Origin of the sequence: Alteromonas sp. RKMC-009 (assembly GCF_003584565.2) — a bacterium.
Lineage (GTDB): Bacteria > Pseudomonadota > Gammaproteobacteria > Enterobacterales > Alteromonadaceae > Alteromonas.
Genome location: NZ_CP031010.1, coordinates 2,652,889 through 2,768,231 on the forward strand (window position 1 = coordinate 2,652,889; position 115,343 = coordinate 2,768,231).

Annotated in this window: 102 protein-coding genes and 4 tRNA genes (2 of these 106 only partly in view); 40 read left to right on the plus strand and 66 right to left on the minus strand. The window is 48.8% G+C overall.

What is annotated here, in order from left to right; all coding sequences use genetic code 11:
* Nucleotides 1-620: the 3' portion of a protein-methionine-sulfoxide reductase catalytic subunit MsrP gene (gene msrP, locus DS731_RS11735; protein ID WP_119501505.1), read on the plus strand. The gene continues 388 nt to the left of window position 1, outside the view; 620 of the gene's 1,008 nt are visible here — the last part of the coding sequence; the start codon falls outside the window, past its left edge; it ends in the stop codon at nt 618-620.
* A gap of 6 nt (nt 621-626) precedes the next feature.
* Entirely contained in the window at nt 627-1,232 is a 606-nt protein-coding gene (locus DS731_RS11740) for a sulfite oxidase heme-binding subunit YedZ (RefSeq protein ID WP_119501506.1), read from the plus strand.
* A 99-nt stretch (nt 1,233-1,331) separates the two neighbouring features.
* Here DS731_RS11740 and DS731_RS11745 read toward each other — a convergent pair whose 3' ends face one another.
* The 3 genes from DS731_RS11745 to DS731_RS11755 are packed head-to-tail and all read right to left on the minus strand — an operon-like array spanning nt 1,332 to nt 3,867.
* Complete coding sequence (locus DS731_RS11745; RefSeq protein WP_119501507.1) at nt 1,332-1,856, minus strand: RidA family protein; 525 nt, start codon at nt 1,854-1,856, stop codon at nt 1,332-1,334.
* 15 nt (nt 1,857-1,871) lie between these two features.
* A complete protein-coding gene (locus DS731_RS11750; RefSeq protein ID WP_119501508.1) occupies nt 1,872-2,267 on the minus strand; it encodes a c-type cytochrome in 396 nt (131 codons plus the stop codon).
* Nucleotides 2,268-2,283: 16 nt separating this feature from the next.
* Nucleotides 2,284-3,867 (minus strand): flavin monoamine oxidase family protein, encoded by a 1,584-nt coding sequence (locus DS731_RS11755; protein WP_202980658.1) that lies wholly within the window; start codon nt 3,865-3,867, stop codon nt 2,284-2,286.
* Between the two features lie 365 nt (nt 3,868-4,232).
* Here DS731_RS11755 and DS731_RS11760 point away from each other — a divergent pair, with 365 nt between their 5' ends.
* Entirely contained in the window at nt 4,233-4,592 is a 360-nt protein-coding gene (locus DS731_RS11760; protein WP_232373349.1) for a deoxyguanosinetriphosphate triphosphohydrolase, read from the plus strand.
* Between the two features lie 143 nt (nt 4,593-4,735).
* A complete protein-coding gene (locus DS731_RS11765) occupies nt 4,736-5,107 on the plus strand; it encodes a YchJ family protein (RefSeq protein ID WP_232373350.1) in 372 nt (123 codons plus the stop codon).
* 54 nt (nt 5,108-5,161) lie between these two features.
* Here DS731_RS11765 and DS731_RS11770 read toward each other — a convergent pair whose 3' ends face one another.
* The 15 genes from DS731_RS11770 to yceD form a co-directional block, all read right to left on the minus strand.
* Complete coding sequence (locus DS731_RS11770; RefSeq protein WP_119501510.1) at nt 5,162-5,962, minus strand: DODA-type extradiol aromatic ring-opening family dioxygenase; 801 nt, start codon at nt 5,960-5,962, stop codon at nt 5,162-5,164.
* 123 nt (nt 5,963-6,085) lie between these two features.
* Nucleotides 6,086-6,658, minus strand: coding sequence for a pyridoxamine 5'-phosphate oxidase family protein (locus tag DS731_RS11775; RefSeq protein WP_119501511.1), 573 nt, complete (start codon nt 6,656-6,658; stop codon nt 6,086-6,088).
* A complete protein-coding gene (locus tag DS731_RS11780; RefSeq protein WP_119501512.1) occupies nt 6,645-7,415 on the minus strand; it encodes a TatD family hydrolase in 771 nt (256 codons plus the stop codon). The genes DS731_RS11775 and DS731_RS11780 overlap by 14 nt, the downstream gene beginning before the upstream one ends.
* 15 nt (nt 7,416-7,430) lie before the next feature.
* Nucleotides 7,431-8,321 carry a DNA polymerase III subunit delta' gene (holB, locus tag DS731_RS11785; protein ID WP_119501513.1) on the minus strand — a complete coding sequence of 297 codons (891 nt, stop codon included), beginning with the start codon at nt 8,319-8,321 and terminating at the stop codon, nt 7,431-7,433.
* Nucleotides 8,318-8,935: a dTMP kinase gene (gene tmk, locus DS731_RS11790; protein ID WP_119501514.1), complete on the minus strand. Its 618-nt coding sequence runs from the start codon at nt 8,933-8,935 to the stop codon at nt 8,318-8,320. Before tmk ends, holB begins: the two co-directional genes overlap by 4 nt.
* A gap of 1 nt (nt 8,936) precedes the next feature.
* Nucleotides 8,937-9,956 carry an endolytic transglycosylase MltG gene (mltG, locus tag DS731_RS11795; protein ID WP_119501515.1) on the minus strand — a complete coding sequence of 340 codons (1,020 nt, stop codon included), beginning with the start codon at nt 9,954-9,956 and terminating at the stop codon, nt 8,937-8,939.
* A complete protein-coding gene (gene pabC / locus DS731_RS11800; RefSeq protein ID WP_119501516.1) occupies nt 9,940-10,746 on the minus strand; it encodes an aminodeoxychorismate lyase in 807 nt (268 codons plus the stop codon). The genes mltG and pabC overlap by 17 nt, the downstream gene beginning before the upstream one ends.
* A gap of 172 nt (nt 10,747-10,918) precedes the next feature.
* Complete coding sequence (gene fabF / locus DS731_RS11805; protein ID WP_119501517.1) at nt 10,919-12,163, minus strand: beta-ketoacyl-ACP synthase II; 1,245 nt, start codon at nt 12,161-12,163, stop codon at nt 10,919-10,921.
* Nucleotides 12,164-12,242: 79 nt separating this feature from the next.
* Entirely contained in the window at nt 12,243-12,482 is a 240-nt protein-coding gene (acpP, locus tag DS731_RS11810) for an acyl carrier protein (RefSeq protein ID WP_012518211.1), read from the minus strand.
* A 194-nt stretch (nt 12,483-12,676) separates the two neighbouring features.
* Complete coding sequence (gene fabG, locus DS731_RS11815; RefSeq protein WP_119501518.1) at nt 12,677-13,417, minus strand: 3-oxoacyl-ACP reductase FabG; 741 nt, start codon at nt 13,415-13,417, stop codon at nt 12,677-12,679.
* A gap of 21 nt (nt 13,418-13,438) precedes the next feature.
* Nucleotides 13,439-14,362, minus strand: coding sequence for an ACP S-malonyltransferase (gene fabD / locus DS731_RS11820; RefSeq protein WP_119501519.1), 924 nt, complete (start codon nt 14,360-14,362; stop codon nt 13,439-13,441).
* Between the two features lie 47 nt (nt 14,363-14,409).
* Nucleotides 14,410-15,375, minus strand: coding sequence for a beta-ketoacyl-ACP synthase III (locus DS731_RS11825; RefSeq protein ID WP_119501520.1), 966 nt, complete (start codon nt 15,373-15,375; stop codon nt 14,410-14,412).
* The gene (plsX, locus tag DS731_RS11830; protein WP_119501521.1) at nt 15,372-16,397 is read right to left on the minus strand and encodes a phosphate acyltransferase PlsX; all 1,026 of its coding nucleotides are present in this window, start codon (nt 16,395-16,397) and stop codon (nt 15,372-15,374) included. The genes DS731_RS11825 and plsX overlap by 4 nt, the downstream gene beginning before the upstream one ends.
* Nucleotides 16,398-16,414: 17 nt before the next feature.
* Complete coding sequence (rpmF, locus tag DS731_RS11835) at nt 16,415-16,585, minus strand: 50S ribosomal protein L32 (RefSeq protein WP_119501522.1); 171 nt, start codon at nt 16,583-16,585, stop codon at nt 16,415-16,417.
* Nucleotides 16,586-16,588: 3 nt separating this feature from the next.
* Nucleotides 16,589-17,122 carry a 23S rRNA accumulation protein YceD gene (yceD, locus tag DS731_RS11840; RefSeq protein WP_119501523.1) on the minus strand — a complete coding sequence of 178 codons (534 nt, stop codon included), beginning with the start codon at nt 17,120-17,122 and terminating at the stop codon, nt 16,589-16,591.
* A gap of 189 nt (nt 17,123-17,311) precedes the next feature.
* On the opposite strand from yceD, the gene DS731_RS11845 reads away from it, so the two are divergent.
* Nucleotides 17,312-17,938: a Maf family protein gene (locus DS731_RS11845; RefSeq protein WP_119501524.1), complete on the plus strand. Its 627-nt coding sequence runs from the start codon at nt 17,312-17,314 to the stop codon at nt 17,936-17,938.
* Here the strand turns inward: DS731_RS11845 and DS731_RS11850 are convergent.
* Nucleotides 17,924-18,574 (minus strand): HAD-IA family hydrolase, encoded by a 651-nt coding sequence (locus DS731_RS11850; RefSeq protein ID WP_119501525.1) that lies wholly within the window; start codon nt 18,572-18,574, stop codon nt 17,924-17,926. The genes DS731_RS11845 and DS731_RS11850 overlap by 15 nt on opposite strands.
* Complete coding sequence (gene rluC / locus DS731_RS11855; protein WP_119501526.1) at nt 18,564-19,514, minus strand: 23S rRNA pseudouridine(955/2504/2580) synthase RluC; 951 nt, start codon at nt 19,512-19,514, stop codon at nt 18,564-18,566. The genes DS731_RS11850 and rluC overlap by 11 nt, the downstream gene beginning before the upstream one ends.
* Before the next feature lie 648 nt (nt 19,515-20,162).
* Here rluC and rne point away from each other — a divergent pair.
* Together rne and DS731_RS11865 are read left to right on the plus strand one after the other, a co-directional pair.
* On the plus strand, nt 20,163-23,354 hold the full coding sequence (gene rne / locus DS731_RS11860) for a ribonuclease E (RefSeq protein ID WP_119501528.1): 3,192 nt from the start codon (nt 20,163-20,165) through the stop codon (nt 23,352-23,354).
* Nucleotides 23,355-23,439: 85 nt separating this feature from the next.
* A complete protein-coding gene (locus tag DS731_RS11865; RefSeq protein ID WP_119503406.1) occupies nt 23,440-24,423 on the plus strand; it encodes an oxidoreductase family protein in 984 nt (327 codons plus the stop codon).
* A 32-nt stretch (nt 24,424-24,455) separates the two neighbouring features.
* Here the strand turns inward: DS731_RS11865 and DS731_RS11870 are convergent, their stop codons facing one another.
* Nucleotides 24,456-25,007, minus strand: a complete 552-nt coding sequence (locus tag DS731_RS11870) for a DUF2058 domain-containing protein (protein ID WP_119501529.1) — start codon at nt 25,005-25,007, stop codon at nt 24,456-24,458.
* Nucleotides 25,008-25,014: 7 nt separating this feature from the next.
* The gene (gene topA, locus DS731_RS11875) at nt 25,015-27,648 is read right to left on the minus strand and encodes a type I DNA topoisomerase (RefSeq protein WP_119501530.1); all 2,634 of its coding nucleotides are present in this window, start codon (nt 27,646-27,648) and stop codon (nt 25,015-25,017) included.
* A gap of 353 nt (nt 27,649-28,001) precedes the next feature.
* Here topA and astB point away from each other — a divergent pair, with 353 nt between their 5' ends.
* Nucleotides 28,002-29,342, plus strand: a complete 1,341-nt coding sequence (gene astB, locus DS731_RS11880) for an N-succinylarginine dihydrolase (RefSeq protein WP_119501531.1) — start codon at nt 28,002-28,004, stop codon at nt 29,340-29,342.
* Nucleotides 29,343-29,412: 70 nt separating this feature from the next.
* On the opposite strand, the gene DS731_RS11885 is transcribed toward astB, so the two are convergent.
* A complete protein-coding gene (locus DS731_RS11885; protein WP_119501532.1) occupies nt 29,413-32,055 on the minus strand; it encodes an Ig-like domain-containing protein in 2,643 nt (880 codons plus the stop codon).
* A 120-nt stretch (nt 32,056-32,175) separates the two neighbouring features.
* On the opposite strand from DS731_RS11885, the gene DS731_RS11890 reads away from it, so the two are divergent.
* Nucleotides 32,176-33,522 (plus strand): dicarboxylate/amino acid:cation symporter, encoded by a 1,347-nt coding sequence (locus DS731_RS11890; protein WP_119501533.1) that lies wholly within the window; start codon nt 32,176-32,178, stop codon nt 33,520-33,522.
* A 59-nt stretch (nt 33,523-33,581) separates the two neighbouring features.
* On the opposite strand, the gene lolE is transcribed toward DS731_RS11890, so the two are convergent.
* The 9 genes from lolE to dnaQ form a co-directional block, all read right to left on the minus strand.
* Nucleotides 33,582-34,817, minus strand: coding sequence for a lipoprotein-releasing ABC transporter permease subunit LolE (gene lolE, locus DS731_RS11895; RefSeq protein ID WP_119501534.1), 1,236 nt, complete (start codon nt 34,815-34,817; stop codon nt 33,582-33,584).
* A complete protein-coding gene (gene lolD, locus DS731_RS11900; protein WP_119501535.1) occupies nt 34,814-35,500 on the minus strand; it encodes a lipoprotein-releasing ABC transporter ATP-binding protein LolD in 687 nt (228 codons plus the stop codon). The genes lolE and lolD overlap by 4 nt, the downstream gene beginning before the upstream one ends.
* Before the next feature lie 104 nt (nt 35,501-35,604).
* A tRNA-Asp gene (locus DS731_RS11905) sits at nt 35,605-35,681 on the minus strand.
* Nucleotides 35,682-35,704: 23 nt separating this feature from the next.
* Nucleotides 35,705-35,781 (minus strand) — tRNA-Asp (locus tag DS731_RS11910).
* Nucleotides 35,782-35,806: 25 nt separating this feature from the next.
* Nucleotides 35,807-35,883 (minus strand) — tRNA-Asp (locus DS731_RS11915).
* A gap of 30 nt (nt 35,884-35,913) precedes the next feature.
* Nucleotides 35,914-35,990: transfer RNA gene (locus DS731_RS11920), tRNA-Asp, on the minus strand.
* A 16-nt stretch (nt 35,991-36,006) separates the two neighbouring features.
* Nucleotides 36,007-36,210, minus strand: coding sequence for a hypothetical protein (locus tag DS731_RS11925; RefSeq protein ID WP_119501536.1), 204 nt, complete (start codon nt 36,208-36,210; stop codon nt 36,007-36,009).
* Between the two features lie 23 nt (nt 36,211-36,233).
* On the minus strand, nt 36,234-37,667 hold the full coding sequence (locus DS731_RS11930) for a TIGR03503 family protein (RefSeq protein ID WP_119503407.1): 1,434 nt from the start codon (nt 37,665-37,667) through the stop codon (nt 36,234-36,236).
* Nucleotides 37,643-38,359: a DNA polymerase III subunit epsilon gene (gene dnaQ, locus DS731_RS11935; RefSeq protein WP_119501537.1), complete on the minus strand. Its 717-nt coding sequence runs from the start codon at nt 38,357-38,359 to the stop codon at nt 37,643-37,645. The genes DS731_RS11930 and dnaQ overlap by 25 nt, the downstream gene beginning before the upstream one ends.
* A gap of 139 nt (nt 38,360-38,498) precedes the next feature.
* Between dnaQ and rnhA the strand changes: the two genes are divergently transcribed.
* Together rnhA and DS731_RS11945 are read left to right on the plus strand one after the other, a co-directional pair.
* The gene (gene rnhA / locus DS731_RS11940; protein ID WP_119501538.1) at nt 38,499-38,963 is read left to right on the plus strand and encodes a ribonuclease HI; all 465 of its coding nucleotides are present in this window, start codon (nt 38,499-38,501) and stop codon (nt 38,961-38,963) included.
* A 95-nt stretch (nt 38,964-39,058) separates the two neighbouring features.
* On the plus strand, nt 39,059-39,811 hold the full coding sequence (locus tag DS731_RS11945) for an SDR family oxidoreductase (protein ID WP_119501539.1): 753 nt from the start codon (nt 39,059-39,061) through the stop codon (nt 39,809-39,811).
* A 7-nt stretch (nt 39,812-39,818) separates the two neighbouring features.
* Here the strand turns inward: DS731_RS11945 and DS731_RS11950 are convergent, their stop codons facing one another.
* Nucleotides 39,819-40,982, minus strand: a complete 1,164-nt coding sequence (locus DS731_RS11950; RefSeq protein WP_161599148.1) for an alpha/beta hydrolase-fold protein — start codon at nt 40,980-40,982, stop codon at nt 39,819-39,821.
* A gap of 123 nt (nt 40,983-41,105) precedes the next feature.
* Nucleotides 41,106-41,414 (minus strand): biotin/lipoyl-binding protein, encoded by a 309-nt coding sequence (locus DS731_RS11955; protein WP_232373351.1) that lies wholly within the window; start codon nt 41,412-41,414, stop codon nt 41,106-41,108.
* A gap of 187 nt (nt 41,415-41,601) precedes the next feature.
* Between DS731_RS11955 and DS731_RS11960 the strand changes: the two genes are divergently transcribed.
* A complete protein-coding gene (locus tag DS731_RS11960; protein ID WP_119501542.1) occupies nt 41,602-42,684 on the plus strand; it encodes a methyl-accepting chemotaxis protein in 1,083 nt (360 codons plus the stop codon).
* An 887-nt stretch (nt 42,685-43,571) separates the two neighbouring features.
* Here DS731_RS11960 and DS731_RS11970 read toward each other — a convergent pair.
* Together DS731_RS11970 and DS731_RS11975 are read right to left on the minus strand one after the other, a co-directional pair.
* Nucleotides 43,572-44,039: a GyrI-like domain-containing protein gene (locus DS731_RS11970; protein ID WP_161599149.1), complete on the minus strand. Its 468-nt coding sequence runs from the start codon at nt 44,037-44,039 to the stop codon at nt 43,572-43,574.
* 35 nt (nt 44,040-44,074) lie between these two features.
* Nucleotides 44,075-45,052, minus strand: a complete 978-nt coding sequence (locus tag DS731_RS11975; protein ID WP_119501546.1) for an NAD(P)H-quinone oxidoreductase — start codon at nt 45,050-45,052, stop codon at nt 44,075-44,077.
* Nucleotides 45,053-45,185: 133 nt separating this feature from the next.
* On the opposite strand from DS731_RS11975, the gene DS731_RS11980 reads away from it, so the two are divergent.
* Nucleotides 45,186-46,379 carry a class I SAM-dependent rRNA methyltransferase gene (locus DS731_RS11980; protein WP_119501547.1) on the plus strand — a complete coding sequence of 398 codons (1,194 nt, stop codon included), beginning with the start codon at nt 45,186-45,188 and terminating at the stop codon, nt 46,377-46,379.
* 20 nt (nt 46,380-46,399) lie between these two features.
* On the opposite strand, the gene DS731_RS11985 is transcribed toward DS731_RS11980, so the two are convergent.
* Nucleotides 46,400-46,702, minus strand: a complete 303-nt coding sequence (locus DS731_RS11985) for a PilZ domain-containing protein (protein ID WP_119501548.1) — start codon at nt 46,700-46,702, stop codon at nt 46,400-46,402.
* A gap of 182 nt (nt 46,703-46,884) precedes the next feature.
* Nucleotides 46,885-50,730, minus strand: a complete 3,846-nt coding sequence (hrpA, locus tag DS731_RS11990; RefSeq protein ID WP_232373561.1) for an ATP-dependent RNA helicase HrpA — start codon at nt 50,728-50,730, stop codon at nt 46,885-46,887.
* Nucleotides 50,731-50,907: 177 nt separating this feature from the next.
* On the opposite strand from hrpA, the gene DS731_RS11995 reads away from it, so the two are divergent.
* Nucleotides 50,908-51,408, plus strand: a complete 501-nt coding sequence (locus tag DS731_RS11995; RefSeq protein ID WP_119500931.1) for a helix-turn-helix domain-containing protein — start codon at nt 50,908-50,910, stop codon at nt 51,406-51,408.
* Nucleotides 51,405-52,250, plus strand: coding sequence for an IS3 family transposase (locus DS731_RS12000; RefSeq protein WP_232373549.1), 846 nt, complete (start codon nt 51,405-51,407; stop codon nt 52,248-52,250). Before DS731_RS11995 ends, DS731_RS12000 begins: the two co-directional genes overlap by 4 nt.
* 31 nt (nt 52,251-52,281) lie before the next feature.
* Here the strand turns inward: DS731_RS12000 and DS731_RS12005 are convergent, their stop codons facing one another.
* Together DS731_RS12005 and DS731_RS12010 are read right to left on the minus strand one after the other, a co-directional pair.
* Entirely contained in the window at nt 52,282-53,307 is a 1,026-nt protein-coding gene (locus DS731_RS12005) for a helix-turn-helix transcriptional regulator (RefSeq protein WP_119501550.1), read from the minus strand.
* A complete protein-coding gene (locus DS731_RS12010; RefSeq protein WP_119501551.1) occupies nt 53,304-54,203 on the minus strand; it encodes a GGDEF domain-containing protein in 900 nt (299 codons plus the stop codon). The genes DS731_RS12005 and DS731_RS12010 overlap by 4 nt, the downstream gene beginning before the upstream one ends.
* 323 nt (nt 54,204-54,526) lie before the next feature.
* Here DS731_RS12010 and DS731_RS12015 point away from each other — a divergent pair, with 323 nt between their 5' ends.
* Both DS731_RS12015 and DS731_RS12020 read left to right on the plus strand, forming a co-directional pair.
* Nucleotides 54,527-57,220: a TonB-dependent receptor gene (locus tag DS731_RS12015; protein WP_119501552.1), complete on the plus strand. Its 2,694-nt coding sequence runs from the start codon at nt 54,527-54,529 to the stop codon at nt 57,218-57,220.
* An 80-nt stretch (nt 57,221-57,300) separates the two neighbouring features.
* On the plus strand, nt 57,301-59,178 hold the full coding sequence (locus DS731_RS12020; protein ID WP_161599150.1) for a phytase: 1,878 nt from the start codon (nt 57,301-57,303) through the stop codon (nt 59,176-59,178).
* Nucleotides 59,179-59,266: 88 nt separating this feature from the next.
* Here the strand turns inward: DS731_RS12020 and DS731_RS12025 are convergent, their stop codons facing one another.
* Together DS731_RS12025 and DS731_RS12030 are read right to left on the minus strand one after the other, a co-directional pair.
* Entirely contained in the window at nt 59,267-59,689 is a 423-nt protein-coding gene (locus tag DS731_RS12025; protein ID WP_119501554.1) for a CBS domain-containing protein, read from the minus strand.
* 99 nt (nt 59,690-59,788) lie between these two features.
* Nucleotides 59,789-60,805 carry an isoaspartyl peptidase/L-asparaginase family protein gene (locus DS731_RS12030; protein WP_119501555.1) on the minus strand — a complete coding sequence of 339 codons (1,017 nt, stop codon included), beginning with the start codon at nt 60,803-60,805 and terminating at the stop codon, nt 59,789-59,791.
* A 130-nt stretch (nt 60,806-60,935) separates the two neighbouring features.
* Between DS731_RS12030 and sbcB the strand changes: the two genes are divergently transcribed.
* Nucleotides 60,936-62,366: an exodeoxyribonuclease I gene (gene sbcB, locus DS731_RS12035; RefSeq protein WP_119501556.1), complete on the plus strand. Its 1,431-nt coding sequence runs from the start codon at nt 60,936-60,938 to the stop codon at nt 62,364-62,366.
* An 87-nt stretch (nt 62,367-62,453) separates the two neighbouring features.
* Nucleotides 62,454-64,115, plus strand: coding sequence for a DUF342 domain-containing protein (locus tag DS731_RS12040; protein ID WP_119501557.1), 1,662 nt, complete (start codon nt 62,454-62,456; stop codon nt 64,113-64,115).
* 27 nt (nt 64,116-64,142) lie between these two features.
* Here DS731_RS12040 and DS731_RS12045 read toward each other — a convergent pair whose 3' ends face one another.
* The 4 genes from DS731_RS12045 to DS731_RS12060 form a co-directional block, all read right to left on the minus strand.
* Nucleotides 64,143-65,537: a transporter substrate-binding domain-containing protein gene (locus DS731_RS12045; RefSeq protein WP_119501558.1), complete on the minus strand. Its 1,395-nt coding sequence runs from the start codon at nt 65,535-65,537 to the stop codon at nt 64,143-64,145.
* 252 nt (nt 65,538-65,789) lie between these two features.
* Nucleotides 65,790-66,323 (minus strand): PEP-CTERM sorting domain-containing protein, encoded by a 534-nt coding sequence (locus tag DS731_RS12050; RefSeq protein WP_119501559.1) that lies wholly within the window; start codon nt 66,321-66,323, stop codon nt 65,790-65,792.
* 61 nt (nt 66,324-66,384) lie between these two features.
* Nucleotides 66,385-69,537: a S8 family serine peptidase gene (locus DS731_RS12055; protein WP_119501560.1), complete on the minus strand. Its 3,153-nt coding sequence runs from the start codon at nt 69,535-69,537 to the stop codon at nt 66,385-66,387.
* A gap of 397 nt (nt 69,538-69,934) precedes the next feature.
* On the minus strand, nt 69,935-71,110 hold the full coding sequence (locus tag DS731_RS12060; RefSeq protein ID WP_119501561.1) for a thiolase family protein: 1,176 nt from the start codon (nt 71,108-71,110) through the stop codon (nt 69,935-69,937).
* Nucleotides 71,111-71,349: 239 nt separating this feature from the next.
* On the opposite strand from DS731_RS12060, the gene DS731_RS12065 reads away from it, so the two are divergent.
* Genes DS731_RS12065 through DS731_RS12090 form a run of 6 tightly spaced genes read left to right on the plus strand, consistent with a single transcriptional unit; the run spans nt 71,350 to nt 78,245 of the window.
* The gene (locus DS731_RS12065; protein ID WP_119501562.1) at nt 71,350-71,757 is read left to right on the plus strand and encodes a MerR family transcriptional regulator; all 408 of its coding nucleotides are present in this window, start codon (nt 71,350-71,352) and stop codon (nt 71,755-71,757) included.
* Nucleotides 71,754-72,923, plus strand: coding sequence for an isovaleryl-CoA dehydrogenase (locus DS731_RS12070; RefSeq protein ID WP_119501563.1), 1,170 nt, complete (start codon nt 71,754-71,756; stop codon nt 72,921-72,923). The genes DS731_RS12065 and DS731_RS12070 overlap by 4 nt, the downstream gene beginning before the upstream one ends.
* 13 nt (nt 72,924-72,936) lie before the next feature.
* Nucleotides 72,937-74,544 carry a carboxyl transferase domain-containing protein gene (locus tag DS731_RS12075; protein WP_119501564.1) on the plus strand — a complete coding sequence of 536 codons (1,608 nt, stop codon included), beginning with the start codon at nt 72,937-72,939 and terminating at the stop codon, nt 74,542-74,544.
* Between the two features lie 12 nt (nt 74,545-74,556).
* Nucleotides 74,557-75,363 carry an enoyl-CoA hydratase/isomerase family protein gene (locus DS731_RS12080; RefSeq protein WP_119501565.1) on the plus strand — a complete coding sequence of 269 codons (807 nt, stop codon included), beginning with the start codon at nt 74,557-74,559 and terminating at the stop codon, nt 75,361-75,363.
* Entirely contained in the window at nt 75,356-77,338 is a 1,983-nt protein-coding gene (locus tag DS731_RS12085; protein WP_119501566.1) for an acetyl/propionyl/methylcrotonyl-CoA carboxylase subunit alpha, read from the plus strand. Before DS731_RS12080 ends, DS731_RS12085 begins: the two co-directional genes overlap by 8 nt.
* Entirely contained in the window at nt 77,328-78,245 is a 918-nt protein-coding gene (locus DS731_RS12090; protein ID WP_119501567.1) for a hydroxymethylglutaryl-CoA lyase, read from the plus strand. The genes DS731_RS12085 and DS731_RS12090 overlap by 11 nt, the downstream gene beginning before the upstream one ends.
* Before the next feature lies 1 nt (nt 78,246).
* On the opposite strand, the gene DS731_RS12095 is transcribed toward DS731_RS12090, so the two are convergent.
* The 3 genes from DS731_RS12095 to DS731_RS12105 form a co-directional block, all read right to left on the minus strand.
* Nucleotides 78,247-79,455 (minus strand): MFS transporter, encoded by a 1,209-nt coding sequence (locus DS731_RS12095; RefSeq protein ID WP_119501568.1) that lies wholly within the window; start codon nt 79,453-79,455, stop codon nt 78,247-78,249.
* 79 nt (nt 79,456-79,534) lie between these two features.
* On the minus strand, nt 79,535-80,068 hold the full coding sequence (locus DS731_RS12100; RefSeq protein ID WP_119501569.1) for an SRPBCC family protein: 534 nt from the start codon (nt 80,066-80,068) through the stop codon (nt 79,535-79,537).
* Between the two features lie 41 nt (nt 80,069-80,109).
* Nucleotides 80,110-81,093, minus strand: coding sequence for a nucleoside hydrolase (locus tag DS731_RS12105; RefSeq protein WP_119501570.1), 984 nt, complete (start codon nt 81,091-81,093; stop codon nt 80,110-80,112).
* Nucleotides 81,094-81,229: 136 nt separating this feature from the next.
* Between DS731_RS12105 and glgC the strand changes: the two genes are divergently transcribed.
* On the plus strand, nt 81,230-82,501 hold the full coding sequence (gene glgC, locus DS731_RS12110; RefSeq protein ID WP_119501571.1) for a glucose-1-phosphate adenylyltransferase: 1,272 nt from the start codon (nt 81,230-81,232) through the stop codon (nt 82,499-82,501).
* On the opposite strand, the gene DS731_RS12115 is transcribed toward glgC, so the two are convergent.
* A complete protein-coding gene (locus DS731_RS12115; protein ID WP_119501572.1) occupies nt 82,498-83,289 on the minus strand; it encodes an alpha/beta fold hydrolase in 792 nt (263 codons plus the stop codon). The two genes, glgC and DS731_RS12115, sit on opposite strands and share 4 nt — an antisense overlap.
* Nucleotides 83,290-83,379: 90 nt before the next feature.
* On the opposite strand from DS731_RS12115, the gene DS731_RS12120 reads away from it, so the two are divergent.
* Nucleotides 83,380-84,195 (plus strand): acyl-CoA thioesterase, encoded by an 816-nt coding sequence (locus DS731_RS12120; RefSeq protein WP_119501573.1) that lies wholly within the window; start codon nt 83,380-83,382, stop codon nt 84,193-84,195.
* 30 nt (nt 84,196-84,225) lie between these two features.
* On the opposite strand, the gene DS731_RS12125 is transcribed toward DS731_RS12120, so the two are convergent.
* Nucleotides 84,226-85,071, minus strand: coding sequence for an HDOD domain-containing protein (locus DS731_RS12125; protein WP_119501574.1), 846 nt, complete (start codon nt 85,069-85,071; stop codon nt 84,226-84,228).
* Nucleotides 85,072-85,334: 263 nt separating this feature from the next.
* On the opposite strand from DS731_RS12125, the gene DS731_RS12130 reads away from it, so the two are divergent.
* Nucleotides 85,335-86,588: a glycosyltransferase gene (locus DS731_RS12130; protein ID WP_232373352.1), complete on the plus strand. Its 1,254-nt coding sequence runs from the start codon at nt 85,335-85,337 to the stop codon at nt 86,586-86,588.
* A gap of 38 nt (nt 86,589-86,626) precedes the next feature.
* The gene (locus DS731_RS12135; protein ID WP_119501575.1) at nt 86,627-87,049 is read left to right on the plus strand and encodes a hypothetical protein; all 423 of its coding nucleotides are present in this window, start codon (nt 86,627-86,629) and stop codon (nt 87,047-87,049) included.
* On the opposite strand, the gene DS731_RS12140 is transcribed toward DS731_RS12135, so the two are convergent.
* Both DS731_RS12140 and DS731_RS12145 read right to left on the minus strand, forming a co-directional pair.
* The gene (locus DS731_RS12140) at nt 87,042-87,425 is read right to left on the minus strand and encodes a SufE family protein (RefSeq protein WP_119501576.1); all 384 of its coding nucleotides are present in this window, start codon (nt 87,423-87,425) and stop codon (nt 87,042-87,044) included. The two genes, DS731_RS12135 and DS731_RS12140, sit on opposite strands and share 8 nt — an antisense overlap.
* A gap of 1 nt (nt 87,426) precedes the next feature.
* Nucleotides 87,427-87,828 carry a DUF2750 domain-containing protein gene (locus tag DS731_RS12145; RefSeq protein WP_119501577.1) on the minus strand — a complete coding sequence of 134 codons (402 nt, stop codon included), beginning with the start codon at nt 87,826-87,828 and terminating at the stop codon, nt 87,427-87,429.
* A gap of 176 nt (nt 87,829-88,004) precedes the next feature.
* On the opposite strand from DS731_RS12145, the gene DS731_RS12150 reads away from it, so the two are divergent.
* A complete protein-coding gene (locus DS731_RS12150) occupies nt 88,005-88,805 on the plus strand; it encodes a hypothetical protein (RefSeq protein ID WP_119501578.1) in 801 nt (266 codons plus the stop codon).
* An 11-nt stretch (nt 88,806-88,816) separates the two neighbouring features.
* On the plus strand, nt 88,817-89,287 hold the full coding sequence (locus tag DS731_RS12155) for a hypothetical protein (protein WP_119501579.1): 471 nt from the start codon (nt 88,817-88,819) through the stop codon (nt 89,285-89,287).
* Between the two features lie 5 nt (nt 89,288-89,292).
* On the opposite strand, the gene DS731_RS12160 is transcribed toward DS731_RS12155, so the two are convergent.
* Together DS731_RS12160 and DS731_RS12165 are read right to left on the minus strand one after the other, a co-directional pair.
* Entirely contained in the window at nt 89,293-91,407 is a 2,115-nt protein-coding gene (locus tag DS731_RS12160) for a two-component system response regulator (RefSeq protein ID WP_119501580.1), read from the minus strand.
* Between the two features lie 99 nt (nt 91,408-91,506).
* Nucleotides 91,507-94,059, minus strand: coding sequence for an HWE histidine kinase domain-containing protein (locus tag DS731_RS12165; protein ID WP_119501581.1), 2,553 nt, complete (start codon nt 94,057-94,059; stop codon nt 91,507-91,509).
* A gap of 84 nt (nt 94,060-94,143) precedes the next feature.
* Here DS731_RS12165 and DS731_RS12170 point away from each other — a divergent pair, with 84 nt between their 5' ends.
* The 4 genes from DS731_RS12170 (at nt 94,144) to DS731_RS12185 (ending at nt 96,878) form a co-directional block, all read left to right on the plus strand.
* Nucleotides 94,144-94,725: a biliverdin-producing heme oxygenase gene (locus DS731_RS12170; RefSeq protein ID WP_150154279.1), complete on the plus strand. Its 582-nt coding sequence runs from the start codon at nt 94,144-94,146 to the stop codon at nt 94,723-94,725.
* An 88-nt stretch (nt 94,726-94,813) separates the two neighbouring features.
* Nucleotides 94,814-95,623: an exodeoxyribonuclease III gene (xthA, locus tag DS731_RS12175; protein WP_119501583.1), complete on the plus strand. Its 810-nt coding sequence runs from the start codon at nt 94,814-94,816 to the stop codon at nt 95,621-95,623.
* A 15-nt stretch (nt 95,624-95,638) separates the two neighbouring features.
* Nucleotides 95,639-96,283: an energy-coupling factor ABC transporter permease gene (locus DS731_RS12180; RefSeq protein ID WP_119501584.1), complete on the plus strand. Its 645-nt coding sequence runs from the start codon at nt 95,639-95,641 to the stop codon at nt 96,281-96,283.
* Nucleotides 96,255-96,878, plus strand: coding sequence for a DJ-1/PfpI family protein (locus DS731_RS12185; protein ID WP_232373353.1), 624 nt, complete (start codon nt 96,255-96,257; stop codon nt 96,876-96,878). Before DS731_RS12180 ends, DS731_RS12185 begins: the two co-directional genes overlap by 29 nt.
* A gap of 26 nt (nt 96,879-96,904) precedes the next feature.
* On the opposite strand, the gene DS731_RS12190 is transcribed toward DS731_RS12185, so the two are convergent.
* Entirely contained in the window at nt 96,905-97,471 is a 567-nt protein-coding gene (locus tag DS731_RS12190; RefSeq protein WP_119501586.1) for a phosphoribosyltransferase, read from the minus strand.
* A 99-nt stretch (nt 97,472-97,570) separates the two neighbouring features.
* Nucleotides 97,571-98,767, minus strand: coding sequence for a lipoprotein-releasing ABC transporter permease subunit (locus DS731_RS12195; RefSeq protein ID WP_119501587.1), 1,197 nt, complete (start codon nt 98,765-98,767; stop codon nt 97,571-97,573).
* A gap of 111 nt (nt 98,768-98,878) precedes the next feature.
* Between DS731_RS12195 and DS731_RS12200 the strand changes: the two genes are divergently transcribed.
* The 3 genes from DS731_RS12200 to DS731_RS12210 are packed head-to-tail and all read left to right on the plus strand — an operon-like array spanning nt 98,879 to nt 104,450.
* A complete protein-coding gene (locus DS731_RS12200) occupies nt 98,879-99,472 on the plus strand; it encodes a PilZ domain-containing protein (RefSeq protein ID WP_119501588.1) in 594 nt (197 codons plus the stop codon).
* A gap of 50 nt (nt 99,473-99,522) precedes the next feature.
* The gene (gene mfd / locus DS731_RS12205; RefSeq protein ID WP_119501589.1) at nt 99,523-103,014 is read left to right on the plus strand and encodes a transcription-repair coupling factor; all 3,492 of its coding nucleotides are present in this window, start codon (nt 99,523-99,525) and stop codon (nt 103,012-103,014) included.
* 2 nt (nt 103,015-103,016) lie between these two features.
* The gene (locus DS731_RS12210) at nt 103,017-104,450 is read left to right on the plus strand and encodes a CsiV family protein (protein WP_119501590.1); all 1,434 of its coding nucleotides are present in this window, start codon (nt 103,017-103,019) and stop codon (nt 104,448-104,450) included.
* A gap of 20 nt (nt 104,451-104,470) precedes the next feature.
* On the opposite strand, the gene DS731_RS12215 is transcribed toward DS731_RS12210, so the two are convergent.
* Nucleotides 104,471-105,841, minus strand: a complete 1,371-nt coding sequence (locus tag DS731_RS12215; RefSeq protein ID WP_119501591.1) for an SLC13 family permease — start codon at nt 105,839-105,841, stop codon at nt 104,471-104,473.
* Nucleotides 105,842-106,040: 199 nt separating this feature from the next.
* Here DS731_RS12215 and ybaK point away from each other — a divergent pair, with 199 nt between their 5' ends.
* Nucleotides 106,041-106,526, plus strand: a complete 486-nt coding sequence (ybaK, locus tag DS731_RS12220) for a Cys-tRNA(Pro) deacylase (protein WP_119501592.1) — start codon at nt 106,041-106,043, stop codon at nt 106,524-106,526.
* A gap of 11 nt (nt 106,527-106,537) precedes the next feature.
* On the opposite strand, the gene DS731_RS12225 is transcribed toward ybaK, so the two are convergent.
* The 8 genes from DS731_RS12225 to thrS all read right to left on the minus strand — a co-directional run bounded on the left by DS731_RS12225 (nt 106,538) and on the right by thrS (nt 114,407).
* Nucleotides 106,538-107,116, minus strand: coding sequence for a hypothetical protein (locus DS731_RS12225; RefSeq protein ID WP_119501593.1), 579 nt, complete (start codon nt 107,114-107,116; stop codon nt 106,538-106,540).
* 120 nt (nt 107,117-107,236) lie between these two features.
* Nucleotides 107,237-107,536 (minus strand): integration host factor subunit alpha, encoded by a 300-nt coding sequence (ihfA, locus tag DS731_RS12230; protein ID WP_070123303.1) that lies wholly within the window; start codon nt 107,534-107,536, stop codon nt 107,237-107,239.
* 3 nt (nt 107,537-107,539) lie between these two features.
* Nucleotides 107,540-109,927 carry a phenylalanine--tRNA ligase subunit beta gene (pheT, locus tag DS731_RS12235; protein ID WP_119501594.1) on the minus strand — a complete coding sequence of 796 codons (2,388 nt, stop codon included), beginning with the start codon at nt 109,925-109,927 and terminating at the stop codon, nt 107,540-107,542.
* 12 nt (nt 109,928-109,939) lie between these two features.
* Nucleotides 109,940-110,920, minus strand: coding sequence for a phenylalanine--tRNA ligase subunit alpha (pheS, locus tag DS731_RS12240; RefSeq protein WP_119501595.1), 981 nt, complete (start codon nt 110,918-110,920; stop codon nt 109,940-109,942).
* Between the two features lie 264 nt (nt 110,921-111,184).
* Nucleotides 111,185-111,541, minus strand: coding sequence for a 50S ribosomal protein L20 (gene rplT / locus DS731_RS12245; protein WP_070123306.1), 357 nt, complete (start codon nt 111,539-111,541; stop codon nt 111,185-111,187).
* Between the two features lie 18 nt (nt 111,542-111,559).
* The gene (gene rpmI / locus DS731_RS12250; RefSeq protein ID WP_012518091.1) at nt 111,560-111,757 is read right to left on the minus strand and encodes a 50S ribosomal protein L35; all 198 of its coding nucleotides are present in this window, start codon (nt 111,755-111,757) and stop codon (nt 111,560-111,562) included.
* Nucleotides 111,758-111,873: 116 nt separating this feature from the next.
* On the minus strand, nt 111,874-112,413 hold the full coding sequence (gene infC / locus DS731_RS12255; protein WP_119501596.1) for a translation initiation factor IF-3: 540 nt from the start codon (nt 112,411-112,413) through the stop codon (nt 111,874-111,876).
* A gap of 77 nt (nt 112,414-112,490) precedes the next feature.
* Nucleotides 112,491-114,407: a threonine--tRNA ligase gene (gene thrS / locus DS731_RS12260; RefSeq protein WP_119501597.1), complete on the minus strand. Its 1,917-nt coding sequence runs from the start codon at nt 114,405-114,407 to the stop codon at nt 112,491-112,493.
* Nucleotides 114,408-114,652: 245 nt separating this feature from the next.
* Here thrS and DS731_RS12265 point away from each other — a divergent pair, with 245 nt between their 5' ends.
* Nucleotides 114,653-115,343, plus strand: partial view of a fructosamine kinase family protein gene (locus tag DS731_RS12265; protein WP_232373354.1) — the 5' portion only. 206 nt of this gene lie beyond the right edge of the window; 691 of the gene's 897 nt are visible here — the first part of the coding sequence; the start codon lies at nt 114,653-114,655; the stop codon falls past the right edge of the window.

Consider the following 115,343-nt stretch of genomic DNA (forward strand, 5'->3'; position numbering starts at 1 on the left):
ACGATGACTTGTTTAACCGTCTTGCACTGGAAGAGAGAATTTATCGTTTACGCTGTGTCGAGGCCTGGTCTATGGTTATTCCCTGGACGGGATTTCAGCTAAGTCACTTGCTTGCAGAGGCAAAACCATTATCGTCGGCTAAGTATGTGGCGTTCAAAACACTTTATGATCCTGAGCAGATGCCAGGCCAGCGAAGCCGCTTCACCGGAGGTGGCATTGACTACCCGTATGTAGAAGGTTTGCGTATTGACGAGGCGACGCACCCGCTGACTATGCTGGCAACCGGTGTCTATGGCAAAAGCCTGCCACCACAAAACGGTGCGCCGGTAAGGCTCGTCGTGCCATGGAAGTACGGCTTCAAAAGTATCAAATCCATCGTCAGTATTACGTTAACAGACAAAGAGCCGCCAACAACATGGAAACGTCTGGCCCACCGGGAGTACGGCTTCTATGCGAATGTAAACCCGGCGGTTGATCATCCCAGGTGGAGTCAGGCTTCTGAAAGACGGATCACCAGTGGCGGCCTGTTTAACCAGAATCGCATCCCTACCCGACCGTTTAACGGATACGAAGAAGTTGCGTCACTGTATGCAGGAATGGATTTATCTAAGTTCTATTAGGTTTCAATGAACAAAACGTTATTTTCACGCCCTGTCAGGCTGACATCATTTCAGGTCAACAGTATTAAGTTTGTGATCCATGGCCTGGCATCGGGTTACCTGGCGTTGTTATTTTATGCCGGTATCAATGATCAGTTGGGTGCCGATCCGGTAAAAGCGCTCCTCCATTCCAGCGGGATTATGGCAGTGAACCTGTTACTTTTTACCCTCGCGTTGTCACAGATGGCAAGGCGTCTGCCCTGCGCCGATATAGTAAAACTCAGAAGAATGGCAGGGGTTTATGTGTTTGTATACGCATTGGCGCATTTTCTTACCTGGCTGGCGTTTGAACTGCAGTTTGCCTGGCAGATGGCCGGCGCAGAGATTGTTGAAAGGCCTTATATACTGGTGGGTTTCGCCGCCTTATTGATCTTGCTTGCACTGACGGTTACGTCTCCGTTGTTCATCAGGAAAAAAATGAGACAGCGCTGGCAACCGCTTCACAACACCATATGGGCGGCATTGTTTCTGGCCATTTTGCATTACACCTGGTCACTTAAAACAGGCTGGCAGGAGCCGGTATTTTACTGGCTTGTTGCCGGTATATTGTTTAGTTTGCGCTACGTCAGGTAGCCTGGCTGGCGGGATAACAGAAGGGCTGAGGGCAACATACCCTGTATTAATAGAATACCGGCGAAAGCATAGTATCGCCGGCAAAATATTCTTTTAGTATTACTCAGGACGAACCGCAGTCACTTCAATCTCTACCAGATAGTTAGGGTTCGCCAGACCGGCAACCTGTAAAGCTGACCGTGAAGGCAAGTTAGGCTGTTCATCTGTTCCGAAAAACTGAGTATAGCCACGCATAAAGCCGGCAAAGTCCATTTTCCCGTCCATTTCAGGATCCCCGACCAGAAATGCCTGCATCTTGATGACATCGCCCATAGTGAGCCCGAGACTTTTCAGGTTTTCGTCGATACGTTTCATGACGCTCACGGTTTGCATTTCTGTATCACCGTAGGCCTCCCTGCTGCCTTCCGGTGCGTCAGGGTTGCTTACGCCGGGTACTGACCCGCTTAAAAATACAATGGTACTGGTTGCCGGCACTTCAGAGGCGCGCAGTATGGGGAAATCTGAACCAATTAACCCGTGACGTATAACAGTTTCTTTCGGGGTGGAGGTTGCTTCTGCTTCACTGCAACCTGTATTAGCAAATACAGCACTCAGTAGTAACGGGGCAACTAATAACTTTTTCATTTACGTTTTTCCTTTTTATCTTCGGGCAATGGTTTTAACGTCTTCTGCACTCACGGTGTCAGTAAAATGGTTACCAAAGTGTGTACGTGTATAATTCACCACTTCGGCGATTTGTTCATCGGATAAATATTGTTTTAATGCGGGCATACCACCCATACCGTTGCTGACCATAAATGTGACATAAGGGGCAGCACTCAGTTTGGGATTATTTGCCAGTGCAGGATATGCGCCTGCACCTTTGGCGCCCTGTGCATCAGGCATATGACATCCCTGACAGATAGCGTGATACAGCTCATCTCCGGACACTTCTTCAAAATTCTTACCCTGAGAAAAACCGGCATCATCAGTAGCAAATGCACAGCTGCTCAGAAGCAGTAAACCGGTACCGGCAACGTTAATTAATGATTTCATTGTTCTGTCCTCTCTTTCATGCAGCTGTTGTCAGTGCTTTGGCATGTAACCGTTCAATAGCGTCCCGCGCCGAAGCTATGGCTCCTTCCTGCCATGCAGGCAGATTTGAAGCATGCTCACCGGCCAGTACCAGACGACCATCTACCTGACACAGGTTTTCATAGTGTTCTTCCCGCTTTTCTTCAGTCCACACGCCGTAGCATCCTTGTGTCCAGGGCACTCTGTGCCAGCCAACGGCAATGCCGTTGTCGAACTCCTGCTCGTATTGCGGATGGATCTGTTTGCCGTACTGAACGGCTTTTTTGACTCTCTCCTCCGGTGGTAACGAGGTAAATTCGAAAGCGTTTGGCCCCCATACATAGCCGCCCAGCAACACCCCTTTACCTTTGTCACAAAACTTTGTACTGGGATAACTGATATTAGTAATGGGCAGATTGGTGTATGAAACACCGCCATAAATTGCATCGTCCTGCTCCCAGAAGCGGCGCTTAAATTCCAGGCCCACTTTCACTGACGCTGCATAAGGCACCGAGCGGATAGCGGTTTTCATTGCATTGCTTGCTGTTACTGGGATCTGTGAAAGAATCGAGAGAGGAATTGTGCACACACACCAGTCAGCCTGTGCCTCTTTGGCACTGCCCTGCTGGTCGTATTTCACTGTTACACCGGAGTCATTCTGATCAACAGATGTGACTCTGGCGTTGTATTCGATGAGATCGCCAACCCGTTTTTCAAAGGCTTTCGCAATACTGTCCATACCCCCGACAGGCTGAAAAATACTGCTCTGGAATTCGATATCCTGACCATTAACGATGTATTTCCACAGTTCAGACTGCAGTAAGGCACTTTGGTCAAACAATTCGGAGGGTTCAGGTTTAGGTGACAATCCGCCACCCGGCGGTACTTTAAAGCCACGGCGTAAACTTGTCTCATAGGATTTTTTATAAGCAGAAGATTTATCCAGTGCTCCCCAGTGACGAAGAGACTCAAAGAGCTTTTCTCTGTCTTCACCGCTTAATTCAGCATCAAGTGCATTCTGGTTAATGACTTTACTCAATAATTCAGCAGCATATCCCTGGTAATCAGCCTGTACTTCGCGGTAACGCTGGGGTTTACCGTTGAACGCTTTAGTAGAATGCACGTAGGCGTTGTAGTTAACCTGAATAAAAGGCTCAATGGGTACGTTAAACTCATTAATGTAAGACATCACATAATGGTGATGATAGGGTACACGCCAGGGACCGGGATTGATGTAATTCCCCCCAGCGAACTGACATTGCTGGGTCGCACCACCCAGTTCTGTATAAGTATCGCCACCACGGAGCGTCCAGCAACGACCACCGGCTCTGCCATTAAACTCGAGGATCTTCACCTTGTAGCCGGCTTTGCGCAACTCATAAGCCGCTGTCATACCGGCAACACCGGCACCCAATACCAGTACAGATGCCCCTTTCTTCGTACCGCTTAATTTCAATTTACCGGGCTTTGTAGATTCGGCCGCAAAACCCAGTGAACTCATGGCCTGATACATCGCGCCGGCGCCCGCGGTTTTACCAATCCACCCTAATAATGCACGGCGGCTCATACTATGACTGCTCAACGACTGCCCTCCTTGTACTCAATGAAATATCGACAGATACGCATATATTGCACTGTAAGTACCACATTGAGCTGAGCAGGGTTAAACTGTCAAAAAATACGATAATCCGCTGAACCGGCCACAATATGTTATTTACATGTGAACTTTAGTTCATTTATTGCTCAAACTCAGGACGCCTGTTGCCCTATTAAGATGCATTCGATGCACCAATGTTAAAAGTGTTAACGACTTCAGCCCACGCCACTGCTGGCTTGCTGGCCAAATCTGTTGTGTTGCGCTGCTTTTTTATGCAAAAAAATACTTGCACAAGTCGTCATCCTGAAATACTGTATACCCATACACTGTATAAACAAACAGGGATTACCATGACTCATTCAAACAACGTCGTTCAACTCAGCTTTGCCTTTGATGGCGCGCCCCGTGAAGTTTCACGTCCCCGTGGCTGGTCGTACTTACTTGCAGAATCGGTAGCCTTTAAAAAAGATGTGCCACACAGTATCCGTATGCAGAAACCTTCGGAAGAAGATGTACCCGGATGGATTTCAAGGCTCATCATGTCTGGTCAGTGCAAAACCATATATGTTGAGAATCTGGCTCTGGACGATCAGCAACGGGTGGTAATTCAACAATTATGTCGCCGTTATGCCGTTTCAGTTGTGAATCTGCGGGTTACCAACGATGAACAAAACAGCGAAATGAAGAATGTGGTTACCGGGCCTTGGTGATAGCCCGGTACAAAGGTACACTGCCCCGAAAAAGTTAAACGGGCAAAATAATGCAATGTTATTGCAATAGCGGTAAAGACAGAAATCAGTGTTGCGGGCCATTGCTGGCTGGCCAGCAAGAGGCGACTTCACCGGAACAACTTATGCGTTCGAGATACTCTGCGTATGTCAGCAAAAATTATGATTACGTACTCAGAACTTATACAGCATCAAAGCGGGCAGATTTGACTGTCAGTGCACTTGAAGAAAGTGCATCCGGCACGACCTGGCTCCATCTGGATGTATTGCAAACAGATACAAACCATGTGGAATTCAAAGCTTGGTATGCGGAGAGGCGGAAAACCGGTGTTCTCCATGAAACATCACTGTTCCTGAAAGAAAACGATTGCTGGCGCTATGACAGTGGAAAACTGCATGACGATACCGGCACAGTCAAAATTAGCAGAAACGATCCCTGTTTCTGTCAGAGCGGTAAAAAATTCAAAGTTTGCTGCCAACGGAAGACCGGTTCCTGACGGAAGTGCAGATCAGGACAAATATCATAGCATCCTGAACAACCGCCCGGTCAGTCACCATAAAAAGGTTGTCGCCAGTTTTCCTGCAATGTGCGTTTGAAAGGCCTGCTTTGCCGGTTTGCCTGCCAGTCCATAACATACGTGTAAGGGCAATAAGTGTTCTTCACGGGGATGGCAAAACCTGGCATTCGGCGCCGTTGTTTCCCAATTGATGAGTTGATGTGAGCGCTCTCCTTCACTGATATCGCCACCAGTCATCAGTGTTTTCAGCCAGAGCTGAAAAGCATCATTCATTTCATCTGCACCGGCAACCGGTTTGAAGAACGCTTTCATATTGTGGAAGGAAAACCCTGAACCTATCACCAGCGTTTTAGATAAATCACATTTTGCCAGTGCCTCCCCCATACGTACATGCATAGCAGCGTCCAAATGCTTGCTTAATGATAACTGTACGACAGGAATATCAGCCTGTGGAAACATGATTTTCAGCGGCACGAACATACCGTGATCAAACCCTCTTTCCGGTGACACTGATAATTTTATGCCGGCCGCTCTGACAGACTCCTGTAATGTCCCGGCAAATTGAGGCTCCCCCGGGGCAGCATAGGTAATACTGTAAGCTTCTTCCGGAAAGCCATAATAATCATAAATTAAACCGGGTGACGGATGCCCTGTTACGCTAAAGGTACTTTCCTCCCAGTGTGCACTGATCAGAAGAATGCGTTCCGGAACCGGCAATGAGGCTGCGATCCCGCTTAGTTGATCCACCATACTCTGGTGAGAAGGCTCACCAAGAAGCGGAAATGGTCCGCCACCGTGAGAAAGATAAATAATATTCTGAGCAATATTTTGCATAAATACTCCGGGAAACAGAAACTGCTATCGTGTTGACAGTTATTTTCCTATTGATCCCGCGTACTGTCTGTATGCTTAAATGAAACGGTGAAGACGATTTAATGAAATGGTGATTACCGGTTTTCAGGGGATAACAGCCCGGATTTGCCAGTCGCTATCACATCGAGTCTGGAATTCCCGATATTGAGGGTTACCTTTAAGATTCAGGTAATCAACTGAGTCTGCCCTGAAAGCCAGCTTGCAGAAATGCGGCGGGGGTGTATTCATATCGCCTTCCGCCTTGAGAGGTTTTGCCGGTTGTCTGACAGAACCCGGTACACCCCACAGAAATTGCTTTTTGCCCTGTACAGACATTTCAGACCATGCGCGGTGAATATCTTCCGGTGCGTTATCCGCAGTGATAATAGTGGTAGTGCAATTTAAACGGTATTGCTCTCTGCTGCCGGTAAAGTACCAGCAAATAGCAGCATTGGCATTTGCCTTAAGTGCATCAGCCTTTGCGGTTCTCAGATCAGACACCGTGTAAATAATCCCTTCATCAGTATCGAGCTGCCGGAAAACCAGCGTGCGGTTTTCCGGCAAGCCGTCCTTATTGCAGGTGGCAACCTGCATGAAGCGGCTTTCAGGTGAATCTTTACCGGCCTGTAAGCTTTTCAAAAGCCGCTCAGTCCAGATAAGGGGTTTATTGTCTGACATGACTGAATAAGGTGTAAAAGTTTTCAGTGGTTTGCCTGGCCAGTTCTTCCACGGTTACCCCTTTTACTGATGCAATAAATTCAGCCACTTCGACCACAAAGCCAGGCTGATTTTGTTTTCCCCTGTGAGGAACCGGTGCCAGCCATGGAGAATCCGTTTCTATCAACAAGCGCTCCATGGGTAACGCTTTTACCACTTCACGGAGTTCATCCGCCGAGTTAAACGTCACAATGCCAGAAATGGAAACATAAAAACCCATATCGATAGCAGCAAGGGCCATATCGAGACTTTCGGTAAAACAATGTAATACCCCTTTTGTCTCGGGATTTTTATGTTCCTTAAGCAAAGACAGCGTGTCTTCGCGGGCATCTCTGGTATGAATGATCAGCGGTTTTTTAAGGGCATTCGCAACCTTGATATGATCCACAAATGAAGCGAGCTGCACTTCTTTGGTGTCAGCACTGTAAAAATAATCCAGACCCGTTTCACCAATCGCAACAACTTCAGGATTAGACGCTTTCTCAAGCAAGGTATCGTAATCACAGGCGTCTTCCTGATGTAACGGATGTACCCCGCAAGACACAGATACATCAGGAAAGTCTTTTACCGCTTCATACATGTCATCGTAGTCTTTAACAGACACTGACACGCACAGGAAATGCTCAACTCCCCGCTGACGGGCAAACTTCAGGGTTTCTTCCAGTCCGGCCTTGTCCATTTTTAAACGGTCCAGATGGCAATGGGAATCTACGAACAAAATTCAGTACCTTATTTATAACGGGTTAACAGAAAAAACGGACAGTACGCCGGTGAGGATCACCGCTTTATTTACGCCGGGATGCTGGAGTTGTACAGACGCCTGCTGACATTTCAACGATGCCAGGTAATCGTCGGAATGCAATGTGCGGATATATTTTTCATGGGCATCGCTTTGTAACCATTTTACCACCTGAACAGCATGCTCCTGCCATCTCACAGCCAGACTGCGGGGAGATTCTTTATTCCCCATCAAATCCGCAATTCCCTGCTGATAGCCGGTGAACGACAACCCTTCAGCACCTTCCTGCAAACTGTCCAGTACAGTATAAGGCGCATAGCCGTAGGCTTTTATGGTTGCCGGGGTAACGTCAGTCATGCCCTGCGCGGCAAGCCAGTCGATAACGGTCTGCTCAGCAGGCAAAGGAATATCATGTTTTTCGCACCGGCTCAGAATAGTGGGCAACAGCGCCGTTTTGCGACTGGTAAGTAATAATAAATAAGTATTTACAGTCGGTTCTTCCAGCGTTTTGAGTAACGCATTAGAGGCCGCTTCTGTCATGGTATCCGCGTCAGGGATCACCAGTACCTTATTGTTACCCAGCTGAGCAGTCCCTGCTAACTTCTGTATGCCACCCCGTACAGCATCAACGCCGAGTTGCTTTTCACTGACAAGCTGGTGATAGTCGGGATGGTTACCGGCTTCAAAAAGCAGACAACTCTGGCATTGACCACAACTGCCTTCATCTGATACCTGTTTGCACAGTATGGTTTTTGCCAGTGCTGTCGCCAGTACACGTTTGCCGGTACCAGCAATACCTGATAGCAATAATGCGTGATGCAGACTACGCAACCGGAGTCTGTCTGTAAACTTCAGCAACAGAGGTCGCAGCCATCCGGGCATCATGGCAGGTTAGCCTCCAGTGTACTTAAGACATCCTGATGTACGTTTTCCATAGGCTGCATGGCATCAATGAGAAATGCCGTCGGCGATTCATTTGTCAGTGACAGATATTTTTCGCGGGTGCGCTCAAAAAAAGCCAGCCCGGAACGTTCGATCCGATCTAACTCTCCCCGTCCCCTCGCCCGTTGCAATCCGGTTTCCGGTTCAACATCAAGATACAAGGTGAGATCGGGACCAAAGCCCTGCAGACACAATTCGCGCAGTGCCATCAACTTATCTTCAGGGATTTGTCTGCCGCCGCCCTGGTAGGCAAGTGAGCTCATATCGTGACGGTCACCCAACACCCACTCTCCTCTTTCGAGGGCCGGATGGATAACGTTAACCAGCAACTGACGGCGGGCAGCATACATCAGCATTAATTCCGTTTCTTCGGCGACTGTCTCCTGCCAGTCACCTTTAACACATTCACGTATAGCCTCAGCCATGGGCGTACCACCCGGCTCACGGGTACAAACACAGGTATGCCCGCGGCTTTCAATGAACTGTTTCACTACCTCAATAACAGAGCTTTTACCTGCTCCTTCAAGGCCCTCTATAACAATGAATTTTCCTGACATATTATTCTTTTTTGATATTCCGCTGATACTGGTTAACGGCCTCATTGTGGGCTTCCAGCGTAGATGAAAAAACATGTGTCCCGTCACCGCGGGAAACAAAATAAAGCGCATCCGTCAGCGACGGATTAAGAGCCGCATCGATGGCCGCTTTACCCGGCATAGCAATAGGTGTGGGCGGCAAACCGTTAATTGTATAAGTATTGTACGGTGTTTTACCCCGCAGGTGCTGACGGGTCAGATTACCGTCAAACTCATCGCCAAGACCATATATAACGGTGGGATCGGTTTGCAGACGCATGCCACTGTCCAGCCTGTTAACAAATACACCGGCAATGAGGGGCCGCTCGCTGGCGACGGCGGTTTCTTTCTCAATAATTGACGCCATGATCAGCACATCATAAGGCGTTTTATAGGGCAATGCCCCGGGGCGGCTATCCCATTGTGGCTGAATATACCGGCTCAAAGCTTCACCTGCACGTCTGAGGATATCAGAGACAGAGGTACCGGCAGTATAGTGATAGGTGTCTGCCAGGAATAACCCCTCAGGCCAGGCCTGTGAATCATAACCTACAACGGCGGCTGCCAGCCCGGACAATGCATCATCTCCGGTAACATCCTGAACCAGATTCATATCGGCTCTGAGCAGCATCATCCACTGGCTGAGCGTCAACCCTTCCACAAGACTTATCTGAAACTGATATTCATCACCACTGGCAAACAGATACAGAGCGTCCACTGCAGACATCCCCGGTGTTAACTGATAGGTACCTGCTCTGACAGCACTGGCCTGCTGATCCAGTTTCAACCACACTTTTGCAGTAAGAAGAGGGAAAGACGCCAGGTCGTTATCCAATAAGTCGCGGACAACAGATGTCGCAGAACTACCCTGTGGTACGGTGTACAAAACGTCATCTTCTAACGAAAGTGGTGCTGTGAGTTGTTTAACAGACCAGAAATAAGCGATGGCCAGGAAAGCAAAGCCGGCAAAAAGTACTGCAAGGATACTAATCAGGCGTTTCATGTTCCCTCTCATAAGCCTCATTCATTTGCTGCTGCAACGTCCACACCGGCCCGCAATCGAAGCGAACCTCTGCATCATCAAACTGAATACGGTTCAGCGGTACAATGTGCATCAACGCATTACATAAAAAAACCGCGCTGGCTTCTTTAAGATCTGAAATCGTAAATTTTCCTGTTATCACAGGCTTGCCGGCCTGCGCAAGGGTAGAAAGAATAAACGCTCGGTAAACACCGGCCACGCCGGCGTTATCCAGTGATGGCGTATACCACTGACCGTCTGCATACCAAAACACATTGCTGGCACTCGCCTCTGTCACGTAGCCCTGCATATCACACACGATGGCATCATCGAGGGTAATCTGTTCTTTCACCAGCACCTGTTCGAGCCGGTTAATATGCTTGATACCTGCCAGCAAGGGTTGCAATCCCAGCGTCACTGGGCTGATATCAGCAGCAATTCCCTGCTTCTGCCAGCAAGCATACTGAGCCGGCACAGAGAAGTCAGATAACCGCCAGACAGCAGATTGCCCTGCCGGACGCTGATAGCCACGACCGCCACAACCTGAAGAAATGTGCACTTTCAACACGCCATCAGCCAGTTTTTCCGCTGCCGCATGCACTTGTTCAGTCAGCGAGGCCAAATCTACAGTTAATCCCAACCGGGCACTGTCATTTTGTAACCGCTGTTTATGAAGAGACCACAGAGCAACACGGCCACAAGCCACATGCATTGTGGTAAACATGCCATCACCGTATTGAAATGCGCGGTCCTGATGTATGTCTTCAGACATAAAGCGTGTGATTCATTGATAAAATTCAGTGCGGAAGTATACCAGCAGATGCAGGGATTTACAGTGTGCAGACGCGCCTTACAAAAACCGCAAGTGAGTTACGCATAACCTATCACTACACTTCAGATACAAAAAAAGGCAGCGTGATGCTGCCTTTTCACAATCAATTACATTAACCGTCAATACGTTTGAAGATTAATGAACCGTTAGTACCACCGAAGCCGAATGAATTACATAAGGCGTAAGGCGTATCGAATGATTTCGCTTTGTGTGCAACAAAATCAAGATCACAGCCTTCACCCGGATTGTCCAGGTTGATTGTAGGCGGCGCCATTTTGTCACGCAGTGCAAGCACGGTAAAAATAGCTTCTACCGAACCGGCAGCACCCAACAGGTGACCGGTCATTGACTTAGTCGAGCTGACCAGTAAATGATGAGCATGTTCACCAAATACCCGCTTTACTGCTGCAACTTCTGCAATGTCACCAGCTGGCGTGGACGTACCATGTGCATTGATATAACCAATATCTTCACGGTTAACGCCGCCATCCAGTAAGGCGTTTTCCATAGAACGGGCTGCGCCTTCGCCATCTGCAGGAGGTGAAGTCATGTGATATGCATCACCGCTCATTCCGAAGCCTGTCAGTTCAGCATAGATTTTGGCACCACGGGCAACTGCAGATTCATAAGATTCCAGCATCATCACACCGGCACCTTCACCCATTACAAAGCCATCACGGTCTTTATCCCATGGACGGCTGGCCTGCTGCGGCGCATCGTTATTTGCGGACAGCGCTCTGGCTGCTGCAAAACCTGCGATACCCAGCGGGGTAATAGAAGCTTCAGCACCACCTGCAAGCATGGCGTCAGCATCGCCGTAAGCGATGGTACGCGCTGCCACACCAATGTTGTGCACACCGGTTGTACAGGCTGTCACGATATTCAGGTTCGGCCCTTTCAGCCCTTCCATAATAGACAGGAAGCCGGAAATCATGTTGGTGATAGTAGAAGGCACAAAAAACGGTGAAACGCGCTTAGGACCGCTGTTCATCAGTTTAACGTGGTTCTGCTCGATTTGTTCAAGACCGCCGATACCTGAACCGATAGCCACACCTACACGGTGAGCATTCTCATCAGTAATCGCCAGACCGGAATCAGCAAGAGCCTGCTTACCCGCGGCAATGCCGAGCTGGATAAACCGGTCCATCTTTTTTGCTTCTTTCTTTTCGATGTAATCTTGCGGGTCGAAATCATCGACTTGACCGGCAAAACGAGTGGAATAGTTACTGCAATCGAATAAGGTGATGTCACCGATACCACTTTCACCTTTTAACAGGCGGCTCCACGTGTCTTCAACATTAGAAGCCAGTGGTGAAAGCATACCCATACCAGTAACTACTACGCGACGTTTTGTCACAAAAAGCCCTCGTATTGGAACTAACGTTAGATACGAAAACGGCTCTTAACAGAGCCGTTTTCGCAAAACTCAAGAACGCTTACGCGTCTTTATTTGCGTTGATGTAGTCGATAGCAGACTGAACGGTAGTGATCTTCTCTGCTTCTTCATCAGGAATTTCAGTATCGAACTCTTCTTCTAAAGCCATAACCAGCTCAACAGTGTCGAGTGAATCTGCGCCCAAATCATCAACGAAGGAAGCTTCAGCTTTTACTTCTTCTTCTTTAACGCCCAGCTGTTCTACGATGATCTTTTTTACGCGCTCTTCGATGTTACTCATAATTCTAGGTTTCCCTTAACGTCACTAGATAAAAAAGTGCCGCTAGTTTATTTTGCAAGGGCTATCCTTGCAAGTACCAAGTGATGTAAATATCCTGGTCAAACCAGCAACCAACCAATTAATTCTACAATTTTTTAACACCAACACCCAAGCAAAACAAGGCTCAGGCACGAAATTGCTGCCAGATGGCAACATTAATTCATATACATTCCACCATTCACATGGATGGTTTCACCAGTGATGTACGCAGCGCCATCACTGACTAAGAAAGCAACAGTTGAAGCAATTTCTTCCGGTGCACCCAGTCTGTTTGCCGGGATGTCCTTAAAGATCGCTTCTCGCTGGTCGTCTGTCAATGCTTTCGTCATGTCTGTATCGATAAAGCCCGGAGCGACCACATTGATGGTGATACCGCGGGATGCCACTTCACGTGCCATAGATTTGGAAAATCCAATCACACCGGCTTTTGCAGCAGCATAGTTTGCCTGTCCGGCATTACCGGCACTGCCCACTACTGAACCAACATTGACGATACGACCATAACGCTTCTTCATCATACCGCGTAACACGGCTTTAGACAGCGTAAAGATAGATGACAGATTGGTATCGATAATGTCCTGCCACTCGTCATCTTTCATTCGCATTAACAGATTATCACGGGTGATACCGGCATTATTGATCAGAATATCAATAGCACCAAATTCATCAGTAATGTTCTTCAGCACGGTTTCCACCGATGCTTTGTCTGTCACATTTAATGCCAGGCCTTTACCGCCTGATGCAGCTAAATATTCAGAAATAGCAGCAGCGCCATTTTCGCTGGTTGCAGTACCCACAACGGTTGCGCCCTGCGCAGACAGTGCTTCAGCAATGGCTTTACCGATACCGCGACTTGCGCCTGTTACTAAGGCGACTTTACCTGATAACTGACTCATAATTTTCCTGATTCTGAGTAATTAAAGATCAGCCAGTGTGTCCGGCGTATTTACCGCAACACTGGTTAATGCTTTATCAATTCGTTTAGTCAGACCGGTTAATACTTTACCCGGCCCCACTTCAATAATTTTCTCTACGCCCTGCGCGGCAAGGAACTCGACGGTACGGGTCCACTGCACCGGACAGTATAACTGACGCACGAGCGCATCTTTAATGGCTTCAGCCGAAGACTCTACGCTCACATCAACGTTGTTCACCACGTTAATCGCAGGTGCAGTAATGTTGATTGCAGCCAGTGCATCATCTAACTGGTCAGCAGCAGGACGCATTAGTTCGCAGTGAGACGGCACACTTACAGCCAGTGGTAACGCACGTTTTGCACCGGCGTCTTTACATGCCGTTGCAGCTTGTTCTGCGGCAGCCTTTTCACCGGCAATGACCACCTGGCCCGGCGAATTGAAGTTAACCGGAGACACAACTTCACCGGTTGCAATAGCTGTTTGCTGACAACACTCAGCAATGGTTTCATCGTCCAGCCCGATAATGGCATACATTGCCCCTGCTCCGGCCGGTACAGCCTGTTGCATGAACTGACCACGGGCTTCTACCAGCTTCACAGCGTCTTTAAATTCAATGGCACCGGCACAAACCAGCGCTGAATATTCACCCAGACTGTGACCGGCCAGGTAATCTACCTGAATCTGCTTTTCCTGAAGAATACGCCAGATGGCAACGCTGGCTGTCAGCAGCGCAGGCTGCGTGATGTGAGTCTCGTTTAACTTGCCGTCTGTATCATTCTGCACCAGATCCCACAAGTCATATCCCAACGCGTCTGACGCTTCTTTAAATGTATCAATTACAACAGGGTGGCTTTCAGCCAGCTCTTTAAGCATGCCGACAGACTGGGAACCTTGTCCCGGAAATACACAAGCTGTACGAGTCATTATTGTTCCTTATTGTTATCTTTATCGTGCCGGTCTGCAGACCGGACTTAATATCTTACCAGAGCTGAAGCCCAGGCGAAGCCTCCGCCGAATGCTTCAAGAAGAAGATTCTGACCACGCTTAATACGGCCATCTCTGATAGCAGTATCCAGTGCAGTAGGCACGGTTGCAGCAGACGTGTTACCGTATTTCTCCAGGGTCAGCACAACCTGATCTAACGACATGTCCAGCTTTCTGGCAGTCGCTTTAATGATGCGGAAGTTTGCCTGGTGCGGTACCAGCCAGTCAAGATCAGATTTTGCCATATTATTGGCAGCAAGAGTTTGTTCTACAGTCTCAGACAATTTAGTGACGGCAACTTTGAAAGTCTCATTGCCTTTCATAGCACACCAGTTTTCTTCAACGGAAGATGCTACACCCCGTTGAGGATTACCGGCATAGAGTAATTCACCGTAAGAACCGTCTGCGTGAATATGGGTAGACAAAATACCCGGTTCCTCACTGGCTTCAATGACCGTTGCACCTGCACCGTCGCCAAACAGAATGATTGTACCGCGGTCGGTCGGATCCATCATGCGGGTCAGACAGTCTGTACCAATAACCAGCACCCGTTTAGCCATACCGGACTTGATGTACTGATCGGCAATACTCAGGGCATAACAATAACCGGCACAGGCAGCGGCGACATCAAACGCAGGAATGCCGTTAATGTCGAGCATCGCCTGAATTTCACACGCTGTGCTTGGAAATGCATGGGCACCACTGGTGGTTGCACACACAATCATGTCGATGGACTTCGGGTCGATACCAGCAGCTTCTATAGCATGCTTACTGGCTTCAAATCCCATGGTGGCGGCTGTTTCGTCAGCACCGATAATTCGTCTTTCTTTAATCCCGGTACGTTCAGTGATCCATTCGTCACTGGTATCGACCATTTTTTCCAGGTCGGCATTAGTACGCACTTCACTGGGATAATAACTTCCGGTCCCGATAATTCGTGAATAATTGCTCAAAGCTGCTCCAACAAAACCGTTTCTATTTTACTTTTTATTTTCTCAGGAATGCCCATTTTGGCTTCTTGCATTGCCTGATAAATCGCATAGTAAAAAGCGTCAGCGGAAGCGTTTCCGTGACTCTTGATGACAATGCCGCGCAATCCTATCAGACTCGCCCCGTTATACTGGTCGGGGTTCACCCTGTTGTAGATGCTTTTCAGCAGCGGCAACGCTATTCTGGCCATCAAACGGCTTAAAAGGTTCATTTGGGATTGTCGTTTTACTTCATTAATAACCAGTTTGGCTAAACCTTCGGTAGATTTAAGGGCAATATTGCCGGTAAATCCGTCGGTCACCACTACATCGGCATAATCAGTAAAAATGTCATCCCCTTCCACATAACCTATATAATTCAGTGCGCTGGCATTTCTGAACAACTGATCGGCAATCTTTACCTGCGCATTTCCTTTTATATCTTCTTCGCCTACGTTCAGTAGCGCCACTCTCGGCTTTTCAATACCGGACACTTCCTGGGCAAGTACACTGGCCATCACACCATATTGAAACAGTATTTCTGACGTACAGTTTACGTTTGCGCCAAGATCCAGCAGAAACACTTTATGGTGACTGGCCGTCGGCATTGCTGATACAAGGGCTGGCCGGTCAATACCGGGCAATGTTTTCAGAAGATAATAAGCCATTGCCAGCAACGCGCCGGTATTTCCGGCACTGACACAGGCATCGGCCTCCCCGGATTCCACCAGTTCAATAATGCGGCGCATAGAAGATTGCTTTTTATTGCGCAATGCAAAGGCAGGCGCGTCGCCCATATCAACGACATCGTCGCAATGCTCGATGGTGACTCTTGCACGTTGTTCTGGCAATAAATCAGCGACAGCAGGTTCAATGACGGACTGCTGGCCACATAAGATAAATTTGAAATCTGGATGTTGCCGGATGGCTTTGAGGGTAGCGGAAAGGATAACAGGGGGACCATGATCGCCCCCCATGATATCTAACGCAATGGTTAGCTTAGACAAAAGTTGTCACCTACTGATTAGCGGGCGATTACTTTTTTGCCTTTATAGTAACCATCTGCGGTTACGTGATGACGACGGTGTGTTTCACCCGACGTTGAATCGACAGACAAAGTCGCGCCTGTCAATGCATCGTGTGAACGACGCATACCACGCTTAGAGCGTGTTTTACGATTTTGTTGTACTGCCATAACTTACTCCTGGTCTCGCTTAAGTTCTTTCAAAACCGCGAAAGGGTTTGGTCGCTCATGTTCCGGACTGATTTTACCAAATGTCATATCATCTTTACCAAGGCCGCAATCCTCCTCTGCATGAAGGGCTACGATAGGTAATGAGATAATCAACTCGTCTTCAAATAATTGAAGTAAATCGACTTCTCCGTGGTCGTTGACCTCTACCGGTTCATAGGCTTCGGGTAATGCATCTGCCTCTTGCTGATCTTGTCCCTGCACCGGACTAAAACAGAATTCGGTATGAAGTGAGTGTGGAAACTCGCCATTACACCTCTGACAGATAAGTGTTACCTGTGCGCTTAAGTGACCGTGAAAGACAGTAAGACCCTGCGCGTCTTTTTCGAACTGTACTTCTGCGTTCACCCATTCATCACAGCTGACAACAGCTTCATTCAATCGTTCCAGATCTTTACTTGCGATAACACCCCGGTAATCGGAACGTTTCACAGCGCTTTTCACCGGATCGACGGTATGAGGTAATTTCACTTTCTGCATAGGGCGCGCATATTATAGATTTGGTATCTCAGTGTCAAAAGATTAATCGCCTTTTAGTCCGGATTCGACCGGTTGGCGGACAGATTGTCAGGTATTCGGGATAAAAACAGCCGGCGACTCGAAAATATCGCGGATTTATGGCTTACTCCCGCTACTATCCGGCACACTATGTAACCGAAAGAGGAATTCATGTATCCATCTCCCCGCTTTATTCTGGCCACGTCTTCTGTTTACCGTCAGGCACAATTCGCTTCTCTGGGTGTTAATGCCACAATTATTGCACCGGATATAGATGAAAGCCCGTTAACGGATGAACAGCCGGGAGCGCTGGCAGAACGGCTGGCGGCAGCAAAAGCCGGTAAGGTCGCAGCAGAGACGGAAAACGGTATTGTTATAGCCGGCGATCAGGTGGCTTCCCTGACTACCGGTTCCGGCACCACAATTATACTTGGCAAGCCCGAAACTCATGAGGCTGCAACGGAACAGCTTTTACTTAGCAGCGACCGCTGCGTGACATTCTATTCTGCCCTGAGCATTATTGACGCTGCCACAAAAGAGCAGACAACGGCTACCGAAATAACAAAAGTGCATTTCCGTTCACTCAGCAAAACACACATTGAACAGTATCTGCGGGACGAAAAACCCTATGACTGCGCCGGCAGTTTTAAGTCTGAAGGTAAAGGTACCTTGCTGTTTGAACGAATTGAATCCCGTGATCCGAATGCCCTCATCGGCTTACCGGTTATGCTTCTGCGGGATATGCTTGCCGGTTACGGGATAGATTTATTGTTACTCGCCACTTCACTGACTGAGTAATAATGATTCCAGTTCTGCAATGCTGTGCACAATAGCCAGCGGCGCAAACCGTTCCAGGTGAACCTGTGCATGCACACCATAAGATACACCAATACGTGCAATGCCTGCGTCCTGCGCCATTTGCATATCAAAGGTGGTATCCCCGATCATAACAGCATTCGACTTATCGACTCCGGCTTCGGCGAGAAGTTGCAGGATCATATCCGGCGACGGCTTGGACTCTGCGTCATCAGCACACCGCGAAAAGCTGAAATAGTGACCGGTATCTGTGTTCTTCCAGGCACGGTCAAGTCCCCTTCTCGCTTTACCGGTAGCAACAGCAAGCGTTCGTCCGCTATTTTTTAATGAAGTGAGCATCTGCTCAGTGCCGTTAAACATAGGGCTTGGTGTCTGGTCCTGTTCAATAAACGCATTTTTATAGGCTTCAAACAGCCGGTCTGTCAGTGCTTCATCAGTGATGTGAAACAGCTTTTGAATTGCCGGACGCAGACTGATACCGATAATTCCCCCGACAGCTTCAGCCGTTGGGATCGCTACTTCGCATTGACGTGCAGCAAGCTGCATGCAATTTACAATTTTGGCCGCTGAATCCATCAACGTGCCGTCCCAGTCGAAAATAACAAATTTATACTTCATTTAACTGCTTTAGCGCTCTGGTTAATTGTTCATCAAGGGGCGCCTGAAAACGAACAGTTTCTCCGCTGCCAGGATGTATAAACTGAATGCTGGCGGCATGCAGAAACAGACGCTTTAAATCACGGCTACGCATCGTGTCATCGAACTGTTCATCGCCATATTTGGGATCGCAGGCAATAGGATGACCGGCATGCAAACAGTGCACACGTATTTGATGCGTTCTGCCTGTTATAGGAGATGCTTCTACCAGGGTGGCATCCTCATAGCGCGTCAGAATGCGGTAGCGGGTTTCTGATGGTTTACCGTTTTCATTCACGCTCACCAGCCTTTCGCCGGATTGCAGTACGTTTTTCAACAACGGCGCTTTTACCTTAAAGCGGTTTTCAGGCCATTGACCGGCGACCAGTGCCTGATAGCGCTTGTCCATTTGTCCGTCACGGAGCTGGGCATGCAGATGGCGCAGTGCTGAACGTTTTTTAGCAATGATAATGCAGCCGGAAGTGTCCCGGTCGAGACGGTGTACCAGTTCCATAAACTGAGCATCGGGTCGTAGTGCCCTGAGGCCTTCAATCAGGCCGAAATTCAGGCCGCTGCCACCGTGCACCGCAGTGCCTGAAGGTTTGTTAATAACCAGAATGCGGTCATCCTCGAACAATATACAATGCTCAAGTTCTGCCACCTTATCCAGTTTCGGATTCGGCGTATCTTTGGGTTCTGATACCCGCACCGGCGGAATGCGGATAACATCATCAGCCTGAAGCTTATATTCCGGCTTTACTCTGCCTTTATTTACCCGCACTTCACCTTTACGCAAAATCCGGTAAATCATACTTTTCGGCACACCCTTTAACTGGGTACGCAAATAATTGTCGATGCGCTGCCCTTCGAGATCTGGCTCGATGGTAACGAAACGAACTTGTTGGGGGGTATCTTCTTTCATGGGCGGGAGTATACCTGAGCAAGTATGGATACGCTAAAGCTAAATAGCGCAAACCGGGACCATTTCAACAGACAATTGAGGGTCCTCCCGTTCTGCCGGATTGGTTAAAGAACAGCCATTCTTACGCTCGGGTCTGTCTTTTATGTAATTAATTTCTGAATATGACGTTTTTTAGTACAAAAGGGAGTTAACTTTGCTTGCTAAACCCGAAACGATGGTGAGATAATCGCGTGTGATTTTGCAGTAAACATGCTGAGCAAAATCCGGTTCGAACTTAATTAATGAACCATAATATTGTGCGGACAACTGAATAAACGCATTCGTCCGGTTTATAAAGGCAGCACAAAAGCCTTTAGAACGTTGCACAAACTGATGAAAATAAAGTTCGCCGTTTAGCAAACAGAATTAAATTGACCTTTGCCCCTGTAATGACGGGGGTGAAAATGAAAAAAGATAGTAAGGGCCGTCGTTCCCGACACCCCGCATTTAATTGTCCGGCTAACTGAAAAATGCCGGTATTTATGGGTAATACGACTAAACAACAAATCCCGCACACAGCCGTGAGGCTGGGTGACGCGTATTTGCACGTGTCATTTTGATTTTGTGTCTAAGCGGCTGTACAAAACAGAGTTAGATACAATGAAAAGAATGTTGATTAACGCAACTCAACAAGAAGAGTTGCGCGTTGCCCTGGTTGATGGGCAACGGCTGTATGATCTTGATATTGAAAGCCCGGGTCACGAACAAAAGAAGGCGAATATATACAAAGGTAAGATTACCCGCGTAGAACCCAGCCTTGAAGCTGCTTTCGTAGACTACGGTGCAGACCGCCATGGCTTCCTGCCTCTTAAAGAAATTGCCCGCACTTACTTCCCGAAAGGTTATAAATTCGAAGGCCGCCCGAACATCAAAGATGTGATTAAAGAAGGCCAGGAAGTTATTGTTCAGATTGATAAAGAAGAGCGTGGCCAGAAAGGCGCAGCCCTCACTACTTTCCTGTCACTGGCTGGTAGTTACCTGGTACTGATGCCGAATAACCCCCGCGCAGGTGGTATTTCCCGCCGCATCGAAGGTGATGAGCGTACGGATCTGAAAGATGCCCTGTCCCGCCTGGATTTACCGGACGGCATGGGTCTGATTGTCCGTACTGCTGGTGTAGGTAAATCTTACGAAGAACTGGAATGGGATTTAAAAGTACTCCTGAAGCACTGGGAAGCCATTTCAGAAGTCGCTGAAAGCCGTGCGGCGCCATTCCTTATCCATCAGGAAAGTAACGTTATTGTCCGTGCCATCCGCGACTATCTACGCCGTGATATCGGTGAGATCCTGATTGATAAAACCAGCATCTATGAAGAAGCCCTGCAGCACATCGAACTGGTGCGTCCGGACTTTGCTAACCGTGTAAAACTGTATAAGGGTGATGTACCTCTGTTCAGTCACTACCAGATTGAAAGTCAAATCGAATCAGCTTTCCAGCGTGAAGTCCGTCTGCCTTCCGGCGGTTCAATTGTTATCGATCCGACAGAAGCCCTGACATCCATCGACATTAACTCTGCCCGCGCAACAAAAGGCGGAGATATTGAAGAAACAGCCCTGAATACCAACCTTGAAGCCGCCGACGAAATTGCCCGTCAGTTGCGTCTTCGCGACTTAGGTGGTCTGGTAGTCATCGACTTTATCGATATGACACCGGTCCGTCACCAGCGCGAAGTTGAAAAACGTATGCAGGATGCTGTGCGCTCAGACCGTGCACGTGTTCAGCTGGGGCGTATCTCACGCTTCGGCCTGCTGGAAATGTCACGTCAGCGTTTACGTCCTTCTCTGGGCGAGTCAGCTCACCATGTATGTCCGCGCTGTTCCGGTCACGGTACAATCCGTGGTACCGAATCTCTGGCGCTGTCGATTCTGCGGATTATCGAAGAAGAAAGCATCAAAGATAATACCGGTCAGATTGAAGCTCAGTTGCCGGTACCGGTAGCCACCTACCTGCTGAATGAAAAGCGTAAGTCAATCAATGTGATCGAGAAGCGCCATAACGTTTCACTGCTGTTGATCCCTAACCCTCACCTGGACACGCCGCATTACGAAGTTGTTCGCCACCGTCCGGATGAAGTCATTTCAGATGCAAGCTATAACGTTGCCCTGAAAGAGCAGGACGAGACAGAGGCCTATAAGCCGGCCGCAGCACCGGTAAAACGTGAAGAACCTGCATTGAAAGGTCTGGTTGCGCCGACTCAGGCTCCTCCTGCTCCTGTAGCAGCGCCTGCAGCGAAAGAAGCAACTGCACCGGCAGCCACTGAAACCCTGTTCACCAAACTGGGCAAATGGATTTCTTCTGTTCTTGGCGGTGAAGACAAGAAAGAAGAAGAAACAAAGACAGAAGAGAAGAAGCGTAGTCCGCGTAATAATCGCAATAATGACAACCGCAACAGAAAACCACGCAACAACCGTAACCGTCGTGGTAAGCAGTCTGAGAACAGCAATGAGCGTGATGAGAGTAAACAGACTCAGAAGCGCCAGGATGATAAACGTAACAGCCGTCCTAAGTCCCGCCGTAAGCCGCAGGAAGATAAAAAGGACAAGCCGGAACAGCAAAATCAAAACCGTGAGGCCGAAGCGCAAACTGACAATCAGGAAGCGCAGCCAGCCCGTAAGAAGCAGGTTGCCGAGCGTCGTAAGCGTCGTGACAACCGCCGCAGCGTTCGAGTGAATAAAGACGCAGCGGATAAGCCAGCGACACAACAGCCTCAGGCAGACAAATCTGACACTAAACACTCTGCAGTTGAAGTGAAAGAAGCCGTCACAGAGACTGTACAGACTGTAGCCCCTTCGGATACTCAGTTTGCTACAGAAACACCGGCCAGCAGCCCTGAGCAGAGTCGAAAAGGCCCTGAGCTGACTCAAGACAGCCCTGAGCCAACTCAGGCTGACGCTGAGCAGAGCAACACCAGCAAAGCTAAGAACACTGATGTATCTGCTTCTGCGGAAACGACAGAGCAAGCAGACAGTACTGCGTCTGAACAGGATGCTTCCGGCGAAGAAAATGGTCAGAAGCGTGAAAGCCGTGGCCGCTCACGTCGTTCTCCGCGTCATGTGCGGGCAGCGGGTCAACGTCGTAAGAAGGAGCAGTCACCTGCCGGTGACGTAGCAGAGGACAACGCACCACAGCAGGTCAGTGAGGCTTCTGAAGTTGCGGATTCTGATGCAGCTACCGGCGCAGTACAGGATGAACTGCAATTTGATATTGCACATCCTGAAGAAGATACGCAGGCTAAAAAGCCAAAATCAGCGAAGCCCCGTGTACGTGTTGACGGTGATCAGCTGACCGCTGTACCGGCTTCTCCTGAGCAGGTTGAGATTAACCTTGCTGCCCATGCAGAATCAGAAACTGAACAGCAGAATACTGCTCAGGAAACGGAAAGTGTTACTCAGGAAGCACAGAGTTCAACTGAAACGCCTGCTGAAACACAGGCTACGGAAACGGTAGCTGGAGTTGCTGAAAAAGCAGCACCGGTATCTGAAACCCCTGTAGCTGCCACGGCAGAGAAAGAGGTGAAATCTGAAGCCGTAGCACCTGTTGCCAAACCTGCGGTTGCGAAAGCCACTTTCAGAGCAACCAGCAGCACCGGACAAAAATCAGCATCACATCCGATGGCATTGCCACCAGTTGTAGAAGCAGTGTTCAGTGATGTAACAGCAGGCGCGATGAAAGATGAAAGCCGCCCTGCACTGCTGGTGTCAGGTAAAGCAGCATCGGTATCACAGGCGACTTCATCCGCATCTGCGGCTATGACGTTACCGGCCAGTGCACCTGAAGTAGCAGTTGCTGAAGAAGCCTGAGGCTGGCAGCCCTGTTGAGGCTGTCGATCCCTGCACGTGATAACAAAGCCGTACCTTGAGTACGGCTTTTTTAATGGTAAAAATAATGACTGATCCTTCACTAAGCCCGTATCTCAGTTGGTTGAACACTGTGTCCGGAACGCAATACACCAACGCAATACTTATTCAGTCATTATGGAGTGGTTACGGCGCCTGTTTCAGAACGGTTAACAAAAATACGGGCAAACCTGTAGTGGTGAAATGTATCCGGCCCGCCAACAGCACAACGCATCCCCGTGGCTGGCAATCAGATCACAGTCATCAGCGAAAACTCCGCTCATTTGAAGTTGAACATTATTTTTATCAGGAACTGGCTCCGCTTACGGGTTCAGCATGTAAAGTGCCTGACTATCTGGGCGGTATTGCTGAAGGCGATAACAGAATGATTATCATGGAGGACTTATCTGCCTGCGGATTCCCGCTGACAACACACTCACTGACGCTGTCGCAGGCAAAATGTGTATTACGCTGGCTGGGCGAATTCCACGGACGTTTTATGCATTGTTCTGATGAAAAGGTATGGAAGGAAGGCACTTACTGGCATCTGGGAACAAGACAAAACGAATGGGCAGCCATGCCCGACTCTCCGTTAAAGTCTGCTGCCGTGCAGATTGACGTCGCCCTTAAAAATGCCCGTTTTTCTACCCTTCTTCACGGTGACGCAAAAGTAGCGAACTTCTGTTTTAATGAACAATTTGACGATTGTGCCGCAGTTGATTTCCAGTACTGTGGTCACGGGGCTGGTATCAAAGACGTAGTGTATTTCATGGGAAGTGCGCTGAGTGATGAGGATCAGAGAAACGGTAAAGAAACCTGTCTCCGGCATTATTTCTCAGCGTTAAAAGGTTCTCTTGCTAAACACTGTCCGCAAACGGATGCAGAAGCTGCGGAGGCAGAATGGCGGGGGCTCTATGATTTGGCAAATGCCGACTTCCACCGCTTTCTGGCAGGCTGGAGCCCTGAACACGTGAAAATTAACCGCGCGCTGCAAGACTCCACTGATAATGCACTGGCGGGACTACAAAACTGAAGTCCTGCCGGCGCACTACTGAACCGGTAAAATTACCAGGTCAGGTCGTCCGGGATCTCGTAATCGGCGTACCAGTCCTCTTCGTCTTCCTGTTGACCTTCGTTGTTGCTGGTATCCAGGTCGGCACGGTAAACCACTACAGATTCATCACGCTGAGCAATTTTATCAGCAACCGGTGACGGCACCAGTTCATACGCTCCGTCGAGAGCAACCACTGCCAGACGGCCTTTCGTCACCTGCTTATGTACAGTGGCTGAAACATACATGCGCTTAACCACATTATCGTGGGTAAAGTTCAGTAAAGTATCACCGTCCCGACTTTGTTTATTCACCGTAATAAGTTGCTTAATTTGCGCAGCAACAGAGCGCTTTTCACGCTCCTGTTGCTGTTCAGCATTTAACTGACGGTCCCGCTCTTTTTTCTCAGCAGCGGCCTGCTCAGCAGCGATTTTAGCAGCATCAGCTTCCACCTGCTGATTCTTATTCTTCAGCTTTTGCTTTTTGCGCTTTTCCGCCCGGGCATTCTTTGCCGAATTTTTATCGGCCAGACCTGCCTTTAACAGTTGATCCTGTAATGAAGCCACCTGACACCTACTTCTTTTTCTTGTCCTGGGTTACCCATTTGCCATCCTGATACCAGGACGACCACCCTGTTGATTTACCGCTGTCATTTTCAGACATAACGTATTGCTGCTTAGTTTTTCTGCTGTAACGCACAATGGCCGGATTACCTTCCGGATCCTTTTGCGGCGCATCCGCCAGATAGTAAAACTTAGGCGAAATACGATCTCTGAAACGGGCCAGTTCCTCAACCTTTGGTGCACGGGTTTCCCTTGATTTAGGGAAATTATGTGCTGCGAGGAATATACCGGAGGCACCGTCACGCAATACAAAGTGCGCATCAGACTTCTCACAGGGCAATTCAGGTAAATCCACCGGATCTTCTTTTGGTGGCGCAGCTTCGCCGTTACGCAGCAGCTTACGGGTATTCTTACATTCTTCGCTGGTGCAACCGAAGTATTTACCAAACCGGCCGTTCTTCAGCTCCATATCACTGCCGCACTTATCACATTCGATAACCGGGCCGTCGTAGCCTTTAATCTTAAATGTACCGGCTTCCACGTAAGTCCCCGGACAGGTCGGCGTGTTACCACACACATGCAGTTTACGCTTTTCATCTACCAGATAGCTGTCCATCGCCGTACCACATACGTCACAACGACGCTTAGCCCGCAAGGCCTCGGTTTCCAGCTCTTCTTCGTTATCGACTTTCACCACTTCGTCACCCGGTGTCAGGTTCATGGTGTTGGTGCAACGCTCTTTCGGAGGCAGGTTGTAGCCTGAGCATCCTAAGAATACACCGGTAGATGCGGTACGGACGTTCATTTCACGGCCACACTTGTCGCATTCAATACCAGCCGGGACCGCCTGATTGGTGCGCATTCCACCTTCTTCAGCGTCCTTTTCTGCTTTCAGTAGCTTGGCGTAGAAATCGTTGTAGAAACTGTCGAGAACCTGCTTCCAGTTTTTCTTACCTTCTGCAATGTCATCGAGATGCTGTTCCATATTGGCAGTGAAATCGTAACTCATCAGGTCATCGAAATTTTCCATCAGACGATCGTTAACAATTTCACCCATTTTCTCAGCATAGAAACGTTTATTTTCCAGCCGGACATAACCACGATCCTGAATCGTGGATATAATACTGGCATAAGTAGAAGGCCGGCCAATGCCACGTTTCTCAAGTTCTTTTACCAGTGAAGCTTCGTTAAAACGGGCCACCGGTTTAGTAAAGTGCTGCTTAGGATCCAGGGCCTGCAAATCAAGGGCTTCGCCCTGCTTCACGTCCGGCAGTAAGAGTTCTTCATCACCCTTCTTACGGATTTGTGGCTGTACCTTAGTCCAACCGTCAAATTTCAGTACCCGGCCCTTCGCCACCAGTTCGTAATCACCGGCAGTTACACGGATCGTAGTGGCATCATATTTCGCGTTTGTCATCTGACATGCAACAAACTGACGCCAGATCAGCTCATACAGGCGCTGTGCGTCTCTCTCCATCTCTTTCAGCGATGCAGCCTGCACATTTACATTCGAAGGACGAATCGCTTCGTGGGCTTCCTGAGCGCCTTCTTTGCTACCGTAACGGATAGGTGAATCAGGCAGATACTTGCCACCAAAATTATCGTCGATGTAAGCACGGCAATTATCCAGCGCTTCCTGACTCAGATTCGTTGAGTCTGTACGCATATAGGTAATGTGACCGGCTTCATACAATCGCTGAGCCAGCATCATGGTTTTCTTAACACCAAAACCAAGACGGGTACTGGCCGCCTGCTGCAGAGTAGATGTAATAAACGGTGCTGACGGTTTACTTTGCGTGGGTTTAGACTCACGGCTTTCAACCACGTATTGCGCTTTTTCCAGTTCGGCCAGCGCTGCATCGGTTTCTTTCTTATTAACCGGTTTAAACGCTTTATCGCGGTAACGGTTAACCAGCATACGCAGTTGCTGTTTCGCGCCCGATGTTACATCTGCATGTACGTCCCAGAATTCTTCCGGTACAAATGCCTTAATTTCCCGCTCACGCTCGACAACCAGACGCACGGCGACTGACTGCACACGACCGGCAGACAAACCCCGGGCAATTTTCTTCCACAACAGCGGTGACACCATGAAACCCACAACGCGGTCAAGGAAACGTCTTGCCTGCTGGGCATTCACGCGGTCAGTGTTAACCTCTCCGGGATGAGAGAAAGCTTCCTGAATGGCGTTTTTGGTGATTTCGTTAAACACCACGCGCTGATAGGTTTTGTTCTTCTCGCCAAGCAATTCCCGCAGATGCCATGCAATGGCTTCCCCTTCGCGGTCCAAATCCGTTGCGAGATAGACGGTGTCAGCGTCTTTTGCGAGCTTCTTCAGCTCATTGACAACTTTTTCTTTGCCCTGCAGCACCTGATAATGTGCTTTCCAGTCTGCTTCGGGGTCGACGCCCATGCGATCTACCAGTTTACGGTATTCATATTTGCGCAGATATTCTTCCCGCGCCTCATCGCTTAACGTTTTCAGTTCTTTTGCCGGTTTTTTGGGCTCAACATTGCCGACCGCCTTCGTAGGCAGGTCGCGCACGTGGCCAACAGAAGATTTTACGATAAAATTTTTACCGAGATATTTATTTATCGTTTTTGCTTTTGCTGGTGACTCGACAATAACCAGTGATTTTGCCATAAAAATTGATTAAACCTGTTCGTAATCAGAGATTTAGATCATCTCATTGAATAATAAAGGGTATAAAGAAGTGATGGTGCACTACCCTTTCTTTTTTTAACATATATCTACAAAGTGAATGGAAAACAAGATCTTCTTAATAGTTATTCTGTCGCCTGCTTCAAATACCGCCACAAAGCGTTCACTTTTTAATCACTCACGTTGGCAAGGCCATTAAAAACCGTATAATGCCGCCAATTCAGTGAGCAAAAAGACGGTTTATTTGCTGCCTTCCCCTGCTTTATTTGGGTTCTTACGCTAAATTCAAGCAACGGCCGGCAGTCATTCATGATCCATTTCCAAGAGGCAATTCCATGCAGCAATTTGAAGTAAATTTTGACGGACTCGTTGGCCCTACCCATAACTATGCAGGGTTATCAACCGGAAACGTTGCATCTCAAAATAATGCCAATGCTGTCAGCAATCCTAAAGAAGCAGCAAAACAAGGTCTGGCGAAGATGAAAGCGCTGGCTGACATGGGAATGAAACAAGGTGTTTTAGCGCCGCAGGAGCGTCCTGACATCGCCATGCTGAGACGTCTGGGCTTTTCCGGTTCAGATGCACAGGTGCTCGATAAAGCAGCAAAACAGGCGCCTCAGGTTTTTCTTGCCTGTTGCTCCGCCTCAAGCATGTGGACAGCCAATGCTGCAACGGTTTCACCCGGTGCTGACACGCTGGACGGCAGAATTCATTTTACCCCGGCTAACCTGACCAATAAGTTTCACCGTTCCCTTGAACCGGCAGTTACCGGTGCGATTTTGCAGGCAACCTTTGATGATGACAAATACTTCGCTCACCATACGCACCTGCCCGATAACGAGCATTTCGGTGACGAAGGTGCGGCAAACCATACCAGGCTGTGTACTGAATACGGCAAAGCCGGTGTAGAACTGTTCGTTTACGGCCGGTATGCGTTTAACCACAGTAAACCTGCACCGGTACGTTACCCTGCCAGACAAACGTTTGAAGCCTCACAGGCTATTTCCCGTCTGCACGGTCTGAAAGAAGAAAAAGTGGTCTATATCCAGCAGAATCCGGACGTGATTGATCAGGGAGTTTTCCACAACGACGTGATTTCAGTAGGTAACCAGAACGTCCTTTTCTATCATGAGCAGGCCTTTTTGAATACCGGCTCTGTACTGAAAGAAATTCGCCGCAAATTTGGTGACAGTCCGCTGCACTTCATTGAAGTACCTACCAGTGCTGTTTCAGTTATGGATGCGGTCAGTACCTATCTGTTTAATACTCAAATCATTACCCTGCCGCAGGGTCACATGGCAATTATTGCACCGGCGGAATGTCAGGAAAACCCGGCAGTTTCTGATTATTTAAACACTCTCACAGCCATGGACACTCCGGTAAAAGAAGTAAAATACTTCGATGTTAAGCAGAGCATGCGAAACGGCGGTGGCCCGGCCTGTTTACGGTTACGCGTAGCCATGAATGAGAAAGAATTAAAGGCCGCAAACCCGCATACGCTGATGAATGACATCCTGTTTGCCCGTCTGAATCAGTGGGTGGAAAAACACTACCGTGACCGCCTGTCTGAGCAGGATTTACGGGACCCGCAGTTACTCACAGAAAGCCGTACCGCACTGGATGAACTGACACAAATCATGAAACTCGGTTCGGTCTACCCCTTCCAGCAGGTTTAAGTAACCTTCCGGACAGGCAGATATGAAAAAGCCGTCACTTCACTTCAGGTGACGGCTTTTTAGCACTAAATTAATTTAAATCAGAGCAGTTTGTCCCTCTGCCAAATGGACTGTCTGATGGTTGTACTGATTCATTAGTCACATCATCAACAGCTATACCAAACTTATACACCATGCTGGCACTTGCTTCGCTACCCGTGGATTGTGCAAACACAGAGATTACAGATTCATAGAAACCTGCATATTCTCTTGGATATCTCAATTGCAGCGTCACTTGTCCGTTTTCATCGGTTTCATCTATCCCGTCCGCAAATGAAAGTGTTCCAACGATACCCGGAGTAAGAAATCCATCTTCGTTGATGTCTTCACCTTCAGAAAAGTCACGATTATCATCATTTTGAACAAAATCGGTTACATCAACTGTATCCAGAATACCATTCTCGTTAACGTCCTCAGTCCTGCACTCAACCGTATAGTCCTGAACTATATCTCCGCTTGAATTTATGTAGCCTATTACCCAGTTAGGTTCAACCCAGACCCAGTAGCCTTTGTAATATTGACCGCCTTCACTGTATTTTACCGGAGTTGAAGAGGCTGTTACTTCTACGCCCTCAATCGGACGACCAACCGAGTCTGACACGAAGACTGCGAATTCTTTAAGGTATGACGTATTATCTGGTGATTCGATAACGTTACCGGTTCCGATTGAAACGTCAAATGCACGATTTCCCACCGTCATAGTCACATCACCAGTGACCATCGGGCTTTCATCAACTACAGTAGCAGTGATTACGACAGCATCTTCACTGGATACTGCAGAGGAAGTAAATACCGTTGATGCAATACCGTTACTGTCAGTAGTCGCCTGAGAAGGTGAAATTGAACCTGTACTGGTGTCATTAACATTAAAACTTACAACTCTGTTTTTTACCAGGTTTCCGGCGGGATCTCTGACAACCGCAGTAATAGTACTGGTTTGACCATCCGGACCGACAATATCCGGTGTAGCATCTACGTTGATGCTGTGCGGATCGGTGGCAATAAACTCAATATCAACTGTCGCGCTCACCTCATTACCGTCACCGTCTACGCCGGTTGCAGTTACAGAAGATAAGCCGGCATTGGTTGACGCGATATCAAAAGACAACTCACCGTTAGCGTCGGTAGTACCGCTTTCATCGCCCGGGCGAATATCACCACGGGATGCAGTAAAAGTTACTGTTCCGCCGGCAAAAGGGGCATTGTCTTTGTTCCAGCTCACTGTCAGTGTGGTGTAATTCGCTTCTTCATAGCTGTCATCCGGTGCAACAGCCACTTCTTCCGCAGGCACAGTGGTAAAGGAGAAGTCATCTTCCTGTACGGTGACTGTGAAACTGCCAATGGCATTTAACGCAGACGCTGTGACCGTGGACGAACCTGATACAGTACCGGTAAATTGGACGGTAGCCTGACCATTCGCGCCAGTTGTGACAGATGACGCTGATAATTCGCCGGATGTTGCAGCCAGTTCGATAGCCTGATTAGGAATATTTGTGCCATCCGAGTCCTGAACCCGCAACGTCAGAGTGGTGGAATCATTAATAGTAATTGAGCGGGCACCGTTAATAGTGACCTCAGTGCCTGAAATCTCAATGTCAATGGTTTGAGTCAGGTCGCCGGCGGCGGCAGTCACGGTGACAGTGCGGTTGGCAGCATTATTCTGGCTGGTCAGTCTGGCTGTTGCCGTACCGTTTTCCAGTGTCTGGCTGTCAACCTGCTGAATTTCTACACCGGCTGAAGAGGGTGCAGAGAATGACACATCAACCCCTTCCATTAATACGCTCTGCGCATTTTTAACCAGTGCAATTAATTCAATGTCATCTGAACCGCTGGAAGCCAGTTGTACTGAAGTGGTGTACAACTCAAGAACAGCCGGAACTTCCGTGATCACAGAAGCGCCTTCAGAGGAAAAAGTGGTAGAAGCAGTAGTCCCGTCAGGTAATGTAGCGGTGACTTCACCGTCACCTGAGGCACTGCCAACGGCAAGACCAATAGTCGCCGCACCGGTATCATCAGTGCGGGCGGTAGCCGTGTCGTTTGAGAAAGTGGCAATATTTTCATCAGATAACGTGAAGTCAATCAGAGTATCGGTAAGAGGATTATCGAACTGATCGGTCACACTGACATTGAGGGTCAGTGCATTGTCTGATGCAAGATTACGGTCAGCCTCACCTGCCTGGTTTACCAGAGTCAGCGAAATTGTGTAGACCGCGTTTTCATCCGAACTGCTTCCGGACGAGGTAAATGTCGTTGTGCCTTCAGTACCATCAGGTAAAGTGGCTGTGATCTGACCATCACCGGCTGCTGTGCCAACGGTAAGATCAATAGTAGCGACACCGGCATCATCTGTACGCGCTGTACCGGTATCATTACCGAAAACAGCCAGTTCTTCATTAGATAATGTGAAGGTAATTAAGGTGTCTGCCAGCGGCGCCCCGTCATTGTCAGTCACTGTCGCGTTCAGTGTTAACGGGTTATCTGTCGCAAGATTACGGTCAGTCTCATCATTCTGGTTTACGAGAGCAAGAGAAACCGTGTAAGTTGAGTCAGTGTCGCCAGAGTCTCCTGAGCCGCTACTGCTGTCGGATTCACGCTCTAACGAGCCGCCGCCTCCGCAGGCAAATAATAAGAACAGCATACTGAACAGCGTCAGAGACTGGGAAAGTGTTTTCATAGTTGTCTTCCTGGACCTCTAGTAAATGACAATACTGAAATATTTTTCATTTCAATCTGATAAGATTCTGGCACACTAAAGCTATAACAAAATCAATAACATTGTTGTTAGGGAACCCACATGTCTCAATCTGCTAATAAGCTTAGCCTCACTGCCAGAATCTTTATCGGCATGGGCGCCGGAATCATTACCGGTTGGTTACTTCAGCTTCTTTTCGATAATAGCGGAGATTTTCGCTTTTCGATATTCGGCTTTGAATTTTCCACGTATACCTTTTTGGTAGAAGGTATATTCTCCACAATCGGTGCTATCTTCATCGCCAGCCTGAAAATGTTGGTTGTCCCGCTAGTGTTTATCTCACTTGTCTGCGGTACGTGCAGTTTATCTGACCCCGGAAAACTGGGTCGTCTGGGCCTCAAATCCGTATCGTTATATATACTCACAACAGCTATCGCAATTACACTGGCCATCAGTCTGGGATTAGTTGTCAGCCCCGGCAGTAACGTATTAATGCCTACAGATGCAAGCTATGTGGCTAAGGAAGCCCCCTCCTTCTCTCAGGTTATTATTAACATGTTCCCTACCAACCCCATCAAATCCATGGCGGAAGGAAACATGCTGCAAATTATTATCTTCGCCGTGTTGTTCGGTGTAGCCATGGCGATGACCGGCGATGCTGGCAAACGCCTGGGCGCGGTATTTGAAGATTTAAATACGATTATCATGAAACTGGTTACCATTATCATGAATCTGGCGCCATACGGTGTGTTCGTATTAATGGCCAAACTGTTCAGCACCATCGGTGGTGATATGCTTGGAAGTCTCGCGAAATACTTTTTCCTCGTATTAGTCGTGCTTATTCTGCATGGTACGATTGTGTATTCAGTGCTTCTTAAAACCATGACCGGTCTGAGCCCGTTTACCATGATTAAGAAAATGCGCGACGCCGCCCTGTTTGCCTTCACCACATCCAGCAGCAGCGCCACCTTACCCGTGACCATAGAAACTGCACGTAACAAACTGGGCGTGGGCAAATCGGTTTCTTCTTTCACGCTTCCACTGGGTTCAACCATCAACATGGATGGTACTGCCATTATGCAGGGTGTAGCCACCGTGTTTATCGCACAGGTTTATGGTGTGGATCTGACACTTGGTGATTACATTATGGTGGTCTTCACCGCCACGCTGGCTTCAGTAGGTACAGCAGGTGTGCCGGGCGTAGGCCTTATAATGCTTGCTATGGTACTGCAACAGGTGAATCTGCCTGTGGAAGGTATCGGTTTGATTATCGGTGTCGACCGTTTACTGGATATGACCCGTACTGCCGTTAACATCACCGGAGACTGTATGGTTTCCTGTGTGGTGGCAAAGAGTGAAGGTGAACTGGATGAAGCGGTTTACAATGACCCGGATGCCGGGATAAAAGAAGAAACGGTGGACTTCGAACACTTCGATAAAAATGCTTAAAAGAAAAAAGGTGGCCCCGGCCACCTTTTTTTATACTCTCAGAACACACAACATTAATGCTATCCGTTGAGTGCTCTTGCCGGATCAACCTTTACTGCCCTTGAAGCCGGATACCATGTTGCCAGCAAACACAATACAAAGGCAGTCGATACAGTAATAACCACGTCCTGCCACTGCAATTCTGACGGCAGAAAATCGATAAAGTAAATATCTCCGGACAACACCGTTATGCCTGTCTGCTTTTCAATAAAAGTGACAATGGCAGAAAGATTAGGCGCCACGAATACCGCTGCCACGGTGCCGCAAACAATGCCGGTTACACCGTTGATAAGGCCCTGAATCATGAATGTGCGGCGGATAAGACTATCTCCTGCCCCCATGGTTTTCAGGATTGCTATCGCTCCCTGCTTTTCCCTGACGGCCATCACCAGAGTGGACACAATGTTAAAACAGGCTACGGCAATCACCAGGGTCAGTGAAATCATCACAACAACACGCACCAGTTGAATATCGTTGTAAAGGTGTCCCTGGGTACGCATCCAGTAGGAAATATAAACTGCCTGGCTGAAATCATAACCAATACTGCGCATGGTGTCATAGGCGTCGTAAGGATCTTTCAACATAAAACGCAGGCCCTGGGCACCGCTGGTTACGCCGGATTCCTTTGATGCGGTGTTCAGGTGCATCATCGCCAGGTAGTTATCCATTTCACCGCCCACATTAAGACTACCTGCCACAGTAAGATGCATCAGATGGGGGGCTTTGAAAGCCATATTATCTGTCGCTGTCGGGATAAGAACACCAATGCGGTCACCAGCCGATAACGACAGTTTCTGCATCAGTCCCTGCCCCAGCAAGATTTGATCATCGCCCGAGGTAAACTGTTCCCAGCCGGCTTTCGTTACCTGATCCCGCCAGCGGTCATGACTGGCGCGGCTAATATCAAGACCGGTAATTTCGACAGCTTTCAGGCTACCCTTATGCTGCAACATACCGGTAATTTTTGTATAAGGCTCAATGCTCTCCACTCTGGGATCCTGCTCAAGACGGGCTATCTCTTCTTTCCAGTTTTCAATGCCTTCACTGTTAACGGCGTAGAGTTCACCATGAGGGATAACGGCAAGAATACGGTTCAGCAATTCCCGTTCGAAACCGTTCATCACCGACAGCAAAACAATGAGCACAAAACAACCCAGGCCAATCCCCACCGTCGAAGAGAAGGAGATAAAAGAAATGTAGCCATTTTTTTGCTTGCCGCGCCGGAAACGCGAAGCAAGCTGCCATGCCAGATTCAACCTGCCGCCTCCCCGTGAAGCAATCCGTCTTTAATATGCAAAGTACGGTTCATTCGTGCGGCCAGCGCATTATCGTGGGTCACGACAACAAAACTGGTGCCCAGGCTTTCACTGAGAGATGTCAGTAAACCGTAGACCTGCTCGCCGGTTTTGTTGTCCAGATTCCCGGTGGGCTCATCGGCCAGAACCAGAGCGGGACGATTTACCAGTGCACGGGCAATTGCCACCCTTTGACGTTCGCCACCTGATAAAGCGGATGGTTTATGCATCAGCCGGTGCGTTAACCCCACCTGTTCCAGCATGTCAGTTGCCGCCTGTTTTGCCTTTTTTTCCGGCATACCGCCAATCAGTAAGGGCATGGCTGCATTTTCCAGTGCTGAAAACTCAGGGAGAAGATGATGGAACTGGTAAATAAAACCAATTTTCTGATTGCGCAGTGCTGCCAGCTGAGACGGTTTCATACCTGTCATGGACTCGCCATGAAACCAGACTTCACCTTCATCAGGTTTGTCCAGGCCGCCGAGAATATGCAGTAAGGTACTTTTTCCTGAACCCGAACTGCCGAGAATAGCGACATGCTCAGAAGTATGTACGGTAAGTGACACATCAGAGAGAACCGGCGTATCGGTTTCGCCGTCATGATAAATTTTTGAAATCCCGCGACACGCGAGTAGTGCATCCATATGAAATCTAGCTTCCGGAAGTAATTCTACCTGAGCGAATACTAACGTGAGGGATGCAAATGACCAACAGAAAGCGTTGAAAAACAGATAACTTTAGAGGAAAGTGGCGGAGCGGACGGGACTCGAACCCGCGACCCCCGGCGTGACAGGCCGGTATTCTAACCAACTGAACTACCGCTCCACTGGGATATTGTGTCTCTTGAATGGCGGAGCGGACGGGACTCGAACCCGCGACCCCCGGCGTGACAGGCCGGTATTCTAACCAACTGAACTACCGCTCCACACAAGAGAAGGCGCGAAACTAAATGGCGGAGCGGACGGGACTCGAACCCGCGACCCCCGGCGTGACAGGCCGGTATTCTAACCAACTGAACTACCGCTCCGAAGAACCATATTAGTTTTGCTATTGAAAGTGGCGGAGCGGACGGGACTCGAACCCGCGACCCCCGGCGTGACAGGCCGGTATTCTAACCAACTGAACTACCGCTCCACTTTTTTCAATTTTTTCAGCAGCTTGCAGATTCTTTATTGAAGTCTCTGCCCTGACTGCGGCGCAGATAATACGTATTCCCTATGGTCGAGTCAACGGTTTTTTTAGATAAAATGTGCCAACATGCATCGTTTGCCTGATTATTCGCCATAATGATGTAATAACCACCGTATAGCATGCTGGCAGGGCCTGCAAACCGTGTTTCAGCTATGTAAGTCACCTGGTGAAAACCACACTGCCCGGCTACTTTTCTTCGCTGTCAGGCTTCTTCTTTTTAAATTTCGACAGTAAACCAGCCAGCATACCCGGCTTTTTCTCTTTATCTTCTGCGCCTGTAGTAGCCTGAGGCGCTGCCGGAGCAACCGCAGGTTTGGCAGCCTTTTTTCGCTTCCATACAATAAAGCCTACAATGAGCACACCAATCAGTATTATCGAGCCGTTTACCACTGCAATAAGCATGATCATTGTGCCGTCATCCATTCCGGGCTCTTCCGGTGGCAGTTGTACAGACGGCATGGATGGCGTGTCTTTTAACAATGCGGCTTCAAGATCCCCTGCTCCACCTGTCACAGGCGCTTCGTCACTCTCTTCGCCACCGGTTTCGCCTAAAAAGGTATATTCCGGCACATCGAGGATCACGTCCCTGCCATCGATGGTGCTCGCGTAGGCAGTGATCTTTACTCTGAACAAGCCGTCTTCATAGGCGAGGATCCGGTGTAAGCGGGCTTCAGATGAAGGTTCAGTAATGGAAAAGTTCTGAATATCGCCATTGGGAAACCTGACTTTTCCGTCTATCAATAACGATTCAATATCAATCTGGTCACGGACCACATCAATATGTAAATCGTGGTAACCCTGTTGTCCGTCATCCAGTGTTTCACTCAATACCACGGGGTTCGGGTGTAACATGATAACCGGATCAATTTGTTCACGGGAAAACATGGGAGTATCCACGGTGAAAACAGGACGCCACTCACCGGAAGGGATTGCCAGATTAAACTGCCCGGTGAACACGCCGTCTTCCGGCGCTTCGTCCATGCCCCTGCCATTATCTTCAAAGGTGGCGATGAGTTCGTCTTTCGCGCCGAAGTTATCAAAATTCGGATTATTGGTACTTTTAAGTTCGATAGACAAATCAACCACTTCACGGAAAGCCGAATAATCAATGGGCTTGCCACCATTCGTCAGGTAGGCGGTTTGTTTGAGCACTTCACCTGAGAATATAACAGCCGGCAGAGGATCGGCATGAAGCTCAATGCCTGAAAGTACCATAACCCGGCTTTCCGGTAACACCTGTCCTACAGCCTGCCACGGTCCCGGCACCGGATTTTTTATCTTAATCATGTCGAAGGTATCATCGTCATACCATTCCACATTATTTTTTTCAGCCTGTGAGGAGAATATCTTCGAGCCGTCTGGACGCACCAGAACCACGGGTGCAGAACCAAACTCACGGAAGAAAACCATGGTTACTTCGTCCACTTCATGATCGATGCGGAAGCGGTTACGAAGCAAAAGAATAGAATTTTGATAATCATCACCCAGTGCGGTTAACGCACTGGTGTCGACGGCCGGTTCATCACCGGCCTGTTGTGCTGACAGCGAAAAACTGCCGGCAATAAAGAATAGCCAGATAGAAGTTAAAAAAGGAATTAACTTTCGGGAGTTGCTCGCCACAAACACTTTCCACCGCTCTTTTGCACAATATCCAGTCGTGCTTCATGTTGTTCTAATTCATCGGCGGAGGCGCGGATAACCTTTAATTTATTTCCGTTTCGCTGAATACGCCGGATCCCCTGAGTATCGCCGCTTCCTTCGCTGTTCTGGCCGGCCAGATTCAGTTTTGTCTGGCCACCGGTCATCAGCAGATAGACATCAGCAAGAATTTCGGCATCCAGTAAAGCGCCGTGAAGTTCACGGTGACTGTTATCTATGCCGTAGCGCCGGCACAATGCATCGAGGTTATTTTTCTGCCCCGGGTGCATCTTTCTGGCAAGGGATAAGCTATCGAGCACAGAACAAATATCGTGAGTTTTGACCCCGGCAGTGGGAGCATTCATACCGAATTCGTGATCCATAAAGCCGACGTCGAAGGCCGCGTTATGAATTACCAGCTGAGCACCGGTGATAAAGTCGATAAAGTCCTGCGCCACGTCTGCAAACAACGGCTTGTCTGCCAGAAATTCATTGGTAATGCCGTGAACTTCAATCGCTTCCTGTTCAACAATTCGCTGAGGGTTAATGTACACATGAAAATGATTGCCGGTGAGTTTGCGGTTAATAACCTCAACACAGCCAATTTCAATGATACGGTGACCTTCTTTAGGTTCGATACCCGTGGTTTCTGTATCGAGCACGATTTGACGCATGTCTGCAACACCTTGTTTTATCTTATTGTTGCCGGGTGCCCCGCGAATTTCAGATTTTCGCTGGCACAGGCGGTTTCAGTTCTTTAGTATACCAGGACATTATCCCGGAAACACATTTCTGACGTAAAAAAGGCCCTTCATGGCAAAGAAAAAAATCGCGATATATACCGATGGATCCTGTTTAGGCAACCCCGGACCAGGCGGGTATGGCGCACTGTTGATATTCGGAAAACACAAAAAAGAAATCAGTGAGGGTTTTAATCAAACCACCAATAACCGCATGGAACTGATGGCCCCCGCTGCTGCACTGGAATGTCTGACAGAACCCTGCATTGTAGACATTACCACCGACAGTCAATACGTTAAAAACGGCATAAACCAGTGGATAAAGAACTGGCGCAAAAACGGCTGGCGTACAGCCGATAAAAAGCAGGTAAAAAATGCTGACTTGTGGAAGCGTCTGGACGAAGCCGTGAAGAAGCACGATGTGCACTGGCACTGGGTTAAAGGCCACTCCGGCCATCCGGAAAATGAGCGGGTTGATGATTTAGCCCGTGAAGCTGCCGGCAACCCTACGCAGGACGATACCGGCTTTTCCGGTTAATTCACCGGTGAAAGAAAACCTGGCGGATACAGAGATGATTATCCTTTTGAACGCAACAACTCAGGCACGTATTTTGAGTAACGCAGGGTAAAGTAATGGATAATTCAAAAATCGTTCTAGTCACTGGTGGTAGCCGCGGTATTGGGGCTGCTACTTCCAGATTGTTTGCTGCAAAGGGATATACGGTTTGTATCAATTACAAGTCCAATTCAGAAGCGGCTGAAGTTTTAACTCATGAAATCAACACTCTGGGTGGTCGTTGCTTTACCGTGCAGGCCGACGTCTCTCAGGAAGCCGGTGTAATGCGACTGTTTAAGCGAATTGACGATGAACAGGGATATTTATCAGTTCTTGTAAACAATGCGGGCATTTTGCGTCAGCAATCGCGGCTCGAAGAGCTTACGGCCGAAAGAATCAACAGCATTTTGACTAACAATGTAACCAGTTACTTTCTTTGCTGCCGGGAAGCAGTGAAGCGCATGTCGACACATCGAGGCGGACAAGGAGGCACTATAGTAAATGTCTCATCGGGTGCCTCCCGTACCGGTTCGCCGGATGAATATATCGATTATGCAGCTTCCAAAGGAGCCATTGATACTTTAACCAGAGGGCTGTCTCTGGAAGTCGCCGCTGAAGGCATCCGGGTAAACTGTGTCCGGCCGGGTTTAATAAACACAGATATGCACGCTGACGGCGGTGAACCTGACAGAGTTAAGAGATTAAAGAGCATTATTCCCCTGCAACGCGGCGGTGAGCCAGAAGAAGTGGCAGAAGCCATCTATTGGCTCTCGTCTGACAAATCTTCATTCTCGACAGGCAATTTTTTAGACCTTTGTGGCGGGCTTTGAAAGCGAACTAATTCGCTTTCTCTGTGCCTTTCATTTTGTTTTCTAAGCGCTCTACATTCTCAACAAAATAATCGTAGTATGGAATATCTTCTGTAGCGACAGCCAGCGCTTTCTTCGCATAGGTCAGCGCTTCCCTGAGTTTTTTTTGTCCTTCATAGCCATATGCAACGCCGGCAATAGCATCAGGGTTTTCAGGGTGGTGGGACATATTATGTTTATACAGCTTCATGGCTAAATGAGGCTTTTTCTGCCAGTCAAAATAGTAACCCAACTCCCGAACAACGTTTTCAGGTGGTGTCGGGTCAATCCCCCATTGTTCACCTAAACGCCGGTAGTAATCATCGATAACCTGCATATCTGCACTAACTTTCTCACGGGGAAAGGCTTTGCTCATGAAAAATGATTGATATGCGTTAAAAATGCCAGCCGCCGACGTTAGCCCATGAGAAACGCCGGGGTACTCGTTTACGACTAAGTTTAAATGAGGACTTTCATTAGTTGAAAACGAAGTTAACAGCTCGTCATAGTAAGGTCGCATTGGTTGCCCTTCATTACCCATATTCATATAAACATAGGCAGATACAGACGGCTCAGAGGAAAGCCACTTTTCGGTTCGCTCCACCATCGCGCCCGCGTTCCACCAAACCGCAGGACTATAAGCGATATATGCATCAAAAAGACCGGGACGCGCTTGCATGGCATACAAACTAAACACACCGGCAGCCGATGCCCCTGAAATAATACGGGTCGAGTGTGTGCGATACCGCTCTTCAACATCGGGGATGAGTTCCTGCTCAATGAACGCAAGAAATTTTTTAGCCCCGCCGCCAATGCCAACAGGGCCATTTCTGTCCTGATTCACAGTGGGATACATGTCGCGGAGTCTGTCTGTATTTTCAACCGCCACGATGATAACGTCGGGGGCTGCGTCAGCATCTTTTAATCTGCCCAGGATCTCTTTCATCAGAGGAATATTCTCAGCTCCATCAAGCCGGTAAATAACAGGATAATTCTGTGATGTGGTGAAATAATCCTCAGGTAGCAAAACCTGATATTGCCGCTGTTCGTCAAGTACCTTTGAATCTATGTCCACCACTTCATAATCATTTGCCAGACCCGGAAATGATGAAACAAGCACTGCAGCAGAAATCAACCATTTGAAATACTTCATACTTATCCTTGTAATTTTTCTTCTACCATAACAGCTTATCAGTGCATGTTGTGTGATTTCTGGCATGTTATTTTCGTAGAAGTTTACGTGAACACCTTCCTGTGAGCATGTAAGTGAATTGTATCAATGAAATATCTGCATTTGATTAAAGGATACTTTAAATGCGATCCAGACAATCGCTACTTTAAGCGAGAAACAGAATTCGATATTCGCATTGAACCCGTGTTCAGGCAGTTCAAGGGCTAATACTTGGGTTCCTACGTCATCAGGCAGCTCGCCTGCTACTGCCTGATAGCGCCTGGTGTCGATTTGAAATACGACGTCACCTTTTTTCACGTGCTGTTTGTCTTTTATTGCAAGTGTAGTGACCCAACCGGAAACTTCGGGAGCAAGCGTGACAATGCCAGCCTGAATACGGCCATCTCTTGTCAAGGGAGAATACAGATAGGATATAGTTTTAATTGTTCTTATAAGTGGATGATACGGACCATATTCTCACTCCGCCCCTGATTGAACGGTCACAACCGCTCAGTTAAATGCGTGATATGGACTTACGGATAATATATTCTGTCGTCGCCTTTGCTAGAATGAAAGTTGCAGATAAAATTCAGGACCCACTATGTTTGTACTCCGTTCCACTTTCGATGAACAGCGTCAGGCTCTACTGGAAAGCCAGAGAGAAACACAGCAGCTGAAAGACCGTATCTCTCAACTTGAGCTTGAAACCCGGGAATTTCACGGAGCCGTTCAGGCTGAACCTGATCGTACTATCGAAAACGGCCTTCTGGATGCCATGCTGGAATCGTTGCAGCAGATTAGCGGGATCCGCGAAACGGTACTCAGTTCCTTTCTGAATATTTCTGCAGAGAAAGACAGTATTTCAGATCTCAGTGAGCTGTTCGGCTCAAGTTCTGACTCGCTGCAGTCCATTCTCAGTGAAATGGGTCAGCTTGATAATAAAATGGGCAGAATGAATAATGAAATATCCGGCTTGTCCGGGACGGCGGATAACATCAACCGTTTTGTGACTACAATCAGCAGTATTTCAGACCAGACAAACCTGCTGGCACTGAATGCGGCCATTGAGGCTGCGCGGGCGGGGGATGCAGGGCGCGGATTCAGTGTGGTTGCGGATGAGGTTCGAGCGTTGGCTAATGAAACCAACAAGTCTGCCAGCGAAGTCGCCGACCTGGTCAAAGGAATTATTCAGTCTACCCGGTCTGCTGTGACGGTTGTGGATGAGTTGCAGGGCAACAATACTCAACTTTCTGACGGTATCCAGCATCTGCGTGGCAGTTATGACCGCATGATGTCTCACTGTATGAGCATGAAAGACACTATCAGTGAGTCTTCCCATCAGACCTTTGTACAGACGGTGAAACTGGACCATGTTGTGTGGAAAAGTGAGGTATATGCCGTGATTCTGCAGAAGAGTCATAAGGCCGCCAGCGAGTTTGCTGATCATCTGTCCTGCAGACTGGGTAAGTGGTATCAGCAACAACAGAATACCGGTATTGCGGGGCTGGATGCATACAAAAAACTTGACCAACCCCATTCTACCGTCCATCGTTGTGGTGTAGACGCAATGAATGCAGCCGCTAATCAGCAGAATGAAAAGGCACAACAACTTCTGGAGCAAATGGAAGCCGCCAGCAAGCAGGTCATGGAGTTGTTAGACAGAATAGCCGGACACCCGTTATAGCGGACCGCTCTGGATATCTCTGCAATTGCTGAGCGTATAACACTGCTTAGTCAGCTGACTGCCAGCATTGCTCATGAAGCCAATAACCCCATTGCGTATATAAAAAATAACTGACAGCTTCAGAGCCATCGTAGATTTCAGGCAGTGGACGATATCGTATTGCTTGCCCTCCATCGATAAAGTTCTAGCTCTGTCACGAAACTCAAGGTGACAAGTCACGATTTGTGACATTGATGCCAAAGACAATAAATGGCATATATCGAGTACTACCGACTGACCTTTTGAAAAAGTTTTCACTACTGTAAAAATCAATATCATTGTTTTCAGAAGAAAGAATATGATGTCCGCTTTACGTACAGGCTGTGTGAAAACTCAATTTTTACCGGTACCATTGTGATAGCTCTATACCGTAATTCTGGGTCTATAAAAATTTTGAATGAGTGTTGCCGCATTTCTTAGGTTGTCAATGCGGATATAAGTCCTCCCCCCCCATGATTTTCATCATTTTTTAAAGTTGTAAGCTAAGACTTGCAGACTCACGTCAGTTTTAACGTGTTTTAGCGTCTTTGTAAGCAATTGGTGAGTCCCTGCCCGATCAGCTCGGGACTGGCGATTTGCCCTATCGAGTTCCATGAGATAATTGGAATAGTAATCCAGAACTTCGGGAAACCTCGTGCTTAAAGTTCTGCTTTGGTCTTCGATAAATTTTGACATATACCTGAAAACTATCAGCTTTTTGATAGTTTCATTTTACCAACTGACACCCAGATTGAGGATCAATAGGTAAGACTGATTAATCATATAAAACGCATACTTAGACCAAAAGGTGATCAATAGTTTTCACACAGCCTGCGCACAAATCAGTCGTTCGGAATCAATCGACCTGATTAACGCACGGGCAAATACACCCTACTTTGCGCCTCTGCCATGGCCACATCCGGGTAAAAGCGCAGTCGCTCTATGAATGGTGGGAACTGTTCAAAGTGCCAGTCATAACCCCCTTCGCCAATAACCTGTTCAATGCGCTGTTGTAACTTTCCGTCACAGCCTGTTTCTATCCAGCTTAAACAATGCAAAGCTGGAATGTGAGACTCAGAAACGCCCTGAGAATTCGGCGCAATATCTTTGTCATGCTCTGCTGCAATACCGAAGGTAGATGCCTCAGGTTCAGTAGTGCTAGGATCTGAATAAAAGATATTAAACGTCCGGCTTTGAGAAGGCGGCGAGCCATTCAACTTGCGCCATTGAATAAAGACCCCAACAGAAGCCATCAGCGTTTGCGGTGAACCTCTGTGAAGAAGCTGCGCCAGCTTTACACCTTCAAACTGAATTAACGCAGGCTCCGACGCATTCATAGTGGTCCTGTCTGTAGTTTTACTATTCAACACCATCACCACTCAACAATGATTTTGCCGCGACTGTCATTGGCTTCAAGGCGGGCATGAGCAGTGGCGACCTCCTCAACCGGCAATACGGTATCTACGTTCACAGTGAGTGTACCGTCGTCAAAACCAGGCAGTCCGTGTTCGCAGAAATCGCGGATCAAATCAGCCTTGTAAGCATCGCTGCGGTTTCTGAGTGTTGATCCCTGAATGCGGGCGCGCTTGCCCAACATCAATGCCATATCCAACTTGTCAGCAAAGCGTCCTGCCAGCATGGCCAGGTAAACAATGTGTCCATCTTGCGCGAGTACTTTTAAATTACGGTTCAGATAATCCCCTGCCACAAAGTCGAGCACAAAGTTTACGCCTTCGGGCCAGGTGTCTTTCAAAACGGCTGCAAAATCCTGTTCTTTGTAATTAATGGTAAGGTTAGCGCCCATGTCACGACACTGTGCTAGTTTATCTTCAGAAGACGCGGTGGTCGCTGTGGCAATGCCCTTCAGTTTGCAAAGCTGCAGTGCAGCCAGGCCAACACCGCTGGCACCGGCATGAATAAGGGCTTTATTCTGAGGTTGCAGGTTACCAATGGTGAATAATGCTTGCCAGGCAGTAAGAAACACCTCCGTGAGCCCTGCTGCGTGTGTCAACGACATGCTCTGTGGCACCGGCATAAGATGACGGGCATTTACCGCCACATATTCAGCGTAGCCGCCACCCGCTACCAGACCGCACACCTTATCGCCCACTTTCCATTGAGTGACATCATCGGCAACGTCAGTCACTTCCCCGGACACTTCGAGCCCGAGAATGTCGCTTTCACCTGGTGGTGGCGGGTATTTTCCCTGACGCTGCAAGGTGTCGGCGCGGTTTACCCCAAATGCATGCACTTTAACGAGCACCTGGCCACTGGCGATAGCAGGCGTATCCGTTTCACTGATTTTCAAAGATTCGGGCCCCGCGCCCTTGTCAAAATCGATATATCGCATCGCTGTACTCCCTCGTTTGACGATCTGAATTCAAAGATACCTATGGTCGTCATAAATATTCGGTTCAAAAGTCGCGCCTGATAATGAGAAAAGCTATACTGCGCGCCACTTACATCTAAGGGTTATCATAACAATGTCTGCCACCGTCGTCTTACAACCTCAACGTGATAAATCACTGCGCCGTCGTCATCCCTGGGTTTTTGCCAGCGCCGTTGCCACGGTTAACGGACGTTGCCGCAGCGGAGACACTGTTGATGTGGTAAGTGCAGAAGGCGACTGGCTGGGCCGTGGCGCCTGGTCTCCTGAATCCCAGTTACGGGTTCGCATGTGGACCTTTAACAAAGATGAACCCGTAGACAATGGCTTTTTTGTTCGCCGTCTTACTACTGCCCTCACCCTTCGTGAAAACCTGGTGATAAACGAAAACACTAACAGTTATCGCCTCATCGCTTCAGAGTCTGACGGATTGCCCGGCGTGACTATAGACGTGTACAACACGGTGATTGTGGTGCAACTCTTAAGCGCCGGTGCTGATAAGCAACGAGACAAGATTGTGTGGGCATTGAAAAAAGTGTTGCCAGGGAAAGACATTTTTGAACGCAGCGATGTGGATGTGCGTGCAAAAGAAGGACTGGAGCCACTGGTGCAGACGCTTCATGGCGATCCGGAACCGGTGGTCACAATTCTGGAGAATGGTATTCAGATTCAGGTAGATATTCGCAACGGCCATAAAACCGGCTTTTACCTCGATCAGCGTGATGCCCGTGCCGCTGCCGGCCGTTACGCCAAAGACAAAGATGTGCTGAACTGTTTCAGTTATACCGGCACGTTTTCGTGCTATGCATTACAGGGCGGCGCGAAACATGTCACCAATGTGGATGTGTCTGATCCGGCGCTTGAGCTTGCGGCAAAGCATCTTGAAATCAATCATCTCGACAGTGCCCGTTGCGACATGGTGAACGGTGATGTGTTTCAGGTTCTGCGTAAGTATCACGAAGAGCAACGACAGTTTGACATGGTGATCCTGGATCCCCCCAAATTTGTCGACAGCAAAGCATCACTGGGCCGCGCATCACGTGGCTATAAAGACATTAATATGTACGGTATGCATGCGGTGAAATCAGGCGGTTTACTGCTGACGTTCAGTTGCTCAGGGCTGATGCCGGCAGATTTATTTCAGAAGATTGTGGCCGATGCCGCGCTGGATGCCGGTAAGACAATTAAGATTGTTGAACGCCTGACTCAGGCCAAAGACCACCCTGTCATTGGCACGTATCCGGAAGGTTATTACCTGAAGGGTCTGGTGTGTGAAGTAACTGATCTTTAATCAGTTACTTCATTGGTTAGTTACTTCATTTCTGAAATTTCTACACCAATAATACAGCTGGCGTCTGTCTCAGGCACACAGCGAACCACGGTTGCAATGGCCGACAAGGACGGGATCTGGGAGCTGTTGGAGTCGATAGAAACGTTAACCTGCGTACCCACTTCAATGGATGGCTCTTCAACTTCCAGAGACATGCCTGTGGCACTGATATCTTTACATACTGCCTGATGAGTACGGCTGGATTCTTCGTCGTTAATCTGTACCTGGCAAGGCGAGTTAACCATCATCCTGAAAAAATTACGTTTATCGTCGTATCCTAACATGTCTTACTTCTCCCAACCTCTGGTCGCAACCTCGTAATATACTTCATCACTTATAGGACGACACCCCGGCGATGTCAACTGAGATCGCCGAAGAGTCACCGAAAGTTTGATATGTGTTGTAATATCAGCGTATATCCATCACGCTTTTTTGCGATATCACATACCTTTACGCGACTTTTTTATTAAAAGTTTTCCAGCGCAGTTAAAACTCTTTTTGCTGATACCGGATAGGCGGTGCCAAGTTGCTGGGCAAACAGAGAAACACGCAGTTCCTCAATCATCCAGCGGATCTCAAGCAGCTCAGCAGGTGCCTTATTCTGCGGGTATTTATTACAGGCTTTATTGAACGCAGTCACTGCTTTTTCAATGGTTTGCTGATGCATGCGGTCTTTATTCGGATCAATGGGCAGCTTTTCCAGGCGTCGCGCCAGTCCCTTAATATAGCGGTTCCAGTCCGGTAGTCTTCCGCGTCCTAAATCAGAGACAAAACCGGGATAAACCAGTATAGACAGATGCTGTTTCACATCGCCAAGGGCACTGACCATGTTGAGCGGTACATTGCCCTTCATTTGCTTCTGACACTGGTGTGCGAGAGTGAGCCCCTCTTCCACCTGACCGGCAATATCCAGCACCACATCATTAATTTCAGCCCTGACAAAATCGACGCACTGTTTAAAGGTTTCAGCGTCACGTATTTCAACACCTTGTGATTGTTTAAACGTGTTGGCCAAATCATCAATACCGGCCAGTATACAGTCGTCAATGAGGGCTTTGATCTGGCCGAAAGGATTAAAATACAAACCCAGTTTTGCTTTGTTCGGCAATTTACTTTGCAGATAGCTGAGCGGCGACGGCATGGCGTTACGGATAAGCACGTTGACGCCGTCCTGATGCTGTTGTTTCGCTTTTTCAGGCTCGTCCACCAGTACTATATCAACTTTGTCACCACGGCGGACCAGAGCGGGAAACGCCTGTACTTCAAAGCCCCCCATCTTTTGCGTAAAGGTTTCCGGCAGCTTTTCAAAATCCCAGCTTTCCAGCCCTTTACGCTCAAGTTCCGGCGTTGCGGCCTTTTCAAAGGTGGCTTTCACCTGCCCCTGACATTGCTTCTTCAATGCTTCCAGATCATCACCACGGGCAATCACCTCACCTTTGTCATTAACCACAGCAAAGTGCATTTTGAGATGCCGTTCAAGCTGAGAGAGCTGCCACTCTTCTTCTTCCACAATAACACCGGTCATACGGCGCAGTTTGTCAGACAAAGCCTGTAAAAGCGGCACCGGCTGACCGTGCTTGTCAAAGGCGCTGATATCTTCAAGGCAGGCTTCTGCATAATTCGGTGCAGGCACAAAATTTTTGCGTAAACGTTTAGGCAGGCTTTTAATCAGGCTGACAATCAGTTCGTGTTGTAAACCCGGCACCAGCCAGTCAAACCCCTTATCTGATACCTGATTTAATATGGGTAACGGAATGGTTGCCGTTACCCCGTCATCATCGGCATTGGGCTCGAAATGGTACCGTAAAGGCAGCGTAATATTGCCCTGCTTCCAGACATCGGGAAAGGCGTTGGCGGTCTTCGCGCCGGGCTGCTGGCGGTACACATCCTCTTCGGTGAAGGCGAGAATGTTCTTGTCGGATTGTTTTTGCCACCACTTTTTAAACGCGGCTTCGTTATTAACATCCACCGGTAAACGCTGTGCATAAAAGGCCACCAGCGCTTCTTCGTCAACCATGATGTCCCGGCGCCGGGTTTTCTGCTCAAGCTCATCCACCTGATCAAGCAATGCCTGGTTATCTGCCAGCACGCTGTTATTCAGTTTGGTATCACCTTCAATTAACGCGTGACGGATAAACAAATCCTGAGACACGTGCGGATCAATCTGACTGTAAACCACAGCCCGCTTCGGGATGATGGGCAAGCCAAACAGGGTGACCTTTTCAAAAGCCACCACAGCGCCGCGCTTTTTAGACCAGTGTGGTTCAGAATAGCTGGACTGGGTAACGTGCTTTGCCAGAGGCTCCACCCATACCGGATCAATCTTCGCATTCATGCGGGCAAACAGGCGGGACGTTTCCACCAGCTCTGCCGCCATGATCCACTTAGGTTGTACTTTTGCCAGACCTGAGCCCGGGAAAATCATAAATTTAGAGTTACGTGAGCCGAGATATTCCCGCTCTTTGTCTTTCATGCCCAGGTGCGACAACAAACCGCTGCAAAGCGCCTGATGTACTGACTGAAAATCAGCATCTTGCTTGCTGATCCCCAAACCGATTTCCGCTACAGATTTTTTAAGCTGGCTGACAATGTCCTGCCATTCACGCATACGCAGATAATTGATGAACTGCGCTTTACACCACTTGCGCAACTGATTATTAGACAGCGCAGCTTGCTGTTCTCTGAACGACTGCCACAAATTAAACAGACTGATAAAGTCTGAGTCTTTATCACGGTATTCGTTATGTTTTTCATCTGCCTGCTGACGTTTTTCCTGTGGCCGCTCACGGGGATCCTGAATAGATAAACCGGCAGCAATCACCATGACTTCCCGCACCGCATTCGTGCGCCCGGCTTCGATGACCATACGGGCATAGCGGGGATCAACCGGTAAGCGGGCAATTTTGCGGCCCATGTCCGTTAACTTTGGCTGGCCTTTACCCCGCTTAATCGCCTGAATTTCTTCAAGCAACCTGAAGCCATCGGTTATATTGCGGCTGTCCGGTGGCTGAACAAACGGAAATGCGCCGATATCCCCCAACCCCAGCGCCAGCATCTGCAGGATGACAGACGCGAGATTAGTACGCAGAATTTCCGGATCGGTAAACGCCGGACGACCAAGATAATCTTCTTCACTGTATAAGCGGATACAGATCCCGTCTGATACCCGCCCGCATCGTCCGGCCCGCTGATTCGCAGACGCCTGAGATACCGGTTCAATGGGTAAGCGCTGCACTTTGCTGCGGGCGCTGTACCGTGAAATACGCGCGGTACCCGGGTCAATAACGTATTTAATGCCCGGCACCGTTAACGAGGTCTCCGCTACGTTGGTGGCCAACACTATGCGCTGCCCACTGTGAGACTGGAAAATACGGTTTTGTTCTGCTGCCGACAATCTGGCGTACAAAGGCACAATTTCAGTGTTCCGGTATTGCTGCTTTTGCAGTGCATCCTGGGTATCGCGGATATCCCGCTCACCACTTAAAAACACCAGAATGTCTCCGGGCGCTTCCCGTTTAAGCTCATCAACGGCCCGGACAATGGCATCAGTCTGATCGTTGTCATCTTCCCGTTCTTCAGGATCGTGATAACGAATTTCCACCGGATAGGTTCTGCCGCTCACTTCAACAATCGGCGCGTCATTAAAATGTCTGCTGAAGCGTTCAGGGTCGATGGTCGCCGATGTGATAATAAGCTTAAGTTCGGGACGCTTATCTAATAACTGACGTAGATACCCGAGGAGGAAGTCGATATTAAGACTCCGTTCGTGGGCTTCGTCGATAATGATGGTGTCGTACTGATTTAAAAAGCGGTCCTGCTGCATCTCTGCCAGCAACATACCGTCGGTCATCAGCTTGACGTAACTGCTGTCGCTGACCTGGTCTGAAAAGCGGATTTTGAAACCCACTTTTTCACCTAACGGCGTATTCAGTTCTTCAGCAATACGGCTTGCCACGCTGCGGGCAGCCAGTCGTCTTGGCTGGGTATGGGCAATCATGCCGTCCACGCCCCTACCCAGCTCCAGACAAATCTTCGGAAGCTGAGTGGTTTTTCCTGAGCCGGTTTCCCCCGCCACAATGACCACCTGATGAGAGGCGATGGCCTGTTTGATGTCGTCTTTTTTATCACTGACAGGTAACGGCGGATATTCAATGGCCGGCAAATTCTCCGCCCGCAAAGCACGTTTCGCTTTTGACGCATCAATGCGCTGCAAAACATCACTGATGGCGTCAGCCGCCTGTTCAGACTGAGATTTAATCAACCCGCTGAGTTTTTGAATGCGACGGCGTAAAGGAAAACGATCGGCCAGCATACACAATGACAACTGGTCGTATAATGAAGAAACAGAAGGCGCGGCTGGCTCAGAAGACAAGACTCTTTCCTTACTACTCTGGGACATCGAAAAAGAGGAAGAGTCTACCATAAAGCCGTTATGTTGTTTTGAAGTGACCCCCAATAGTTGGACATTCCAATTACTGGGGGTCTTTTTATGTCCAAACATCCTCGAGCCTTCAAGCTCAAAGTAGCTGAGTGTGCTTTATCTGAAAGTTCTTCGGCGATAGGTGGCAGATTTAATGTCACAGAAAGGCAGGTCCGATATTGGACTGCTGTTTATCGAATTCATGGCGCTGAAAGCTTCAGGTCTACTCACAGGCCATATTCTCAAGCATTTAAAACAGATGTGTTGAAAACAATGGCAGCTAACAACTGGTCACTTAGTTACACCAGCGCCTTCTTCGATTTATCGTCCCCTGGGATTCTTTTCCAATGGCAAAAGCTTTATGCTCACGATGGTATCTCCGGTCTAAAACCAAAGAAAAAAGGTAAACCTCGCGTGAAAAAAGAACCTTCTGCACCTAAACCATCAACTGAAATGACGGAGAAGGAACTCAGAGAAGAGTTGGACTATTTACGTGCGGAGAATGCTGTTCTAAAAAAGTTAGAAGCCTTGGCTCAAGCCAGAAAGAAAAAAGCAAAGACAAAACGATAGTTGTCGAAGAGCTCAAGGCTAGTTACAGCTTACAAAATCTATTAAAAATCACAGGACTCCCGAAAAGCGTTTATTACTATCATCGTAATACGCTAGAACGGTCGTGTCCCGATATTGGCTTAAGCGAAAAAATACGTACTATCTTTCATAAACATAGAGGGCGGTACGGCTATCGCAGAGTTACTTCTGCGCTGAGAACAGTAGGCTTGATAGTTAATCACAAGCGCGTACAACGCCTGATGAATGAGCTGGGGTTAAAATCCAAGGTAAGACCTAAACGTTACAAGTCCTATAAAGGTGAAGTCGGCAGAATCGCAGGCAATGAACTTAATCGAGAATTTACGGCAGTGAAGCCAAATCAAAAATGGGTGACCGATGTGACTGAGTTTAAAGTCAAAGACCAGAAAGTCTATCTGTCACCGATAATTGACCTGTTTAACCAAGAGGTTGTCAGCTATGAAGTACGCACATCGGTTGCACTGCCACTAGTCACAGACATGCTCAAAACCGCGACGAGTAAGCTACAGCGACATGAGAAGCCGCTTATTCACTCGGATCAGGGCTGGCAATACCAACATAAAGAGTACCAAAATCACATCAAAGCAAACGGGCTAGTTCAAAGCATGTCCAGGAAAGGAAATTGTTTAGACAATGCCGTCGCAGAGAACTTCTTCGGCATATTAAAAACGGAAATGTATCACAACGAGAAGTTCAACGATGCCGACGAACTGATTGAAAGCATCAAAGAATATATCGACTATTACAACAACGAGCGTATTAAGCTGAAACTAAAAGGCCTGAGTCCGATACAATATCGAAATCAGGCCTTGGCAGCCGCTTAGAAATGAGTCCAACTTTATGGGGTCACTTCATTTAACGGCTTCGCAATTCGCCGGGGGTTAAACCTGTCCAGCGTTTTACTGCGCGCCGGAAGTTTGTAAGGTCAGAAATGGCAAGCCGCAAGGCACTCTCTTCGTTAGATAACCGGCAAATTTGTAACAGAAATATGGCCTGTTCCCGCCGTACATCATCAACCAGTGCTGAAAATGTGCAATGACAGGCTTTTAGTCTTCGCTTCAGTGTTGCCGGGCTGATATCCAGCGCTGATGCCAGGTCTGTAGCGCAAAGATGCGGGTTACGCATAACTTCATTACGAATAAAATCCGGCAGCTGTCCACCGCTGATTAATTGCTTTTTATAGTGAGAAACCGATGCTTTAAGCAAATAACCATCATGATGCAAAAAAGGTTTCCGTAGTGATGCGTTATCTACCGTAATGTAAAAACAGGGAGAATCGAAATGCAGGCGCCGTCCGAGATGCATTTCGAATTCCGCAATATGACGGGGGCGGGAAAACGGAAAATGAAAACTCAGTGGCAGTCTCTGACCGCACCATTGTTTCGTTAACGCGATGAATGCGGAACAGACCATGAGTGATGCAACATCGAACGCTTTATGTTTGCCGGCACTGTCCCGCAACGCGATCACTATACCCTGCGGCCGGGGGTAAACACCAAACGACACTAACGGCGATATGTGAGATGTAAAGCGACGCAAAATCAGTAAAGCCTGCCTCAGGTTTTTACTGTATCCCATGGCTTTAAGGACACCACTATATTGTGATGTTGCCAATGCCTGTCCGGCCTGAAAGGCAAAATCCCGCACGCCGGCGTATTTATCTGCATTCAGCACCAGGGCAGCTATCTGTAGCGGCGAAAAAGCACGCTCCTGCGTGAGGTCTGTGTCGAAAATACCTGTTCCCCTGAGCACCTTGTTTTTATCTGCCCCTTTGGCACACGCCACATTAAGCAGCGTCTGGCAAAACGGCAATGCGCTGACGCACCGGGCTTCCGGATTCAGCAAAGGCGCTGGAGAAAACTGATGACCCGGCTGTTTCATGCTGCCTGCGTATCCTGATGGTTCAACTGGTCCTGCAGGTCTGACAGCACCCTGCCGCTGTCATGATGCTCATCGAACTCTGCAACAGCGGTACGGACAGACTGAAACAAGGCCGTTGTATTGGCGCCGCTTTTAAATGCCAGACAATGTACCGACGTTTGAATATCGCCGGCAATCCGGCGGGCATCCGGATGTGCTGTCTCAGGCATTAAAATCACGAAACGGTCTCCTGCATAACGGCAAACGAGGTCTGACTCACGCACATGCATGACCAGCAAGCGGGCAATTTCCTGCAAAAACCGGTCACCTTCGGCATAACCGTGGGCTTCGTTAAACCGTGAGAAGCCATTTATATCTATCATAATGGCACTGCCTCTGCCCCCGTGCTGCTTCAGGTCTGTGAGGCGTTCCTGCCAGTAATCCGCCAGATAGAGTTGCGTGACGCTGTCTATCTGTCCATGATTACGTAAAGCCCACTCTCTGCGCTGCAATTGCCTGTTCAGGGCTTTCTGCTCGTCGTGCCAGCCCAGCAATCCGGCTGTCATGATCACCATACCAAAGGCAGCCGGCATAGACTCCAGCATGCTTAACCAGTCTGAAGCTGCGGAATAAGTGAACATTTCATCCAGAAAATCGAGCAATGCGGTAAATGCAAAACAGTTCAGGCCTGCCACCAGCAAGGTAGTTACCCTTCCTGGTGGCCGGCTGGCAATAGCAGCAATAATCCAGGCAAATGCGAACAGCATAACGCTGCCCTCGCCGGTGACATCCAGCCAGGCAATCTCGCCAGTTAGCTTTAACTGGCCATGGGAAAGACTCAAATATAATGCAATGCACTGAGCGCCAATACTGGCACCAATGAGATGACTTTGCCGGTAACGATAAACCGCATTCATAACCTGTAATAACCTTAAATCAGACGGGGAAGTGATGATTTACCCGTTTTATATCTGTGATAACAGGGTCATTTTGGCTCACCAATGTGACAGTCCGGTGATCATTTACTGCGTCAAACTCCCCGTTATCGTAAAAACTCAAATAACTTCAAAGAGTTAATGGAGGGTCAAAATGGCTCACCATTTTATTTTTACAATAATAAATAATAAAATCAGGCATTTATGACAGTCACTGTCATCATGCGGTCACAAAATTGTCATTAACTCTTTCTAGCGTAGCGGCCAGTCACTTAACACAACGTTATAAATTCAGGAATGCACTCATGCTTCGTCTTTCAAAATTGACCACTCATTGTTTAGCTGCGCTCAGCCTTTCTTCTGCTGCGTTGTCAGTGAATGCCGGAGAAATTGCCGGACAACTGACAAACGAAGACAACTCCCGTGTTTTTGCGGGAGCTCAAATCACACTTAAAGAATTGAATCTTATTACCGAATCGCGCAGAGACGGCACCTTCCGGTTTCCTTCTCTGCCCGCAGGTGCCTACACGCTTCAGGTTAGCTATCTGGGCGCGCAACCTGTCACAGAAGTGGTTAATGTAACGGAAACAGGCATTGTTTCTCCTGTTATTGCACTGTCTGATAATGGCAAAGCCATCGCCGATATTCTTGTGAAAGGACAACGCAGCGGCCAGGCAAGTGCCATTAACCAGCAGCGGGTATCTGATCGCATTTCATCCATTGTCTCTGCTGACGCCATTGGTCAGTTTCCTGATCAGAATGCCGCTGAAGCATTGCAACGCTTACCGGGTTTGTCGATTGAACGGGACCAGGGTGAAGGTCGCTTTGTCGGGATCCGCGGTATCGATCCTAACTTAAATAACGTTACCATCAACGGACTTAACATCCCCTCTCCTGAAGCCGGTGTGCGCTCTGTAGCACTGGATGTTATCCCGTCAGAACTGATTCAGACTCTTGAAGTGTCAAAATCGGTCACAGCAGATATGGATGGTGACGCTATCGGTGGTGCCATCGAAGTGAAAAGTGTCAGTGCCTTTGATTATCAGCAGGACACAGCCAAACTTACTATGCAGGCCAGCCACAATGAACTGGTAGATAAAACCAGTCCGAAATTGTCTGGCAGCCTGACACACAAGTTTAACGAATCCTTTGGTGTTGCCGCTGCGCTTTCATGGTTCGAACGTGATTTTGGTTCCGACAATATTGAAAGCAACGGCGATGATGAACTGGAACAGCGTGACTATACCATCACCCGTGAGCGTTTAGGTGCTGCGGTCAATTTCGATTTCCGTCCGGACTTCAACAATCAGTATTTCCTTCGCACCCTTTACAGCGAGTTTTCTGACAATGAATACCGTCAGGCGAACATTTTCACCTTTGATGGCGAAGACTCTGAAATTGCCCGTGAAAGTAAAGACAGATACGAGACGCAAACCATTATGACCGTTGCGGCCGGCGGTGAACACCAATTGGATACCTGGGATATCAACTGGCAGCTGGGTTATGCAAAGTCTGAGGAAGACGAACCGGATGCCCTTTACTACACGTTCGTTCAGGAAAATGCCAGCGTCAGTGCTGACCTCGACACCCGCATTCCGCAGCTCACACAGAATGCAGAAGCCATGCAACTGGCCAATTATGATTTAGACGAAATCAGCTTTGAAGATAACTACATGAAGGATACCGAGACGAGTGCAAAAATTGACTTTGTCCGCGGTATTACCTTAGGCGATTATCAGGGCGAGTTTAAATTTGGTAGCAAATACCGCAGCCGTGAAAAAGTGAATACAAGCCAGATATCCATTTATGATGGTGACTTTGATGGCATCACAGGTGAAGGATTTGAAACTGCTGCTCCGGATTGGAATATTGGTGATTTTGGCGACGGACTGGACAGAAACGCACTGCGAAATAACTTCAACAGTAACCGCAGTGCTCTTGAGCTGGCCGAATTGGACTCAGAAGTTGAGTCTAACGGGGCGTCTTATGTCAACAATGAAGATATCTTCGCGGCCTACGCCATGGTAACAGCCAACATTGATGCCCTTCGTGTGGTTGCCGGTTTACGTTATGAGCGCACGGACTTCAGCACTGACGGTATGCGGGTTGAACTGGTTGAAAATGAAGAAACGGACGTTGAAGAAGTGATCAATACCGCCTGGAACGCGGACCGTGACTACGACAACTGGCTTCCAAGTGTGAACCTCAGATACGACCTGAATGATAAAGTCGTGTTGCGCGGCGCATTTACACAAACTATCGCAAGACCTAAGTTTGAAGATGTGGCGGCATACCAGATCATCGAGAGCAAGACAGAAGAAGACGGCGACAGTTTTGTCACAGCACGGGAAGCCGAAGTGGGTAACCCGCAACTTAAGCCTTACGAATCTACCAACGTAGACCTGTCTGTTGAGTATTATCCCGGTGCAATCGGTGTGCTGTCTGCCGGTTACTTCTATAAAGACATTGATAATTTTGTCGTGTATGCAGACGTAGCCGGTACAGAAGACTGGCAAGGCTATGACGAAGTGGTACAGCCTGTTAACGGTGAGTCTGCCAGCTTACACGGCCTTGAGCTGTCGTGGGTAAAAGCCTTTGATAACGGCTTTTTAATGTCAGCGAACGGTACGTTCTCGTCTTCTGATGCTACTACCCTGCTTGACGGTGAAACATTTGAAACCAGTCTGCCTAACCAGTCAGACACGGTGGGTAACCTTACCCTAGGCTACGAAAACAACCTGGTCAGCCTGCGTCTTACTATGACGTACAAGAGCGAGAACCTGGAAGAAATCGATGGCGATATGCTTCGTATGGAAGACGACCACCACCAGCTTGATTTCTCAGGCAAGTATTACATCAATGATGACATGTTGATTTATTTCAACGGCATTAATCTGAGTGACGAGCCTTACTACCACTATTTCGACCAGCGAAACCGCAATGCGCAGTACGAAGAATACGGTCGTACATTTGAACTTGGATTTACCTGGCAAATGTAACCTGCAGGCACCGTGGTGCGGCTGATGCTGCACCACGATTTTCTTCCCTCAGACTGCTAACGATTTCAATGAGATTTAATGTGAAAAAACAACATACTCCCCTGGCCTTTCTGTTTGCCTCTCTGCTTTTTGCGCCGGGAAAGCTAATAGCCGACCCTGTCACCATCGATGCAACAGCCTTTTCAATTGAAGGTAATCAGTTAACCCCGCTGGTCATTAACAATCAGTTGCATTATCTGGTTACCAGCGAAACCCGGGGCCTGATTCTGACCGGTAAAAATCAGAATATAATCAGCACACTACCCGGTCACTTCAGTCAATCCGATATTCTGCAGCATAACGGCACCCTGACGGTTGCAGCGCTTAACAACGATACCTATGGTGTTGAGCTGTACCGCTACAACACCGGTACTAAAGAGTTTGAAAAACAGCAATCGCTGCAGGCAGATCTGGCTGACATTGAAGCGCTGTGTTTATCTGTTTCCGGTGAAAATCTGACGCTGACTACAGCAGACGCCACAGGACAAATGAAGCAGCACTGGCTGGCAGACGATCACTTTGTAGAAATACGAACCGTTAACACGGGCCCGGGCATTAAAAGTTGCCAGGCCGATGTTCAAAACGGCTATGTGTATCTGGCTGATGAAAATACCGGGTTGTGGCAATACGACCATCACGCCGAAGCCGGTGATGGCCGCTCCCTTATTCTGACGCAACAGCACGGCGTAACTAGCGAAGGCGTTGAAGGTGTCGGCCAGGCAGCCGGACTGACAGTGTTCGTTTCCCCTGACGCCCCGGTGGTGAATGTTTTCCGCAATGACAGCATCAGTGAATTTAAAATAAACGGAGAACATAAATGGGAAGCAGTCAGGGCTGCCCCGTTTAACAACAATACTGTACTCGGCCTTTATGACGATAACAGCGAAAGCCTGTTTACCGCTGTATTACCGGTTTCAGCAACGCAAACGGCGACCCGCCGCACACAATCAGCAGATGGACGTTTAACTGCATTCGCCCAAACCGATCCCGTTGCCCGCTTTGGTGATGCTGCTGACGATCCGGCTATCTGGTACAACGACAAAACACCGGAATCCTCCGTGATTATCGGTACAGACAAAAAATCCGGGCTGGACTTGTATGATCTTTCAGGCAAGCGACTTCAACATCTCAGTGCAGGCAGACTAAATAACGTCGATGTGCGGTCCCGCTGGCAGGTAGCCGGACAGGAACTTGCCATAGCCGCAGCGTCAAACCGCACTACCCGCACGGTTGATATATTTCTGCTGGACCCGGCAACCAGAAACGCTGTACCTGCCGGTAAGCTGCCCTCGCAATTAAACGATCTTTACGGTCTTTGCCTGTATCAACATACAAACGGTGTTGACGTATTGGTAAACGATACGGATGGCAGCTACGAGCGGCATCGCCTCTCATTTGAAGACGACACTGTAACGGGCAAAATCATCGACCGGTTTACCGTTCCTTCACAGCCCGAGGGCTGCGTGGCAGATGATGAAAATGCCATGCTGTATTACGGCGAAGAAGATGCCGGCGTATGGAAACGCAGCCTGGATATCAGTAACCCTGAACCGTCACTGATTGCAAAAGCAGAAGGTGCGGTAAAAGACGATATTGAAGGTATGGGCCTGTTTGATGTGGACGGGGAACGTTATCTGATAGTGTCCAGTCAGGGCAATCACCGCTATGCCGTTTACGCCACAACGGATAACCATTTGTTAGGCACGTTTGATATTGTGCCTGATCTTAAAAAAGGCATCGACGGTGTTTCAGAAACAGACGGGCTGGAAACCATGTCTCTGCCCTTCGGTGAAAACCTGCCGGATGGCTTGCTGGTTGTCCAGGATGGACACAACGTGATGCCTTCACAGCAACAAAACTTCAAGCTGGTTTCCGGTTCACTGCTTGCAGAATTTATCCGCCAGCACCGCCGGAAATAACAGCTCACTGCAAAACAAAGAACGGGCCCTTGCTATGGTTAATAGCAAGGGTTTCTTCTTTTGGATGTCTGCCGTTGTGAGCGGTAACTTAAACAGCCATTTTGTCGTAACCCGACTGAAGCTGCTTATCAATGGCTTTTAGTACAGCGGCACGGTTTATTACGCCAACGAGAGCACCGTCATCGTCGATAACAGGAAAAACCCTCGGGCGTTCGTTAATCAGTCGCTGCGCCACTTCCAGTACAGAATTCCAGGGTTTCACTGCACTGACGGTAGTTTGCATAATGTCTTTCACCCGACACACTTGCTCACGATAATAACTCGACTCAATCATCATCTTCAGACAATCCTGTTCGGATAAGAACCCCGTCACCTGCCCCCGCGCATTTTGAACAGCGCCACCGGTCTGGTTATTTGCCAGAAGTCTTTCAACGGCTTCGGCAACGGTCATGTCTTCGGTTAATTTCACCGGATGATGATTCATATAATCGCTTACTTGCAAAGATTCCATGTTTAGCCTCCAGTACGTCACCATGACGTGTCGTTACTTTCAGCCTAGACCCTCCGTGGCCCGGACGCGAATAAATTCAGCCGGATTTGTACATAATTTTTACAATATTTCCCATTGCTCAAAAATGCCCACGGAAAGAACACCTTTGCCGTCAATTTTCGCTCTGTACATGCCCGCTGAGTTAAACGGAGCTGCAATGTTACCTTCTTTATCAATGGCAATAATGCCGCCGTCACCACCCACCGGTTTGAGCACATCAAAAATAACTGTATCAGACGCCTCTTTTAACGTTGTGCCCTGATATTTCATACGGGTACAAATATCTGCAGCAACGTGATAACGGATGAAAAACTCACCATGCCCCGTCGCCGACACCGCACAACTGTCGTTGTCAGCCCAGGTACCGGCACCAATCACAGGCGAATCGCCTATGCGGCCGTAGCACTTGGCGGTCATACCGCCGGTTGAAGTACCGGCTACCAGATTGCCTTCACTGTCGAGCACGACAGCGCCCACTGTACCGAAACGTTCATTGCCTTTTTGATCGCCGTACAAACCAGCACTTTCCATACGGGCTTTCACCTTTTTGAGTGATTCAAGGCGTCTTTCAGTGTCAAAGATATGATTATCCACCAGCGTCAGTCCCTGCTCTTCTGCAAAAGCTTCTGCCCCTTCACCGGATAGCATGACATGGGGTGATAAGTGCATGACGGCCGACGCTGCAGCGATAGGACTGCGGATGGTTTTTACTCCGGCCACCGCACCGGCATTATGGGTGCCGCCGTGCATTAATGAGGCATCCAGTTCGTGTTCACCTTCCCAGGTATACACAGCTCCGATGCCGGCATTAAACAACGGTGAAGTTTCCAGAATTTGAATGGCAGCAATCACTGCCTTTTCACCGGGTTCGCCCTGCTCAAGCAAAGCGTAGCCTGCTTTTGCTGCTTCACTGAGGGTATCTTTGTAGGCTTTTTCCAGTTCCGGCGTGAAATTCTTCTTTAAAATGGTTCCGGCGCCGCCGTGGATAACAATAGCCACCGGTTTATCTTCAGCCGCCACTACCTGCGAACTTAATGTCAAAGCGCTGCACATCACAGCCGCGAGAAACTTTTTCATTCCTTTTCCTTGTTGTTGTTCATGTTTAACGTCGTCCGGAGGATCAGTTCATCAGCCGCAAACTGGCTTGCACCCTGCTGCGCTGGTATAGTGCCCCGCGTAACGTTTTTCTAATGGATTTTGTTTACCAATGACACAATATGCGCCATCAATGCTATGGCACGATTACGAGACCTGGGGCGCTAACCCGCTCAAAGATACCCCTTCTCAATTTGCTGCCATCCGTACCGATGCAGAATTAAATGTTATTGGAAAGCCCGTTAATATCATGGCGCAAATTGCCAATGATGTGTTGCCCCATCCTCAGGCTTGCCTGATCACCGGCATCACACCACAGCAATCAATGCGTGACGGTATGATTGAGGCTGATTTCGCCAGACGTATCCATGAAGAAATGAGCCAGCCGAACACTTGCGTGGTTGGTTATAACAGTATTCGCTTTGATGATGAAGTCAGCCGCACCCTCTTTTATCGCAACTTTTATGACCCTTATGGCAGAGAGTGGCGAAACGGCAATTCCCGCTGGGATATTATTGATCTCGCCAGGGCCTGCTATGCCCTGCGTCCTGAGGGTATTAACTGGCCGGTGAGAGACGATGGTACACCGGTATTCAAATTAGAAGAACTGGCCAAAGCCAATGAACTGGAACATGGTCAGGCTCACGATGCACTTTCGGATGTCCGCGCTACTATCGCGCTGGCAAAATTAATCAGGCAGCATCAACCAAAACTCTATGACTATGCGTTTTCATTGCGCAGCAAACATGCCGTGTTAAAGCAGATTAATCTGCAGCAGCCTTCTGTGCTGTTGCATATTTCATCTAAAATTCCCGCCAGTCAGGGTTGTTGCACGTGGGTAATGCCAATCGCTATGCACCCCGTTAACAGTAACGCCATTATCGCCGTCGATTTGTCTCAGCCTGTTGAACCATTACTAAACGATGATGCGGATACTATTCGTGAAAAGTTGTACACACCGGCATCAGAGTTGGGGGATGAACCCCGTCCCGGTCTAAAGCTTATTCACATCAACCGGTCGCCTTTTGTCACTACGGCAAAAGCCATGACGGAAGAAAATGCTGAGCGGCTGGGGCTGAACAGAGAGCAGTGCCTGGAAAATTACAAGCGTTTAGCGGCCAGCGATATCACACAAAAGTTGTCTGATGTGTATAACACGCCTCATGATGACGCTGATAATGATGCCGATCATTCCCTTTACAGTGGTGGATTTTTATCAGATGAAGAGCGCCGCTGGTGTGAGCAGGTGCATGCCAGCGCACCGGAAGCGCTTGACCGGCTGGCATCACAAACACAGAACCAGACCTTAAAAACCCTGCTGTTCCGTTATCGTGCACGTAATTATCCTTACACGCTGAATGCTGATGAAATGCACCGCTGGCAGGCACACAGACAATACAGGCTGACTGATAAAGATTCGCCCGCCACGGTTACCCTCGAACTGTTTATGATGGAACTGGAAACGCTGGCGCATGAGCATCAGAACGATCCGAACAGACAAGCTATACTCAGGGCGCTATATCAATACGCTCAAAACCTTTGACCTCATCGCAACTGTCACTATAAAGTAGACTAAAGACGTAGTAGCAGTTTGCCGATATGGTATTGGCGTAGTCTCATGGAACAGAAGATGAAAGGTATTTCTTTCAGTTACAACAGCGATACTCAGTTTGTCACCCTTAGCTTACTTCCTGCCGAAATGGAAAAGGAAGCAGATCTGAGCACCATTAAATCTGAATTAGCCAGTGGTGCTTACAGCGATTTTTATCTGTCAGAAAAAGCCCTGAAATCAGCCTGTGACAAAGCAAACCTCTATCATAAAACCGGCGACAAGACACCGGTTACCGCAGACATTGCTGAATTGCGTCATGCAGAAGTCGACTTTGTTGTCAGTGAAGACAACATGCACGCCACTTTGCGGCTTACAGCTCCCTACGGCGGCAGAATGCCTAATGCCATCACTATCCGTAACCTCGCCTGGAAACAGCGCATACGCCGTGGCGTTGGCATGCGCCACATCAATATGCTATTGAAAGAAGCGGAAAAAGCAGAACCTGGCCAGGTGCTCAAGGCTGTAGTGGCCAAGGGGCTCCCTCCCAGAAATGGAAAGGGTTCAAGATTTATACCGCTGGTCCCGAATGCACTTGAGCGGGTCCTCAAGCCTCAGACCAGTGACGGCGAAAAAGCGGATCTCCGGAATCTTGGCGACGTCATTTGTGTGAAAACCGGCACACCGGTAGTGCGCAGAACAGCACCGACTCAAGGCCGTAAAGGCTATGACGTTAAAGACACGGTACTTTACCCCAAGCCCGGTGAATGGCTGGAATTTAAAATGGGTTCCGGTACCGCCGTCAGTAATGAAGATGAGAACATGCTGGTGGCGACGATTTCCGGGATGCCGAAATACCATGAACTCCGCATGAATATTGACGACACCTTTATCTGCAATGGTGTCAATGTGGGCAGCGGACATGTCACCTATGACGGTGCTGTTCTGGTGAATGGTGATGTTGCAGAGAAAATGAAAATCAAAGCAACCAAAGACATCACGATTAACGGCTTTGTTGAATCTGCAATCATTGAAGCCGGCGGCGATATCATCATCACTGAAGGTGCAATGGGTAAGGTTACCGATAACGCTGAAGGTTATGCATGCACGCTTATCGCAGGCGGCAGCATTCACGTTCAGCATGGCCAGGGGCTGGATATTATTGCCGGTAAGAATATTACCGTGGGCAGACAAATGGCCTACAGCCGCCTGAAGGCCGGTGGTTCTGTCACTATAGGAAACATATCCAAACCAATGGGTAATCTGTTTGCCTGCGAAATCGTCTGCGAAGACAAAGTTGAAGCCGGCACACTGGGCGCGATTTCAGGCAGTACGCTGAAAGTTGATTTTACTGCGGGGATGAGTGCATTGATGGAGCGTAAAGAAACCATTGATGAACTGCTACGTCAGTTACGGGAGAATAACTCCCGCCACAGAGAAAAGCTGGAGGTCATCTCCGGTCGTACCATCCATAAAGATTTAAAGCACAAAATAACCGAAGCAAAATCTCTTCTGAATAATGAAACAGCGTTATTAAACTGGCTGGAACTGAAAGCGTCGGAATTGAAGAAGCTGAAAACGCAATATGAAAACCGAATTCAGCTGAAGGCCAACAAACGAATTTACGCCGGCGTATCAGCCAAACTGAATAACCGTAACTGGCGCTCAGAACGGGAATACGAGCGCTGCAAAATCCGCTATGAAGGTCATCAGTGGCACTATGAGCCGGATACCTCCGGCTAAGCCTCGCCGGCCTTACTCTTCCAACACCTACTCTGCTAAAGCGACTACGTTGCCGCCCTGACGACGGGAAGCACTCAATGCTCTGTTAAGGTCATCGTTCCATTCGGAATAACGTTGCCCGCTCTGCAGTTCAGCCACTCCGGTGATAAAAATTATTGTGGGATCTGCTTCCGCTTTCAGGCACTCAAGTAAACGGTTTGCCAGACTGTCACCTGCCGCAAGGGTCGTTTGTGGTGATAAAATCATAAACTTATCAGGCTCGCACCTTGCAGTAATATCCACATCTCTTACCGTGGTTAAACAAGCACTGGTGAGTCGTTTACATAAACTGTCTGTGTGTGCTCCGGCCCTGAGTTTATTGCCGTTTTCAGTAATTTCAATTGCAATCAGTGTGCACGGACTCTGGAAACGCAGATGCCTGGAGATCTCTTCTTCAGCCTTTTGCATGAAATAATTGCGGTTATATAAACCGGTTACTTCATCCCGCGTGGATAAAAACTCCAGTGTCCGGTTCTTTTCGAGTAACGAGGACTGCAAGCTTTCAATTTCATCGTTTTTCTGGCTGATTTGGCGCTGGTAACTGCTAATTACCCGTTTTCGCCAGGCGGCTACAGCAACAAGTGCAATAGCGATAAACACGATACCGAGCACAAACCCATACCGGCCCTGTTTTACCTGACGAACAGCATTCCAGCGTTTGTAAATATCAACTTTACGGGATTCAGGAATAGCCGAAATCGCCTTATTCAGTAAAGGAACCAGTTCGGCGTGATTTTTATTCACACCAAAGGAAAGCATATCAAAAGGCTCGGCAAAACCGACAATTTGCAGATCTGAAAAGTCGTGAGCGTTAATTGCAGAATAAACGCCCATCAGTGAACCCACCATCAAATCGATGTCACCTTTAGATAGCTTCTGTAACCCGCTCACCTCAGAATCAACATATTCCGTAAGCAAATCAGGATAGTAGCGGGCAAGGTATTCCGCATGCCTGAAACCGCTGACCACCCCGACGATACGATTGCCGACACCTTCAAACCCCTGAACCATAGGCGTACCATTACGGCCTACCAGTACGTTAGGTACTTCTATATACGGGGTAGTAAAGTTCAAAAAGTGGCTTCTTGAGGGGGTACGGTTGATCATTGTCGTCACCATACACGCGCCGGACTCTACGGCCGCAAGCGAATCCTGCCAGCTCTCCGTGGGGATGAGTTCGAACTTAAGATGAGAGAGCTTACTGATAACATCGAGATAATCTGCGGAGATCCCTATGTGTTTGCCGTTACGCATGGCTTCATAAGGCATCCAGTCCGGGTCGATACAGTAGGTTACGACCTGTTCTCCGGCAGCATAGGCCACCGGCAATTTGCCGGCTAAAGCGGCCAGCGCAAGACACAGGAATAAATACCGTTTTGGCAAACAAACAACCTCGGGGAAAAGAAAAACTACCGGTGGCAAACTCACTGAACGCCAACGGGTACAGGTTAACGACTTATTCTTAATAAGGAAAGTGCCGGAACAAAGATCATAGTATCTCCCGGCATATACAAGTGATGCAACGGTTGCGCCGGACCGACATGCTTAACGGACTGAGCAGATAAAGTGGAGAAGTTTCATGAGTAATAAAAAAAGGCCTTCATCGGGAAGGCCTCAATCGTAGTGGTAAACTGCTTACGCGCGACGACGGCGCACCATCATGCCACCGAATGCCAGAGCAAACAGTGCCAGCACTGAAGGTTCAGACAGACTTACTGAGTTAACAACCATTACGTCATCTTCAAATGCTTCTAACTGATAATCGCCGGCAAAGAAGATAGCTACGTAATTACTATTTGTAGAAAATGCATCGTAAAAAACGCTGTAGTACCAGGGGAAATCATCCTCTGCATCTACGTATAAAAATTCAACGCCCGCGAAGATGTTATCTACATCGATAACAGCTTCGAAATCGTTCATAACCGGGTTCCAGCCGTCTGCCAGAGGGATATAGAAATCAACCAGGTTAAACGCCAGGCCATCATAAGTGCTGATTGCACCCATGCCTGAATTGATCAGGCTGTTATCCAGTTCGAGGTCATAAGAGATAATTTCAAGACCACCAACATATACAGACTGAGAGATAATTGCAGCCTGACTTTGCGCTGCAAACATCATTGAACAACAAGCCAGAACGGCTGCGCTAAAGAGTGCTTTTAGTTTTTTCATGTTACTTCTGCCTTTTTTAATGTGTGGGTACAGTGAAAATCACTGTACCCGTTTCCTCTGATTATTGTTTTACAGCTTCAACGATCGTGGTGCCCTGTTCCTGGCCATCACCATCGAAGAACGTCACGGTACCCATGTAAGGTACGCCTGACGCAAGACCGCGGGTAATGATACGAACGTCATTAAGGCGTCCGTCAACTGCACGGGATGACATGCTGAAACGGCTGCTGCTGTCTTTACCACCGGCTACCCATACAGGCATCTGGAAGTCAGTTTCCGTTGCGCCATTCAGATCCCAACCGTGAACCCAAACGATATAAACATCACCAACGCCCACATTGGCTGCCGGCTCAGGATTCATCAGAACAACATCTTCATCAGAACCACCGAATGCAGATACACCAACCTGTGTACATAACCAGCCTTCACAGCGGTAAACGTAAAGGTCAAGGTCAGTACCGCTTTGTTCTACCAGTTCATCACGTAAGCTGAAACGGGCCATGGTGGTCCCTTCAGGAATGTGGAACAAGGTAGTAGACAAACCGTCCTCGTTGAATGCGAACGAACTGTCAGGATCCTGCTCAACGGTGCTTGTAACCACTTCAGGTGCAACCAGACTTGCGTAGTCGATACTTGCACGACCGGTATAGTTCATACCCACTGAGAAGAAACCACGGCCACGGGAGTTCAGACCGACAGAAACGCTTTCAGGTGCAGAAATGTTCTCATCCGCTGCCGGCATAATTGCTACCGGGCTGCGAACAACTTTACCGTTATCACCTTCAAGTACTACAGCACCGAAGATCCATTCATCAAGAACAGTTTCTTCTGTTTTCGCTACTGTCAGTGCAAAAGCTGAGGTGCCGTTTGCTGTCACTTCAACCACACCGCCCTGAACCGGCGTGAGGTCGCTGTTATAACCCTGAACAGAAACATCCAGTGAATCCAGACCTTCAATTGAAATGGTGTAAGTACTGTCTGCACCAGTTACGTCAGAAACATAACGGTAGATAGTTTCAGCACCGGACAATTCACCGATAGCAATTGACGGATAGTTCAGCTGGCTTGGATCAGTCGGGAAGTAATTGGCCTCATAAGTGGCACAATCGTAGCCTGACTCGCTGATAACAAATGATTCTTCGTCCAGACCACACATAAAGCCCATGTAATCGAAGAAAGAAGCATCAAAGGTTAAGCCGGGTTCCATAGCAGAAACCGGTGCAGCATGACCAGCACCAAAATCAAACGGATCAGCCGGTGTGCTGCCGTCTTCCTTGGTGACATCCTGATACGCAGTAGTCATTAGTGCAGATTTAACCTGAGCAGGAGTCCAGTCAGGGTGCTGATCGATAAGCAGTGCAGCCATACCGGCAATATGCGGGGAAGACATTGACGTACCACTTAAGTAAGCCACTTGCTTGCCCTGCTCGCCGAACATTGGCGTGTCAGAGGTTGCTGCCAGGATGCGAACACCCGGAGCAGTGATATCCGGCTTAATTACATCCAGTGTAGAGGCATTCGGACCACGGCTTGAGAAATCAGCCATGATATTGCCTGTTTCCTGTTGTTCAACGTAGGTACCGGCACTCATTGTCACGGTCACATTGCCGCCTTCAACCGCTGAAGAGTTCAGCATGCTGCCCACAGCTTCAGTAACCATACCGCCGGGGATGCCGCCGACAAAATCGCCGCCCATTACGGTAACACCGCCACCATTGTCATAAACCACGACAGCAGTCGCACCTGAATCCAGTGCACGGCTAACTTTTTGCGAAAACGCACAGGAACCACGCTGAATTAACGCAATGTTTCCTGAAATATCAGCAGCGTTATCAAGTGGCGTAGATGCTGCACCGTCAAAACAGGCCAGCAGTGGTTCAGCTACAACCAGTGAACCGGTCACAGGACCTGTTTCACTCAGTGGTTTTGTAATTGAACCTTCGGTAAACGCAACTGTACTGGTTTCATCGAACTGGGTGACTTCAAGACCATTTACAACAGTTGTACCGTCATAAGTCGAGGCGCCTACTGTGGTTACCCAGGGAGCAGGTGTGCCGGTGGTAGATGCTGCAGGGCCAGAGTTACCGGCTGAAACTGAAACAAATACACCAGCCTGTGCCGCACGTAACATGGCTGCAGTAGACGGCACGGTCAGGTCAGTCAGACTGCCACCGATGGAATAGTTGAGTACATCCACACCATCAACAATAGCCTGTTCAATTGCAGCCATACTATCGCCGTAGAAACAGCCGGCTTCGTCACCGCCTTGCGGGTTAACGTAGTCAGAGTTCCAGCACACTTTATACATGGCAACACGGGCACGCGGCGCGATACCGGACATTACGCCAATTTCAGTGCCGTTCATAACAGCAGACACGCCTTCGTTACCGGCAGCAGTGCTGGCTGTGTGACTACCGTGACCATCTGCGTCACGGGGAGACATAAATTCACCTAACTCTGTTTGAATGTCATAAACAGACTGGAAAGTCTCAGGGAAGAAACGTGCACCGATAAGTTTGTTGTTACAGGCAAATGTGCCTGCCTGTGCTTCTTCACCGGTATCACAGGCACCCTGCCAACCGATGTCAGCCGGATCGGAGTAAGAGCCGTCATCAGCAAAACTTGGGTTTTCCGGTGTAATACCCGTGTCAAGAATACCGACAATCACATCTTCACCTTTAATACCCAGAGTATGCTGTCCACCCGCGCCGGTAAGGCCGAGGAACTCAGGAGTATTAGCCGTGTCTACTTTCACCATCTGGTCTTCCCAGACGCTGGCGACTTCAGGATTAGCGCGTAATGCTTTTGCCTGGGCAGGCGTTAACTTTGCTGAAAATCCGTTGAAGCTGTGAACGTAGTTATGGATGATTTTAACGTTACCTACGGCTGCTGCTGCGGCGCGCTGGTTGCGTTTCAATTTGCTGGTGTAATTGCGGATTTGTTTGGTGTCTGAGGCGTATTGGTTACCCCTCGATGCGACGTGTTGTTTATTTGGGATGAGCTCCCCGATTTCCTCTGCGTAGGTGATACCTGGTGCCTGCTTCATCTGGATGATGTAAACACCGGAACCCTTTTTGACATTAGCTTGGTTTCCTGAAACAGAAAACTTCGTCAGGTCCTGGGCTGGAATCTGCTGAGCAGTTACTGTGGTAGTCATACCCGCGGTAACAGCCATAGAAACCATTGTTCCCAATAGTTTTTTCTTAAATGTCATTTATTGCGTCTCCCATTGACACTTTTTTTGTTTTGCGGCTTCCTTCAGGAGATAAAACATCAGTTTTACCGCATCGGGAATTATTCCTGCCTGAATCTGCGTTAACGCATTTACAAACGTGGAACCCGCTTTCTGGATTTACTGCATTTATTATTATTCCCCGATGTTTATTTACTTCTTCCTTGTCATCGGAGGTCTGATATTTATACAAAATTCACACCACGTGTTCTATCTTCCTGATCTTTATAAGATATATCAAGCAGGAATATATAACCTGTTGCTAATTTGTAAATTTTCTTGACGCTGAAAAGGTTATTTATTAATCAAATCATAGAGATAAAAAAAGGCAGTACATGACTGCACTGCCTTTATATTCAGTAACTAAGGTACGCAACCATCAGCACATTTCAACGGCAAGGGCTACACCTTCGCCACCACCGATACATAAAGAAGCAATACCTTTCTTCGCTCCTTTGTTAGCCAGTGCGTGGATAAGCGTCACCAGAATACGAGCACCGGATGCACCAATAGGGTGACCTAACGCACAGGCACCACCATTAATATTCACCTTCTCTGCATCCAGACCCAGCTTTTGAATGGCCAGCATGGTTACCATGGCAAACGCTTCATTGATTTCCCAAAGATCGACGTCTTCTTTAGACCACCCGGCCTTATCGAGCACTTTTTCCATTGCACCTACAGGAGCAACAGTGAAGTTTTCCGGTTCAATGGCATCGGTAGCGTGCGCCACCACTTTAGCCAGTGGCGTCAGGCCAAGTGACGCTGCTTTCGATTCAGACATCACCAGCAGGGCTGCAGCACCATCGGAAATTGAGCTGGAGTTTGCCGCTGTTACCGTACCGTCCTTTTTGAATGCAGGACGTAATGACGGAATCTTATCAGGACGGGCTGAACCCGGTCCTTCGTCAGTATCAACCACCACATCGCCCTTACGGGTAGAAATGGTAATAGCAGAAATTTCATTGGCAAACGCACCGGTGTTGATAGCTTCGTTCGCACGGGAAAGTGAAGTTAACGCGTATTCATCCATCTGACCACGGGTCAGTCCTTCACTGTCAGCGGTATCCTGCGCAAAGCACCCCATGGCTTTACCATCATAGGCATTCTCAAGTCCGTCCAGCATCATATGATCAAGTACCTGACCATGACCCATACGGTAACCTGTGCGAGCTTTTGGCAACAAATACGGTGCATTACTCATACTTTCCATGCCACCCGCTACGACGACTTCTGCGCTGCCTGCTTTGATCAGATCGTGGGCCAGCATCACGGCTTTGAGTCCGGATCCGCACACTTTATTGAGGGTAATTGCACCGGCAGATAAAGGCAGGCCTGCTTTCAATGCAGCTTGTCTGGCCGGCGCCTGACCCAGACCGGCAGGTAATACACAGCCCATAATGACTTCATCAATCTGACTTACATCCACATCAGTACAAATTGACTTAATCGCTTCAGCACCCAGCTCCGTCGATGGCACAGAAGACAAACTGCCATTGAATCCACCCATAGGGGTACGTTTTGCTGCCACAATTACTACCGCTTCATTGCTCATAGTTGTATTGCCTCACTTATTTTAGGAAGTTCAGGTACTGCACAAATTATATTCAGTACATCATATATCACCGGAAAACGTAACAGAAACTTTGCACTTATTGACGTTACATTTTTCTTACTTTACCTTAACGTTAACTACAATTTACGTTAACGTAAACCTGTATTAAGACAGTTTCTCAGTCGTCATGCCTGTTACGGGCCGGGCATACAGGTTAACGACACCGACAAGGCACAGTCATGACAAACAGCAAAGAAGAGCAAACTTTTACCATCGGAGAACTGGCAAAGGAGTTTGATATAACACCCAGATCCATCCGTTTCTATGAAGAACAAGGACTTATTACACCTTCAAGAACCGGGCAGAACCGCATCTACAATAACAAAGACAGGGTGAGGTTAAAGCTAATTTTACGTGGTAAGAGGTTGGGCTTCTCGCTGGCGGAAGTGAACAACCTTTTCGAACTTTACGACACAAATCCGGATTCAGCCATCCAGCTGGAAACGATGCTCAGCATGACGGAACAAAAGCGTGCGGTACTTCGTCAGCAACTCGAAGACATTCAGATGCTGATGGGTGAACTTGATGAAGTTGAAGCACGCTGCCGTGAAGAGCTGGCAGAATTAAAACGAGGACACGACAGATGATAACACCCTACCCCACATTGAATTTTGGTCTGGGCGAAGAAATCGACATGCTCAGAGAACATGTGCATCAGTTTGCTCAGCAGGAGATTGCACCGCTGGCGACAGAATCGGATGAAGTAAGCCGTTTTCCCAATCAGTTATGGACAAAATTTGGTGACATGGGGTTACTGGGTGTCACAGTAGATGAAAGCTTTGGCGGCGCCAACATGGGCTATCTTGCACACACTGTCGCTATGGAAGAAATCAGCCGCGCTTCAGCCGGAATTGGTTTAAGTTACGGGGCACACTCGAATTTATGCGTAAACCAGATTTTCCGTAACGGCTCCGGGGCACAGAAAGAAAAATACTTGCCGGCTCTGGTGAGCGGCGAGCGTATTGGTGCACTGGCGATGAGTGAGCCCGGTGCCGGTTCTGATGTGGTATCCATGAAGTTGAAAGCCGAAAAGCGTGGCGACAAATACATCCTCAACGGCAATAAAATGTGGATCACAAATGGTCCTGATGCCCACACCTTTGTTATCTATGCAAAGACTGACACACAGGCTGGCCACAAGGGCATTACAGCGTTCATTGTTGAACGTGACTTCCCGGGATTCAGCCGTGCCCAAAAACTCGACAAGCTGGGTATGCGCTCTTCCGATACCTGTGAACTGGTGTTTGAAGACTGTGAAGTACCGGCAGAAAACCTGATGGGCAAAGAAGGCGAAGGCGTCCGTATTTTAATGAGCGGACTGGATTATGAGCGCCTTGTTCTGTCCGGTGGTCCGCTGGGTATTATGCAGGCTTGTATGGACATCGTCGTACCCTATATTCATGACCGGAAGCAGTTTGGTCAGTCAATCGGTGAATTCCAGCTTGTACAGGGCAAAATTGCCGACATGTACACACAGATGAACGCCGCGAGGGCCTACGTGTACACCGTTGCTAAATCCTGCGATCGCGGGGAAACCACACGAAAAGATGCTGCCGGCGCCATTTTGTACTCGGCGGAACTGGCTACCCGTATGGCGCTGGACGCCATCCAGTTGCTGGGTGGCAACGGCTATATCAATGAGTACCCTACGGGACGTTTACTCCGCGACGCGAAACTTTATGAGATTGGCGCAGGTACCTCTGAAATCCGCCGGATGCTCATCGGCCGCGAACTGTTCAAAGAATCTGAATAAGTAAGGAGGGGTTATGCCCGTTCTGCATACTACTGTAAATCCTGCATCGGCAGAATTTAAAGATAATGCCGCCTGTATGCGCCGGCTGACAGACGATCTTAAAGCCAAAGTCGCTCAGATTTCTCAGGGCGGCGGCGAAAAAGCCGTGGAAAAACACCATGCCAGGGGGAAACTACTGGCCCGTGAACGTATAAACGTTCTTCTGGATGAAGGCTCTCCGTTTCTGGAAATCGGACAGTTTGCAGCCTGGGAGGTATACGACGATTACGTACCCTGCGCCGGCGTAGTCGCCGGGATCGGGCGCGTAGCCGGCCTGGAGTGCATGATTGTTGCTAATGATGCCACTGTGAAGGGCGGTACCTATTACCCGCTCACAGTCAAAAAACACTTACGGGCGCAAACCATCGCGGAAGAAAATCATTTGCCCTGTATTTATCTGGTAGATTCCGGTGGCGCTAACCTGCCCCGTCAGGATGAAGTATTTCCCGACCGCGAACACTTTGGCCGGATCTTCTTTAATCAGGCCAATATGTCAGCGCAAAATATTCCGCAAATCGCCGTGGTAATGGGCTCCTGTACCGCCGGTGGTGCGTACGTACCGGCTATGGCCGATGAAAGTATTATTGTACGCGAACAGGGCACCATTTTTCTCGGCGGTCCTCCGCTGGTAAAAGCAGCAACCGGTGAAGTGGTCAGTGCTGAAGAACTGGGCGGTGGCGATGTGCATACCCGTACTTCAGGCGTTGCCGACCAGCTCGCTAATAACGATCATCATGCACTGGAGCTGGCACGCAATGCTGTCGGTAGACTGAACCGGCAAAACCGGTATCAGGTGGCAGAACAACACTGGGAAGAGCCACGCTATCCGGCATCAGACATCTACGGCATCGTGCCGGAAGGCTCGCGGAAAACCTATGATGTCAGAGAGATAATAGCCAGGATCACAGACGGCTCTGAGTTTGATGAATTCAAACCCCTCTACGGCACAACACTGGTTTGCGGCTTTGCCAGCATTTTCGGTATGGAAGTGGGTATTGTCGCCAATAATGGCATTCTGTTCGGCGAAAGTGCGCTGAAAGGCGCGCACTTTGTGCAGTTATGTGCAACACGCAAGACTCCGCTTATCTTCCTGCAGAACATCACCGGTTTCATGGTGGGTAAACAATACGAAGCTGGCGGCATTGCCAAACACGGGGCGAAAATGGTCACCGCAGTAGCATGCGCCAAAGTGCCGAAAATCACTGTTCTCATTGGTGGCTCGTTCGGCGCCGGCAATTACGGCATGTGTGGACGCGCTTATGACCCGCGCTTTTTATTTATGTGGCCGAATGCCCGAATCTCAGTGATGGGCGGTGAACAGGCTGCAGGCGTACTGGCTCAGGTGAAACGTGACCAGAAAGAAAGTAATAACGAAAGCTGGACTGACGATGAAGAGCAGGCCTTTAAGCAACCGGTTATCGATACTTATGAAAAGCAGGGACACCCCTACTATGCTTCCGCGCGCCTGTGGGATGACGGTGTGATTGACCCTGCCGATACCCGCAAAGTGTTGGGAATGAGTTTGAAAGTCGCCCTGAATAAACCCGTTGAAGAAACACGCTTCGGCGTGTTCCGCATGTAAGGAGTCCGGATCATGGAACCTGTAACCGATTTCGTGACGTACCATATTGATGAGCGCGGCGTTGCCAGCATTACACTGAACCGGCCGGAAAAGCACAATGCGTTTGATGACACCATTATTGCAGCGTTATCTCATTACTTAGACACCGCCGCTCAGGACAATCACCTTCGTGTTTTGATCCTGCGGGCTGAAGGTAAATCTTTCAGTGCCGGTGCAGATGCCGGCTGGATGAAAAAAATGGCTGGTTATTCTGTGGAGGAAAATCAGCAGGATGCTTTCGCCCTTGCCACTTTGCTCAACAAACTGAATACCCTGCCAAAACCGGTTATTGCCAGAGTTCAGGGTGCAGCCTTCGGTGGCGCAATAGGTCTGATTGCCTGTTGTGATATGGCCGTGGGTACCAAACTCAGCAAATTTTGCTTAAGTGAGGTCCGGATTGGTCTTATACCCGCCACCATCAGCCCTTATGTCATTGAAGCGATGGGTGCCCGTGTGTGTCGCCGATATTTCCAGACCGCAGAAGTATTTTCAGCCCGCCGTGCCAGACGACTGGGCCTGCTCAGTGAAGTGGTCACCGAAGACGAACTGGATGACACGGTAGAAACTCTCGTTTCTCAATTGCTTAAAAATGGTCCCGTGGCCATGGCCAGAGCAAAAGCGCTGGTGCGCAATGTGGCATTCCGCCCGGTGGACGAAAACCTGATGCAGGAAACCAGTCAGGAAATCGCGGATATCCGCGTATCTGATGAAGGCCAGGAAGGGTTAACCGCTTTTTTGGAAAAGCGCCCGGCGCAGTGGCAGGAGAGCAGTAATGATTAATAAACTTCTGATTGCTAATCGCGGTGAAATTGCTTGCCGTGTTATCCGCTCGGCTAAGAAACTTGGCATAGCAACGGTGGCGGTTTATTCCTCTGCCGACGAAAACGCAATGCATGTTGCGATGGCTGATGAAGCGGTAAAAATAGGCGAAGCCCCGTCAAAAGACAGTTACCTTCGTGGTGATGTCATTATTGATACTGCACTGAAAACCGGTGCAGATGCCATCCATCCCGGTTACGGCTTTTTATCTGAAAACGCAGCATTTGCCGAAAGCTGCCGTGCCAACAATATTATTTTCGTTGGTCCGCCGCCTGAGGCCATCCGTGCGATGGGTTCAAAATCAGCGGCCAAATCCATTATGGAAAAAGCCGGTGTTCCGCTTGTCCCGGGCTATCACGGTGATGACCAGGCGGATGGAGTATTACTTCAGGCTGCCAGAGAAATGGGCTATCCGGTATTATTGAAAGCCGCAGCCGGTGGTGGCGGTAAGGGCATGCGGCAGGTCTGGAAAGATGAAGAATTCACTGACGCTCTGAGTGCTGCCAGACGGGAGGCTATGGCCAGCTTCAGTGACGATATTATGCTGGTGGAAAAATACCTCACCCGCCCCCGTCACGTGGAGTTCCAGGTGTTTTGCGATCAGCACGGCAATGGTGTTTACCTGTTCGAGCGTGACTGTTCCTTACAGCGCCGTCATCAGAAAATCATTGAAGAAGCCCCCGCTCCCGGCATGACGGAAGCACTGCGCTCTCAGATGGGTGAAGCGGCACTGCAGGCAGCCAGAGCCATTGCTTATGAAGGTGCCGGCACAGTGGAGTTTCTCCTTGATGAAGATGACAGTTTTTATTTCATGGAGATGAACACCCGTTTGCAGGTTGAACACCCTGTGACGGAAATGATCACCGGTGAAGATCTGGTGGAATGGCAAATCAAGGTCGCACAAGGTGAAGTACTGCCGAAAAAACAGCAGGAACTTACGATAAACGGCCATGCTTTTGAAGCCCGTCTCTACGCTGAAGATCCGGATAACGGCTTTTTACCGGAAACCGGCATCCTCAAAGATCATACTCCGCCGCAATCCTCCCGTTATGTCAGGGTGGATACCGGTGTCCGGTGCGGTGATGAAGTCTCCGTGTTTTACGACCCGATGATCGCAAAATTGATTGTGTGGGATGAAAACCGGGAACAGGCACTCAGACGCCTGGCGACAGCCTTACGGCAATATCATATTGCCGGAGTAACCACCAATGTGGATTATCTGCACAGGCTGGCCACTCACCCGGAGTTTATCGCAGCCAATTTGACAACCACTTTCATCGACAAACACACTGCGTCGTTGCGGCAAAGCAAAAAAGTAAGTGACGAACAATTGGCAATGATGGCACTGATCTGCATATTGCCACGGGAAGAGACCACCGTTACATCTCCATGGGAAACACCCTCATCATGGCGGATGAACGGAATCTATCAGAAAACACTGCAACTGGCTATTGCCGGAACAGACAACTTCGCGGTGGACATCCGCTGGCCTGAACAGGAAAGCGACGACTGGCTGATTACCATTGATGGCAACGCACTGCGTGCAAACGGTAAATGGCTGAAAGACACGTTACAGTTAAACATTAACGATCATTTACAAACCATACGCGTTTCTGAGGACGGAGAAACCCGCACGATTTTCACGCAACAAGGCTGCCTGACTTTTAACGAAATCAAACCGGATAAGGGCTCTGATGAAGGAAGCGGTACAGAAAACACCTTCACTGCACCGATGAACGGCACGATTGTCGCCTGCCCTGTTGAAGCCGGCACCAAAGTAAAAAAAGATACCGTTCTGGTCATCATGGAAGCAATGAAAATGGAGCACAGCATCAAAGCGCCCTGCGATGGCACACTGGAAACGCTTTTCTGCTCTCCGGGCACCATGATTAACGGCGGCAGTGTCTTGCTGGAGTTTACCCCTGATGCAGAATGAACTCCCCCGCAAGGTAACACTGGTTGAGGTGGGGATAAGAGACGGGCTGCAGAATGAGTCTGCACCGGTGACCACTGAACAGAAAATAGCATTGCTGGGAATGCTCACTGAAGCCGGACTGAGACGCCTTGAAGCTGGCAGTTTTGTTTCCCCGCGTTGGGTTCCGCAAATGGCAGACACCGCCGCGGTGTTTGCCGGACTTCCTGAAGTTAACGGCGTCACCTACAGTGCACTGACACCCAACGAAAAGGGGCTGGAAGCGGCACTGGCGGCAAATGTAAAAGAAGTAGCTGTTTTTGGTTCAGCATCAGAATCCTTCTCACAAAAAAACATCAACTGTAGCATTGATGAAAGTCTTGCCAGATTTGAACCGGTTGTCAGCAAAGCGAAGGCAAAGGGGTTGACAGTCCGGGGCTATGTATCCTGTGTACTGGGTTGTCCTTATGAAGGGTACATTGCCCCAGCTGCCACAGCGCGTCTGGCTTCGGCTCTCACTGCCATGGGATGTGATGAGATATCACTTGGCGATACCATCGGAACCGGTACACCGCTGGCAACAGCAGCAATGCTGGAAGCAGTTAAAGAGGTAGTACCGCTGCCACAACTGGCAGTGCATTTTCATGACACCTACGGACAGGCTCTGGCAAACATACTTGTGGCTCTGCAGCATGGTGTCAGTATCATTGACAGTGCCGTTGCGGGGCTGGGGGGATGTCCCTACGCCAAAGGCGCCAGCGGCAATGTTGCTACAGAAGACGTGCTGTATATGCTCAATGGCATGGGCATTGATACCGGCGTCGATATGACCGCATTGCTGAAAGCAAGTCGGGCTGTAAGCCTTATCATCAACAGGAAAGCCCAAAGCAAAGTGGCAGCAGCACTACATTCTGATGAGCCGGCGCTTTGACTCAGTCCGGCGCTTTTTCCTGCGGTAAAATCAGTGTCATCACCACACCGGCAATCAGAAAGCCGGCCATGATGTAAACGACACTGAAGGGCAATACCTCTCCCAGTGCAGCATAAGTGGCCCCGAATAGCAGCAATATAATACCAATAGCGGTATTCGAGAAGGCCACCAGTTCCGTGCGTTGCTGCCCCTCCTTCACATCCAGACTGTAGGTTTTCCGGCCTGTACGCACGCCGGTGTGGGCAACGGATAACACGAAAAATAAGCAGGCTGGCCACCACAGACTGTCAATACTGACCATGAGCAGGCCGGCACAGGCAAGGACAGCCAGTATTCCTGCCAGTTGAAGGTTGAGTCTGGCACTTTTATCTGCCACCCTGCCCCAAACCAGCGAGGACAGCATGGTTGCAGCGGCCTGAGCAGCCAGATAAAACGGTAACAGCGACTGACTGTCAGCGTCGCCTTCCAGCATAAAAAACGGTGCGACCAGCGCTGAATGTACAAAGAGGCCTCTGACTGCGATGAAGCGGTACACCACACTATCAAACTGAGAAAAAGAAAAACCGGAGCTGTCCTGTTGATTGTCTTCGACACTGACCCGGGTTTTCACCGGCAACAGAATGAACAACGCTGCGACAAACCCGGCAAGAGCCAGTGCAATAATCATCAGAACAACGGTTTGTCCCAGTGCTGATTTGAAATAAATTAGCGGTACAGCAAGACAAAGTGTCAGTACACCTGACACAGTGGAAGCTATCCCCAGTAAATCGCCCCGCTCTCCTTTATCAGCGACGTCAGCCTGGATGTCTTTCATAGTCAGTGAGCAGGCAGCCCGTCCCAGGCTCAATAAAATCAGGCTGCCCAGTACCACCGAACCGGCCACGACGCCTTCGAGATACAGCGCACTGAGTAGCATTGCGGTCACTGAAAGCGCCTGCACAATCATGCCGGAACGCCACACCTGATGCCTTGCAGGATAACGCCGCAGTAAAACACCGATGAATGCCTGTGGAAGTAAAGCACCGGATTCTCTCACAGGCACCAGCCAGCTAATCATCCATACAGGCGCAGACAATGACAAAAGTAATGCAGGCAGCGTTGTTTTAGCGGATATCAGCAAATCCGCCAGTTTGTTAGCAGCCAGTGAGGCGATGACGAGGATTTTATTTTTCGGGTACAACGCAGCAAGACTCCGTGGCGGTCGTAACATTCACTATATCGCATGTAATGACCGCCATGAACGCCATTCTTCCGGTTGTCGGATCAGTTTATATACTCAGGTTTAGAGGCTAACTCTGATTTTCCACAACGGTTTTCAGGTTTTCGAGCCCCAGTTCAAAGTCAGGTCCGATCATGCCATCCATCATCAATCCCATATACCTGTTTACCGGGTTCATGCCCATATCCCCGCTGTCGCTCCAGGTGACCAGCGTGCCTCCTTCAACAGACTCCAGTGTAAATTCACCGGTCGACCCCATTTCGTAATCAGGAAAATAGAGCCGGTAGGTCATCACGCGGTTATGTTGCAAACCGGTAATCTCCATCTCACCGTCGCCCTGAGTTTCACTGAGCCAGGCCGTTTGCATGCCAATGGCACGATCAGGGCCGCTGAACGAAACCTGCATGGCAGGGTCACGCATAAACCACACTGCCCACTGGGGCCATGCTTTTAAATTAACCACATTGGGATAAATGTCTTCAGCCGCGGCATTGATCATGATTTTGCGTTCGACATGATAATCTGAAGGTAACAGAAACCCGATGCCTGTCAGCACGAAAATGAGCACTATTATTGTCACCAGCGTTTTTTTCAGCCACGCCATTTTCAATCTCCGTGTTGATATTCACTCAAAATATATAACACTTAATTAACATTTGCAGCAGGAAATGTGTCAAACGTCCCGGAAAATTGCTGAACGACATATTTTCTGACGGCATCTGCGTCAACCCGGTCAATCCAGTTTACTTTGTGCCCTTCACTTTTCTCACATCTGAAAATGCGTCCTGCATCAGGGGTCGAAACAGATGCGTTAACATACCCTGACGTTTTTGAAAATGCCGTTTCCGGTAATCCTGCGATGGACGTCGCCAGTATGTCCCACAGGAAATAGGTGAATTCGTAAGACGGGATAGCGGTGACCGTTGCGGCCCAGAACTGCCCTGCCAGATCCGCCACCGGGGTGCGTGATTGCGCAAGCTGGATCAGGAACGCCCGGTCAACCGGGAGCGCATTTGTGGCGTCAAGGGGAACCAGACACACATTAACGCCACTTTGAATTAACGTACGGGTTGCACAGGGATCCCAGTAGGCATTCCATTCTGCGGTACCGTTATGGTCGTGCATTGCCACATTCCCCTTCACATCAATGGCCCCCCCCATCCAAATCACTTCTTTGATTGCGGGTTTTAAAGCTGGCTGACGGGACAAAACTGCAGATAAATTTGTACACGGCCCTGTCATCAGCACCGTTACCGGTGATTCTGCCTGCTTTAATGTTTCCTCAATCCAGATATCAGCCGCGACAAATTGCACATTATCAGTGATTTCCTGTGTCCGGAGCATTTCAGGCATGCTGTGACAAACCCTTGGCTGAGCCCGCCATTCAGGGGGAAACGGATTGGGCCCCGGGATATTGCCGGTGGCTACAGGCACATGCCCGTTACCGGTAAGCGTTAAAATCTTTAAGGTACTTAACAGTGCATCATCCGGATAACAGTCTGCCGGGGTAATCGTCACGCCCAACAGATCCACATGGTCCATTGACAGTAAAAGCATCAGAGATAATAAATCGTCGATACCGCCGTCGTGATCGAAAATCACCGGGGTTCTGGTTAATTTAGCCGGCATAAAAATCCTTATCTGGCGTTAAATTTTATCTTGTGTAATATGGAGTTAATCATTTGTGACAGTGTTGTCCAAATGTTACTTTTTGCTTTTGTCTTTCAGGCACAGCCGTAACGTGCTGATAAAATGGAGAACCAACATGGCTGATAACAGTTCACGCTATATCAGTAATTTGACCCGGGACACTTACGCGCTGATTCTTGCCGGCGGCAAGGGGTCGAGACTGCATGAACTGACTACCTGGCGGGCAAAACCTGCCCTTTATTTCGGCGGCAAATTTCGCATTATCGATTTTCCGTTATCTAATTGTGTTAATTCCGGTATCCGCCGGATTGGTGTGGTAACGCAGTACAAATCACACTCACTCATCCGCCACCTGGTGCGGGGCTGGGGACACTTTAAAAAAGAACTTGGCGAATCCGTCGAGATTCTACCAGCATCCCAGCGGTTTTCCGATAGCTGGTATGAAGGGACTGCAGATGCGGTTTTCCAGAACATCGATATTATCCGCGATGAGTTACCCAAATATGTGATGATCCTTTCCGGAGACCATATTTACCGTATGGACTACGGCCCGATGATTGCCCGCCACGTTGAAAGCGGCGCAAAAATGACGGTGTCCTGTATGTCGGTACCGGTTCAGGAAGCTGCCGGGGCATTTGGCGTTATGTCGGTTGACGAAAATATGCGTATTCTGGGCTTTGAAGAAAAACCTGAACACCCTACTCCTCTGCCCGGTGACAGCACTCGCTGTCTGGCATCTATGGGTAATTATATTTTCGATACAGAGTTTTTGTTCGAGCAATTGCGCCGCGATGCTGAAAAGCAAGGCTCTCAACGTGATTTCGGTAAAGACATTATCCCTTCTATCATTAAAGACCATACGGTAATTGCCTACCCGTTTGAAACATCCGGTGATGAACAGGCTTACTGGCGCGATGTGGGTACTATTGATTCTTTCTGGGAAGCCAACATGGAAATGGTTGCGCCGGTGCCGCAACTGAATCTGTACGATCGTTTATGGCCAATCTGGACGTACCAGGAGCAATTGCCCCCTGCGAAATTCGTCTGGGATGAAGACGGCAGACGGGGTGAAGCCATTAATTCCGTCGTGTCAGGCGGTTGTATTATTTCAGGTTCAACGCTGCGCAGAAGTCTGTGCTTCTCAAATGTCAGGTTGCACTCTTACAGCACCATTGAAGAAGCGGTGATCCTGCCTGATGTTGAAGTTATGCGTAACTGCCGGCTGAAGAAAGTCGTCATTGACCGGGGTTGTGTGGTGCCCGAAGGCACTGTTATCGGCTACGACCATGAGGCAGACCGCGCCCGGGGTTTCCGTGTGTCTGATAAAGGTGTTGTACTGGTAACCCGCGAAATGCTGGGCATGCCTGTTGGTGGTTTAGGGGGTTAGCCCGCCTGCCAGCGCTGAATCGTGGTTGTAATGATTTCAGCGACTTTTTCCGGTTGTTCGAGGGGGAACATATGACCGCCATCGAACATCCGGAATTCCAGAGCATTGTCTTTAACGAATCTGGCTCTGTCTGACGGTTTTGCCACATCCGATCCGGAACCGGCAACCATCAGCCCCGGGCACTGCAATTTGCCTGAAAATTGGTGCAGATTATGGGGGAAATGACGGAAGATCTCAGCTTCTACTTGTCTGTCAAAAGTCAGTCTGCGGTTTTCTCCGTCCTTCACCGTGCCGGCGGCGACATAATCGCGGATACAACGTTTATCCATATTTCTGAACAGTGCTTTACCGGCAAAGTATCCTTCCAGATCATCATCCTCATGCCAGTGCGTCCGGCGAATTTTCGCAAGCCGTGACGGCGTTATTCTGTCCATCAGATTCAGTTTTTTCGCCCCGCGCACCAGCCATTGTTTAGCCCCGTACACCATCGGGGGATCCAGCATAATCACCCCCTTTACTCTTTGCGGATAACGGCAAGCGGTCATATAAGACAACATGGCTCCGAATGAATGACCGGCGAGCCAGACAGGTAGGTATTGCTCCTGCGAATCCAGATACCAGACAAGTTCATCAACCTGTTTTTGCCAGTTACCGGCTACAGGAAATTCTGGCTTGTGGCCAAACTGAGGATTCGCCAGCACGTTCCAGTCTGCCGGTAATGCTGAAAACAGGGTATTGTATGTTGCTGCCGGAAACCCGTTGGCATGGGCAAAATGGATTGTTGTCATAAGTCGTCCGGACTCTTCCTGAAACCGTAAAATTGGCGAAGTGTAAAAACTCTGCTAGGATACAACAAAACTCATCCGACCAGAAGAATTATGCACGTAGATGAATTAATTGCTGTACCGGAAATGTCTGCTATAACCGAAAATCAATGGCAGAGTGCACCGTTAATCATACCAAAGGACTGGGCCCAGGGCCGCACTGCATTTGGCGGGATCTCTGCCGGCATGGCCTATCAGGCCATTTCAACACAGGTTCATGATGACCGTGTTTTACGCTCTTACACCACTAACTTTGTCGGCCCTTTATTACTGAACGAGCCCTTTACTATTCTGGTCACCTGCCTGCGTACCGGTAAAAACGTATCCCAGTACACGGGTCAGATTATACAAAACGGTCAGACATGTGTGTTTGTGCAGGCATGCTTCGGCATGGCACGGACCTCAAAGATTCGGGTAGACAATGTTGAAACCCACGAAATGCCCTGGCCACAAAAGGCAAAATTTATCCCGCAAATACCTAAGGTCACGCCTAAATTTTTCCAGCATTTTGATTTGGCCATCGACGATGGCGGCATGCCTTTCACAGGAAAATCAGGCAGCCATTATCATGGTTTCATGCGTTTTAAGAAAGCGCCTCAAAGCATCAGTGATGCACATCTGATCACTATGATCGATGCCTGGCCTCCTACTTTGCTGCAGATGCTGCGATGGCCTGCACCGGCAAGTACTGTGAGCTGGAATCTTGAATTTATTCACCCTCATCACGAGGTCAGTGGTACAGACTGGTTTGCATATAAGGTACATACCCGTCAGGCTGCAGACGGATACGGTCACACAGAAGCGACCATCTGGAACAGTCATAATGATGTAGTTGCCCTTAGCAGGCAAACAGTGGCGGTATTTGATTAGCAGACGGCGGCCGCCGGAGGAAACCGGCGGTCAGTACAGAATAAAAGAGTTCGGATTAAACAGTGACATTACACTGATACACTGCAGATTAGTGATATCCAGCGCATCTTCCAGGTCTTCCCGCTTCAACGCCAGTCTGTCGTGCAACTCCGGCGAGAGATTGTGATAGCTCGGATACACTTCAGGATTTACGTTATCCAGGGCCAGCACGTAACTGAGTTGCAGAATAAGGGTATCCGAATCGTCCACTCCGCTGTCGACGTCGTGGATCAGCGATACCGGACGATAGATTGACTCAGGGATCCCCCAGCACTGCACCAGTGCAGACGACAATTCAGCATAAGTAAAGCCGAGAATGGCTTTCTGCAATTCAGCGGGACTGACTCTGGCATTGAAAGCCAGGCATCGTTTCGCTTCCTGAGGCATCTCTGATGCAATCACCAGCTCTCCGATGTTGTGCAGTAAACCGCACACAAACAGTTTTTCAGGTTCGCGGATGCGTTTGTTTTCAGCAAAATATTTTGCCAGCAGGCCGCAACTGACGCTCTGCTCCCAGAATTTGTCCAGATCGATAACTTTGGCGTTGATATCACTGAATGCGTGGGTAATACCGTAAGCGAGCGCAAGATCGTAGGCTGAACGTGTCCCGATGACTTGCAGTGCACGGCTGATGGTTTCAATTTTATTGGGGAAGCGGTACAACGCACTGTTAGCGACTTTCAGCATCTGGCTGGTAAGCCCCGGGTCAAAAGCAATGATTTCAGCAATGTCATCAATGCTGGCTGCGTTGTCATCCATACACTCTTTTAACCGGGTCACTGCATCAGGCAGTACAAACACCCCACTCGCTTTTTCTGCAATATCTTGTGCATTCATCACAACAATACTCCGGCAATATCCTGTAGACCTTGTTCAGCAGGCGTTCCTTTTTTCAGCTCGCTGTTTACATGTATAGGCCAGGAAATCGTAACATGCCACACTTTTTCAGTTTAAGGCCTTAAATAATACGGGCCCGGGAATTATTTGAAGTTTAACGTAAAGGTATAAAAGAGACGACGTATGACCAGATACATAAGTCTTAAAATGCATACCCTGCCCTGAGTCTGGTAACATACTGTCTTTTGTTAGCGGAACACCTTGTGAGCACTGCGTTTTCATCTTCCCGGCCTGTGGCTGTGATTATCGGTTTTGTGTGGCCAGAGCCTGACTCTTCAGCAGCGGGACAGAACATGATGGGTATTATCACCGGCTTCCTGAATGATGGCTGGCGGGTGGTATTTATGACTGCTGCCAATGCGTCTGAACATTGCGCCGATCTGGATTTAGACGGGTTGACGACAGAAACTGTGGCACTGAATTGCAGCAGTTTCGATGAGCGTATTGCCGCTATTTCGCCGGATGTGGTGGTGTTCGACCGCTTTATGACTGAAGAGCAGTTCAGTGCAAGAGTGCGCGGCGCTTGCCCGGACGCCATGCGCATACTGAATACGGAAGACCTGCACAGCCTCAGACATCAGCGCCATGAGCAGGTTAAAAGTGGCCACAAATCTGACAACCTTCCCGGCACATTCAGTGACATGACTATCAGGGAGGTCGCCGCCATCCTTCGCAGTGATTTGACGCTGATCATTTCTGAACGGGAAATGAACTGGCTGCAAAGCAATTTCCCGATACCCCGGGAGCAATTGCTGCACCTGCCGCTGCTTACGACCGGGTGCCGGACACCTCTGCCAGACTTCCATGCCCGCTCAGATTTTGTTTTTATCGGTAATTTCCGACATGCCCCGAACTGGGATGCGGTACTCCAGCTACAACAGATCTGGCCGGCTGTCAGAAAGCGCCTGCCGGGCATTAACCTGAATATATACGGCGCGTATCCTCCGAAGAAGGCAATGGCTTTGCATAATCCGGCCAGAGGATTTCACGTCAGGGGATGGGCTGAGAATGCAGATGAAACCATTGCATCTCACCGGATAATGCTGGCCCCCGTAAGATTTGGCGCCGGCGTAAAAGGAAAACTGGTGAAAGCCATGCAATGCGGTACGCCCTCTGTTACCACAACAACCGGTGCGGAAGGGATTGGTACACATGAAACCTGGCCCGGTATGGTTACACATACCAACGAAGACTTTGTTGAATCTGCTGTCACACTATATACTGATGAAAAGCGATGGTTGAAAGCGTCAGAAGATGGTAAACGTTTTGCGGCCAGTCATTTTGACTCAGTAAAACACCAGCGAATGCTCCTTGGTGAAGTTAATGCCCGCCGCGAGCGCCTTCACGCCGATCGCCGGCAATGGTTTTTACAGGCGATGGTATGGCACCAGTCACTGCGGGCTTCACAATTTATGTCACAATGGATAGAGGCAAAAAATAAACATCACGGGCAATAGTTGCTATGCTTAACTTGTCAGCCTCTCAGGAAAGATGAATGAAAACACTGATCAGCACCTTACTACTTACCCTGTTGTCCTGCTCTGCCAGTGCACAGGAAGATGACAATGTATATTTTTGTCAGGGAGTGGCTGAAGCTGTCAGTTCCATCCAGTACGGGCGGGCGTACGGTTTAAAAGATGAAGCCAACGACGCAGTGAAATATATCGCCAGCTTGTCTGCTGAGGCTGAATACGACTTATTGCCTTATATTGACGCATTTATCCGTTCCTCTTCACCGTTACCCTCCGCATGGACGGAAATTCTGTTCACTCACGCCTGTGTATACAGTTATGTCGATGACACCGAACAGGTAAAACGCATTTCGCGGCAACTGCCCTTCCAGTGCGATGTTAACGAGCCGGATATTGATTGTTTTAACGGCGTGTTAGAACGCATCCTGGACAATCGTGTCATTTAGGATCAGCAAGCGCGGCTATAACATAACGCAAACCACTGGTGCGTGACTCACTGAGATAGCGGTCAAGACCTGCCTGCTGCAAGAATTTCTGCCATTCAGCAACGGTCAGCGGCCCGCTTAAAGCAGCTTTTTCAAGCATTACCGCCAACAGGCCTCTTATCACCTTCGAATCAGACCATGCCAGAAATGGCGAGGCGCCGTCTTCCGTATTTACGTCCAGCCACACATTACTCTGACAACCGGCAATTTTGTTGCCGGCAGAGCGTAAAGATTCAGGCAACACCGGTAGATGCTTGCCTGCCAGCATAATATGTCGCATGACGTTATCCCAGCCACGGGCCTCACTGACCCCGGCGGCAAGCGGCGGCAGGGTCATTTTACTTTGTCTCTTCTTGCAGGCTGTCTGCCAGTTCAGAAGCTGTCATGATAATGCCGGCATCGTCACTGGTAAGAGGGAAAACACACACATGAGTATTGTTAGCAGCCATGCCGGGCAACCAGGTTTCCATGAACGTGTCCAGCGCCACTTTCTCCGCTGTTAATGTGGTGTGTGCTGCCACCTCCCATGTATTGATCAAATCTTTATGTGGCCATACGGGCAACACCACCGCACCGTCATTTTCGAACATCACGAAGCCTTCCTCTCCTTTTACCAGCCACACTGACTGTGCTTTGGTAGAGTACTGAAGAAACAACGCAGTACGTTCTTCCGGTGACAACGATGCGGCCTGGCTTTGTACAATTTCAGGTAAAGTTTCAGATACGGTATCCGGGAACATAATTTTCTCACATAAATAATTTCCGGCGGATTATACCTACAGAGAGGCCGGGAAACTAATATAAACTCCCGCCTTTCCGTGCTAATCTGCATAATTGTGATTAAAGATTGCGTTAACTGAGTAACGTATTGATGAGCTCATCCTATTGTATCCTTTCGCCGGCACATGCGGCCTCAATGCCTCTCGATGAAGAACAATTCCGGGAGTTAAAACGGGCAAGAAAACGTTTATCTTCAGCTTATGCTATCCGGCATAAATACAAACTGGTCAGAACCAATTACGGCCTGATCACAGAATCACTCAATGCCGTGGGAACTGCCTATCTCGACGATGCTCACCCTGAACGATTAATTGACGCCAAGGCCCGGCTTAACGCCGCGGTGAATAATTATATTCTTAGTGGCCGGACATTTACGGCACAAATCAAACGGCATGTGCAGGCCTGCATCCAGGACCGCTCAGAAATTAACCGGATCACAAGGCGCATGGAAATTGAATATCAGCGTTCTTTCGCCTACCGGTTTATAGACAGTTTGTACGACTATGTGTCTTATTACGGGATCAGCGTTCACGAAATTGAAATAAGCGGGCAACTTGTATCTGATTCACCTGATGCTGCCCGCCGCTACGAAATCAAAGCGTATATCGACCGTGATTTCCTCGGTGGCCCCACGGATTTCAGGGCGTCGGTTTTGAAAGAAACGCCTCGAAGCATAGAGCTGGTTTCGTTACTGGACGAATTCATGGGATGCCTGGACCGGATCAATGATTTGGCCAGGCAGATCACAGACGAGACCACAATTAACAGCCACGTACTGGTAAAAGAATTTATTAATGTTTTTGCCGGTTCAAACGGCGTGCCGGTAAACAACTTGTTTGTTGTTCATTCAATGCATGGAGACGACAACAATATCTATGATAAATTTCCTATCTCGATGTATGTTGATCAGCAAAACTTAGAAGACGAATACCGGTAAGACAAAGTAATATGGAAATAACAGCACCAGACAGTCAGTTTTGTTCATTACTGCCCGATGACTTTCTGACTTTACACCGTATATCATTTAATGAAAGAGCTTTCATTTTGTACCGGGCTGCGCTCCCTGCCGGCGCACCATCGCAGAAAACCATTATGGTGCAGTTTCCCTGGCTGGACATCACTGAAAATGCGTTTTCTGATATTGATTTACAGTTTCAGACTCTGATAAACACAGCACTGGTCTGCGTTAAAGAACTGCAAAATTACTTAAATCAACATGAGCCTGTGGTAGATTTTTGTCTGTTTATGATGGAAACCAACCCGTCATTCTGCACGTTTTCAATATCTACCGGCCATGAGCAGGCATTGTTCAAAGCGTTACATGATATGCCCTGCCCCGATTGCTTCGGCTATCCCCGCATTCAAAATACGACAATAACTCCGCAGCAATCATTGGCAGCTATCAATCCTTTAGAATAACCACTTTAGTAGGCAACACGTGCCTCTTCAGGCGCAAGCATTCTGAGGATTTCCGTCAGAGACTTTGGCCTGGCATATAAAAAGCCCTGGAATAAATCTGCCCCAACCTCTCTGGCAAATGCCGCCTGCGCGGGAGACTCTATGCCTTCAAAAATAATTGATTTACCCAAACGCTTATTTAAATCCACCAACGACGCCGCCAGTAACCGCATTGGTTCATCTTCCAGTCTGGCAAGCCAGGTACTGTCGAATTTTATCACCGACGCCCGGTTATCCGTTAATTCTGATAAGGCCACAAGACCATGTCCGAAATCATCCAGCGCCACAGTAAACCCATAATCTTCCAGCGCCCGGATAATACGCTTAGCGCCGGCATCGACGATAGCCCGCTCTGAAATCTCGATCACCACGGATGACGGCGATACATTGAAATCCGCAAAGTAGGTGACAAACTGATCCACCAACGCTGTTGAACTGAGCTGCAACAACGACACGTTAATGTGGATCCTGATGTGACTTAAGTCCTGTGCTTCAAGCATTCCGCTTGCAATGCATACTTCCCTCAACATTTTTAAGCCTAAAGGATTGATCAAACCCGTTTCTTCGGCCACAGGAATGAACGTATCCGGCTGCATGTCTTTTACATCTTTCCCCCGCCAGCGGCAAAGGGCTTCCAGCGCGACAACATTGCCTTCACCGTCAACAATAGGCTGAAAACTGGCGTACAAATCCTGATTTTTAATGGCAGCCAGCAAACTCTCTTCCACCAGCAAACGGTATTCAATTGCAGTTTCGTGGTCAGAGGAATAAACCACAGTCTGGTTCTTCCCCTGCTTTTTCGCCTCATACATAGCGATATCAGCGTGTTTCAGCAAATCTTCTGTGCTGTCCTGCATATCAAAATCAGCAACACCAATACTGGCAGTGACAGAAAGTGGCACACTGTGACAATGATAAGGTTTAGCCAGAGACACCAGCATTTTTTGCGTCAGCGCTAATATGTCAGCGTTGTCCTGAACAAGCACAACAAATTCATCACCACCATGGCGGATTAATGTATCTGTGTTTCTCAGTTCAGACTCCAGGCGTTGAGCGCAGGTTACCAGCAACGCATCGCCGATATCATGACCGTAGCGGTCATTAATTTGTTTAAAACCATCCAAATCAATAAAAATCAGAGACTGGATACAGCGTGAAAATTTCACCTCATCCAGCAACAGCTTCATATAATTGCGGTTTCCTGTCCCGGTAAGCGGATCCCGGAACGCCAGTTCCTCAAGCTTACGCTCTGCACGGGACAAATCTGATATGTCAGAAACCGTAAGGATGTATTGCTGTCTGCCCGTTCCAACATCCAGGCATGACAGGGTAATAAAGGCGGGGAACATCGCTTCCGTGCCGTTTCGCAGTGATAATTTATGACGGTATACGCGGTCAGACTGTGCCAGTTCATCACAACGTGAAAAGAGTTCAGAGTTAAAACCATATCGGGTAATGTCCTGCCCTTTCAGGGTAGACACATCACCGGTCAACAAGGTTGCCAGTGAGCGGTTTGCCTCTGTGACTATAAAGGTGTCATCAATAATAGCGACCCCTTCGGATAACTGATCGAAGATCACATCAGAAAGGCGGTGTTTCTTCTCTGTTTCATTCGGCAAGACTTCACCACGACTGACAGGCGCCGCAGATTCGCGCTGAATTTCAGGCAGCACCGTGTTGAACACGATTTTCTGTTCAAGTTCAAACCGCTTTAACGCAGTTTCACAACTGACTTTCAGTGTTTTAGTATCGAAGGGTTTAACAATGTAGCCATATGGCGACGTTTCCAGTGCCTGGCTCAGTGTAGTGTCGTCAGAAAAAGACGTCGTATAAATCAATGGCGTAACAATTTTACTGGCAATGATCCGCGCGGCTTCAATACCACTTCCACCATCTGCCAGATGGATGTCCATCAGAATAAGTTCAGGTTTGAGTACCTCAGCCATTTCAACAGCCTGTGACTCTGAGCGGGCAAGCCCGACGACTTCTGCGCCCATATGAGTAAGTTCGCGGGCCAGATAGGTTGCCGCAATAGTGGTATCTTCCACCACCAGCACCCGCTTATTTTCCAGTAAACTCATCACTACTCCTGTTATCACCGCCGGATACGTCTTTAGACGACGGTTGACGCTAAGTTACACATTACTCTTAATCATGAATGAAGACTGCGTCAATCAGTCTTACAAGATTTGCGCCAGAGTAGTCATTAAATCCTGCCCGGTGACCGGCTTGGTTAACACCGGTACATACTTTATTTCGTCCGGGATGTCTACATCCTCACCATAACCACTGACGATAATGGTAGGAATACCTTTGACCGAAAGCTGTCTGATAAGATCAAAGCTGGTTTCATTACCCAGATGCACGTCAAAAACAGCCAGGCCGGGTTCCCGCCCTTCAACAGAACGGCGTGCTGCGGCGAGCGTACCTGCTACAGCGACATTCTGAACACCAAGTGCCTTCAGCTTTTTTTGCATATCAAGGGCAATCACCAGACTATCTTCGACTACCAGAGCATGTTCCGGCATGCTCAAAGACGTATCGGGTTCTGCAATCGCTGCCACATTTTCACTGTCCGCTGAGGTGTCTTTAACGACCAGATAACGATGGGGGATCACCAGTGTCGCTCTTACGCCGCCCGGAGAAAACTCAATGTCCACTTCACCTTCAAGCTCATGAGGAATGACATTCCGTATCATTGTCATACCAAAACTGTCTTTACCCGGCAGCGACACAGGAGGACCGCCGGTCTCTTCCCAACGGATGATTAACTCAGATTTTTTCGATACAGACCAGTGGACAGACACCGTGCCCTTTTCACCTGAGTTCGAAAGCGCGCCGTATTTCGCCGCATTGGTAAACATTTCATGCATTACCAGCACCAGAGGCGTGGCAGCATAAGGGGCTATCAACACATCCTCACCATGGAGCTCGATGCTGTTAGATAAATTCACGTAGGCTTGAATCTCAGTTTCCAGTAATTTTCGGAAAGAAATATCAGTCCAGTCTGACGCAGTAAGTTGATCATGAGCGGACGCCAGAGCAACCAGGCGGCCGCTGAGAACCTGAATAAATTCATCCAGTGTTCTGCCGGCTTGCTCAGTTTGCATCACAATGGCATTAACCAGATTCAGAATATTCCGTACCCGGTGATTCAGTTCCGATATCAGAATCTCGTGCTTTCTTGCGGCCTGCAGGCGGATACTGTCTCTTTCCTGAATGTGTCTTATCATTACTTCAAGAAGTGTCACCCGCAATGAATCTGCGTCATTAAGTTCCTGCTCAAGCCACTCGTGACAACTGTCACTGTGGGTTTGCTGCCAGACGTCGAAACTGCTTCTTGGCATGAGTCTGGCACCATTCGGGCCGGCCACCACCGGTTTTTCCGGATTACCTGCCCAGCTTACGGTTTTGGTCTGTGCCTGACGGTAAAACAGTAAATAATCTCTGGGACTTTTTGATACAGGGACTGCCAGCACACCGGCAATGCCGTGAACATCAGTCTGATAACCACTCAAAAAATCCGCCAGGGTGTCAATGGCGGCTATTTCACTGGGTGCCAGAGCATTCAGATGACGGCACAACCTCTTGAGGTTATCCGGTTCCAGTCCATGCCCTTCGCTGCGTACTTCACCGTCTACAATGACGCAAATACCGTCACATTTTATCAGGTCGCGCATGACTGGAAACTGTTCAGCAATGCCCTGCGCCAGCGAACCGGAGGTCGGAATGGTCGACATTATCCGGTTGTGAACATGACGCACTCTGTCCCGTTCGACACTTTGCTCTGTCATTAACCGTGACGACAACTCCAGGGAAAATACCTCAGCAAACAGTTCCAGTTCCGTCCGTTGATAATAAGACGGTACTTTTGGGCTGTAGTGATGGCAGGCAAACAAACCCCACAACTTACCGTTAATGACAATGGAAACAGACAGGGAGGCTTTCACCCCCATATTTTTCAAATACTCGATATGGATGGGAGAGACCGCACGCAGAGTGGAAAATGACATATCAATTTGACTGTCAGCCCCCTTTACAACGGGTAACACCGGCACCGTTGTGTCATCCACATCAGCAATCACCCTCAGCAGGTTTTTCACATACAAGGCACGGGCCTGCTTGGGGATATCTGAAGCGGGGTAACGCAAGCCCAGAAAAGGCTCCAGCTTAAATTGCTTACTTTCAGCCACCACTTCCCCTGCACCGTCCGGCAGGAACTTATACACCATGACTCTGTCATACCCGGTGATGAGCTGTATTTGCTGGGCAACCTGATCAATGAGTTCTTTGCTGTCGGCGGCACGGTAAAATTGTGTCAGCAGAGATCGCACAAACTGCTCATCGGCTTTGCGTTCACTGTGCACTTCTTCCAGCTCTATCAACGTATAAAGACCATTATGATGAACAGAGATATCAACAGTCAGTCCGGTAGCCACAACTTTTTGTGCGAACAACCGTTCATTTCTGCCGGTAATCATGGAAGACTGTAAGGAAGAACGGATATGGTGTAACGTCGTTTTGTCAAACCAGTTTTTCAGCGGTTCCCCGGCAACTTCATCCGCTGGTACACCCAGATAATGCTCAGTATTGGCTGAGCAAAATGCAATCAACCAGTCGGCGCGCACAGCAATCAGACAACCAAAGGATTGTATGCTGCCCGGCAGATGAATGGGCTCTCTGTCGCAATTAGTCAGATCGACAGTGAAGTCTGATGAAGTGGCGTTATCCATGTGTTTGAACCGTGCTTATGACTTTTAGAATTTTTTACGGCTTAATGTCTTACAACGTTTTCAGAATATCAGATCAACTTATTGATGAATATAAATAAACTATTTTTAGCACTCAGAGAATCATCGTCAGAACCTCACAAGCAGTTAGAAGCCACCTACCCGTTTTGTTACCAGATGCGCAGTGAAGCGTTCAGTCCGCTGCATTATGGCAGAGCCTTGTCTGTACTAAGGGCTTTTCACGTTTATGCCGCGCCTTTCGTGGCCCGCTTACCTGCTGAAATACGTCACCTGATTATAGTCGATGATGTCATTGATGCACTTAACCTGGACCTGCAAATTTTAGGTGTGCAGGAAGAACAGCCTGAGTTTAAATCTGCATTATCATCTCAGTCACCCACCAGCCTGCTGGCATTCAGTTATGTGTGGATGGGATCATCCATGGGCGGCAGTATTATCAGTCGCTGGTTGCAGTCACGCCATCCCGGTTTACCGCAGCAATACTACCGTACCATGGCAGAAACCGGGGCAAACTGGGAAACATTTAAAGCATGCGCTACTGACTGGGCCGGAGCCAATAATATCAACGATGATGATGCGGGAGACGCTGCCAGACAGGTTTTTGAAAGTATCATTAATACTGCCTCACACTACAGTGAACCTGCTTAACTCAAAAGCTGCAAAATCGCCTGCACCTGTCTTCAGGCAGCACAGCGGTTTTGCTATGATTGCAATAAATTAATTAACAGTGAATTTCATGAAAGTAGTATCTTTTAACATTAACGGGATCCGTGCGCGGTTGCACCAGCTGTCTGCACTGATTGAAAAACACCAGCCGGATGTCATCGGTTTGCAGGAAATCAAAGTGCATAACGAGCAGTTTCCTGTCGCTGATGTGGAAGCGATGGGTTACCACGTTTTCTTTCACGGACAAAAGAGTCACTACGGTGTGGCTATGCTCACAAAAGAGAAGCCGCTGGATGTGCAATACGGTTTTCCCACTGATGAAGAAGACGCTCAACGCCGCATGATCATGGTGACGTTAGCAGGTAAGAATGGTCAGCCGGTGCGGGTACTGAATGGCTATTTTCCTCAGGGCGAGAATGAAAAGCATGAAACCAAGTACCCGGCGAAGCGTAAATTCTATGCCGATTTAATGGGGTATCTCAGTGGCCACCATAGTCAGGATGACAACGTCATCATTATGGGTGATCTGAACATTTCACCGGCAGACAATGATATCGGCATTGGCGAGGATAACCGTAAACGCTGGCTGAAAACCGGCAAATGTTCTTTTTTACCGGAAGAACGTGAGTGGATTAACACACTCTACGACTGGGGCGTGACCGACAGCTTCAGAGCACAAAATCCGGAAGTAAGCGACCAGTTCAGCTGGTTCGATTACCGCTCAAAAGGATTTAACGACAACCGGGGTTTGCGCATTGACCATATCCTGGCAACAAAGCCTGTCCATGAAGGGCTTCAGGAAACCGGCATTGATTACGAATTGCGCGGCATTGAAAAGCCGTCTGATCATGCTCCCATCTGGACGGTGTATGATATTTAACTAACGAGGTCATCATTGACAAGCCTGCAGACATTCGCACTTATTCTGTTCACCGGACTGATGATTGTGATAATCAGGAATCTGTCCTGGCAGGCTCTGTTAAAAGATAAGAGACAGCAGCATGTGTTATTCGGTTATACCGCGCTGCTGTTTTTTTTATGGATTTTCCGTGCCGGGATTTATCAGGGGCTGGATGTTCATTTTTTATGGCTGAGTGCACTAACGCTGACACTCGGATTCAGAAAGGCGCTGATTGCCGGAGCCGTGGCCCTTACCGGTATAACATTAACCGGTACTGAACAATGGCATATGATTGGTGTAAACGGCCTGCTTGGCGTTGTCATACCTGTGTGCGTCAGCTATGTCATATTTATGACCGCATTTCACAAAATCCCCCGTAATCTGTTCGTCTACATCTTTGCCTGTGCATTTTTCCCGGGCGCCATAGTCATTGCTTTAAAAATGGGTTTGCTGGGGGGATATTACCTGGCTGACGGTTTATATGACTGGCAAACCGTAAGAGATAACTACCTTATTCTTATCCCCTTACTGCTCTTCCCCGAAGGACTGTTAAATGGTATGACTATGACATTGCTTATCGTCTATAAACCTGAACTGGTCTACACCTTCCATGACAAATTCTATATCGACGGAAAATAACCAACAGCCATTGCGTATTGCCATCGTGATTTACCCTGACGCTGAAGTACTTGATTTCGCCGGGCCCTACGAAGTTTTCACTACAGCAGTGCGGGTCCACCAGTTTAACTGGCAGGTACAACTGGTAGCAGAAACAGCCATGATTAAAGCCCGTGCGGGTTTTATGGTACAGAGCCACGCTACATTTGCAGATGCAGAGAAACCGGACATCCTGGTGGTGGTTGGCGGCGATCATACCCGCGAAGTGAACAATCCTGTGTTACTGGCATGGATCAAACAGGCATCTGCTAGTACAAAGATAGTGGCGTCAGTGTGTACCGGTGCATTCTTGCTTGCCGAAGCAGGAATTGTGGATACTCATAATATGACAACACATTGGGAGGACATTGCTGATTTGCGCAGGCTTTATCCGTCACTCACTGTGCATGAAAATTGCCGGGTAGTGAATCAGGGCACACTTTACAGCAGTGGCGGAATATCAGCCGGCATCGACATGGCGTTAACGCTGGTGGCTGACATTACGAAGAAAACTGATGCTGAAGCAACAGCCAGACAAATGGAATACCGGTGGGACGACAGCTGTCTGCGCGTATAGCGCAGACACGTTTAAAGCAGGAAAGATCAGTCTTTCTTGTAAAGAATATCCATCACACCGGCCAGTTCGGTTTTGCCTTCCCGCACTTCTTCTTCACTCAAACCGGCGATTTCGTGAGGAAATACCAGCCACTCATCACTCTGGTTTACATAATAGTCAGGAACAATTTCTGTCTTATTGTTCTGTGGCTTGTACCAGGGGCAAGCAATACGGATGTCTTTCGGCATATTCAGACGCATCAGTTTACGCACCTGGTTGATAAGCGCATCCACACTGCGGCCGGAATCAAATACATCATCAACGATCAGCAGTTTGTCGTCAGCATTAGCATTTTCGACCAGATAATGCAGACCGTGAACACGGATTTCTTTCGACTGTTTATTGATACCGTAGTAAGACGATGTTCTCACTGCGATATGGTCAGTGGGAGTATTTTTGAATTCAAAAAATTCCTGAACGGCGATACCAATAGGCGCACCACCACGCCAGATACCGATAATGAAGTCCGGCCGGAAGCCATCTTCATATACCATAGCCGCTAAACGGAACGAGTCTTCCAGAAGAGATTGGGAGGTAATAAAGTTTTTGTTCATAGCATTTATCCGGCCAGATTTGAAAGGCGGGAAGTATAGTGAAAATTAGGGTTATTTGCACGCAAAATTAACCACATGGTCAACATGGTACAAGCCAGTTTATTCGTTCTGCAGCGCCGTAGCAGGATGCACTTTCATTGCTCTCACAGCAGGGTAAACACTGGCCAGCAAACACAGTCCCAGTGAAAACAGTGTCACCATAATGACCTGATGCCAGCGTAAATCCACAGGGATCCCCTGCCCGTCGGCAGACAATGCCAGCTGAATATCCAGCAGTGACAGCAAATTATTCAGTTGCAGCACTACCACAACACCCAGTACCAGACCAAGTATAGCGCCCTTCACACCGTTAAACAGGCCGTTAAGTAAAAAGACTGTCCGTATCTGACCGGCTTCCATTCCCTGAGTTTGTAAGATGGCAATGTCACCCTGCTTTTCAGTGACTACCATCACCAGTGCAGAAACAATATTAAATCCAGCGACTGCAATGATGAGAAGCAGCATCATAAACATCATGTTTTTTTCCATTTTCACGGCATCGAACAAGGGGCCCTGACGTTCCCGCCAGTTATCGGATGAAAAGCCCTGCCCGTCTAATGTGTTTATGACCGCACTGTAATTAAAAGCGTCGTTGAGAAAAAGGCGGGTGTCTGCGGGCGCATCCTGAGGTTTCCGCAACAACCTTTTCAGATCGTCCAGATGCATAAAGATGACCTTGTCATCCATCTGAGAATTGACCCCGTAAAGTCCTGCTACTTTTACAATACGCTGAGCCGGCATGCGTCCCAACGGGGTATATACACTGGCTCCTGCCACAAGAAGGCGCATTGTATCCCCCGGCCTGAGATCGAGTTGAACAGCCAGCGCCTGACCGGCAATCACATTAAAACTGCCGCTTTCCAGACCGGTGAACTTACCGGCCACCATGTTTTCTGCCACCACAGAGCCCTGCATATCTTCCGGCACAACGCCCTGAATCTGCACACCTCTCAGCCCGCTTCTTGCCTGTAAAACCCCTTCTGTTTCGATAAACGGCATGACATGGTCTACACCGGCAATGCTTTCAAAGGGGGCCGCAGATGGTTCAGCATGTACAACCACATGAGGAAGAATGCCCAGAATGCGCTGCTTTAATTGTCCTTCAAACCCGTTCATCACGGATAACACAATGATCAGCGCCATCAAACCCAGTGCAATCCCGGCGACTGAAAAAAAGTTAATGAACGAAACAAAGCTATTTTGTTTATTCGCAGTAGAATAGCGCAGCGCCAGAAAGGCAGAGACTGGTTGAAACATGAAAACCCGGCGTCGGAAAAAGTAAATGGCGTAATACGGCAACCGTATTAGTAAAGTTGTTAGTCTACGTGTAAGCTTTACTACGTACAAGATTGATGTAGCAGGATTTAAATGAGCAACGAGACACTGGCAGATAAACAGGCACAATTCGACGAGTTCTTCATGATTACCAGTGAACTGCCGGTAAACGTAGTGCCGCTGGAAGCGGGTAAACCCGTTCCTGCCAGTGACGATCTTGAATCCGTCATGCCCTATGCATTCAGAATTGCCGGGGAAATGGCAGCCATCGAGGCACAGGCATTAAGACCGCTGCGTAACCTCGGAGACCACGCTGCAGCGCTAACCGATTACCTGAACCATCAGGCCAGAAAAATCGACCTGATGATGTCTTATATACTGCACCAGCAGGATGATGAGACCTGTCGCTATCAGACCGTTAAGTTTGGCGGCGGCGGTATAATTGTCAGTACCACATCGCCTTACGAAACCGGTACGCTGGCTGAACTGAAGCTGTTTCTCAATCAGGAAGCGGCGGCTGTTTATTGTTTCGGTGAAGTTATTGCTTGCCAGCAGCACGGAGATGATTACCATATATCCTTCATTTTCCGCAGCATCCGCGAACAGGATCAGGAATTGCTGGTGCGCGCCAGTTTGCATTTGCAAACCCAGCAGCTGCGCAAACGCGCTCAGGACAAACAGGAATAGTTCGCTCTCACGCAACTCCATGATAACCAGCCAATAGTTTTCAAGGTGACATGACAGCCACAATTTTTTCTTTACCACTGCCGAAGGCCAAAAAAGCCGGCAGCACGGGTGATCACCAGCAATGGGGTCAGTTAAAAGGCAGTAGCCGCGCTCTGGCCGTCAGCCAGACATATAAGCAGCATAAAGGACCGGTGGTTGTTATCACCGCTGACACACCGTCTGCCATGAAGCTCCAGCGGGAACTTGCATGGTTTTTAGATAACGACCGTAGTGTCACCACCTTGTTCCCTGACTGGGAAACTCTGCCTTATGATATGTTTTCGCCCCATCAGGATATTGTTTCCCAGCGGATGGAAACCTTGTACCGGATGGCGAACGAGCCCCGCGGTATCTTCATCGTTCCCGTAAACACGCTGATGCAACGGCTGGCACCGGTAGATTATTTGAATAAATATCTGCTGATGGTTCATAAAGGCGATACCCTTGACCGTGAACAGTTCCGGCGCAATCTCGAACAAGCCGGCTATCTGCATGTAAACCAGGTAATGAGCCACAGCGAATTTTCCATTCGCGGTTCAATTATCGACCTGTTTCCCATGGGCAGTGACAGACCATTCCGCATTGATTTATTCGATGATGAAATTGATTCTATCCGCTATTTTGAAACAGAAAATCAGCGCTCTGCGGATGCCGTAGATGAAATACGGTTGTTACCGGCGAGAGAATTTCCCACCGACAAAGCTGCACTGTCAGCCTTCAGAGCCCGTTACCTGGAAACCTTCGACAGCAACAGTTCGCAGGAATCGGTATTAAGTCAGGTATCCAAAGGCACCATGCCAGGCGGTATCGAATACTACCTGCCGCTGTTTTTTGACCATACTGCTACCCTGTTTGACTATCTCCACGATAATGCCGTCCTGATGCTGCATGGCGATGTCATGGACGCCAGCGAGTTTTACTGGGCAGATGTGGCAGAGCGTTACGAACAGCGCAGATACGACTTATCACGCCCCCTGCTCAGCCCTGAAGCACTGTTTCTGCCAGTTAACCAACTTTTCGAACAGGTTAAAAACTGGCCGCGGATTTCACTGCATACAGACGCTTTAGAAGAAAAAGCAGGAAAATCCAACCTCGGATGCGAAAGCCTTAAAGACATCGCATTTAATCCGCAGAAGAAACAGCCGGCTCAGGCGCTGACGGAAAAAATGAAAGCCGCGCGGAATGCCGGCAGCCGTGTGCTTTTCTGTGCTGAATCTCAGGGACGGCGAGAAAATCTGCTGACTCTGCTGAATAAAGCAGGGATCCGCCCTGAGGCCGTTCAGCAATTCAGTGCCTTCATCGACAGTGATGTTGCTACAGGTATTTGCGTTGGTCTGGTTGAAAACAGCTTCGAGTTGCAGCGTGAACAGGGCAATATTCTGTTTATTACTGAAACAGAACTGCTGGGCCATAAGGTCAGTCAGCGCCGCTTACGTGACAAACGGCAGGCAACGGATGAAAGTGCCATTATCCGCAACCTCGCCGAACTGTCGGTTGGACAACCTGTGGTACATTTTGACCACGGCGTGGGCAGGTATACGGGTTTGCAAACCCTGGATGCCGGCGGCGTGATGACCGAGTACGTTTGCATTGAATATGCAAAGCAGTCAAAACTCTACGTCCCCGTGTCTTCTCTACATCTGATTTCACGCTATACCGGCGGCGATGTGGATCATGCACCACTGAACTCACTGGGCTCAGATGCGTGGACAAAGGCGAAACAAAAAGCTGCCGAGAAGGTCCGCGATGTGGCTGCGGAGCTGTTGAATGTCTATGCCAAACGGGCAGCGAAACCGGGTTACGCCTACGACATCAACTGGGAAGATTACCAGAGTTTTGCCGACAGCTTTCCTTTTGAAGAAACACCGGATCAAATTCAGGCCATCAATGCGGTTATTCAGGATATGGGTTCACCGCAGGCCATGGACAGACTGGTTTGTGGTGATGTGGGCTTCGGTAAAACAGAAGTAGCCATGCGGGCAGCATTTTTGGCTGCCAATCACGGTAAACAGGTGGCCATACTTGTGCCAACCACCCTGCTGGCACAACAACATTTTGAGAACTTCAAAGACCGCTTTGCAAACTGGCCGTTTAATATTCAGGTAATGAGCCGTTTTGTCAGCGGTAAAGCGCAGAAATCCGTTGTCGACGGCATCAAAGAGGGCCAGGTAGACATCGTGGTGGGCACTCATAAACTGCTCAGCAGTGACATTGAATTTAATGATCTTGGCCTTGTGATCATTGACGAAGAACACCGCTTTGGCGTGCGTCAAAAGGAAAAATTCAAATCCCTGCGTGCAGACGTAGATATTCTGACCCTTACCGCTACCCCCATACCAAGAACGCTGAACATGGCATTGTCCGGTATGCGTGATTTATCCATCATCGCTACGCCGCCGGCACGCCGTTTATCGATAAAGACTTTTGTGCAGCAACGCAATACGTCCGTGATCCGTGAAGCGGTTATGCGTGAAATTCTTCGCGGTGGTCAGGTTTACTTCCTCCACAATGAAGTGGATACCATCGAAAAAACCGCGAAAGAAATTGCCGAAATTGTCCCTGAAGCGCGTATTGCCACCGGTCACGGACAAATGCGTGAGCGGGAACTGGAAACCGTGATGAGTGATTTCTATCATCAGCGCTATAACGTGCTGGTGTGTACCACAATCATTGAGACCGGTATCGACGTTCCTACCGCTAACACTATCATTATGGACAGAGCCGACCACCTCGGTCTGGCGCAGCTTCACCAGTTACGCGGACGTGTGGGCCGTTCTCACCACCAGGCATACGCATATCTGCTTACCCCGCATCCGAAGCGGATGACGAAAGATGCGGCCAAGCGTCTGGAAGCCATCGCCAGCCTGGAAGATCTGGGTGCAGGCTTCGCACTGGCTACCCATGACCTTGAAATTCGCGGTGCCGGTGAATTGCTCGGCGATGATCAATCGGGTCAGATTGCCTCTATCGGTTTTACGCTGTACATGGATATGCTGGACCAGGCTGTGACAGCATTGAAAGAAGGCCGCGAGCCCAGTCTGGAAGATGCCTCAGCCAATCAGACGGAAATTGAGCTGCGTATTCCTGCGCTGCTGCCCGATGACTATATTGCAGATGTGAATCAGCGTCTTTCACTCTATAAGCAACTGGCAAGTTGTCAGAGTAAAGATGCCATTGATGAATTCCAGGTTGAGTGTATAGACAGATTTGGCTTACTGCCGTTGCCGGCAAAACAACTTATCAAAGTCGCTGAACTCAAACTCATCGCAAAACGGTTGGGTATAACAAAAATCGACCTGACCAGCATTGGCGGCACCATTGAATTCAGAGAAAATACGCCAGTGGATCCGGGGTATATCATCCAACTGGTACAAACCCGTTCTGATACGTTCCGTTTTGAAGGCAGCCAGAAGTTGCGTCTGGTGAAGAAAACCGAAACAGCAGAAGAACGGTTATCCCTGATTGAAAATGTACTGAACGACTTTGCCATGGAGACAAAGTAAGCATGAAACGGGTAGTCGCTTTAGCAGCAGGACTTCTTTTAAATACCGCTTCACCAGTATTTGCTGCGGATGACTGGTGGTTTGATGTGGAAGTGATCATTTTCGATCGTAACCTCAGCATCAGTGAGCTCAATGAGCAATTTACTGAAACACCACTGGCTCAGTCTGTGGCTGAATTAAATCTGATTGATAACTATCTTCGTCCTGATATCAGTTACATTAAGCAAGGTCTCGCCACCTGTGGTGTGCCCTCCTCCCCTTTGTGGATGGATACGCCGTCACTGGAAGACATTCAGGCTGACTATGCACGCTGGAAAGCCTCGCAGTCACTGTTATCAGAGAATACCGGTACAGGCGCTGATAACACAGGGTTGTCAGACAGCCGTCCATCTGATTTTAGCTCAGCACCGGACTTATCTGATGAAACAGAACTGTCTCAGCAGAACCGCGAAGATGCGCTTGCAGAAGCGTTCAGCGAAGAAACCGGCAATGACGGGTTCTCATCCGGTGAAGTGGCCGTTGCTGACGAGGAACCGGTTACGCCGGCTTTTGACCCTGTTATAGATTCAGAAATCGCTGAGTACTGGATTGCTTTTTCCGGGATCAATACGGTTAAACCCGTCACTGTGCCCCGTTTCAGTTACTGTGAACCGCCGCGGGACTGGTTAAGCTGGCAGAATGGTAAATGGCAGACTTACAAACCGGATAATTCTCTTCCGGCGCCGGATGTTGTGCCGGAGTTTCTTGACGGCCGGAATACAGAATTCGCCCGGTTTGCGCACTTGCTGCCTTATGACAGTCTGGAACTGACTAAACTTTCACGGCAGATCCGGCAAACCCGGGGCTTGAACCGTATGCTTCATATTGCCTGGCGTCAGCCGGTGAAGTTCGGTGAACAAAAAGCTGCAGCCATGCGGATCATCGCCGGCGACAATTATGCGGACAGCTTCACAATGAATGGTGAAGCCATTAAACCGGCATTACCGCAACCCGCCGAACCGGCAGAGGCACAGGAAGATTTAACGCTGACACAGGATGATTTCTTTACGCAGTTATCTTCACGTCTGAACCGCGCCGGTAAGGTGAGTTTTGACGACATGATGGCAGCGGGACCTGAACAAATCATGCAGGCGGATACAGCACAAAATACGACCGTCGCACAGGCTAACGAAGGCCTTACGCCTGCCATCTGGCAATTAGATGGTTTTTTGAAAGTGTATCTGAAATATATTAACCGGGTACCTTATCTGCACATCGACAGTGAGATGCAGTACCGTCAGCCGGTAACGACGGGAGAGAGCGAAAACGGGCAGCCTGAATTTGAATTGCAGGCGGTGCCTTTTCATCAGGTACGCCGGGTGATCAGTAAACAAATCCACTACTTTGACCACCCCATTTTTGGCATGATTGTGCAAATCAGAAGACATCAGCAATAGCTGATGTCTTTCAACGGCAGCTAAAGGCGTGTGACAATGACCACGCCGGTGACCACAAATGCCACCAGTATATTCAGAATGGTGCCCTCTCTGACCATTGTCTGCATATTAATATGACCACTACCATACACAATCGTATTTGTCGGCGTGGCAACCGGCATCATAAACGCGCAACTGGCGCTGATAGCAGCAGGCATCATTAACACCACAGGGTCGAGGTCGAGGGCAATAGCGGCACTGGCCAGAATTGGCATCAACAACGTAGCTGTGGCTGTATTGGACGTCACTTCAGTCACAAAGCTCACTGCAAGACACAGCACCAGGATCAGCAGCATGACCGGTAATACCGATAAACTGGTCAATGCTTCCCCCAGCACCACACTTAAGCCTGATACAGTAAAAGCTTTAGCCAGGCAAATACCGCCGGCGTAAACCATCAGCAGACCCCAGGGGATCTGAGCGGCAGTATCCCAGTCAAGGATTTGTCCCGGCTTTTCCTTGTTGCCGTCCGGTATAAGGCACATCATTACCACACCGGCCATGGCGATAGTACTGTCACTCACATTCGTCATGCCCAGCCACTGTGTCCAGAACGGCCGGAAAACCCATGCCAGCGCAATAATTAAAAATGAAATCAGCACCCGGCGTTCAGCCGGTTTCCAGTCACCGGTGTCCGGTAACACCACCGTGGGGATCTGACCAAGATGACGTGTAAGCCACAGCGCCATCACCGGAATAGCCAGTATAACTACCGGAATACCGGTTTTCATCCAGTCCAGAAAGCTCAGCTCAGTGCCGGTGGTTTGCTGATACACACTCATAAAAATGATATTTGGCGGCGTGCCAATTGGTGTACCTACCCCACCGATACTGGCGGCGTAGGCAATACCGAGTAAAATGGCAGATGCCAGACGGGGAGAGTCCACAGAGCTGATTATTGCCAGTGCAATGGGCAGCAGCATCAGCGTAGTGGCCGTATTCGATATCCACATACTGAGAACCGCAGAGGTAAGCATAAAACCGAGCACCAGCCGCTTAGCATTTGAGGCCCCGGTAAGCTTCAGCATATAAACTGCCAGCCTGCGGTGTACGCCGGATTTTTCCAGCGACTTGGACAACATAAAGCCGCCCATTAACAACAAGATAACGTGGCTTCCCAGCGCCGATGAGGCTTCCTGATAGGTCATCACTCCCGCCATGGGAAAGGCAAAAAACGGAATAAGAGACGTGACGGGAATAGGTAATGCTTCGGTCATCCAGAGCATAGCGATAAGAATAGTAAGACCGGCCGTCAAACTCATGATCTGGCCGAAGTCATTACTCATCATAATGACAAAAATACTCAGACTTGCCAGTACTGACAAGGCAATAAAGCGTGATTTAACTTGCATACATACATTTCCGGGCGCGCGATGCACCGACTACGTGGTGAAAGAAACTGATGGCAGGCGTTTTCGCAATTGAGACTTAATCCGGTTTATTTTTATTATTTGATTAAGTTAGCGCGTTGATATTGATATCATAAAAACTGGCATTGATGCAAAAATCAAAACGCACAAAATTCTTTTTATCTTCCTTAGTTGAGGCCCTATGACGCCGGCGATTAATCTTCTGAAAAAGAAGAAAGTGACACATCAGGTACTAAAATACGAACATGATCCCGCTGCGCCTTCATACGGACTGGAAGCCTGTGAAAAACTACACCTCGATCCTGCAACGGTTTTTAAAACCCTGGTAGCAGAAACGGATAAGCAGCAATGGGTTGTCTGCATCATACCCGTGCAAGATAAGTTGAGTATGAAAGCTGTGGCGAAAGCCGCCGGCGCGAAAAAAGCAGCCATGGCAGCCCCGGCAGACGTCGAGCGGACTACAGGCTATATTTTGGGTGGAGTGAGCCCGCTGGGACAAAAGAAAAGACTACCGGTCTTCATTCACCATTCAGCGCAGAATCTGGAGAAAATGCATGTCAGTGCCGGCCGTAGAGGGCTTGAAGTCGGTTTGAAACCGTCTGATTTAAGTGCACTGACCGCTGCAACATTTCACCCGCTGACCGTCAGCAGCGAAGATTACGGGTGAAACCAATCCGATTATTCGCCGGTACCCGGCCGGATAGCTTCCCGGTCCCCGTTGTTTGCTCCGGCATAGCGTGACTGCCACATTTCTCTGGCTGCCTCACGTTCTTTCTCACCGGGTGCCTGTCCTGACGACAACGTGACAGCAACCTGCTCTATGATCTGATCCCGCTTAGTGATTAATGCCTCCACTTGCGGGAACAAATCTTTCGCTTCCGGATACTTCACCTTCAGACTGTCGATGTCTTCAAGGGCATAGTAACGTTCTTCAAACTCATCGTTAAACAAGCTGCGTTTGGCATTGAACTTTACGTATTCAACCGCCTGAGATGACGCAAGATACTGCATATCAGTTGAACTCAGACCGGCCTGTTCCGCCACTTCCTGCGCCCGGTTCATCCATTTTTCAAGCGCTTCACTGTCACCATCAGCAACTGCCTGCTTTATACCGGCTTCCAAATCAGAAGCATGAAGAATATCCATCACCGTAATTACCGGTACCGGAGCCTGTTCTGAAGAAGAATCGGACAGATAAATGAAATACCCCGCCACAGCAACAAGAATCAATGCTGCGAGGAATCCTGCTTTTTTCATTGCAACTCCTGCATAAATGCAATTTTAAAAACGAAAAAGGCAATACGCAGCGCGCATTGCCCTAATAAAGAACATCAATACCTGACAGACGAGGCACCGCTAACAGATGCCGTAACGACGTTACTCTGTCGGTGGCTTTGAGTTTTCAACCCGGCTTTTGAGCTTCTGGCCGGGACGGAACGTAACCACCCGTCTGGCTTTGATCGGAATATCTTCACCGGTTTTCGGGTTTCTTCCGGGACGCTCATTCTTATCACGCAGGTCAAAATTACCAAAACCTGACAGTTTCACTTGTTCACCAGATTCTAACGCTTCCTTGATTTCCTCAAAGAAGGCTTCCACCAAATCCTTAGCGTCTTTTTTATTAATACCCAGTTTTTCGAATAAGTGTTCAGCCATTTCGGCTTTGGTCAATGCCATAATCTACTCTCTTAACGCTGCCCCAAACTCTGATTCCAGCCCTTTAACTACGGTGTCCACTGCTTGTTGTATTTCAGCTTCTTCCAAAGTTTTATCAGGATCCTGTAGTACAAGAGACAGTGCGAGGCTCTTATCGCCGGGCTCGACACCCTTCCCTTTATACACATCGAACAAGTTTAGGCCAACTAGTTGATTTACGCCAATTTTTTCTACGAAAGAAAGAATCGCTCCAACGGTAATTTCATCTTTGACCGTAATTGCAATATCACGACGGTTCGCCGGGAACCTGGAAATTGCTTTTGCCTGTGGCAAGTTACGCTCAGAAATTGCTTTAAGATCAAGCTCAAAGACGAAAACGCGACCATTTACACCTAACAGTTTAGTAAACTGTGGGTGAATTGCACCAACATAACCGATTGATTTGCCATTTAAAAGCACTTCTGCAGTCATACCCGGATGCAATGCGCTGTGTTCGCCTTTTACAAAGGTGACTGTCTGCCCGCCGGCTTTGAGTGCCAGTAGCGCTTCCACATCTCCTTTGGCATCAAAGAAATCTACCGCACTGTCGTCGCTCAACCAGCTTTCGTCATAACGGCGACCGGCAATCACACCGGCAATCACCGGCTCCTGGCGCACACCCTGCGGCGCATCGCTGTCAGGAATAAAACGTAAACCAGTTTCGAACAATCTGACCCGCGCTTGCTGACGTTTCTGGTTGTAAGCGGTAGCGCCCAGTAATCCCGGCCACAGGCTTAAACGCATAACAGACATATCTGCCGAGATAGGATGTGGTAATACCATTCCTTCCTGAGACGGGAATAAGCCGCTTTGTACTTTAGGGTCAACAAACGAATACGTAATGGCTTCGACGTAACCCCGTGCAGTAAGTTCAGATTTAAAACGGGAAACCGGAATCGCTGACTCGCTGCTGTCCAGCAGCTTCAGGCTGCCTTTCGGTGCCTGGTCAGGAATATTGTTATAACCGTAAACACGGGCCACTTCTTCAATCAGATCTTCTTCAATGGCAATGTCAAAACGGTAGCTTGGTGCTTTTGCTTCCCAGCCTGATTCCGTTACCGTGACATCCAGTCCCAGACGGGTAAGAATATCGGTCACTTTATCGTCAGCAATATCAATACCCAGCACACGGCTTAAACGTGCACGGCGTAATACCACATCAGATGACACTGGCAGTGATGCCTCATTTACGGCTTCTACAACCGGACCCGGCTGACCGCCACAAATATCCAGAATAAGTGCCGTGGCTCTTTCCATCGCTTTACGTTGCAGCAACGGATCCACACCACGCTCATAGCGGTGAGATGCATCGGTATGCAAACCGTATTGTCGGGCACGACCGGCAATGGCATCACGGCTGAAGAAGGCACTTTCCAGCAGAATATGCTTTGTTTCTTCGTTCACACCCGAGTGCAGACCACCGAAAATTCCGGCCATGGCCAGTGCTTTGCTGTCATCTGCGATGACCAGGGTGTTGTCTTTCAGCTCGACGGTGCTCTCATCAAGCAGAGTCAGTTGCTCCCCGGCATGCGCAAGACGAACGTTGATATTGCCGTCGATGGCATCCAGGTTAAATGCATGTAACGGCTGACCCAGCTCAAGCAGAACGAAGTTAGTGACGTCTACGATAGGATCAATTGAACGGATTCCGCAACGACGCAGCTTTTCTTTCAGCCACAGTGGTGACGCTGCTTTTACGTCAACATTGCAGATAACCCGGCCCAGATAACGTGGACACGCTTCAGGTGCGCTTAGGGTAATCGCCAGTTTGTCGTCAATAGACGCTTCCACGTCTTCGATAGCCGGCTCAGTGACATCGGCACTGTTCAGTACACCGACTTCACGGGCCAGGCCACGAATACCCAGACAGTCTGCACGGTTGGGTGTTAAATCGACTTCAATGATATTGTCATCGAGATTCAGGTAATCGCGAATGTCCATGCCAAGCTCTGCGTCTGCAGGAAGCTCAATGATGCCGCTATGATCCTCTCCCATGCCAAGCTCAGAAAAGCTGCAAAGCATACCGTGAGAAGGCTCGCCACGAAGTTTGGCTTTCTTAATTTTGAAATCACCGGGAAGTACTGCTCCGACTTTCGCTACTGCAACTTTCAATCCTTCGCGACAGTTAGGCGCACCGCATACGATGTCCAGTAATTCCTCTTCACCGACATTAATTTTTGTCACTCTGAGTTTGTCTGCATTCGGATGCTGACCACACTCAACTACTTTACCCACTACCACACCGGAAAATTCCGCTGCAACGGGTTCAACGCCATCCACTTCCAGGCCAGCCATGCTGAGCTGCTCAGATAAGGCACCGGTAGAAACCTGTGGGTTAACCCACTCTCTTAACCACTGTTCACTAAATTTCATGATTGCTTTGCCTTAATTGAACTGCTTCAGGAAACGAAGATCGTTTTCGAAAAATGCGCGCAGGTCGTTAACGCCATAGCGCAGCATGGTCAGACGTTCAACGCCCATACCAAAAGCAAAGCCGGTGAATTCTTCAGGATCAATGTGTACTGCTTTCAGTACGTTCGGGTGCACCATACCGCAGCCCAGTACTTCCAGCCATTTTCCGCCTTTACGACGCACGTCTACTTCGGCAGAAGGCTCTGTAAACGGGAAATAAGAAGGACGGAAACGCACTTCCAGTGACTCTTCGAAGAAATGTTCCAGGAAGTCATGAAGAATGCCTTTCAATTCAGCAAAGCTGACATTGCGGTCAACCATCAGACCCTCCACCTGATGAAACATCGGTGTGTGTGTCTGGTCGTAATCATTACGGTAAACACGGCCCGGCGAAATAATACGCAGCGGTGGCTTTTCCGTTTCCATGGTACGAATTTGCACACCGGAAGTCTGGGTACGCAGCATCACATCAGGATTAAAATAAAAGGTATCGTGATCAGCCCGTGCCGGGTGATTGGCAGGGATATTCAGCGCATCGAAATTGTGAAAGCTGTCTTCCACTTCCGGTCCGGTTTTAACAGCAAAGCCTAACTGACCAAAAAAACCTTCGATTCGCTCAATCGTTCGGCTGACAGGGTGTATGTTACCCGGCACTTCCTGACGGCCTGGCGCTGACACGTCCACAGCTTCTTCAGACAGCTTTGCATTCAGTTCAGCGGCACGTAACGCTTCGCCCTTAACACTGATTGCCTGCTGAATTTGCTGTTTGGCCTGATTAATTTTTTGTCCGGCTGCAGGACGTTCTTCGTTAGACAGTTTGCCCAACCCTTTTAACAGGTCAGTCAGCTTGCCTTTCTTACCCATAAACTCGACGCGCACATTATCGAGCGTGGCTGCATCTTCGGCAGCGTCAATCTGGCTTTGTGCCTGACTGATGATCGCTTCAAGCTCCATGTTATCCTCAATTTGGCATGGTAGTGGTGGAAAAACAGCGTTGCTGTTTAACCAAAAATTCTAAACCCGTAGTTTACACGACAGACAAAGAATACGGCTACCCTAAGAGGCTGAATATTCCAACATTTACAGGATTAATTTGCGATTTGAGCGCTTATTGCCAGAGGCGGCGGAAGAACGGAAAAATTTTTGCGCTAAAACGAAAAACGGCGAGCATCCTGCTCGCCGTTTCCCGAAAGAACTTAAACTTAATTTGTTAAAAAATTAAGCTAATGCGCCTTTAGCCGCTTCGACTAATGCGCTGAATGCTACCTTGTCATGTACCGCGATGTCGGCAAGGATCTTACGATCGATTTCAACAGACGCTTTCTTCAGACCGTTGATGAAACGGCTGTAAGAGATACCATTTTGACGAGCCGCAGCGTTGATACGTGCAATCCACAGTTGACGGAATTGACGCTTACGCTGGCGACGGTCACGATATGCATATTGACCAGCTTTAGTTACGGCCTGTACTGCTACGCGATAAACACGTGAACGTGCACCGTAATAACCTTTTGCCTGCTTGAGGACTTTTTTGTGACGAGCACGTGCGATAGTGCCGCGTTTTACTCTAGCCATTAATCAGTCTCCTAAGTCTTATACGTAAGGCAGCATGCGCTGAACTAATTTAGTATCAGAGTCATGAACCAGTTTTTTGCCACGCAGGTGACGTTTACGCTTAGAGCTCTTCTTAGTCAGAATGTGACGTAAGTGAGACTGTTTGCTTTTAAAGCGGCCAGAACCCGTTTTCTTGAAACGTTTGGCGGCACCGCTTACAGTTTTCATTTTAGGCATTGCTAAAACTCCGCATTGTTTAATATCGGCCTTCAGTGTGCAGTCACTTATTGCCGGCTAATGTTTGCAGCAGGGTGTTTCAAAGGTGCAGATTCTCTGAAAACTTTAGACCACTACTACCTCTTAATTGGGGCAAGCACCATGATCATCTGGCGGCCTTCCACGCGACGTGGAAAAGACTCGCAAGTGGCAATGTCTTCTAAATCCGTTTTAACACGGTTCAGTTGCTCAATGCCGATCTCCTGGTGGGCCATTTCACGTCCGCGGAAGCGAATCGTGACTTTAGCCTTATCCCCACTTTCCAGAAAGCGACGCAGGTTGCGCAGTTTTACCTGGTAATCGCCTTCATCAGTGCCAGGGCGAAATTTAATCTCCTTGACCTGAATTTGCTTCTGTTTTTTCTTTTGCTCTTTCTGAGCTTTACTTTTCTCGAAGAGGAATTTGCCATAGTCCATAACTTTACAGACTGGCGGCTCAGCATTTGGACTGATTTCCACAAGATCAAGAGTTGCTTCTTCAGCTGTCTGCATCGCTTCTGCGAGAGACACTACTCCAATCTGTTCGCCATCTTTACCGATTAATCGTACTTCGCGAGCACGGATCTCGTCATTAATGCGGGCTTTATCGCCCTGAGCCTTATTATTAGCGCCTTTAATGTGCTAATCCTCCAAAAATTAAAAACTGATGCCCGCCAGTTTCTCATGCCAGCGGGCTGAATCTTATACACTCACCATTACTTAATGGTTTTCTCCGCAACTTCCTTTTGTGCCAGTTCAATGAAGGCATCAACGGACATTGAGCCTAAATCATCACCTTTACGGGAACGAACGGCGATGTGCCCTGCTTCGACTTCTTTGTCACCACAGACCAACATATAAGGAACGCGCTTTAAAGTGTGCTCGCGGATTTTAAAGCCTATCTTCTCATTTCTCAAGTCAGACTTTACTCTAAATCCTGCATTCTGCAGTTTTTGTACAGTTTTTTGCACATATTCAGCCTGATTGTCGGTAATATTCATCACCACCATCTGCTGAGGTGCTAACCAGAGCGGGAAGAATCCGGCGAATTCTTCAGTAAGAATACCGATGAAACGTTCAAGAGAACCTAACACCGCACGGTGAATCATCACCGGAACCCGACGCTCGCCATCTTCAGCAACGTAAGTTGAACCTAAGCGGCCAGGCATAGAGAAGTCGAGTTGCACAGTACCGCACTGCCATGCACGGTCCAGACAATCATACAGGGTAAATTCAATTTTAGGACCGTAGAACGCACCTTCACCCGGTAACCAGCTGAATCCGATACCCTTGCTGTCCAGCGCTTCCGCCAGTGCTTTTTCAGCTTTATCCCAGATTTCGTCACTACCTACACGCTTTTCAGGGCGGGTAGACAGCTTAACTTCAATTTTTTCGAACCCGAACGCTTTGTAGGCGTCATAAATCATGTCGATACACAGCCCCACTTCACTGAGGATTTGTTCTTCAGTACAGAAGATGTGGGCATCGTCCTGGGTAAATCCACGAACACGCATCAGACCATGCAATGCACCAGAAGGTTCATTCCGGTGACAACAACCGAACTCAGCCATACGCAGCGGCAGGTCGCGGTAGGATTTCAGACCCTGATTAAATATTTGTACGTGACCCGGGCAGTTCATTGGCTTAATGGCATATTCACGCTTTTCTGATTCTGTTGTGAACATGTTTTCGGCGTACTTGTCCCAGTGACCGGATTTTTCCCACAGTACGCGGTCCATCATCAGCGGACCTTTTACCTCGTCGTAGGAGTAGCTGCGCAGCATCTTACGAACAAACTGCTCAAGCTCGGTATAAATAGACCAGCCGTCGTTGTGCCAGAACACCATACCTGGTGCTTCTTCCTGCCAGTGGAACAGATCCAGGGTTTTACCGATTTTACGGTGATCACGCTTCTCTGCTTCTTCCAGACGTTGCAGATAGGCTTTCAGCTGTTTCTTGTCTGCCCAGGCTGTACCGTAAATACGCTGCAACATTTTGTTGTCGCTGTTACCGCGCCAGTAGGCACCCGCCACTTTCATCAGTTTGAAATGTTGACAGAACTTCATGTTCGGTACGTGAGGTCCACGACACATATCGATGTATTCTTCGTGGTGATACAAACCTGGGAAAGAATCCTTTGGAATGTTCTCGTCGAGAATTTCCATTTTATAGGTTTCGCCGCGGGCTTCAAAAGTATCCCGCGCTTCCTGCCAGCTTACGTTTTTCTTCACAACGTCGTAGTTAGTTTTAGCCAGCTCCAGCATACGCTTTTCAAGCTTCTGCAAATCTTCCTGCGTCAGGCTGTGTTCCATATCCACATCGTAGTAAAAGCCGTTGTCGATAGTCGGACCGATTGCCATCTTTGCATCAGGCCATAACTGTTTAATAGCGTGGCCGATTAAGTGCGCGCAGCTGTGACGGATGATTTCAAGACCATCTTCGTCTTTAGCGGTAATGATTTGCAGCGTTGCGTCAGACTCAATCAGGTCGCAGGCGTCTACACGGTCACCGTTAACACGGCCGGCAATGGTCGCCTTGGCGAGACCGGGGCCGATGTCAGCAGCAACATCCATTACCGAAACAGCAGAATCGAAAGCGCGCTGGCTTCCGTCAGGAAGTGTAATTACAGGCATGTTATATCCTTTACAGTGGTGACGCCTACTCTGCGCCACTTGCATTAATTTGTGGTGTACAGCGTTAAAATAACGCAATGAAAAGTATTCAGATGCCTACCTGCATCTGACAAAAGAGACCGAATTATAACGGCTTAAATGCTGTGCGCAATGACACATTACTTTAATTGTGAATACAGCTGTTTTCGTTGCTGGCATTCACAGTAATGTTTGCCATAATTTCTCCATGGTTCACCTGGCGATCAATGACGTTTATTCCTATGTGGCATTTCATCTGCGAACATATAAGCGATGCAACACAGACATTTTTCAGTTACACAAAACGTGCAACGATTAGCGGCGGTGATACCCACTCTGCCTTTGTTATCAATGATGAAACCCACCGGTACTTTGTAAAAATCAACCCGCTGTTGAATGGCCATAAGCTGCGTTACGAAATGGACGGACTGAAGGCTTTATCCCGGTCCGGCGCGCTGTATGTACCCGCCGCAGTGTGTCACGGACAAATCGACGAAGATGACCAGCATTTTGAATATCTGGTGCTGCAACATCTCAAGTTGCGCCAGCCCGGCAAAGGCGAATGGTCTGTGTTCGGCGAGCGGCTGGCAACGCTCCACCGTACAGCCCTCGCCCAACAGTTTGGCTGGCACGAAGACAATTACATTGGTCAGACCCGGCAACACAATACGCTAAACAAAAACTGGTCTCGCTTTTTTGCGGAAACCCGGATTGGCCTGATGATGGAAGATTGTGCCCGTCACGGGATTCGCCTCACCAATATTGATGTACTGGTGACGCAAATCCATTCGCTGTTAAAAGAGCATCAGCCACGTGCGTCATTACTGCACGGCGATTTATGGAGTGGCAATGCCGGTTTTTGTAAGTTCGGCCCGGTCATTTACGATCCGGCGGTTTACTATGGTGACCGTGAAGCAG

Excerpts from the sequence above, each read along its gene's own strand:
- DS731_RS12015 (WP_119501552.1), top strand. The coding sequence starts at position 54,527 with ATGCTTCGTCTTTCAAAATTGACCACTCATTGTTTAGCTGCGCTCAGC.
- DS731_RS11850 (WP_119501525.1), bottom strand. The coding sequence starts at position 18,574 with ATGAAGTATAAATTTGTTATTTTCGACTGGGACGGCACGTTGATGGAT.
- DS731_RS11960 (WP_119501542.1), top strand. The coding sequence starts at position 41,602 with ATGTTTGTACTCCGTTCCACTTTCGATGAACAGCGTCAGGCTCTACTG.
- mfd (WP_119501589.1), top strand. The coding sequence starts at position 99,523 with ATGACAGCCACAATTTTTTCTTTACCACTGCCGAAGGCCAAAAAAGCC.
- sbcB (WP_119501556.1), top strand. The coding sequence starts at position 60,936 with ATGACACAATATGCGCCATCAATGCTATGGCACGATTACGAGACCTGG.
- hrpA (WP_232373561.1), bottom strand. The coding sequence starts at position 50,730 with ATGCTGGCCGATCGTTTTCCTTTACGCCGTCGCATTCAAAAACTCAGC.
- DS731_RS12105 (WP_119501570.1), bottom strand. The coding sequence starts at position 81,093 with ATGCCGGCTAAATTAACCAGAACCCCGGTGATTTTCGATCACGACGGC.
- DS731_RS12095 (WP_119501568.1), bottom strand. The coding sequence starts at position 79,455 with ATGTTACGACCGCCACGGAGTCTTGCTGCGTTGTACCCGAAAAATAAA.
- topA (WP_119501530.1), bottom strand. The coding sequence starts at position 27,648 with ATGGCAAAATCACTGGTTATTGTCGAGTCACCAGCAAAAGCAAAAACG.
- DS731_RS12125 (WP_119501574.1), bottom strand. The coding sequence starts at position 85,071 with ATGAATGCACAAGATATTGCAGAAAAAGCGAGTGGGGTGTTTGTACTG.
- dnaQ (WP_119501537.1), bottom strand. The coding sequence starts at position 38,359 with ATGCGTCAAATCGTGCTCGATACAGAAACCACGGGTATCGAACCTAAA.
- DS731_RS12185 (WP_232373353.1), top strand. The coding sequence starts at position 96,255 with ATGACAAATTCTATATCGACGGAAAATAACCAACAGCCATTGCGTATT.
- DS731_RS12010 (WP_119501551.1), bottom strand. The coding sequence starts at position 54,203 with ATGAATGCGGTTTATCGTTACCGGCAAAGTCATCTCATTGGTGCCAGT.
- DS731_RS12080 (WP_119501565.1), top strand. The coding sequence starts at position 74,557 with ATGGAACCTGTAACCGATTTCGTGACGTACCATATTGATGAGCGCGGC.
- pheT (WP_119501594.1), bottom strand. The coding sequence starts at position 109,927 with ATGAAATTTAGTGAACAGTGGTTAAGAGAGTGGGTTAACCCACAGGTT.
- DS731_RS12100 (WP_119501569.1), bottom strand. The coding sequence starts at position 80,068 with ATGGCGTGGCTGAAAAAAACGCTGGTGACAATAATAGTGCTCATTTTC.
- DS731_RS12215 (WP_119501591.1), bottom strand. The coding sequence starts at position 105,841 with ATGCAAGTTAAATCACGCTTTATTGCCTTGTCAGTACTGGCAAGTCTG.
- DS731_RS12085 (WP_119501566.1), top strand. The coding sequence starts at position 75,356 with ATGATTAATAAACTTCTGATTGCTAATCGCGGTGAAATTGCTTGCCGT.
- DS731_RS11770 (WP_119501510.1), bottom strand. The coding sequence starts at position 5,962 with ATGCAAAATATTGCTCAGAATATTATTTATCTTTCTCACGGTGGCGGA.
- holB (WP_119501513.1), bottom strand. The coding sequence starts at position 8,321 with ATGATGCCCGGATGGCTGCGACCTCTGTTGCTGAAGTTTACAGACAGA.
- xthA (WP_119501583.1), top strand. The coding sequence starts at position 94,814 with ATGAAAGTAGTATCTTTTAACATTAACGGGATCCGTGCGCGGTTGCAC.
- DS731_RS11760 (WP_232373349.1), top strand. The coding sequence starts at position 4,233 with ATGACTCATTCAAACAACGTCGTTCAACTCAGCTTTGCCTTTGATGGC.
- thrS (WP_119501597.1), bottom strand. The coding sequence starts at position 114,407 with ATGCCTGTAATTACACTTCCTGACGGAAGCCAGCGCGCTTTCGATTCT.
- DS731_RS12070 (WP_119501563.1), top strand. The coding sequence starts at position 71,754 with ATGATAACACCCTACCCCACATTGAATTTTGGTCTGGGCGAAGAAATC.
- DS731_RS12225 (WP_119501593.1), bottom strand. The coding sequence starts at position 107,116 with ATGAAAAAAGCAGGATTCCTCGCAGCATTGATTCTTGTTGCTGTGGCG.
- DS731_RS12025 (WP_119501554.1), bottom strand. The coding sequence starts at position 59,689 with ATGGAATCTTTGCAAGTAAGCGATTATATGAATCATCATCCGGTGAAA.
- DS731_RS12145 (WP_119501577.1), bottom strand. The coding sequence starts at position 87,828 with ATGTTCCCGGATACCGTATCTGAAACTTTACCTGAAATTGTACAAAGC.
- DS731_RS12005 (WP_119501550.1), bottom strand. The coding sequence starts at position 53,307 with ATGAAACAGCCGGGTCATCAGTTTTCTCCAGCGCCTTTGCTGAATCCG.
- rluC (WP_119501526.1), bottom strand. The coding sequence starts at position 19,514 with ATGAAAGAAGATACCCCCCAACAAGTTCGTTTCGTTACCATCGAGCCA.
- DS731_RS11980 (WP_119501547.1), top strand. The coding sequence starts at position 45,186 with ATGTCTGCCACCGTCGTCTTACAACCTCAACGTGATAAATCACTGCGC.
- DS731_RS12190 (WP_119501586.1), bottom strand. The coding sequence starts at position 97,471 with ATGAACAAAAACTTTATTACCTCCCAATCTCTTCTGGAAGACTCGTTC.
- DS731_RS12150 (WP_119501578.1), top strand. The coding sequence starts at position 88,005 with ATGCCTCTCGATGAAGAACAATTCCGGGAGTTAAAACGGGCAAGAAAA.
- DS731_RS12060 (WP_119501561.1), bottom strand. The coding sequence starts at position 71,110 with ATGAGCAATGAAGCGGTAGTAATTGTGGCAGCAAAACGTACCCCTATG.
- DS731_RS12030 (WP_119501555.1), bottom strand. The coding sequence starts at position 60,805 with ATGAAAAAGTTTCTCGCGGCTGTGATGTGCAGCGCTTTGACATTAAGT.
- DS731_RS12115 (WP_119501572.1), bottom strand. The coding sequence starts at position 83,289 with ATGACAACAATCCATTTTGCCCATGCCAACGGGTTTCCGGCAGCAACA.
- fabD (WP_119501519.1), bottom strand. The coding sequence starts at position 14,362 with ATGACTCGTACAGCTTGTGTATTTCCGGGACAAGGTTCCCAGTCTGTC.
- DS731_RS12090 (WP_119501567.1), top strand. The coding sequence starts at position 77,328 with ATGCAGAATGAACTCCCCCGCAAGGTAACACTGGTTGAGGTGGGGATA.
- DS731_RS12075 (WP_119501564.1), top strand. The coding sequence starts at position 72,937 with ATGCCCGTTCTGCATACTACTGTAAATCCTGCATCGGCAGAATTTAAA.
- rne (WP_119501528.1), top strand. The coding sequence starts at position 20,163 with ATGTTGATTAACGCAACTCAACAAGAAGAGTTGCGCGTTGCCCTGGTT.
- DS731_RS12165 (WP_119501581.1), bottom strand. The coding sequence starts at position 94,059 with ATGGATAACGCCACTTCATCAGACTTCACTGTCGATCTGACTAATTGC.
- DS731_RS11995 (WP_119500931.1), top strand. The coding sequence starts at position 50,908 with ATGTCCAAACATCCTCGAGCCTTCAAGCTCAAAGTAGCTGAGTGTGCT.
- DS731_RS12160 (WP_119501580.1), bottom strand. The coding sequence starts at position 91,407 with ATGAGTTTACTGGAAAATAAGCGGGTGCTGGTGGTGGAAGATACCACT.
- rpmI (WP_012518091.1), bottom strand. The coding sequence starts at position 111,757 with ATGCCTAAAATGAAAACTGTAAGCGGTGCCGCCAAACGTTTCAAGAAA.
- glgC (WP_119501571.1), top strand. The coding sequence starts at position 81,230 with ATGGCTGATAACAGTTCACGCTATATCAGTAATTTGACCCGGGACACT.
- ybaK (WP_119501592.1), top strand. The coding sequence starts at position 106,041 with ATGACGCCGGCGATTAATCTTCTGAAAAAGAAGAAAGTGACACATCAG.
- DS731_RS11885 (WP_119501532.1), bottom strand. The coding sequence starts at position 32,055 with ATGAAAACACTTTCCCAGTCTCTGACGCTGTTCAGTATGCTGTTCTTA.
- DS731_RS12210 (WP_119501590.1), top strand. The coding sequence starts at position 103,017 with ATGAAACGGGTAGTCGCTTTAGCAGCAGGACTTCTTTTAAATACCGCT.
- acpP (WP_012518211.1), bottom strand. The coding sequence starts at position 12,482 with ATGAGTAACATCGAAGAGCGCGTAAAAAAGATCATCGTAGAACAGCTG.
- DS731_RS12135 (WP_119501575.1), top strand. The coding sequence starts at position 86,627 with ATGAAAACACTGATCAGCACCTTACTACTTACCCTGTTGTCCTGCTCT.
- mltG (WP_119501515.1), bottom strand. The coding sequence starts at position 9,956 with ATGAAACGCCTGATTAGTATCCTTGCAGTACTTTTTGCCGGCTTTGCT.
- DS731_RS11845 (WP_119501524.1), top strand. The coding sequence starts at position 17,312 with ATGTATCCATCTCCCCGCTTTATTCTGGCCACGTCTTCTGTTTACCGT.
- rplT (WP_070123306.1), bottom strand. The coding sequence starts at position 111,541 with ATGGCTAGAGTAAAACGCGGCACTATCGCACGTGCTCGTCACAAAAAA.
- DS731_RS11765 (WP_232373350.1), top strand. The coding sequence starts at position 4,736 with ATGCGTTCGAGATACTCTGCGTATGTCAGCAAAAATTATGATTACGTA.
- ihfA (WP_070123303.1), bottom strand. The coding sequence starts at position 107,536 with ATGGCATTGACCAAAGCCGAAATGGCTGAACACTTATTCGAAAAACTG.
- DS731_RS11890 (WP_119501533.1), top strand. The coding sequence starts at position 32,176 with ATGTCTCAATCTGCTAATAAGCTTAGCCTCACTGCCAGAATCTTTATC.
- astB (WP_119501531.1), top strand. The coding sequence starts at position 28,002 with ATGCAGCAATTTGAAGTAAATTTTGACGGACTCGTTGGCCCTACCCAT.
- DS731_RS11945 (WP_119501539.1), top strand. The coding sequence starts at position 39,059 with ATGGATAATTCAAAAATCGTTCTAGTCACTGGTGGTAGCCGCGGTATT.
- DS731_RS12065 (WP_119501562.1), top strand. The coding sequence starts at position 71,350 with ATGACAAACAGCAAAGAAGAGCAAACTTTTACCATCGGAGAACTGGCA.
- pabC (WP_119501516.1), bottom strand. The coding sequence starts at position 10,746 with ATGTCTGAAGACATACATCAGGACCGCGCATTTCAATACGGTGATGGC.
- DS731_RS11745 (WP_119501507.1), bottom strand. The coding sequence starts at position 1,856 with ATGAAAAAGTTATTAGTTGCCCCGTTACTACTGAGTGCTGTATTTGCT.
- rpmF (WP_119501522.1), bottom strand. The coding sequence starts at position 16,585 with ATGGCAGTACAACAAAATCGTAAAACACGCTCTAAGCGTGGTATGCGT.
- DS731_RS11970 (WP_161599149.1), bottom strand. The coding sequence starts at position 44,039 with ATGAATGCGTCGGAGCCTGCGTTAATTCAGTTTGAAGGTGTAAAGCTG.
- DS731_RS11750 (WP_119501508.1), bottom strand. The coding sequence starts at position 2,267 with ATGAAATCATTAATTAACGTTGCCGGTACCGGTTTACTGCTTCTGAGC.
- DS731_RS12120 (WP_119501573.1), top strand. The coding sequence starts at position 83,380 with ATGCACGTAGATGAATTAATTGCTGTACCGGAAATGTCTGCTATAACC.
- DS731_RS11985 (WP_119501548.1), bottom strand. The coding sequence starts at position 46,702 with ATGTTAGGATACGACGATAAACGTAATTTTTTCAGGATGATGGTTAAC.
- fabG (WP_119501518.1), bottom strand. The coding sequence starts at position 13,417 with ATGAGTCAGTTATCAGGTAAAGTCGCCTTAGTAACAGGCGCAAGTCGC.
- yceD (WP_119501523.1), bottom strand. The coding sequence starts at position 17,122 with ATGCAGAAAGTGAAATTACCTCATACCGTCGATCCGGTGAAAAGCGCT.
- DS731_RS12155 (WP_119501579.1), top strand. The coding sequence starts at position 88,817 with ATGGAAATAACAGCACCAGACAGTCAGTTTTGTTCATTACTGCCCGAT.
- DS731_RS11950 (WP_161599148.1), bottom strand. The coding sequence starts at position 40,982 with ATGAAGTATTTCAAATGGTTGATTTCTGCTGCAGTGCTTGTTTCATCA.
- tmk (WP_119501514.1), bottom strand. The coding sequence starts at position 8,935 with ATGTCAGGAAAATTCATTGTTATAGAGGGCCTTGAAGGAGCAGGTAAA.
- DS731_RS12055 (WP_119501560.1), bottom strand. The coding sequence starts at position 69,537 with ATGACATTTAAGAAAAAACTATTGGGAACAATGGTTTCTATGGCTGTT.
- DS731_RS12040 (WP_119501557.1), top strand. The coding sequence starts at position 62,454 with ATGAAAGGTATTTCTTTCAGTTACAACAGCGATACTCAGTTTGTCACC.
- lolD (WP_119501535.1), bottom strand. The coding sequence starts at position 35,500 with ATGGATGCACTACTCGCGTGTCGCGGGATTTCAAAAATTTATCATGAC.
- pheS (WP_119501595.1), bottom strand. The coding sequence starts at position 110,920 with ATGGAGCTTGAAGCGATCATCAGTCAGGCACAAAGCCAGATTGACGCT.
- DS731_RS11740 (WP_119501506.1), top strand. The coding sequence starts at position 627 with ATGAACAAAACGTTATTTTCACGCCCTGTCAGGCTGACATCATTTCAG.
- DS731_RS11775 (WP_119501511.1), bottom strand. The coding sequence starts at position 6,658 with ATGTCAGACAATAAACCCCTTATCTGGACTGAGCGGCTTTTGAAAAGC.
- DS731_RS12050 (WP_119501559.1), bottom strand. The coding sequence starts at position 66,323 with ATGAAAAAACTAAAAGCACTCTTTAGCGCAGCCGTTCTGGCTTGTTGT.
- DS731_RS12195 (WP_119501587.1), bottom strand. The coding sequence starts at position 98,767 with ATGTTTCAACCAGTCTCTGCCTTTCTGGCGCTGCGCTATTCTACTGCG.
- DS731_RS11975 (WP_119501546.1), bottom strand. The coding sequence starts at position 45,052 with ATGCGATATATCGATTTTGACAAGGGCGCGGGGCCCGAATCTTTGAAA.
- DS731_RS12140 (WP_119501576.1), bottom strand. The coding sequence starts at position 87,425 with ATGACCCTGCCGCCGCTTGCCGCCGGGGTCAGTGAGGCCCGTGGCTGG.
- rnhA (WP_119501538.1), top strand. The coding sequence starts at position 38,499 with ATGGCAAAGAAAAAAATCGCGATATATACCGATGGATCCTGTTTAGGC.
- DS731_RS12170 (WP_150154279.1), top strand. The coding sequence starts at position 94,144 with ATGAATATAAATAAACTATTTTTAGCACTCAGAGAATCATCGTCAGAA.
- DS731_RS11865 (WP_119503406.1), top strand. The coding sequence starts at position 23,440 with ATGACTGATCCTTCACTAAGCCCGTATCTCAGTTGGTTGAACACTGTG.
- DS731_RS12200 (WP_119501588.1), top strand. The coding sequence starts at position 98,879 with ATGAGCAACGAGACACTGGCAGATAAACAGGCACAATTCGACGAGTTC.